Origin of the sequence: Halorubrum sp. SP9 (assembly GCF_005435015.1) — an archaeon.
Classification (GTDB): domain Archaea; phylum Halobacteriota; class Halobacteria; order Halobacteriales; family Haloferacaceae; genus Halorubrum; species Halorubrum sodomense.
Genome location: NZ_SGXU01000001.1, coordinates 1 through 112,218, shown reverse-complemented (window position 1 = coordinate 112,218; position 112,218 = coordinate 1). Strand labels below are relative to the sequence as shown.

Genomic DNA, 112,218 nt, shown 5'->3' with positions numbered 1-112,218 from the left:
TAAGAGCAGCGGCAGCGCGTGCTTGGTCAGGACGACCGGCCCGCGGAGGTTCACGGCCGTCGTGCGGTCGAAGTCCGCGACGTCCATCTCGTGGAGCGGTCCCGACCGCGGGAACACGCCCGCGTTGTTCACGAGGACGTCGAGCGAGCCCGCCTCGCGCTCGATCCGGTCGACCGCGGCGCGAACCTCGGCGTCGTCGGTCACGTCCAACCGGACCGCGCGCTGGTCCGCCGCGGTCACGTCGTCGGGGTCGCGCGCCCCGGCGTAGACGGTCGCTCCCAGATCGGCGAGTTCCGCGGCGATCTCGGCGCCGATCCCGCGCGTCGCGCCGGTGACGAGCGCGGCGTCGTCGGTCAGGTCGGCCTTGAGCTCGACGTCCGTCGGCGTGTCTGCCATGCCGTCCGGTACGGCGCCTCGCCTGTAGAAACCTCGGGCCGGTGTGGCTCGCCCCGGTTCACGGTCCGACCGTGTCCGCGCTCAGAACGTCGAGACGTCGCCCTCGATGACGCTGCGGGTCACGTCCGTCACGTCGGCCAGCTCGCGGTCGACGATTTCGAGGACGTCGGCCTCGATGTCGGCCAACGTCACGTCGCCCTCGGTGACGATCTGGGCGTCCGCGACGTGCGGCTCGTCGATCGGGCGGCCGATCTGCGAGAGCAGCCGGACCTGGAGGTCCCTGATCCCGTCGACCTCCTCGGTGACCGACTCGGCGACCCGCGTCGAGAGGAGGTTGTAGATCTTCCCGATGTGGTTGACGGGGTTCTTCCCGGAGGTCGCCTCCATCGACATCGGTCGGTTCGGCGTGATGAGGCCGTTCGCGCGGTTGCCGCGCCCGACCGAACCGTCGTCGCCCTGCTCGCCGGAGGTGCCGGTGACGGTGAGGTAGACGGAGCCCTCGTCGTAGTCGTCGGCGGTGTTGACGTCGACGCCCACCTCGCGGTCGGTGTACCCGCGGGCGAGGTCGTCGACGTACTCGCGGACGCTCTCGACCGCGTCGTCGTACTCGTCGAGGCCGTCGACGTACCGATCGACCATCGCGGCGGCGACGGTGATATCGATCCGGTCGCCCTCGCGTTTGCCCATGATCTTCACGTCGGGCCCGAGCTCGGGGTGGTCCTCGTGGTACGTCGTGTTGAGCGCGCGCTCGGCCTCGTAGACGATCGTCTCCGTCTCGGTGAGCGGGGCGTGGCCGACGCCGAAGGAGGTGTCGTTGGCCATCGGCACCTGCTGGGTCTCCTCGCCGAAGACGTCCTGGAGGTCGCCCGAGCCCTCGCCCAGCTTGACGTCGACGACGACGTCGGTGCCGTACTCCAGCTCCGGGATCGCCTCGGAGAGGTAGTCGCGGGCGGCCGCGAGCGCGGTCGAGTCGACGGGGAGCTGCTCGCCCTCGTACTCCTTCGTGGCGCGGCCGACGATGAGGATGTAGATGGGCTCGACGACCTCGCCGCCGCCGAACGCCGGGGCCGCGCGGCCGGCGACCAGCTGCGTCTCGTCGGTGTTGTAGTGGAGCACCTTGCCGACGCGGTCCAGATAGAGCTGCGAGAGCGCCCGCGAGACCGACTCCGCGACGCCGTCACAGACGGAGTCGGGATGACCGATCCCCTTTCGCTCGACGATCTCGACCTCCTGGTCCTCGACCGCCTGCCGGTCGAGGCGACTGACCTGTATGTTCCGGTCCATTGCCGCCGGATACTCCGCGGGCGACGGTATAACTTGCGGAAACCTCCCGGGCCGGGGTAATGCTCTCGGGTTATGGCTCGGCAGATGTTGCGGCCGCGTCGCGGTTCCCCGCCGTCAGCGCGTCGCCGCGTACGCCTCGGCCATGACGTCGAGGGCCTCGCGCAGCTCCGCCTCGTCGGTGGCGTACGAGATCCGCGCGTGGCCGGCGCCGCCCTCGCCGAACGCCTCGCCGGGCACGACGACCACGCCGCGGTCGATACACGCCTCGACGAATCCGTCCGGGACGCGCGGCATCGCGTAGAACGCCCCCTGCGGCGTCGGACAGTCGATGCCGATCTCCGCGAACCCCTCCAGGAGGATGTCGCGGCGGCGCTCGAAGGAGGCGGTCATCTCGTCGACCACGCCGCGGTCCCCCCGCAGCGCGGCCTCCGCGGCGTACTGCGCCGGGGCCGAGGCGCACGCCTGCGCGTACTGGTGGACGCGCAGCATGCGCTCGACGCGCTCGTCGGCGCCGTACACCCAGCCGAGCCGCCAGCCCGTCATCGAGAACAGCTTCGAGGCGGAGTTGACGACCACGACGTTGTCCGTCTCGGCAAACTCGATCGGGGAGTAGTGTTCCCCGTCGAAGACGGTGTACTCGTACACCTCGTCGGAGACACAGAGCACGTCGTGCTCGTCGGCGATGCGGGCGAACTCCCGGACGTCTTCCTCGGAGGAGACCGCGCCCGTGGGGTTGCCGGGGGAGTTGACGACGAACGCCGCCGTGTCCTCGGTGATCGCGTCCTCGATGGCGGCCGGGTCGATAGTGAGGTCGTCGCGGAGCGGCACCGGGACCGGTTCGCCGCCGGTCAGCTTCGTCAGCGCGTCGTAGGAGACGAATCCCGGGTCGGGGATCAACACCTCGTCGCCGGCGTCGACGTGCGCTTCGAGGGCGACGTGAAGCGCCTCGCTGCCGCCCGCGGTCGCGATGACGTTCCCGGGGTCGAGGTCGATTCCCTGGTCGGCGCGGTGCTTCTCGGCGATCGCCTCGCGCAGCGACCGAGTCCCCTTGTTCTCGGTGTAGGCGTCGGCCTTCCCTGCCTCGATGGCGTCGACCGCGGCCCGCCGGGCGTGGTCCGGCGTCGGGAAGTCGGGCTGGCCCAGCCCGAGGTTGATCGCGTCGTCGCCGGCCGCCTCGAACACCTCGCGGATCCCGCTTATCGAGATCCGTTCGACCCTGTCGGAGAACGTCGTCATATCCGTGTGGGGGCGCCGCCGCGAGTTAGTTCTTGCCACGTCGGGTCGGCCGACGGTCCGGACCCTCCGACCGGGATCGCGGAGTCACCACCGCCGACGCTCCCAGACGGGTCGTCGCCCCCCGCGGCTCGCGTCGTCTCTGATCCGCCCGTCCGCGTCGGTCGGCAGCGCGAATCGCCCGTCGAGGATGCTCGGCACCTCCTCCGGTCGCGCGCGCAACAGGGCGTCGTCGACCGCGCGGAGCCGGAACATCGGCCGACCCGGTCCCATCGGGACCTTGATCGACTCGATCAGCTCCCGGTCGACGAGGGCCCGGCGGTCCCGGGTGAACTCCTGTGCCGGGGCGATCCCGACGCCGTCGGTCCCGACCCAGGCGCGGAGGTCTCGGAAGAGGTGGTCGTGGCGCGCCGCGAGCGCGACGAGGAGCGTCCGGTCCGTCACCCCGGTCGTGCGGCCGAACTCGCCGGGAGCGAGCGACGCCAGCAGGGCCGCCAGGTCGTCCGCGAACCGGTCGTCGAGGACCTCGCGCGCATGGGCGAGAAGCCGAGTCCGCGAGGGCATCCCGACGGTCGCCGCCGCCGCCGCGTCGAACCGCGACTCGGCCGTCGCGCGGGTGCCGTCGACAGCCTCCGAACCGGCCGCCGCTACCTGAGCGTCGGCCGCCGTCGTCGCGAGCGTCCGACCTCCCCGGGGGCCGACGAGGGCGTCGACGCGGTCCGGGCTCGCGAACAGCGTCCCGCCCGTCCCGTGTCCGAGCGGCTCGCCGGTCCGAATCCGGATTTCGCCGCCCTCGACCGCCTCGGCGACCGCGCTGCCGAGGACGAGCGCCCGTGAGAGCGCGTCGACGACGCCGGGGCGGCACGCGATCCGCCACGGGTCCCCCGACGAGCGCTCTCGGGCCGCGAGCACTGCCGGGAGCAGCCGGATCGGCACGCCGACCGCGACGACCGCGGACCGCCCCGCCAGCGCGGCCTCGACCGCCTCGGCGAGCGGGTCGTCGGGACGCGGAAGGACGTCGGAGACCTCGGACGCCCCGTCGAAGTCGTCGCTCGCGGCCTCGGAGTCGGCCTCGGTTCCGGCGTCGTCCGCGGTCACACCGATCGGTGACTACCGCGATCCGGATGAGCGTTGCGCCGGTCACGGGGGCGCGCCGCTGAGGGAGGAAAGCACTGGGAGAGAAAGCGACGGGAGAGAAACGTCGTGAGCGCCGAACTCAGGGCGCTCGCGCGAACACGAGGTACCCCGTGTGCCCCACGCCCGCCGTGGAGGGGCGGGAGCCGCGGTCGGAGAAGTCCATCTCGCGCTGGATCGTTTCGAGCGTCTCGACCTCCGAGAGGCCCGCCTCGCGGGCGGCGAGGACCGCGTCGCGGGTCCCCTCGACGAACGGGGAGTAGACGGCCAGGTGACCGCCGGGCGCGAGCAGGTCGACGGCGCGTTCGACGACCGCCGGGGCGTCTCCCGTGTCGAGCGTCAGGACGTCGAACGGCTCGCCCTCGGCGAGCGCGTCCAGCTCTTCGGTGAGGTCGCCGGTCCGGACTTCGACGCGGTCGGCGACGCCCGCGGTCGCCATGTTCCCGCGGGCGACCTCGGCGAACTCGGGGTCGACCTCGTAGGTCGTCACGTCGGCGCCCGCGCGGCCGAGGTACGCCGCGAGGATCCCCGTCCCGGTGCCGGCGTCGAGGACGCGGTCGCCGCCCGAGGCGCCCGTGTGGCCCATCACGAGGCCCACGTCGCGCGGCATCATCGGCGCGCCGGTGCGTTCGAGGTGGTTGAACAGGTCGGGGCCGCGGAGCGCGCGGACCTCGAAGACGGTGCCGAGATGGGTCTCGACGGTGTCGCCGGCCGCGACGTCGTCGGGGACCTCGAGCACGCCGAGGTCGGTGCCGAACTCCTCGCCGGGCTCCAGTAAGTACTCGCGGTCCTCGTGGACGAGCAGGTACGCGGCGTCCGTCACTGGAGGTCCGAGATCGCCCGGGCCGGCTCGCCGTTGGCCGCCTCCAAGGCGTCGCGGGCGGCCTCTCTCGAAACGCCGGCCTGCTGGGCGACCAGTTTCACGTCCTCCTCGGGGATGCCGTCGTCTCCGTCGTCCGCGTCGTCAGCGTCGTCGAGCGCGGGCTCGTCGCCCCCTTCGACCGCCGTCGCGCCGCCGCCCGCGCCAGCGTCGGCCACCGCGTCGGGGGAGCCGACGATCTGGTAGGTCTCCTGCCCTTGAGCGTCCATCTTGGTGACCTGAGCGCCGTCGAAGACGAGGTCGTCGCCGTCGGCCGTCTCGATGACGACCCGCTCGGCGTCGAGCTCCTCGACGTCGATCCCCATCTGTTTCATCATCTGTTTCATCTTCCGCGGGTTCATGCCGCCGCCTCCGAACATGGTCCTCGGTTCGGCCGGACGACACAAAAAGGGTGTCGACACGGGCCGCAGGGCCGGCGCGGCGGCGACGGGCGACGCGCTCGATCCCGGCGGCGTCCGCCCAACGCGATCCCGGCGAACCCGACCGAGACGACGGGGTTGATACGTGTCGCGCGCGAGTCGGCGGTATGTACCTCGCGGACCACACCTGGCCGGAGCTGGGCGACGCGCTGTCCCCCGGTTCCGTCGCGCTCGTCCCGCTCGGCTCGACCGAACAGCACGGCCCGCACCTCCCGCTGGCGACCGACCACCTGATCGCCGAGGGGCTCGCGACGGCGGCCGCGGACCGCTCGGACGCGTTCCGCACGCCGACGATCAACGTCGGCGTCAGCCCTCACCACCGGCAGTTCCCGGGGACGATGTGGGTCGACCCGCCCGAGTTCCGCGACTACGTCGAGTCGTTCGCGCGGAACCTCGCGTACCACGGCATCGACCGTATCGTGTTCGTGAACGCCCACGGCGGCAACGTCCAGCACCTCCGAGAGGTGGGCCGCCGGCTCCACGAGGACGAGGTCGCCTACGCGGTCGAGTGGATGTGGGACGAGTCGATCCCGGAGCTGGTCGACGAGCTCTTCGAGCGCAACGGCCCCCACGCCGGCCCGAAGGAGACCGCGATGATCACCCACCTCGCGCCCGAGCTCGTCCGCGAGGACCGGCTCGAAGACGCCCGCGACGGCGGGCTCGTCGACCTCGAGAGCGCGGAGACGACCGTCCACGGCGCCCGGACGTTCTACGACTCGATCGACAACTCCGCGAACGGCGCGTTCGGCGACCCGACCGACGTGACCCCGGAGAAGAGCGAGCGCCTGTTCGAGGCCGCCGCGGACCAGCTCGTCGGGCTGGCGGAGTGGATCGGCGAGCGCGACGAGGGCGAGCTGTTCCCGGAACCGCGCGTAGAGCAGGGGTCGAATTAGTCGTCGGACCGGTCGCCGAGGGTCTCCCGGAGCGCCGCGTCGGCCGCCTCTCGACGACCGTCCAAGACCGCGAACCGCTCGTCGCGACGCCGTTCGAGCCATCTCAGCAGCCGGGCGGCCCAGTCGAGCTTCCGCGCCTTCATCGGGTCGACGGCGGGATCGTCGAACTCCCAGCCCGGGAAGACGAGTTCGGCGGCCCCGACGTGGTCGGCGAGGAACGCGGCGCGGTCGCCGTCGGTGAACCCGCCCGTGTTACGGACGGGACCGACGGGAGCCGCCTGCGTCGTCGCCAGCGTCCACTCGTCGGCGAAGCGCGGGAGCCACTCGCGGACCGCCGGGAGGTTGTCGCCGTGGGCGTGGGCGGCGACCGGGACCCCGTCGCGGGTGAGTTCCGCGGCGGTCTCGGGGTTCTTGTCGAGGTCCGTCACCAGACAGTCGACGGCGACGCCGCGGTCCGCGAGGACGTCGGCGGCCGTGGACGCGGCGACGACGACGTCGGCGTCGCGGGCGAGCGCGACCTCGTCCGCGAGGCACGGCGCCGCGCCAGCGACGGCGACCGTCTCCCCCCGCCAGTCGCCGAGGCGGTCGAGCGGGAACGGCGTCGCGAGGTCGGCGGCTGCGTCGCGGGCGCGCTCGTCGGCCGCACGGTCGAAGCCGAAGTCCGCGATGACCGCCTCGTAGACGGGTTCGAACGTCGCGAAGTTCACGCGCGGATCACGCCCCGCGGGGTCGCCACACGCGCCGCGGAGCGGCGGCGCCGCTCGGCGGTCGAGATATGGTATGGACCGGAGTGGCACAGAGTACCCCTACCCGCGTGCCCCTCCGGCGTCCGGTCGATCGGTTGTCTACACGAGGGCATAAACTTTCTCTTAACTCACGTGTCGGTCGATACCGTCGAGCGCGTGGTCGAGCGCGCCTGAAACGCCGGATACCGCGTCTCTGACCGAGGCGATCGCGGCGGGCGTCCCGATCAGCAGTCCGCGTCGGTCGCTCCCGGCCGTGTTACCGGTGTCACCGTCGACCCCGGCACCCCCGTCGGTCGCCGAGCGGGCCGCGACGGCCTCCGCTCGGTTCGGGTCGCCCAGCGCGAACGCCGCGGCGCCCGCGTCGCCGCCGACGGTCGCGGCGCGCAGGGCGCCGACCGCGGGCTCGTCGAGCCCGGAGAGCTCGTAGGTGCGAACGACGGCGCCGTCGGCGACCGGCCGATCGCCCTGGGTTACCTCCGCCGCACCGATCCGGTCGAGGTGGCGCTCCGCCTCCCGGACCGTCGTCACGTCGAGCTCCTCGACGGCGACGGCGTCAGACGCGGGGCCGGACCGGTAGCGGTCGCGGGCGAACTCGGCGCCGACGAGGGCGGCGTCGCGCGTCTCGGCCACGTCGTGGGTCCGGATCACGTGGGCGCCGCGCTCGACCGCCATCGACGTCGCGGCCAGCGAGACCGGCAGCGCCTCCTCGGTACCGCGGCCCGCGATGGTCTTGAGGAAGCTCTTGCGGTTTATCGAGACGAGCAGGGGGCGGCCGTAGCCGCGGAACTCCCGGAGGCGACGGAGCGTCTCGCGGTCGTCGTCGTGGGTCTTCGCCTCGGACCAGCCGCCGAAGGCGGGGTCGAGGATCGTCTTGTCGGTGAAGCCGTTCATCGAGAGCGCCTCGTAGATGTCGTCCACGGCCTCGACGGCCCCCGGTCGCTCCAGGTCCGGCGGCGAGGCCATCTTCGAGACGGCGACGTCGTGCTCGCGGCAGACGCGGGGCATCTCGGGGTCCGCGAACCCGCAGATGTCGTTGACCATGTCGAAGCCGCGCGAGAGCGCCTCGTCCGCGACCTCGTGGTAGCGCGTCTCGATCGACCAGACGGCGTCGCCCGAGGTCGACTCCAGCGTCTCGACGGCGGTGTCGAGGCGATCGAGTTCCTGTTCGGCCGAGAGCACGTCGAGGTCCTTGTTGGCCGATTCGAGGCCCACGTCGACGATGTCGGCCCCCTCGCCGATCAGCTCCTCGTCCACGTACGCGGCGGCCTCGCCCGGGTCGTCGTACACGCTCGGGTCGTACGGCGACTCCTCCGAGACGTTGAGCACGCCCATGATCCGGGGCGGGTGGTCGTCGCCGATCCCGAGCCCCGCGGCGTCCACGTTTCGCATACGATCCCCACGGGCGCGAGCGACATAAACGGGGCGAGTACCCGACGCGCTCGCCGGCGATTCGGCCCGGGACCCGGAGCGGAGCGACCGGCGATGTCGGAGAAGCGTGAGGCCTCGGACGGGCGTCAAGCGAGGGTGAGGCCTCGGAGGTGCGTCAAGCGAGGGTGAGGCCTCGGACGGGCGTCAGGAGACGAACTTCAGCAGGTCGTCGCGGTTGTGGTCGTGGAAGCGCGTCCGGAGGCAGTCCTCCAACGCCTCGACGTCACCGCGCTTCGCGCAGACGGGCGCCACGCGGTCGGACCACTGCTGCCACGGCGGGTACAGCCCGAGCCGGTCGCAGATCGCGTCGAGCCGCTCGTCGAGGTCGTCGATCTTGTCGGTCTTGTTGACGGCGACGATGGGTTCGACGCCGACGTCCTCGAGGAAGCCGAACATCTCCACGTCGTGGGGGACGTTCCCGCGCTCGGCGTGGCGGTCGATGATGTCGACGGCCGCCTTCCCGTCCATCACGACGACGCCCGCCAGGATCGAGTCGGCGTTGTCCTCTAGGTAGCGGACGATGTCGGTCTTGATCTGCTCGCGCTGTTCCTCCTCGACGCCGGACATGAAGCCGAAGCCGGGGAGGTCCGTGAACATGAAGCCCTCGCTGGCCCAGTCGAAGTGGTTCGGCTGACGGGTGACTCCGGGCTTCCCGCCGGTCGAGAAGTCGTGGCCCGTCAGCTCGCGCATCAGCGTGGACTTGCCGACGTTCGAGCGCCCCACGAGGACGACCTCGGCGTCGCGGTCCGGCCGGTCTTCGAACATGTCCGACCGTGCGCGCCTGAACGGGTTAAAAGGCGCGTCGCGACGGCGGCTACTCGTCGGGAGCGGTCCGTCCGTGCGGGGACGACCGGAGAAACACCGAAGGCGATCCGCGGAGAACGTGGTCGCCATGGACGGAGACATCAGCGAGATTACCGGCGGGCTAACGCTCGATGAGAAGCTCCGACTCGTCCACGGCGCCGTCGATCCGGACGGGAAGGCGACGGGGTACCTCCCGGGCGTCGATCGCGTCGGCGTCCCGCCGCTGTCGCTCGTCGACGGGCCGCTCGGCGTCCGAGCGAGCGGAGAGCGCGCGACGGCGTTCCCCGCTTCGGTGGCGCTCGCAGCGTCGTGGCGGCCCTCGCTCGCTCGACGGTTCGGACGAGCGCTCGCCGGGGAGGCGGCCGCCCACGGCCAAGACATCGTCTTAGCGCCGGGAGTCAACATCGCCCGAGTGCCGCACGGCGGGCGTAACTTCGAATACTACGGCGAGGACCCCTATCTGACCGCGCGAACCGGCGTCGCCGTGATCGACGGCCTCGAGTCGGAAGGCGTCGCCGCGACGGTCAAACACTTCGTCGCGAACAATCAGGAGACGAACCGCTACGACGTCAGCGCGGCGGTCAGCGAGCGAGCGCTCCGCGAGATCTACCTGCCGGCGTTCCGCGCGGCGGTCGAGGAGGCGGACGTGACGTCGGTGATGACCGCCTACAACCGGGTCAACGGGACGCATATGAGCGACCACGGGTACCTCCTCTCGGACGTTCTGAAGGGCGAGTGGGGCTTCGACGGCTTCGTCGTCTCGGACTGGTGGGGCACTCGTAGCACCGTCGCGGCGGCCCGTGCCGGTCTCGACGTCGAAATGCCCGGGATCGACCCCGAGGAGTTCGTCCCCACCGACATCGACGTCGACGACGTTCCCGAGGCGATGCCACCGGTTCCGGACGTTCCGGCGTTGTTCGGTGACCCCCTCCGAGAGGCGGTCGAGTCCGGCGAACTCGACGAGGCCGTCGTCGACGAGAAGGTCGCGCGCGTCCTGCGGGGCACGGCTTCGATCGGCCGTTTCGACGAGGAGCCGGCGGGCGAACTCGACGCGGCGGCACACCGGGAACTCGCACGGGAAATCGCCACGGAGGGCGCGGTCCTCCTGCGGAACGACGGCACGCTCCCGCTGGGGGACGTCGGTTCACTCGCGGTGATCGGCCCGAACGCGGACCGCGCCAAACTGGGCGGTGGCGGCTCCTCGGAGGTCTCGCCGTTCACCCGGACCTCGCCCGTCGAGGGGCTCGAGGCGAGGGAGGTTTCCGTCACCGTCGAACGCGGGGTCCCCCCCGTCTCGGAGTCGCGGATGTTCGGCGCGGAGTCGGACGAGGAGGGCCCCGATCCGAGCATCGACGACGCAGTCGACGCGGCCGCAGCCGCTGACTGCGCCGTCGTTGTCGTCCAAGACGACGCGACGGAGTTCCGGGACCGCCCGGATCTCGGCCTCCCCGGCCGGCAGGACGATCTGGTCGAAGCGGTTGCCGGTGTCGCCGACCGGACAGTCGTCGTACTCCGGACGAGCGGACCCGTCGAGATGCCGTGGCTGGACGCGGTCGACGCCGTGCTCGAAACGTGGTACCCCGGGCAGGCCGACGGCGACGCGCTCGCCGACCTGCTCTTCGGTGACGCCGAGCCCGGCGGGCGCCTCCCGACGACCTTCGGACGCAGTGCGGCCGACTATCCCGCGAGCGATGAGACGGCGTTCCCCGGGGTCAACGACGTGGCCCGATACGACGAGGGCGTCTTCGTCGGCTATCGGTACTTCGACGAACGCGACGTTCGCCCCGCGTTCCCCTTCGGACACGGCCTCTCTTACACCTCGTTCGCGTACGGGCAGCCGTCGGTGACCGAGGACGGCGACGGATTCGCCGTGGCAGTCCCGGTGGAGAACACGGGGGATCGTCGGGGCAAAACCGTCGTACAGGTGTACGCTCAGAAGGCCGCTGCGCCGGTCCCAACGCCGGAGCGCGAACTCGTCGGGTTCGAGGCGACGACGCTTGAAGCGGGCGAACGGCGGACGCCGGAGGTGTCGGTTGCGCGTTCGGAGTTCGAGTACTACGACGAACAGACCGGCTGGACTCTCGCATCGGGGGAGAACGCGCTCTTCGTCGGCCGCTCTGCGCGTGACATCGTCGCGGAGATCGGCGTCTCAGTCCGATAAGGCGTGGCCGCGGCGCTGGCGGCAGTCGTGAAGCGCCCGCCCACCGGGCCGTTCCGGCACGACAATACTTATTCACTACCTGCGTAAGGGGCGGCTATGGAGACGGACGCTCTGATAAGTACGCTCGAAGACGCGGGCCTGTCGCCGTACCAAGCGGCGGTGTACGTCGCGCTCCTCGATCTGGGGACCGCGTCGGCGACCTCGGTCGCCGACGCGAGCGACATCCCGAATGCGCGCGTCTATGACGTGATTGACGCCTTAGCCGAACGAGAGTACATCGAGAAGTACGAGCAGGGCACGCTCAAAGCGCGGGCACACAGCCCTGCCGTGGTGCTCGACGACCTCCGAGACAGGGCCGATCGACTCGAATCGGCGGCCGACGAAATCGAAGACCGGTGGGAACAGCCGCCGCTCGAAAAATCCACGGCCAGCATCGTCAAGCAGTTCCAGACGGTCATCGACCGCGCGCAGCTGTTCATCGAACAGGCGGAGACACGCGTGTACGTCTCCGTGACGCCCGAACAGCTCGAACAGCTCCGTGAACCGCTGAAACGGGCACACGAGCGCGGCGTCGCCGTCCACGTACTCGTCTACACGGAATCGGCCGGCGATCCGCCGACGGCCGAATCGGTGTCCGGAATCTGTCACGAGGCCCGGTACCGCGGACTTCCGGCCCCGTTCGTCGCGTCGGTCGACCGACAGAGCGCCTGCTTTTCCCACCACCCGGACGCGGTCAACCAGTACGGCGTCCTCGTCAACGATGAGGAGTACACCTTCGTCTTCCACTGGTTCTTTATGACGTGTCTATGGGCGCACGGAACGCCGATATATTCCGAGCGGCAGGAGACCCTGCCGATCGAGTACGTCGATATCCGGCAGTTCATACGCGAGGCACGACCGCTGTTCGAGTCCGAGGCGACGGTGACGGTCCGGGTCGAAGGGACCGATCTCGCCACCGGCGAACCGCGGACGGTCACGGGCACCGTCGAGGGCGTCCAGTCCGTCGTGGGGGGTGAAGAATCGGATCCGCAGATCGCCGGACAGGTGACGCTGATCGTCGATACCGGTCACGAACGGGTCCGTATCGGCGGATGGAACGCCGTGGTCGAAGACGTGGAGGCGACGCGGATCGTCGTTACCGACGTCGCGGACGTCGATAGCTATCCGTCGTTGCGCGCGGGGACGGAACCCGCCGAGTGATCACGAACCACGAGCGTTCCGCGGACCCGCTGCCCGGAACGGGTCACGACCCGTCGCGTACGTTCGCGACGGTCCGCCGGTCGGGGAGCGCAGCCATCGCGCCGCGGCGCGTCGTCGACGCGGCGGCGACCGCGTTGGCAAACGCGAGGATGGCGTTCGGTTCGTCGCCGGCGACGAGCCCCGCGACCGCCCCCGCGGCGAAGGCGTCACCGGCGCCGGTCGTATCGACGACGTCGTCGACGTCGTATCCGGGGTGGTGCCACTCACCGGCCCCCCATCGGGCGTTGCTGTCGGTGATCAGACGCGCGCCGGAACTCCCCTCGGTCAGGAGGATCGCGTCCGGTCCGGCCGCGAGGATGTCCGGTGGCGTCGTCGGGAGGCCGGCCCCCTCGAGGTCCTCGCGGGTGGCCTTGAGAACGTCCGTCTCGGAGAGCATCCGCTCGATCGTGGGTGTCGGCTCCGTCTCCCACAGTTCGGGGCGAACGTTCGGATCGAAAACGACGCGGCAGCCACGGTCGCGGGCCCGCTCGACGAGATCGAAGGTCGCTGACCGCGCCGGCTCGACGGTCAGAGTGACGCCTCCCACGACGACGATATCGACTGACTCGAGGGTGTCGTCGCCGACGACGCTCGTGTCGAGGTGTCTGTCCGCCGTGTTCGAGCGATAAAAGGTGAACTCTCGATCGGCGTCGGGACCGTGCGAGACGAACGCCAGCGCCGTCCGGCTGTCCGGAACCTCCGTGACGAAGTCGTCCGGAACGCCCTCGCGGTCGAGCACCCGCGCGAGATGCGAGCCGAACGGGTCGTCGGCGAGCGCGGTACAGAACCACGGCGTCCGGTCGAGCCGCGCCAGCCCGACCGCCACGTTGGCCGGCGCTCCGCCCGCTCGCTTGGAGAACGACTCCACGTCCGCGAGCGGTCCGGGGCGGTCAGGAATGAAATCGATCAGGGTCTCGCCGGCGACAAGGACGTCACGCGTCATGCGCCACCATACTCGGAGTCAGGAGTATGAAAATAATAAAAATTCGGGCACGGTCGCGATCGGGACGGTCCGGGGGCGCTCCCCCCGCGACCGATATGTTTTTACAAATATACTCGGATGTGAGTTGTATGTGTTCTCTCCGACGTCGCACCGTCGACCACACGCCGGCTTCGCGCGAGGAGCGATCCACACCGAGTCATCGCGGCGCGTCTCCCCGCCGATGACCTCCGGAGGGGACGCCGCAGACCCGGATCGGTTCTGGTGGAAGGAGAGCGTCGTCTACCAGATCTACCCGCGGAGCTTCAACGATTTTGACGGCGACGGGATCGGCGACCTCCGTGGGATCACGCAGAAGGCCGACTACCTCGATGAGCTGGGAATCGACGTCGTCTGGCTCTGTCCGGTGTACGACTCGCCGCAAGAGGACAACGGCTATGACATTCGAGACTACCGCGCGATCGACCCGGAGTTCGGCACGATGGCCGACTGGGAAGCGCTTCGAGACGCGCTTCACGACCGCGACGTCCGCCTCGTGATGGACCTCGTCGTCAACCACACTTCCGCGGAACACGAGTGGTTCCAGCGGTCGCGACGCGAGGAAGCGGGGTACGAGGACTACTACCACTGGGTGGAGGGCTCCCCCGACGAACCGCCGAACAACTGGGAGTCGTTCTTCGGCGGCTCGGCGTGGAGCTACGACGAGACCCGCGGCGCGTGGTACCTCCACCTCTTCCACGGGAACCAGCCGGACCTGAACTGGCGGAACCCTCGGGTCCGCGAGTCCGTCACGGAGCTGATCCGGTGGTGGCTGGACAAGGACGTCGACGGCTTCCGGATGGACGCCCTGAACCCCCTCTCGAAGCCGGCGGGGTATCCCGACGGCGACCCCGACGGCGACGTCGTCGGCGAGGAACAGTTCTTCAACGGGCCGCGGCTGGAGGAGTACCTCAGCGAGATCGTCGAGACGACGTCCGGACGCGACGCGATGACCGTCGCCGAGATGTCGCACACGGACGTCGACACCGCGGCGAGCTACCTCGGCGACGACGGGGTCGGGCTGGGGATGCTCTTCCAGTCGGCGCACATGGAGGTCGACGCCGGCCCGGACGGGATCTGGGACCCGAGCGGCCCGGGGGAGTTCGATCTGCCGACGTTCAAGCGCGTGATGGACCGCTGGCAGGAGGGGCTGCGGGGCCGCGGGTGGAACGCCGTCTTCCTCGGGAACCACGACCAGCCGCGGATCGTCTCCCGGTTCGGCGACGACGGCGAGTACCGACGGGAGAGCGCGACGCTCCTGGCGACGTTCCTGCTGACTCTGAGCGGCACGCCGTACGTGTACCAGGGCGACGAGATCGGGATGACGAACGCGGCGTTCGAGAGCCTGGACGAGATCGACGATGTCGAGACGATCGGGGCGGTCGAGGCGCTCACCCGCCGCGACGGCGTCGACTCCTTCGCGGACGTCGCGCACCTCGTGAACTACTGGAGCCGGGACCACGCCCGGACGCCGATGCAGTGGTCCGACGAGGCGCACGCCGGCTTCACGGACGGCGACCCGTGGTTCCCGGTGAACGACAACTACGGCGAGATCAACGTCGAGAAAGAGCGGAGCCGCGAGGACTCCGTCTGGCACTACTACCGCCGACTGATCGAGCTCAGACACGATACGGACGCCCTCGTGTACGGCGAGTACGACCTCCTCCTGCCGGACCACCCCAGCGTCTACGCGTACACCCGAACCCTCGGCGGCGACCGCCTGTTGGTCGTGCTCAACTGGTCCGACGCCGCCGCAACTTTCGAACCGGAAGCGATCGAACCGGAAGCGATCGAACCGGCCGACGTCGAGACGCTCGCGGGGAACTACGACGAGTCGCCGACCGACCCGATGAGCAGTGCGTTCCGGCCGTACGAGGCCGCCGTGTACCGGATCTGAAAAGAGTCGGCGACGGGCGAGCGGCTCAGTCGGCTTGGACGCCGTCGTCGACGGCTTCGACGTTCGCGTCTGCGACGACGCCGTGCGAGATCGCGTCGCCGGTCCTGTCGTCGAACAGGTGAATCTGCGCGCGGTCGAAGACGATCTCGACGTCCTCGTCCTCGCCGATGTCGGTCGCCGGGTCGACGCTCATCAGCAGCCCCTGTCGCTCCTCGAAGTCGGCCGCTTCCCCGCCGTCGTCGGGATCGAGAATCGGCTTCAGGTAGACGAAGATCTCGTCGCCCATCGGCTCGAGCACGTCCGTCTCGACCGCGAACGTTGCGCTCGGGTCCCTGGCCTCGGCGCTATTGGTCGTGAGGTAGAGGTCCTCCGGACGGATGCCGACGTCTACCGCGTCGCCGCTCGCCACGCCGTCGATCGCCGTGGCGTCGAAGGAGATGGAGTAGCCGTTCGCGTCGAGCGTGTCGTCGCCGACGGTGGCGTCGAAGAAGTTCATCGAGGGCGACCCGATGAAACCGGCGACGAACCTGTTCGCCGGCTGGTTGTAGCAGGTCAGCGGCGGCGCGATCTGCTGGAGTTCGCCCTTGTTGAGCACGGCGATGCGGTCCGACATCGTCATCGCTTCCGCCTGGTTGTGCGTGACGTAGATGATCGTCGTGTCTAACTGCTTGTGGAGCCGCTGTAGCTCGGTCCGCATGTTGACGCGCAGCTTGGCGTCCAAGTTCGCCAGCGGCTCGTCCATCAGGAACACCTCCGGGTCGCGAACGATGGCCCGCGCGATCGCGACGCGCTGGCGCTGCCCGCCGGACATCTCGCTCGGCATCCGGTCGAGCATCCCCTCCATCCGGACGATCCGCGCGGCCTCCTCGACGCGCTCGTCCATCTCGTCTTGGGGGAAGCTCCGCAGCCGGAGCCCGAAGGAGATGTTGTCGTACACGTCCATGTGCGGGAACAGCGCGATGTTCTGGAACACCATCGCGATCCCGCGGTCCTTCGGCGGGAGGTTCGTCACCTCTCGGTCGCCGATCAGGATCTCGCCCGAGGTGGGCTTGGTGAGTCCCGCGATCGTTTCGAGCGTCGTGGACTTCCCGCAGCCCGACGGACCGACGAGGCAGATGAACTCGCCGTCGTTCAGGTCGAGGTTCATGTTGTCGACCGCCGTTACGTCGTCGTACTGTTTCGTGACGTCCGTGAGTTTGACTCGTGACATGGTTACTCCTTGAGGGCACCCTGCGTGAGGCCGCTGATGATCTTGTCCTGTGCGATGACGACGAGGATCGCGACCGGGACGATCGCGATCAGGCTCGCCGCCGCTTGGAGGTCGTACCGGACGGTGTACTGCGTCTGGAACGCGAGGACGCCGTCGACCACCGGCGCCCAGTCCGCGGCGCTGTTTCCGGTCATCAGGTACGAGAAGAAGAACTCCGTGTACACCGTGATGAAAGTGAGAATGCCGGCGGTCGCGACGCCGGGCGCCGACAGCGGCATGATCACGCGGAACAGCGCGCCGATCCGGGTCGTCCCCTCGACTCTCGCTGCGTCTTCGAGTCCGTCCGGGATCTGGCCGTAGAACGTGGTCAGTATGAAGATCGCCAACGGCATAGTGAACGCGCTGAGCGGCGTGACGACCGCGGCCGGCGTCCCGTACACCTCCACCGGGAGGGTGAACAGGCCGAGCATCGGGACCTGCTGGTTGAACGCCCGGAACAGCGGGATGAACAGCGTCGCCGGGGGGAAGAAGCTGAGCACCAGAAGCGAGAACAGAAGCGGCGTCTTCCCGCGGAACTCCAGGCGACCGAACGCGTACCCGGCGAGGCTCCCGACGAGGAGCACGAACACCGTCACCGTGAACGCGTAAAACAGGCTGTTGAACATGAACCGCGCGAACGGGACCTGCCGGAACACCTGAACGAACACGGACAGGTCTATGCTCGCCGGAACGAGCGGGATGTCGGGCTGTCCGGGCGGCGCCATCGCGACGTTGAACAGCCAGTACAACGGGAACAGCGACGTGGTCAACAGGACGCCGCCGAGGAACACTAACATCACGGCGTACGCCTTCTCCGGGTTCCTGATCCAGTCGTCCGCCCACCGCGCGACGCGGGACTTGTTCTCCCCGTCGTCACCGGTGTCGTCGCCCGATCCGTCGAACGTTTCCGCGTCGTCGTGGTTGCGTGCGTCGATGCTCATGTCAGGCTAACCCCAGGCTCTGGTTGCTTTGTCGGATGAACAGGAGGTACACCATGATGAACAGCCCCACGACGATGGCGATGAGTACGCTCACGGCGGCCGCGGACCCGTACAGCGTCGCGGAGCCGAACATCAGTTGGGTGACGAGACAGGTCATCGACGGAACCGTCGAACAGCCGACAGAGGTCGATTCGATGATGCCGTACACCCGCAGCGCGCCCATCGTCCGGAACAGCATCGCGACCATCAACACCGGGAACACCAGCGGGAACGTGATGTAGCGGAACCGCTGCCACCGGGAGGCGCCCATCACGTCGGCCACCTCGTAGAGGTCCTGGTTGACGCTCTCCAAGCCCGCGAGGATCAGCAGGGCCATGAACGCCGAGGTCTTCCAGATGTCCGCGACCGTCACGATGACGAAGCTGTCGAACGTCGTGTTGAGGGGAAGCGAAGAGAAGATCCCGAGCTGCTGAAGCGGCTCGGTCAACAGCCCGTAACCGGGTCGGAACAGCAGGAAGAAGATCATCCCCTGGATGACGATGGGGATCGCCCACGGCAGGATGATGAGCAACCGAACGAGCCGCCGCCCCTTGTACTCGGCTTTCATCAGCATGGCGTAGAGGAAGCCGAGCAGCGTCTCGCCCGTGACGCTCAACACGGCGAACAGGATCGTCATGAACAGCGCCTGTTCCAAGATCGGCGTCTGGAACGACGGGTCGATGAACGCCGCCGGTGCCAACGCGTTGCTGTTCGTGAGCAACCGGACGTAGTTTTCCACCCCGACGAACCCTCCCAGGTTACCGCCGGTGATCACGTCCGCGAAAAACGACATCCTGATCGCCGACGCCAGCGGCCAGAACGCGAACAGAAGCAGGACGAGGAACGCCGGCACCAACAGCAGGTACGCGTACGCCTGCTCGCTCAAATTCTCCGTCCGCGTCGCGATCCGTGTCAGTATCCCGTCGGACACCTCCGGGCCCGCCTGTTCAACGGCCATGGTGGCTGACACCTCCCTGTGCGACCGCCCGCTGTTGTGGTACGAACATCGACCACGTGTTTTTATTACGAATATTTATCATTATTGTTTGTTTTACATATCGTTCGAATTCGGTGGACCCGAGACGCCCTCAGGGAGGGACCGTCAGTTGGACTCCGTCACCCCGACTGCTCCTCGATGGCGGAGATCTGCTGTTGCATCGCCGTCGCCGCCTCCTGTGGCGTCTGCTCCTGACGGAGCGCCGCGTTGACCTCGTCGGCGACGATACTACGCTGACTCGGCCACACCGACGTCGTCGGACGGGGGATCAGGTTCTCCGCCGAGTACTGGAGCGCTTCGAAGTACGGTCCGTACGTGTCGCTCTGCTCGACGTAGCTGTACAGCGACGGCTTCGGCGGCATGAAGTTCGCCGTGTCGAACTGGTACTTGAGCACCGAGTCCTCCCACCACGCCTTGATCACTTCCTTCGCGGACGCCATGTTGTCGGTGTAGGGGTTCATCGACATGATCCACCCGCCCTGCGCGTGCCAGGACCCGTTCGGTCCCTTCGGCAGTGGCATCACGCCGAGTTCCATGTCCGTCCCTTCGAAGGCGGTCAAGGCCCCGCCGATGGAGTAGGTCCAGTTGCGCTGGGTGACCGCGCTGCCGTCCTCGAAGACGCTCTTCGTGTCCGGTTCGGCCCAGCCGGCAACCTCCTGAGGCGAGATGCTCGCGATATCCATCGGGGCGCTGCCCGTGCCGTGGATGGTGTCGACCGCGGCCTCGATCCCGTCGATGGACTCCTCCGAATCGAGGGTGACGGGCCGGTCACCGATCGGCCCGAAGAGGTTGTCCTGGCCGCCGAAGAAGGCGCCGCCCATGCTCGTGAGGAACTCGTTGAACGTACAACACGCCAGCCCGGCGTAGTTGTTCCCCTGCCAGAGGTGACCGTACTCGACGTCGGCCCCGCCCATGGCCTCGGTGACGATCTGTGAGAACTCGCCCCACGTCGGCGGGTCTCCCCGCCACGTATCGAAGTCCGAGTCGCCGTAGCCCGCGTCCCGGAGCAGGTCCTTGCGGTACGTGATCGTCGGGAAGTCGGGGAACACCGGGACCGAGTACAGGTCGCCGGTCTCCGGGTGTGTCCCCGTGTTGAGCATCGACTGGACGCCCTCCTCTTTGACCCGGGAGATGAACGCGTCGTCCATCTCCTGTTCGAGGTTGACCAGGTCGCCGCGGACGATGAACGGGATCGTCCACCCGTTGTCGGTCAACACCAGGTCCGGGTTGGACTCCTCCGCGTTGATCGCGGTCCGGAGCTGCTGCTGTTTGCTGCCGGTGTCTTGGGGAGGCCGAGTCATCTCGATGGTGATCGAGTCGGGCACGCCCGCCTCGTGTAGGACTTCGGGGAACCCGGCATCCACGAACTGCGGTCCGGAGAAGACCGTGACCGTACCGCCGATCTCCCCGTCGCCCGACGAGCCCGACGAGGTCCCGCCGTTTCCGCCCCCGCCGGAACAGCCCGCGAGACCGGCCGCCCCCACTGCGCCCGTTGCCGCGAGATACTGCCGTCTCGAGACGCCGTTCGGTGTGCTATCTTCTGACATCATCCGGTTATAAGGAACAATCATTAATATAGTTACGGCAGTGTACTACCGGTGTTGTAAATGAGATCTCTCGCGAGAATCGGCGGCAAGCATCGGGGTCCGACCGTCTACCCGACCGCGCGCGAACCCACGCGGGGTACCGGAACGCACCGAGGTCCTCTATCAGTCTTTCCCGAGGGCGGGCCACTGCGGCGTGAGAGGAGCCTCGATCCGCGACAGCTCCTCGTCGGTCAGCTCGACGCCGAGCGCCCCGACGTTCTCCTCGAGGTGCTCGACGCTCCTCGGTCCGATGATTGGCGCGTCAACGACGTCTTTGTGGAGCAGCCACGCGATACTCACCTGCGCGGGCGTCGCCCCGTTCGCGTCGGCGATGTCGCGGATCTCCTCTAGCACCGCCCAGTTCTCGTCGGTGAACCGCTGTGCGGTGTAGTCGTCGCTCGCTGCCCTCCCCGATTCGGGGTCCTCGCCCCGTGAGTACTTCCCCGTCAGGAACCCGCCCGCGAGCGGGGACCACGGAAGGACGCCGATCCCCTCGGCGGCGCACACCGGTAACACGTTGGCCTCCTCGTGCCTGTCGACGGCGTTGTACTCCGGCTGCATCGAGACGAACCGCTCGCGGTTCTCGACGTCGGCGGCGTACAGCGCCCGGGTGAACTTCCAAGCCGGCATCGTGCTCGCCCCGACGTAGCGGACTACCCCCTCGGTAACGAGGTGATCCAGCGCCGAGAGGACCTCTTCGACGGGCGTGTCGTCGTCCCAGCGGTGGATCTGATAGAGGTCGATGTAGTCGGTCCCGAGCCGGTCGAGCGACGCCTCGGCCTGATCGAGGATATGCTTCCGCGAGAGCCCCTGTCCGTTCGGCCCCTCGCGCATCCGGTTGTACACCTTCGTCGCGATGACCAGCTCCGAGCGGTCGTACCCCTCGATCGCTCGACCGACGATCTCCTCGCTCTCACCTCGCGAGTAGACGTTGGCCGTGTCGAGGAAGTTGATCCCGAGCTCCAACGCACGGTCGATGATCGCCCGGGAATCCGACTCCTCGTGGATCATCCAGGGCGCTTCCGTCCCGAAGTTCATACACCCGAGCGCCAGCCGCGACACCTCCATCCCCGTCTCGCCCAGCGTGGTGTACTCCATCTCGGTCATCGCTCGTGGTACCGAAGCGAGCGACAAAAAACTACGCCGAGCGGATCGCGCGGACGACCGTCGGTTCCGACCGCCGACGCCGAACGGTGTCGGCGGAAAGTTGATGCCGTGGTAGCGGGTATCTGGTCGGGATGCCCCCGTCATACAGTTCCGGACTCCGCCGGTCGGAACACACCGGCGACGACCGCTGTTGGCCGTGTACGCTCGTCAACGTCGCGCTCGTCGGTGCCGGTAGTGTGGCGCTCGGAGCCGTCAGCACGCCGGCGATCGGCGTCGCCGCCGCGGTGGGCGGCCTGACGCTGGTCTGGCTCCGGGGGTATCTGATCCCGGGCACGCCGCGGTTCGCCCCCGGGCTGGTCGCCGCCGTCCCCGGTGGAGCGGCGCTCTTCGACGAGCCCCCGGCGGGTGAGAACGGGCCGCCGGACGGGGGCGGGTCGCTGGGCACCGAGAACGCTCCCGGCGACCCCGAGGACCTGCTCGGCCGCCTCGTCGAGAGCGGCGTCCTCGAGGTCGACGGCGACACCGTCGCTCCCACGGCGGCGTTCGACGAACGGTGGCACGCGGAGATGGACCGCCTCCGGGACAGCACCACGGGGGAACTGGCCCGCGCCGCGCTCGCGGTCTCGCCGGCGGCCGAGGCGAGGCCCATCGAAGACGAGTGGGTCGCGCTCTCCCCCGAGGACGCCGGCGTGGTGGACGAGACCTGGCTCAGCCGTCCGGTGGCGATCGCCGAGATCGCCGGCTACCGCGCGGCCGAGTCGTTCCTCTCCGACGACGAGACCCGGCTGGCGGCCGCGCGGACGAATCGGCTGTTCCTCGACTCGTGTCCCGACTGCGGGACCCCGCTGGAACGGGGGACGGACATGTCGTGTTGCGGCGGTCACACCGGTTCCGGGGACGAGCCGTCCGAGACGCTCGTCTGTCGAGAGTGCGAGGCGCGGATATACACCTTCGATTAGTCTCGGCGCGACTGCGCGGACAGGCGCGTCTCGTAGGGGCGCGGATCCAGCGACTTCCCCGGTTCGTCGGCGGTCGAATACCGTCGGTCGGCTTCGTCCTCGCCCTGAAGGGCGAGGCTTTCGCCTCGGGTCTTCCGTAATGCCCGGGACGGCTCCGAGACCGTCGCCGTCCGAGTCGCTGAAGCTCCGCGGGGAGACCTGGTAGACGACGGTCTCGGTCCACCAATTGCGTTCACGCATAGTTGGACTGAAAGTTGTGTTCACTGCCGTCCCGTACTAACCGTTGTGAGAGAGTCGACTTCGAGCCGGGGGAGACCGACGCGTGGCCGCCAACACGCGGACCGGGACGAATAAGTGAATTTGCGACAGACGAGCCCGTAACCCAAAATGACTGAGAACAACGTCGGCGACCGCCGGAACCCGGAGGGCGGGCGCCCGCCGCGGTGGACGAGGTCCCAGGCGATGCGGATCGAACGCACGCCCGAGACCGTGGCGCCGGTCATCGAACCGCCTTCCGAGGATCCCGCCGCGGATCTCCACATCTGGGACACGTGGTTGCTCCGGGACCGCCACGGGGAGATCGCCGAGATCGACGGCTGGCGGGTGCTCTTCTCGCTGACCGCTCCGGAGGAACTGCTCCCGGGAAAGCGCCACGACGTCGCGGAGATCCGCTTCTTTTACTCCCGGAACGGAACCGAGTGGCACGGCGGCGAACCCGTCTTCGAAGCCGAGGCTCTCGGCCAGCGCCAGTGGGCCGGCTCCGCGCTGTACGACGACGGCGACCTGTACCTGTACTACACCGCTGCCGGGGACGAGTCCGTCGACGAACTGAACTACACCCAACGCATCGCGGTCGCCCACGGCGGCCGTTTCGAGGCCGACGACGACGGCGTGTGGAGCGAGGGGCCCTGGACCCACGAGACCATCCTCGAACCCGACGGGAGGTGGTACGAGAGCGAGGACCAGTCGCGCGGGATGATCTACACGTTCCGCGATCCCTGGTTCTTCGAGGATCCGGAGACCGGTGAGACGAACCTCCTGTTCGAGGCGAACACGCCGGTCTCGACCGACAGCGACCGGTGTGACGGCGACGAGGCCCGACAGGAGTTCAACGGGAGCGTCGGCGTCGCCACGTCACACAGCGGCGACCCGCTCGAATGGGAACTCGAACCGCCGCTCCTCGACGGCGTCTGCGTCAACCAGGAACTCGAACGTCCCCACATCGTGATCCACGACGACCGATACTACCTCTTCTTCTCGAGCCATATGCACACCTTTTCGCCCGGCCTTCGCGGTTTCGACGGTCTCTACGGGTTCGTCGCCGACTCGCTCCGCGGGGAGTACGACCCGCTGAACGGCTCCGGGCTGGTCGTGACTAACCCCGCGAGCGTTCCCTTCCAGGCGTACTCCTGGATGGCGTTTCCCTACCGGGACGAGATACTCGTTCAGAGCTTCTACAACTACCGCGAGTTCGCCGGCGATTCGCTCGACGGCATCGCAGACCTCTCCGAATCGGAACAGCGCCACCTGTTCGGCGGGACGCTGAGTCCGACGCTCAGACTCGACGTGGGGGGCGATCGGACGCGTATCCACGGCCGGCTCGCTCACTGGCACATCCCCACCTCGGAAGAGGGCCTCCCGAACACTGACGGGTATCAGCCCCCCGAAGACGTCGGCTCCGACGACGGCTACGACGGCCGGCCGAGCTCCCGGATGGACCGGCACCAGACCGGCGGGTACTCACGCTGATCCCGAGGGCGGAAGCCTGCGGCTTCCGTCGTCGGTGACAGACGGGGCGGCTACTGAGACTCCGTGCCGGCCGCCGCCGAGGCGGGTCGCGTCGCGGGCGTGATCGCGGATTCGAGTTCCCGAGCCTCGAAGGCGGAGACGGTCGCTCGTCCGCCTTCAGCCGCCACCGATACTCCCGTGCTGTTCGCGGCGGGATACACCCGGCTGGTCAGGCAGTGCCGGTCGTTGGCGTACAGTTCGATCACGGACCCGTCGAGGAACGCCCGGAGGGACAGCGGCTCGTCGTACGGCGTCACGGGCATCCGCTGGGCGTCCGTCGCGCCGACCCCCTCCCGACTGGACTCCGAGCGGTCGACTATCAGCTCGTTCTCGCGCGTGTATCGGACCGCGGTCCGCTCCTCGCGGTCGGCCGACTCGAACACCGAGAGCTCGAACGCCGAGGCGTCCTCCAGCGACACCTCCAGTTCGATCTCCAGCGTTCGGCCGCCCACCTCGAGCGCGTGACGGGCCTCGTCGAGGACGGACGGGACCGCGGTCGACAGTCGGCGCTGGCGGAGTCGATCCACCTCCGCGGCGGGCCGTTGCCGGAGTCGCCCGTCCGCACCGAGCGAGAGCACCCGCGGTAGCGACAGGGCTCCGGACCAGCCGGCGTCCCACTGAGCGGCCGTCCCGCGTGTTTCCGGAAGCCACCCCCAGGTCAGATACCGATCGCCGTCCCGGAGCGACTGCGGGGCGTAGAAATCGCCGTGGTCGAGCACGCCCCGGTGGGCGACGTCGAACTCCCCGTCGTCGACCCCACCGATGAAATACACGACGTCCTCGTAGTTGGAGACGTGGAGGAGGGATCGATCGCCGAGATCCAACAGTTCCGGACACTCCCAGACGGCCCCGTGGCCGTCGTCACCGGTCAGCAGGGGGCCTCTGTACTCCCATTCGCGGAGATCCGGTGAGGCGTACAGGAGTGCCGTCCCGCCTCGATCGGAGATGCCGCTGCCGATGATCTGATACCACGTGCCGTCGTCCCGCCAGACCGCGTGGTCGCGGAACTCTATCTCCCAGTGTTCCGTGGACAGTAGATCGAGATCGGAGGGCGGCTCTTCGATGACGGGATTGCCCGGGTCCTTCTCCCAGCTTCGGAGGTCCGGGTCCGCGCTCGTGGCGAGACACGGGAGCTGCCAGCGCCCGTCGCCGCCCGTGTAGAGGATCGTCGGCGTCCCGTCGTCGTCGACCGCACACCCCGACCAACACCCGTCGCGGTCGGGACCGTCCGGCGACGGCGCAAGCGCGATCGGTTCGTCCGTCCAGTGAAGCAGGTCGTCGCTGACGGCGTGACCCCAGTGGATGGCGTTGTGAAACGGCCCCGCGGGGTTGTACTGGTAGAACAGATGATACCGCCCGTTCCAGCGGATCAGCCCGTTCGGATCGTTCAGCCAGTTCGCCGGCGGGGTGAAGTGATAGCGTGGCCGAGCGGGATCGCCCGCGAACGCCTCTCGCATCGCTGACAACTCGTCGGCCGTTTTCGGCCGGGCGGGCTGGTCGCCGCTGCCGACCGCGGACAGACACCCCGAAGCCAGGTCGGAGCGCGCGTCGGCGACGGACTCGTCCGCGGGCTCGTCGAACGCTAACGGCGCACCGATACCGATGACGCCGCCGCCACGGTCCCACGAAACGACGGTCATTTCGTTCGGCACGTCCCGACCACCGCGGACGGTCGACGCGAGCACCTCGCCGTGCGTCGGCACCGCGCTCTCGTAACGGGCCGTCGGAACCGCTCCCCTGTCGCAGATCGGGATCCGGATCGACTCGAACGCCGCTATCGCGGGATGGTCGTCGTAGAGCGTCCGCCAGAGCACGCCGGTCGGCTCGGCGACGCTCTGGGTCCCGACCACGTCCGGCGCGACGGGATCGATCCCGAGGTCATCGACGGCGCCCATCGCCCGAAGCGTGAGCAGTAGCCCGCCGCCGTCTTCGAGAAAGGCTTCGAAGGCCTCCACGGAACCCGGTGAGAGGACGTCGTCCCCGAGCGGCGCGTCGCGGTGCCACCACAGCACGTCGCATCCGTCCGTCGCCGCGCCGACCTCGGCGGGGGAGACACGCACCGTCTCGAACGACTGCGCCTCTAGCCACGCCAGCGCCGCCCGCTGTTCGTCCGACGGCGCACCGCGACAGACAAATCCGACTCTCGTCCCGTGACCCATTATGACGGATATGATTCAGTCTCGAGTGAAAGTTGTATCGTCTACGGTCAGCAGGGGACGGCGGCCCGATATCGCCGCGACAGGTGGTAATTGGGCCGGATAGACGTGACGGGGCGGGTCGGTCCGCGTGGTCGACGGCGACTAGTCGGCGTGCTGCGGCGCCGGCGCGGACCGCTCGGGTCGGTGGTCGGCCACCTGGCCGCACTCCGGACAGACGACGGTGCGCTCGTCGCCGTCGCTGACGACGAGCCACCCGTCCGACAGGGCGCTCTCGAAGCGACACTCCGCACAGAAGAGGACCGACTTCCCGCGGGAGGGCGGGGAACCGCTGGCGTCTGCGTTCATGTTCGAAGGGAGGGCCCGGAGCTATAAGGGTCTTTTTCGACCTGATCGTTCAGTATGTTCGGGTGTGTCACGCGTACTCGTCACGCGAATCGGGACAGAACGGATCATTCGTTTCTAAAAGTAGAAAAATGGTGATCGGAATTCGGCTGGATCGTTTCCGGTGGATCCGGCTGTTTTCCTCGGCGTTTCCGTCGAACGGGAGCTACCGCGCCAGCGGCATGTTGTAGCTCGTCTCCTCGTCCATCACGTGCTCCCAGGTGGCCTCGCACTCGCAGGACACCTGCTCGAAGACGCTCGGGTCCTGCCGTTTATCGAAGTCCTTGATCGCGGTCTGGACGCGGTCGTCGCACTCGCCGCAGTTGTGCGCGCCGCGGTCGGAGCCGTGGCCGACGGGGTCGGAGACGACGATGGCGTCGACGTCGGCGGTCGATTCCAGGACGTGGGCGACCGACCAGAGCCACGGCGGGCGGTAGCCCCCCTCGAAGAACAGCTCGTCGACCATCGTGTACCGCTGGACGTTCGTGGGGTTCATCGAGACGGTGTGGCAGCCGTCGACGTCGGCGCAGCGCCGGATCGAGTCGATCATGTCCGCGGCCGCCTCCGGCTCCGCGAGGAAGGGCGGCTTCATGAGCAGGTACGCCTTGATCCCCACGTCGGCGTCGAACTCGTCGTCCGCGGCGGCCGCCTCGGCGCAGGCGTCCTCGAAGTCTGCGAAGTCGAAGTACTTGTTCACGCAGTCGTGACGGACGCGGTCGGTCGCGGTCTCTAATCCGACCGCCACGTCGGTGGCGATCCCGTGGTCCGCGAAGTCCGTGACCTTCTCGCGGTCGACGAAGTCCGGCAGGGACTCGACGACGATCCGGTCGCGGTCCGCGAACGTCTCCGCGATCGCCCGGCGGGTCTCCGCCGGCACCTCGCGCTCGTCGAGGAAGGAGCCGGACGTGTAGATCTTGATCAGATCGGCCGGCTCGTCGGTCTCCTCGGCCTCGTGGTCGAGACACGCGTCGACCTGCGTCATGAGGTCCTCGTGGGCGACGCTGCCGCCCTCGACCGACTCGGCGACGTAGCCGCACATCGTACAGCCGCCGGCGCGGGCCCACCGGCAGCCGCCGGTGTTCAGGATGATCGTGAGGGAGTTCACGACGCCGTCGGGCGTGTTGTCCTCGTCGATCCAGACGCGGGTGGGCTCCGTCGGGTCGTACGTCTCCGAGCGCTCGGCGCGGATGTCGCGCATCACGGCGTTGTGCGCGTCCATCCCGCGCCCCTGCTCGTACGCCTCGGGGCTCGTCCGGCTCATTATTGAGAGGAGCGGGCGAGCGCGTAAAGCCGTGTCGTCATCGCGGGGTCGCTCGCCAGCGGGATCCGGCGACTAGGACGCCAGAGCCTCACCCGCGGAACCCGGACCGACCGTTCGGGAAACCTTCTCAAGAGAGATATATTGATAAATACATACCGATTCACAGAAAGATTTTATAAGTATCGCTAAGTCAAAGAAATCGATGTCACGAGACCGTGACTACGGACGGCGTGAGGTGCTGCGTGCGGGTGGAATCGTTCTCGGCGGATCGCTGGTCTCGGGGTCTACGACGGCCGCAGACGACGACGGACCGACGACGCTGACGCTGCTATCGTACAACGACGTTCAGACGGCCGCCGCAGAGGACAAGGACTTCCCGCGGCTGGTGACGCTCATCGAACAGCGCCGGGCGGCGGCCGACGGCCCGGTCGTCGTGGTCGGCGGCGGCGATCAGATCGGCCCGCACGCTCTCAGCCCCATCTCGCAGTGGCGCGCGCCGGTCGACGTACTCAACGGCGTTCAGCCCGACGCGGACGTGATCGGTAACCACGAGTTCGACTACGGGCTCGACGCCATCTCGGACGTCACGGCCGACTCTAAGTTCCCCTGGCTGGCGACGAACCTCGTGGACAGCGAGACCGGCGAGGCCTTCGACGGGACGAAGTCGAATCACATCGTTGAGCGCGGCGGCGTCAGGGTCGGTATCATCGGACTCGCCGACAAGGGCGCGACGACCGGCAAGACGAACATCGACTTCGAGGCAGAGGGAATCACCATCGAGGACTACACCGAGACCGGTCCGGCCGAGGCGAAGCGACTCAGAGAGGAGGAGGGCGTCGATGTCGTCGTCGCGCTCGCGCACACGGGCGTCCCCGACGCTGAGGCGCTCGCCGAGGCCGACACCGACGACGACATCGACGTCCTCGTGGTCGGGGACGACGAAATCGTGTACCGGCCCACGGAACAGAGCGGGACGATCGTCTCGGAGGCGGAGGCACGGGCGAACTACCTCAGCGAGATCGAGCTGACGGTCGAAGACGGGTCGGTGACCTCGTGGGAGGGGGATCTACTCGAGGTCACGGACGACATCGAGAAGGACCCCGACGCCTCGCGGATCATCAACGAGTACCGCGCGGAGGTGAGCCTCGACTCGCCGGTCGTGGAATCGGCGGTGCCACTCGACGCCACGTTCTCCTCGAACTACCACCGCGAGACCAACTACGGCAACCTGATCACCGACGCGATGCGCGAGCGGACCGACGCCGACGTCGCGATCACGAACGCGGGCGGCATCCGCTCGGACTCGGTGTACGGCCCCGGCGAGATTACCGGCGGGGACATCTTCAACACCCTTCCGTTCCCGAACACTGTCGTTTCGCTGGAGCTCACCGGCGAGGAGCTCGTCGAGACGCTGGAGAGCCAGGTCGTCACGCTGGAGAGCGCCACCGGACAGAGCTTCGGCGAGGAGATCTCCCAGCAGACCAGCGGCCTTCGCTTCGAGTGGGTGCCCCACGAGGACGCCGACGAACTGATCCGTGACGTGTACGTCGGCGGCGAGCCGCTCGACCTCGACGAGACGTACGAGGTCGCCGTCAACAGCTTCATCGCCAACGGCGGGAGCGGGTACCCGCTGGAGGACAAGCCCGTGATCGACGACACGGGCGAACTTCAGGCGACGACCGTCGTCGACTACCTAGAACCCCGGGAGACGATCGCGCCGACCGTCGAAGGCCGGATGCAGCGCGTCGACCGAGACCTCCCCGACGCGTCGGTGACCGTCGACGGGAACGGCAAGGTGGTCACGCAGTTCGACGCGCCCGACGACGTCCGGTCGGTCGCCGAGGACACCGTCGCCGTGTGGACGCCGGAGGGTGACCACCTCGACGCGGAGCACGTCGCCTTCGGTGAGGGCGACGAGACCCTCGTCGTCCGTGTCGACGACGGCGACTTGGCGGACACGATCGAAGACGCGGACGACGGCGACGAGATCCCGCTTAACCTCTACGCCGAGTACGAGTCGAGCGAGTTCGACCACATCTACTTCGAGCGCTCTCGGCTTAACGCCGACGTGACGGCGACCGTGCGAGAACGTGGCCGAGGGCGCGGTCGCGGTCGTGTCGGTCCGCCGGGCAACTGACGCCGGCGAGGAGTACACACCGACCCCGCTAGCGATCGCCGTCGCGGTCGTTCGTCGATGACACGCTCCGGCGAACGACCGCGATCACTCCCCCGCCCACCGCCCCGACCGCGTTGACACCGGCGTCGCGCCACGCGAACGAGCGCCACGGGATCGGCGCCTGAACGAGTTCGATCCCGAAGCCGAACGCGACCGCGCCGACCACCGCGAGGACACCCGCGAGCCGCCTCCCTCGCGTCACCGGAACGAGCAGGGCGGCGAGGACCGCGTACCCGACGAGGTGAAACGGATCGGTGAGGCCGACTCCGGCGGGGAGAGCGTCGAGAATCCGGTCGAAAGCGCCTCCGCCTCCCCCGGGCGATTCCAGAGGGACCGGGACCACCGATCCGACGAACAGCGCGAGCGACACCGCGAGCGCTCTCGCTCGGTCGCGTCGGATCTCCCGGTCGCGTCGGGTCGGTCGGCTTCGACCGTTCGGATCGCTCACGCCGTCGGTTCGACTCGCGGGCAATTATGCGTCACGACTCCGGGGAATTCGAAGATCGGGTGGAGACGTCTTCGAAGGCGTCTCTCCCCGACAGACGCCGGCTTCAGCGATACGTCGGTCCACGTCCTGACCGGCCGACGCGAGGCGGCGGGACCGAGAGGGAGATGTCAGTTCTCCGATCGGAGGCTGTCGACGGCGTTTTACATCTTTGCGTCCGTTCACACACGTGGAACCAGACTCCGTCCGAGACACGTGGACGAACCGGGCGGGCGAATACTCACCGGCGTACTACGCCCATTACGGGCCGAACGAGACGAGCGCGGTGATCCGCGAGAGCCTCGACGAGTTCCTCGACCGCGACGCGGCGATCCTCGAACTCGGGTGCGGTTCCGGTCGCCACCTCGAACACTTGGCCGACCACGGCTTCGAGGACCTCTCGGGCGTCGACATCAACGCCGAGGCGTTCGACACGATGCGGGAGACCTACCCCGACCTCGCAGCCGACGGAACCTTCTACTGCGCCCCGATAGAGGACCTCGTCGGGGAGTTCGACGACGGACAGTTCGACGCGGTCTACTCGGTCGAAACGCTCCAACACCTCCATCCCGACGTCGAGTGGGTGTTCGAGGAGATCGCCCGAATCACCGACGACGTCCTCGTCACGGGCGAGATCGAGGGGCCGGTCCGCGGGTCGTCGTCCGAACCGGACGTGAACTACGTCGACGGCGACACGCCGCTGTACTACCGGGACTGGAGCCGCATCTTCACCTCGCTCGGCCTCGTCGAGGTCGACATCGTCCGGGGCGACAGGGACACCACGCGGACCTTTCGCGCGTCGGGCTAACCGGCCATCTCGGCGGTCCCGATTACCCCGGTTCGGTGACTCCGACGGGGCCGATTACCCCGGTTCGGTGACTCCGACGGGGCCGATTGCCTCGGGTGACGGCGGCGCGCTCGACACGAGACGCCGACCGCGATCGGGCTCGCCGATCAAGCGGATCCGGTCACAGACGGGCGGCTTCGGCGGTCACTCGAGGTCGACCCGTCCCCGATCCGACGCGCCGAGACGGGCACGGTGACCGGAGGCGTTCGGATCGTCTAACCGGCCGGCGGGTCAACGGGTATCGAGTATCGACCGCGTTGAGAACCCGGTGCCGCCCAGGTCGTTCCGCGGCCGAACGTCGCCGCCGACCTCGTCCGATCGCGTAATGGGTATCGGTTTCATCGAGGGGTGAACACATAACACGCTGTGGTCCCTCTATAATGAACGAGCATTACATGACTGAAATGGGCGGCTACAGAGACCGAGTGGCACAAGTCGATCTCGGCGGTGGCGAGGTCAGCTACCGCGGGATCGACGACGAGGACGCGGAGAAGTACATCGGCGCGCGCGGGCTTGGCGTCAAGTACGTCTTCGACAAGGGGCCCGACGTGGACCCGCTGGGACCGGAGAACAGACTCGCGTTCATGACCGGGCCGCTCACGGGGACCCAGACCGTGATGAGCGGCCGGATCGCCTTAGTGACGAAGTCCCCGCTGACGGGGACCGTCACCGACTCGCATCACGGCGGCTGGTCCGGCGCGCGGCTCAAGTGGGCCGGGCTCGACGGTATCCTGCTCGACGGCGAGAGCGACGAGCCGGTCTACCTGTTCGTCGAGGACGGCGACGTCGAGGTACGCGACGCCTCCCACCTCTGGGGCCAGGGCGTCCACGACACGATCGACCAGATCGGCGAGGAGGTCGACGGGAAGGTCGGTCGCAACGTCTCCGTGATGGCGATCGGACAGGGCGGCGAGAACCAGGTGCGGTACGGCTGCGTGATCAACGAGGACGACCGCGCCTCGGGCCGCGGCGGCACCGGCGCCGTGATGGGCGCGAAGAACGTGAAGGCGGTCGTCGTGAAGTCGGGCACCGACATGCCCAAGCCCGCCGACCCCGAGACGTTCCAGGAGGGCTACCAGCAGGCGATGGAGGTCATCCGCGAGTCCGACGTCACCGCGCCCAACGAGGGCGGGCTCTCGATGTACGGGACCAACGTCCTGATGAACGCGACCGAGGAGATGGACGGGCTCCCGACGAAGAACGCGAAGTACACCTCGACGGAGGCGTACAACGAGACCGAGGGCGTCGACATCGAGGCCGAGCGCGTCTCCGGCGAGAACGTCCGCGAGAACATCCTCGTCGACGAGCCGACGTGTCACTCCTGCCCGGTGGCGTGTAAGAAGGAGGTCGAGGTCGACGTCACCCACAAGGGTCAGGACATGAACGTCCGCACGGAGTCGTACGAGTACGAGTCCGCGTGGGCGCTGGGCCCGAACTCGGGTCACTCCGACCGCGACGAGATCGCCGTGATGCTCCAGCGGTGTAACGATCTCGGCATCGACACCATCGAGGCCGGCAACATGATGGCGATGGCGATGGAGATGAGCGAGGAGGGCAAACTCGACGGCGTCGGCCACCTCGACTGGGGCGACTCCGAGACGATGATCGACCTCATCGACGAGATCGGTCACCGCTCGTCGGACCTCGGCGACCTCCTCGCGGAGGGGCCGGAGCGCGTCGCCGACGCGAAGGACGCGCACGGCAACAAGCTCTCCGTGAAGGGCCAGACGATGGCCGCGTACGACCCGCGCTGTATGAAGGGCATGGGGATCGCGTACGCGACCTCCAACCGCGGCGCCTGCCACCTGCGCGGCTACACGCCGGCCGCCGAGATCCTCGGGATCCCGGAGAAGGTCGACCCGTACGAGTGGGAGGGCAAAGGCGAGCTCACCGCCACCTTCCAGAACCTCCACGCGGTGTCGGACTCGTTCGACATCTGTAAGTTCAGCGCGTTCGCGGAGGGGATCGAGGAGTACGTGCTCCAGTACAACGGCATGACCGGCCGCGACCTCTCGGAGGACGACCTCTTCGAGGCCGGCGAGCGCGTCTACAACCTCGAACGCTACTACAACAACCTCGTCGGCTTCGACGGCGCGGACGACACGCTGCCGAACCGGTTCGTCGAGGGGCACCCGGACGCGGTTCCCGGCACGGGTGCCAGCGAGGGCGAACTCGTCGAGCTCGACCAGCTGAAGGCCGAGTACTACGAGACCCGCGACTGGGTCGACGGCGTCGTGCCCGACGAGAAGCTCGGCGAACTCGGCATCGATATCGGGCCCGGAACCGGCGTCTCGTCCGGCGATTCCGCGGCCCCGGCCGACGACTGATCGGTCCTGCGTCGCGGGCGCGACCCGGTTCGCGCTCGCGGCCCATCCGCACGGTCCGTTTATTTTTAAGTGAACGCCGCCGGTAGCGTGGCCCATGCCGCACGACCCGCTCTCGCCCTCCGAGGCCCTCCGCACGCCGCTCGGTGCCGTCCTCGCGGCGGTGAGCCTGCTCGTGTTCGTTTACTCGCTCGTGATCGCCGCGCAGATCCTGCTCGGCGTCGTCGTCGTCCTCGCGCTCTCGGTCGGGCCGTACCTCTCGTACCGGCTGTTCGCCGCGCTCGACTCGCTCGCCGACGGCGCTCAGCGGATGGCGGACGCCCGCGAGCGCGAGGCCCGAGGCGACGGCGAGGCGCGGTTCGACCGTCCCGTCGACCGCGACGCCGCCGAGACGCGCGAGCGCTCCGGAGAGCGGGCGACCGAGCGCGAGCGCTGACCGAACCGCCCGGGTCGACGGCGAAGCCGACCGATCTCGGCTCCCGCGAGTCTCGGCGCGACGCTTTATCTCCGCGCGCTGCGATAGGAGGGCATGAACTGGCGACTCGTCGCGACGGTGGGTGTCGGCGTGAGCGCGTTCCTGCTCACGGTCGCCGCCGTCACGGAACTACTCGCGCTGCGGATCGAGTTCTCGGCGCTCGTCGGGCTCCCGGTCGGCATCCTCGTCGGCGGCGCGTCCGCGACGGCGACGTGGCTCCGACTCTGGAACGCTCCGGGCGCTCGCCCCGCGCTGCTCGGCGCCGCGGCGGTCGGCTACGCCGTCGTCGCCCTCGCGGCCGCCTCGTACGCGATCTCGTCGGTCCGGGGGTTCGTGAGCGTCGAGAGCGCCCTCGCCGTCGCGCTCCTCGTCGGCGTCGCCGCCTTCGCGATCGCGAGGCGCCGACCGGACCGGTTCGACTGACCAGAGGTCGGAAGCCCCGCAGCACCTCACGCGAACACGACGAACCGGAACAGCCACAGCGTTCCCATCCCGGTCGCGATGGTCGCGAACACGTTCTCCGTCCGCCACGCGACCGCGCCGGCGACGGCGCCGGCGATCAGCCGCTCGTCGAGGAGGGTCGCGGCGACCGACGGGCGCAGCGTCACGAGGTCGGGGAGGACGAGCGCAGCGAGGACCGCGGGCGGGACGTACCGTAGCGGTCGCTGGACGCGCGCCGGGACCCCGTCGATCCGCCCGAACAGGTGGATGAAGGAGAGCCGGATCGCGTAGGTGACGACGCCGATCGCGACGATGGCAACCCAGGCGCGCGGGGAGGCGACGGCCGCGCCGAGGGCGCCCGTCACGACGCGACCGCCCCCGAGTCGACCGCGTCGGTCACGAGGCCGTCACCTCCGTCACGAGCCCGGCCGCGATCCCGGACAGCGCCCCGACGAGCAGGCCGAGGTTGAGCGGGAGGCCGACTGCGACGACCGCCGTCGCGCCGCCGGCGACGCCCGCGACGGTCGTCGGGCGATCCTTCATCGCGGGGACGAGTAGCGCGAGGAACACGAGCGGGACCGCGAAGGTGAGACCCCACGCGTCCGGAACGCCGGCGCCGAGGACGACGCCCGCGACGGTGCCGATCTGCCAGACGACCCACAGCGACGCGGCCGCGCCGAGGTAGTAGCGCCACCGACTGCGCTCGGGGTTCTCGTCGAACTCGGCGACCGAGAGCGCGTACGCCTGGTCGGTGAGGAGGTACGCGAGCCCCGCTCGGAGCCGCCGCCCGTACTCCGCGAAGTGCGGCGCGATAGACGCCGAGTACATCAGCATTCTGAGGTTGATCACGACGGCCGTGCCGACGACGACCGCGAGGGGCGCGTTCTCGCCGAGCAGGTCCAGCGCCGCCAGCTGGGAGGCGCCCGCGAACACGATCACGGACATCCCGACGGCCTCCGCGAGGCCGAGTCCGGCGTCGACCGTCGCGATACCGGCGACGAGCGCGAACGGCGCGATCCCTAACATTAGCGGCGACACGTCCCGTACGCCGGCCAGCAGGTCCTCGTCGAGGACGGATCGGGACACGGCTATTGCTCCTTCGGATACGGGGGCTCGTCGTACTTCGCCGCGAGGTGGTCGGCGTGCTCCAGCTTCGCGTTCGCCTTGCGGAAGGTGCCGAGCAGCGAGTGGACCTCGCGTTCCGTGGGGTGCGCGCGGCCGAGCAGCCGGCGCATCAGCAGCGCGTTCTTCTCGCGGACGTGTTCCCGTTGCCCGGTCGCCGCGAGGAACTCGTCGAAAAAGTCGTGGAAGCGCTCGACGTCGGCCTCGGGGGCGCGGGTCACCTCGGTGTCGGGTAACTGGGTCTCGTCGACGGTGAGATCGCGCAGTTCGTACAGGAGGACCGTCGCGGCCTGCCCGAGGTTCAAGACGGGGTAGTCGTCGTCGGCCGGGATCGAGCACACTTCGTCGAGCCGCGAGAGCTCCTCGTTGTTGAGCCCGCGCCCCTCGCGGCCGAAGACGATGGCGGTGGGGGCGTCGACCGCCTTCAGCGACTCGCGCAGTTCGACGGGCGTCTTGAACGGGAACCGCTCGTGGCTGCGGTCGTCCTCGCCGGTGATCGCCGTGGTGCCGACGGTGTGGTAGTTCGCGACCACCTCCTCGAAGGTGACCTCCTCGGCGTTCGGGAGCACGTCCTCGCGGGCGTGGCCGGCGAAGCCGTACGCCTCGCCGTCCTCCTCGATCTCGGGCGGATCCACGAGCTTGAGATCCGTGAGGCCGAAGTTCTTCATCGCTCGTGCGATCGTGCCGACGTTCCCCGGCGTCTCCGGTTCGACGACGACGACGACGGGCTTGCGGCGATCGGCCACCGTCTCTGCGGTTTCCGCGGCTCTCGCTGCCGCCGCGGCCTCGGTCGCTTCCTCGCCTCCTTCCTCGCCCGCGTCTCCGTCCTCGCCGTCGCTCATCGGTCCGACGGGTAGTCGGTCGAGAGGTCGAGGTCGGACTCCGTGAGGTCCGCCTCGGTCAGTTCCTCGCGCTCGGGGTCCTCCTCGCCGGCGAGTTCGAGGATGTCGATCCGGTCGCCGTCGAACCCCTCATCGAGCCGGTCCTGGACCTCCTGTTGGTCCGGGAGGTCCGGCAGCCCGTCCGGGTCTTCCTCGACGTGCTCGACGGAGCCGTACCCCTCGGGCGCCTCGTTGCCGGCGGCGACCCACTCGTGGAAGCGGTCCGCGAACTCGACCGATCCCTTGTGGTCGCTGCCGCCCGCCTCGCGGAACCAGTAGAGCAGCTCGCGCTCGTGCTCGGGACAGAGGAGTACCTCGCCGTCCGGCTCGCCGTAGACGATTTCGGCCTCGTTACAGCGGTGGATCTCGTCTTCGCCGTAGTCGAGGTAACAGACGTCGCAGGGCTCCTCGACGAGGCCGACGAGCCGCAGGAGTCGCTCTCGCGGGTCCTCCGGGATCTCGTCGAGGGGCTTCAGCTCCTCGTCGTCGGTGAATATCTCGTCCTCCTCGAAGCGCCACCCGCGGAGGCCGATGCTCACTTTCGCCATGTCCCAGGCTACGCTCCGGCGGCGATAAAAGCGCGTCCTTCCCGGCACGAGGGCGACAGCTGCGCCGCGTCGGAGAGACCGAGCCGGGCGCCCGCGAGGTCCGCCCCGGCGCGACCCCGACGCGGTCGCTTATGTACCCGGCGTCCCTCGTCGCGGCCATGAGACGGCGGCGACTCCTCGGGCTGACCGCGGCCGCCACGCTCGGCGCCGCCGCGGGCTGCCTCGGGACCGGCGACGGCGGCGGCGGCGACACCGCATGGCCCACCGGAACGTACGCCGACTACGAGACGACGACCGTGACCGTCGAGAGCCCCGAGGGCGACTCTCGGGGATCGGTGACCGCCGCGATCGCGGACACCGGGGACAAGCGCATTCTGGGTCTCAGCGACGCCGAATCGCTGCCCGAAGACGGCGGCATGCTGTTCGTGTACGACGCGCCCCGAGACTCGCTCACCTACGTGATGCGTCGGATGAGCTTCGGGATCGACATCGTCTACGTCGACGGCGACCGGACGATTACGCGAATTCACAACGCGCCCGAGCCGGGTCCGAACGAGGACGGCGAAGCGCAGCGGTATCCCGGCTCGGGCCAGTACGTGCTCGAACTTCCCTACGAGTGGACCGACCGTCACGGCGTCGAAGTCGGGGACTCGTTGGTCTTCGAGCTGTAACTCAGTGATCCCGGAAGCCGGCCGAGGCCGCGTCCGTCAGAACTCGAACCCGACGGCGTCGCGACTCGGACGGAGCGGGCTCTTCGGGTACGGCGGCTCGGCGTCGGGGTCGTTGAACGCCCGCGGCGCCACGTCGTTCGGCCCGTTCGGGTAACAGAGCGCGGCGAGCGTCTGAATCGCCGTGCGCCCGCTCGCGAGCTCGAACAGGCCGCCGCCGTACAGCTCGATCCCCTCCCGTTCGCAGTGGGCGATCGTCTCGAACAGCGATTCGAGCGTGCCGAACCGCGACGGTTTGATGTTACACCAACCCGGCTCGATCGGGAGGGATTCGAGGCTCTCGACGCCGTCGACCGGGTAGTCGAAGGAGAGCCGGTCGGCCTGCGGCTCGACGAGCGCGCTCGTCGCGGGCGTGAACGCGGGGTCCTCAACGACCGCGGCCGGGAACGCCGCGAACACGTCGCGGTACAGCTCCGGGTCGGGCTCGACGTCGACGTCGGTCCCCTCGTACCACCCCTTCAGGTCGAGGATGCGCACGGCGTCGGTCTCGCGCAGCGTCTCGAACGCCGCCTCGGGCCACTCCGGGGTGGGGTCGAGCTTGAACTCCAGGTCGGGGTCGCGCGAGAGCAGCGCCTCGACGCGGTCGGTCGAGGGCGGGTCGCCCAGCCGCGTCGAGACGACGAACCTGACCGGCTCCGGGTCGACGCCGAGCCGGTCGCCAAGCGACTCCTCGCGCTGGCGGAGCGCTAAGTCGAGCGCGGCGCTCTCGACCGCCCACCGGCGGTAGTTTCGCGACGTCTCGTTCTCCGGCGGGGTTCCGTGAAAGAGGTCGATCTCGTCGAGCCGGTCCGACAGCGCGTCGATCGTCCACTCTCCCTCGATATCGATCGGGTCGGTCCCGGCGAGCGCGTCGTGGTCGGCGGTCTCGTAGGTCACGTCCTCGCCCCGACCGACGACGCCGTCGCCGGAGAGGCGGTACTCCGTGGTCGTCCGCTCGAACCCGCTCGTCGTGTTCGCGGTGTGTCGCCGGCGACCGACCGACTCGATCGTCACCGACAGGTCCGCGATCCGATCGTAGTGGCTCATGACCGATCCGAGGCGGCCCGGTCACTTAAATCGGTGAGCGCGGCGTCGGGGGCGACCCGAATACGTCTCGGCCCGACTACGTCCCCGGGTCGCTCGCGCGGCCTCGGAGGGTCGCGATCCGGGTGCCGAGCGTCCAGAACAGCGGGACCACGGTGAGAACGACGGCGCCCGCGGCCGCGACCTGGAGGACGGTCGTGGTGAACCACGGCTCGCCGTCGGCGTACGGCAGCGAGGTGTGAGTCACGTTGCCGATCACGGGGACGAAGTAGTCCATCAGCAGGTCCGCGGTGTACCACGCGGTCGCGACCGCGACCGCGCGGAGCGGGAAGTCGGTGATTCGATGGAGGACGAGCGCCTGAACGACCATCGCGAGGTGGCTGAAGAGGAGGAACGCGTACAGCGCCGGGCCGTTGACCGCGAGGAACTCCGGCCAGAAGACGACGAGGACGTACGGGGTCCACAGCCCGAGTTTGACGTTGCCGAAGAAGGCGAGCGTCGCGAGCGTGTCGCTCGACCGCCCGAGCGCCCACGCGCCGAGCGCGAGCGCGATAAGCAGCGTCGCTCCGGGGCTGTCCGGAATGAATACCCACATCTCGGTCGGGAGGGCTCGGAACTGGAACCGGTAGTACCAGAAGCCGAAGGCGGTGCCGACGAGGTTGATGGCGACGATGACCCACGCGAACCGGAAGGCGATGTCTTCCAGCCGCTTCGGGAGCGGCGCGACCCACCGCGGGAGCGACTCGCGGTCCGGCGGGTCGCGGCCGAGCGCGCCGACGATGTCCATACCGCCGGGTCGGACCGGGCGGGCAAAGCCGTGGCGGTCGCGGCGGGCGCGACCGGCGCCGGGGGAGGCGAACGCGGGACGAGCGACCGCGAAACGTCGCCCGACCGGCGGCCGCGACGAAAAGGGCTATGGGCGCCCGGCGGGAAGGCGGGGGTATGCGCCCGCGAACGCTGCTCGCGCTGCTGCTCGTCGTCCCCCTCGTGGACGCGCTGTTCCTGATCGTGGTCGCGACGCGGCTCGGGTGGCCGGCGACGGTCGCCTTGGTCGTGTTGACGGCCGTCCTCGGGATGCTCCTATTGCGCGCCGAGGGGCGCGCCACCCTCGCGCGCATCCAACGGAAGGCGGCGCAGGGGACGCCCCCGACCGACGAGCTGCTCGACGGCGGGCTGCTCATCGCCGCGGGCGCGTTCCTGCTCACGCCGGGGCTCGTCACCGACGCGGTCGGCTTCCTGCTCGCGCTCCCCCTCTCGCGGGTCCCGATCCGGATGGCCCTGAAGAAGTACGTCGTCGTTCCCTACATCGAACGCGAGACGGACGGCTTCTTCTCGGGCAACGTCTACATCGGCGGCTTCCCGAATGACGGCGAGGGCGGCTTCTCGATGGGCGGCGGCGGGTTCCCCGGCGGACCCGGGGGCGGTCCCGACGGATTCGACGGCGGCGACGCAGTCGACGCCGACGGGAGCGCCGGGGGGAACGCGAACACCGGCGGCGCGTCGACGGACGACGACGTCGTCGACGTGGACTTCACCGTCGAAGAGGAGGAACGGAAGGGAACCGACTGACCGCACGGGCGTCGCGACGGTCCGTGAAACCGCCACACTGCGGCCGGCTGCCGAAAGGAAACCCTTAAAATCCTACCCGCGCAACGATTGAATGCGCTCACCTGGGCCAATAGCTCAGTCAGGTTGAGCGCTCGGCTGATAACCGGGAGGTCCGCGGTTCAAATCCGTGTTGGCCCACCTACTGCCCGCTCGGTCTCCGACCGGGCGAGATTGGTGGGCTGGGACTCCCCAGCCACCCAATTTCGGTATTCTAACGCTCCTGAGAATGGGGTCTAAAATCGTCATTCCACTAGGTTCCTAAGCGCGCCCCGACGCCGTACAGCGGTGCGCGAATCATGTGCTATAGCTGCGCCAACCGATATCGCTCCCCCAGTTAAGGTTTCACCGACAACCATGTGTGATATTATGTAGTCTAATTTAAGTAAGTCTTTTCTATTACACTACTTGATTAAATTATATATTATTATATAATTTTATCTAAATCCAGCTTCGTCAAACGCAGTGTTGACAATATCTGGCGTTGGTGAATTAAGATATGGCTCGATCGCCTGAAACGAGTCCCACCCGCCGACCGTCATGACGACGCGCGGGTCCATCTGCCGATCGACGAGGAGCCGCTGCGCGAACCGGCGCCGGAGATCGTGGCTCGACACGTGGCGGAAGTCCTCGTCGCCCGTCGCTTCGGCCGCGCGCTCGGCCGTGCGCTTGACCACCGCCCGGACGCCGCTCTCGGAGAGGTCGACGATCGGCTCGTGGCGGCCGACATCCTCCGAGCGGACGTACCGATGGAGATCGCCCTCGACCTCCCGCGGGAGGTAGGCGTCGCGAGGCTTCCCGCCGCTCCCGGTCGTGTCCTTCCCCTTAGGGACGCGGAGCCGGAAGTGGTCGCCGTCGGGAGTCCGATTCACGTGCTTCGGCGTGACCTGGGGGGTCTCGAAGGCGCGGAGGCCGACGAATCCGCCGAGCTGTATCACGAGGTCGTCGCGGTGACTCCCGGCGGCGCGACGGAGCGCCTCGAGGTCGTCGTCTGTCAGCCAGCACTTGTACTGGTTCTCTTTGCCGGTCGCCTCTAATCGCATACGAACTTCCAAAGGAAGATAGCACTTAGTACGGCAGAACCGACGAGGTCCTCGGCGTGATCGGGGCGGAATCAGGGGGTTCGTTGACGACTTGTTCTAGAAGTCGGCCGTCACTCCCGGCCGTCACAGAAGCTCGTCGATCCACTCACACCACGCCTCAAAGTCGTCGGCACCGCACTGGCCGGCGATCGACCGGTACGTGTCCTGTGAGATCTGGTCGCTGTCGGTGAGCGGAACACTCACCACGCGAACCTCGTCCGACTCCGGGTGCTCGTACCGGAGCTTCACGTGACTCCCCTCGCGGCCGACCGGTTGGTACCGCATCGATCGGAGTGCCTTCAGGATCTCCCGACCGTCAAAATTCGCATAGACCATCCCGGACTACTCCCACGGCGGCTCGCCAGCATCCTCGACCTCGTCTGGGTCGACACCGATCTCCTCCAGGAACGCCTCCTCGTCGTCGATCGGCTCGCCGCCGCCGGCGTGGAGAGTCAGCGCGTCCGCGAGCCGAGAGAGTGCGACCGGCTTCGACTCCCCCGACGCGGCGACGCCCGACTCGACGTCACGCGCCGTCACGAGATTGCCCTCGTAGGTGAACTCCACCCCGTCGGCACGGTCGTTCTCGGAAGTGGTCGCCATTACGTGTAATCAGGCGCGGAACCGGTGAAAAGTGTTCTGGCGTGGTGTTCTAGTAGTCGTCAAGATGGGAATCAGCGATGCTCGTCGATCCACTCGCACCACCCGTGGAAGTCGTCCTTTTGTGGATCCGAGGAGCTGCGATACGTTTCGCCGACAACGTACTAGTCTCCATAGGCCGGCATGTTCTGACTATCGTGTCTCTTTCAGTCGACCTTGTCAAACCGATCGTTCAACTGCCCCGTAATCCCGATGCGTTCAACGTAGATCTGCTGTACCACTGGAAAATCGTGAGAATATCATATCGTCGTGGTAGCTACACGACAGCACTCAGCAGTTAACCCATTATTGTGGTTTGGAGAAAGAACTCGATCGTCATCAAGAGGAGGGGGAGAATTATCGATCCGATCAACCGGGCGATGATAGACACTCGGAGCGGATACAACCGCACCTGTTGGTACGTCTGATACTCATTCCTGAGTCGGGTAAGTTTCTGTTCGGTGACGGGGTCCGTGTTCGCGAGATCTGCACCCGCTCGCGGTTCGCCAGCCGTCCGCTTCAGCTCCTCGTATTGATCCCGTATGTTCTCGAGGATCCGCTGACGAATCTCATTGGCCCGCTGACTGATCCTGATTGTCGGGTAGAGAAACGATAATCCAATGAAAACGGCGTACAGACTGCCCATCACGTAGATGAGGGATCCTGCGGGCGGTCCGACCACCGCGGCGTACTGTAGTTGAAGGGGAAGCAGTAGCGAGCCGATGGAGAACAACCCAGTAGTTCGAATCGCATACCTTCCGATGATGCTCATTCCCCCTAGTCCGTCCGGATACATGGGATCGATGCGGAGTTCTAAGGAGGCGATGCTCCGAATGGTAAGGACCGTCACGACGACCAACAAAAACCCGATACCTACAATCGCCCCAATCCAGAGCAGAACGACAGATACCGCCCAAAACAGTGGATCAGTGACACCGAAGAGGCCATATTCCCGGAGAAACGGACCTCCCCGGGCCATCAGAATCGGGATAGGGGTTGACGCGAGGATGGCCATCATCCACCAGTACCGATCGATCAGACGGCTGTATCGATCCACCAAGCACTGTGCCCGGTTTCGGTCCGAGGAGGCCACAATTCCGGTTACATCGTCGCGGAACGTCGGGAGGAGTTCCGCCTCGTAGTACCAGATCAGGTACGGGGCCACAAGCAGAATGAGGAACACTGCGGCGAAGCTGAAGAGGTAACTAAGGGTCATGTACTGCCAGCGAAGCGCCAAATAAGCGGCTAGTACAATACTCGGTGGGAGACCGAACAGCAATGCGCTCGCCCCAGCGTATGACTTCACGCGCCGCTTTCCACGCTCAATCCATTCCGTGATCCACAATTGACCGTTCAACGTGTCAGTATCCTCCGCATGCTTTGTCTGAGACTCTTCCATAGTTCAGTCACTTACTCACTTGTCACGAGATTGACCGAGACCTGATATATAGGTTTTTTTGGGCCTGTTGGACCCCTGTGACAGATATCCAAGAGAACTCTTCACCCGGCTCACATTCTCTCTCACTTGGTCACATCATCAGTAACAGTTCACTATGGTCGACGTAGGCGAACATCCGCGAATCGTTCGATGAAGCTGGTAACCGGGGACGAACAGGATCGGTAATGGCGTCAGCGCTGGGCATTCGGAACCATCCGGAACACTCTGCCGTCGGCTTATATCCCCACGCCGTGACCGGGTAAGACGTGATACGCGACGGAACGGTGTTCGACGACGACCACCTCCCCCTCCACCATCGTCGGTCGGAATCGGCACATGAACGAGGTAACGGACGCGCTCGCACCGATTCAAGAGGACGTCCGTGCCGAGAACTGCTTCCTGTTCGGTCCCTCGGGCGTCGGGAAGACGACCGTCGCGAAGGCCGCCGTGCGCGAGCTCCGGCAGGAAGTCCTCGAAGTCCCCTACGCCTACGTGAACTGCTGGCAGGACTACACGCGGAACGCGGTCCTCGAACAGATCTCTCGCGACCTCGTCGGCGTCGATCACACTACGCCGACACCACAGTCCTGAGTAGACCTGTTCGTCGCCGTGTCTTCAACAGTAGTGTATGAGCACACTAAGTTTATTGAGAGCGGTCTCATACTCCCGAGCATGAGCAGCGAGAGCGTTGATTCCGAAAGCAAGGTCTCGGGAAACCAGGCGAACATTCCCGCGCACATCCGTCGAGAGATGGAGATCGACGACGGTGACAAGCTCCGCTGGCAGATCGAGGACGACGGGACGCTCCGCGTGCGGGTCGTCCAACAGCGCAGCGGGACGTTCAGCGACTTCGACGGATACGACGGCGACCGGGAGACCGATGTCGAGAGCGAACACGACGCGTGGGGCGTCGACCCCGAGTAGATGCCCCGGGCACTCGTCGACACGAGCGTTCTCTTCGCGGCGGCGTACCGTCGGGACAGCGCACACGGGGACGCACTCCCGATCCTCAAGGGGATCGACACCGCGGACCTCCCGGAAGCGGTGATTCTAGATTACGCCGACACCTCGTCGGTCAGGGAGGTCGATCGGGCGGACGTTCCCGCCGCGGTCCGCGACGCGGTGTCGTGGCCCGGCGGGTGATCGCTCGGGAGATCGGTCGCGCGGCACGGGAGGTGCGTCTCGGCGGCGCGGCGGAGCGGCTGCGAGAACTCGTCGTCCCGGCAGCGCGTCACGAGGATGGGGGCGTCGTGGACACGGGCGACGCGCGCGACCGACGCGACCGCGCGGACGAACTGAAAGACCACGCCGAGGAGGATCACCCCGACGCGTACGGTGAGACTTCGGGGACAGAGCGTAGCGTCGGACCACCAGATCGAGCCGTGAAGGAAGGTGCTGCCTGTCCGACCTGTGGACGAGAGGGTGTGAAAAAAAGTGGCTAGTCTTCGTCTTCGCTGTCGTCAGCGTCGTTGCCCCGTCCGCGTCCCACGCCGGGTCCATTTTCCGCCGCAGCCGCGTCCTCCGGTAACGGGGTTACCTCGAACAGGGCGACGGTCCCACTAACTTCGTATCCGGCAGCGAACAGTGGGTTGTTCGTCGGACTACCGTCGGCGGAAATGAACTCCAAGCCTTCCGGGCTGAAATCTCCACCGCGGCCCGGACTCTCAGGGTTTTCAGCGAGATCACCGAATCCGATCGAGAAGTCGCGGTTGACTACTGTTTGGATGTAGCGCGGGTTCGCGGGCGTGGTCACGTCGTAGACGAATATCCCAGATCCGCGCTCGATACCGACGAACGCGAACGTCCGGTCGCCGACCTGTCCGATTTCGATGCCTTCTGTCTGTGGACCGCCCGAAGTGGCCCCTTGGAACCCGGCCGGGAACTGCTCGGCGTACCGCTTTGGTAACTCGTTGCCGCTTTCGAACACTAATTGTAAGCCGTTGTCAGTGGCCTCCCAGATGGCGAATGAGCGGGTTCCGAACAGATACAACTCTTCGAACTGGCCGTCGTTATCGTGGTCGCCAAGCTGGTTCGTTACCTCGAGATTGCCCAAGTTTTCGGGGCGTTTGAGCGCTTCAACGCTATCGACAAACGGGTTCTCTGAGAGCCGGGGCGCGAAAGCGTCGTCCGCCAACGACAGATCGCTCACGGTTGACACCTCGTAATCGCGCGAATCACCTTCATTCGCGGTGATGAGATACTGGCGCCCGGCGACTTCGTACGCCCGAATCCCATCGGGCTGGTACATGCCTTTGACCGGCCAGTTCTGGAAACTGATCACGTCTTCGTCACCGGCGTCGGCGTCGCTCGTGTCGAGCTCATTGCCCGGAAGCGAGAAGTCCTTGAATCCGAGCCCGGATATCTCCGCAATCTCGGCGCGTTGAATATCGACTCTCGCAACGGCGTTGTTCTCTTGGAGACTCACGTACGCCGTTCCGGAGTCGGGCGTTACCGTGACAAATTCCGGTTCGAAGTCTGTCGAAGGGCGAGGGTCCTCGACCGCTGCGCTTGCCCCGTACACGCGGACGCCCTCCGCACGGAGCGCATCGATGTCGTCGTCAAACGGGGTGAAATCGAGGGTTTCAACCCGCGGAGCATCTCTCCGCGTGACGTCGATAATGCTGATCGAGCCTCGGGGGTCGGTCCGACTCCCCGGAGACTCGTCGAAGGCGGGCTCGCCTTCGTTCGCCGAAAGAACGTACTGACCGTCAGGCGTGATGGTCACCTTGTCGGGCAACGCTCCGACATCTGCCACGGCCAGCAGCTCGAGTTCGCTCGGGTCGTAGAGGGCGACGAATCCGGCTGCTTGTGGGTTCTCGTTTTCGACTGCCACCGCGACGAGATCGCCCACTACGTCGACGCTGTTTGCCCCGCCGCCGTTATCGACATCCGCAGCGGCGTCAAGAACGGCGGCCTGCTCCGGCGCAGCGGGGTCCGTGACATCGAGCACTTCGATCTGCCCGGCGCCAGAGTTCACAACAAACAGCCGGGACCGTGATGCGTCGTAGGCGACGATCTCTGCGCCCCCGTCAAACTCGCCCGTCTCATAGCGCCCTACACGCCGGAGACTGACTCCCTCGACGTCATTGTGAGAGTCCTCGTCTCTCTCCGGCGGGCCCCGTTGAAACGCTCGAGTTCCGACCAGAGCAGTCAACGACAGGCCACCTGTAGTACCGAGTACTGCCCGCCTGGAATAGTCGCGTTTCACACGACCACGCTCAGTGGCGTTTCGTTTAATATTTAGTAAGTGAGCAACGTCCGGCTCATGACTGCTCTATATCCGTAATTAGTATTCAGCCGAAAATGCTCCGTGAAAATCCACGGCCGGTGATACGGAAAATTCGAGGCGAAAGCCCCGCGCTTTAGCGCGGCGAGGATGTCAAAGCCGGCGAACCCCAGAGGTCGTCCGTTTGCGACTCGCCGGCAGCGTCGGTCCGCGTTCGTTCGACGTTGTCCGTCTGTTCCATACCCTCCCGCTCAACGTGGCTGTGTGCTGACCCCGATGTCAGGCGTGACGACCCTCGGGAGAAAGCGGCGACGACTCCGGGGGGGTGCCACTACGTTTAACCGGTCCGGACGAGATGTTACCAACGATCATGAAGAAGCTGATCAACGATCCGGACGACGTCGTCGACGAGATGCTCGACGGGATGACCGCGGCGCATCCCGACCGCCTGCGGCGGCTGCCGGACACGCAGGTGCTCGTGCGCGACGACGGTCCGGTCGACGACAAGGTGGCGCTGGTGACCGGGGGCGGCAGCGGCCACGAGCCGACGCACGCAGGGTACATCGGCGACGGCATGCTCGACGGGGCGGCCGCGGGCGACGTGTTCTCCTCGCCGACCGCCGACGAGTTCGAGGAACTGATCGGCGCCTGCGACGCGGGCGACGGCGTCCTCGCGATAATCAAGAACTACGAGGGCGACGTGATGAACTTCGAGACCGCCATCGAGCTCGCGGAGATGGAGGGCGTCGAGGTCGAGAGCGTCGTGGTGAACGACGACGTGGCCGTCGAGGACTCGCTGTACACCTCCGGCCGCCGCGGCGTCTGCGGGACCATCCTCGTCCACAAGGCCGCGGGCGCGAAGGCCGCACAGGGCGCCGACCTCTCGGAGGTCAAGCGCGTCGCCGAGAAGGTGGTCGACAACGTCGGCACGATGGGCACCGCGCTCACCTCCTGCGTCACCCCGGAGAAGGGCGAGCCAACCTTCGACCTCGGCGACGACGAGATCGAGCTCGGCATCGGGATCCACGGCGAGCCGGGCACCGAGCGCACCGAAGCGATGCCCGCGGACGAGGTGACCGAACACCTCACCGAGGCGGTCCTCGACGACCTCGACCTCGACGAGGGACAGGAGGTGCTCACGGTCGTCAACGGGATGGGCGCCACGCCACAGATGGAGCTGTTCGTCCTCAACCGCCGGCTTCAGGAGCTGCTCGGCGAGCGCGGCCTGGAGACGTACGACGCCTGGGTCGGCGACTACATGACATCGCTGGACATGGCCGGGGCGTCGATCACGGTGTGCGCGGTCGACGACGAGCTGAAGGAGCTGTTCGACGCGCCGGCCGACACGCCGGCGCTGACCGTCAAATGAGCGACGACGGCGCGGCGGTCGTCGCGGCCGTCGAGGCGATCGCCGAGCGCATCGAGAACGAGCGGGACCACCTGACCCAGCTCGACTCCGCGATCGGCGACGCCGACCACGGCGGGAACATGGCGCGCGGCTGGGCCGCGGCGGCCGACGCCGCGCGCGACCTCGACGACCCGGACGCCGAGACCGTCGCGAAGACGGTCGGCAAGACGCTGATGGCCGAGGTCGGCGGCGCCTCCGGCCCGCTGTTCGGCGGGTCGCTCGTGTTCGCGGCGGGCGAGCTCGAGGAGGGTGTCACCCCCGAGACCGCGGTCGCGTTCGCGGAGACGTACCTGGAGAAGGTCGAGGACCGGGGCGACGCGCGCGTCGGCGACCAGACGATGGTGGACGCGCTGACGCCCGCGGTCCACGCGTTCAAGAAGTCGATCGAGGTCGACGACCTGGAGCCGATCGAGGCGCTCGCGAAGGCGGTCGACGCCGCGGAGCGCGGCGTCGCGTTCACCGTCCCGATCCGCGCCCGGAAGGGCCGCGCCTCCTACCTCGGCTGGCGCTCGGTCGGCCACCAGGACCCCGGCGCGACGAGCACCCTGTTCATCCTCGAAGAGGTCCTCGACGTCGCCGCGGACCGGCTCGGCGTCGAGGTCCCGGAGACGGACGCCTCGTCGCCGACGATCCCGGACGAGGACCCCGACGAGGCGGCAGAGGACGGCTCCGCGGCGGCCTCGGAGGACGACTGATGGTCGGGATCGTCGTCGTCTCGCACAGCGAGCGCGCCGCGGAGGGGATCGCGGAGGTCGCCGCCGAGATGGCCGGCGACACCCGCATCGAGCCGGTCGGCGGCGACGGGAAGAGCGGGATCGGCACCGTCCCCGACGCCATCGAGGACGCCATCGACGCCGCGGCCGGGGAGGGGAGTGACGCCGCCGACGCGGACGGCGTCGTCGTCCTCGTCGACCTCGGCAGCGCGGTGATGAACGCGGACGTCGCCGTCGAGCTGAGCGAGGCGGAGGCGGTCATCGCGGACGCGCCCGTCCTCGAGGGCGCGGTCAACGCGGCGGTCGCGGCCACCGACCCGTCGGCCACGATGGAGTCCGTTCGCGAGCAGGCCGAGGCGGCGCGCGATATGGAGAAGCTGTAAGACGGACCGGCTCGTCGCCGCCCCGCTCTCGCTCCGATGCGGTCTACGCCGCGCGGTCGTCGAGGCCAAGCACGTCCAGCACCTCGCTCCGCGTCTCGCAGGCGACCGCGTCGGCCGCGAGCGACGCCGCGGCGTCGGCATCGACCCCGCGGATCCGCCGTTTCACGTCCGGGACCGTCACCGCGCTCATGCTGAGCTCGTCGAAGCCCAGCCCGACGAGCAGCTCCGTCAGCGCCGGGTCACCGGCCATCTCGCCGCACATCCCGGCCCACGCGTCGGTCCCCTCGACGGCCGCGGTCGTCCGGTCGAGCGCGCGCAACACCGCCGGGTGGAGCGGATCGTGGTACTCTGCCACCGCGTCGTTGCCGCGGTCGGCCGCCATCACGTACCCCGCGAGGTCGTTCGTCCCGACGCTCAGGAAGTCGAGCCGCTCGGCGAGCGCGTCCGCGAGGAACGCCGCCGCCGGCGTCTCGACCATCGCGCCCAGCTCGGGGACCGCGTGGTCGACGCCCTCGCTCGCAAGGTCGTCGGCGACCGACTCGACGGTCGCGACCGCGCGCTCGACCTCCTCGACGCGGGTGACCAGCGGGAACATCACCGCGAGCCCGTCGCCGGCGTCGGTCGCCGCGGCGCGCAGCAGCGCCCGGAGCTGCGTCTCGAAGAGGTCGTCGTGCTCGTCGAGCGACAGCCGGATCCCCCGCCGCCCGAGGAACGGGTTCGGCTCGTCGGGGAGCTCCAGGTAGGGAATCGGCTTGTCGCCGCCGACGTCGAGCGTCCGCACGACGACGCGGTCGTCGGGGAACGCCGACAGCGAGGCCCTCACGGCCTCGTACTGCTCCGCCTCGCTCGGCGGCGCCTCGCGGTCGACGAAGAGGAACTCGCTCCGGAACAGCCCGATCCCGTCCGCGCCGCGCTCGGTCGCCGGCCCCAGCTCGGCCTCGCCGCCGACGTTGGCGGCGACCTCGACCGGCCGGCCGTCGGCCGTCTCGACGCGCTCGCGGATCGCGTCCGGACCCGCCTCCCGCACCGTGTCGCGGCGCGCCTCGTCCGGGTCGACGACGACCTCGCCGGCCTCACCGTCGACGAGGACCGTTTCCCCGTCCGCGACCGATTCGAGCGCCTCGCCGACGCCGACGACCGCGGGGATCGCCAGCGACCGCGCGATGATCGCGGCGTGAGAGGTGCGGCCCCCCTCGACCGTCGCGATCCCGGCGACCGCGTCGGGGTCGAGCGCGGCGGTGTCGCTCGGCGTGAGCCGCTCCGCCAGCAGGACCGTCCCCTCGGGGAGCGCGGCGAGGTCGGCGGCGGTCGACCCGCCGGATTCGCGGTTGAGGAGCGCGCGGAGCAACCGGTCGCGGACGTCGCGCAGGTCGTCGGCGCGCTCGGCCATCCGGCCCTCCATCCCCTCGAACTGCGAGACGGCCTCGTCGAACCGGTCCGCGACGGCGTGCGCCGCGGGCGTCCCCTCGCGGACGGCGGCCTCGACGTCCTCGACGATCGTCGGGTCGTCGAGGAACCCCTCGTGGGCCTCGAACACCGCCGCCTCCTCCTCGCCCACGCGCTCGGCCGTCCGGTCGCGGGCGTCACGCAGGGCCTCCCGCACGGCGTCCCGGGCCGCCTCGTATCGGTCCAGTTCGGCGTGGACGTCGACCGACTCGGGGTCGGGTCGGTCGGGGAGCGTCAGGTCGGCGTCGGGGCGGTACCAGCGCGCCGTCCCGACCCCCGAGCGCGGCGTGCTGCCGACGCCGTCGAACGTCCTCACGGCGCGCCCTCCGCCTCGTCGCCGCCGTCGGTTTCGTCCTCGCCGTCGGTCTCGTCATCCTCCTCCGCCGCGTCCTCGACCGGGCTCGTGAGCAGATCGCAGACCGCGTCCAGGGCCGCCTCGGCGTCGGGGCCCTCGGCGACCACGCGGACCGACTCGCCGTGCTCGACGTTCAGCCCGCTGACGGAGAGCATGCTGTCGGCGCGGACGAGGCCGTCGTCGCCGTCGTCGTCGCGCCCGATCGACACGTCGGCGTCGAATCGGTTCGCCGTCTGTACCAGCTTCGAGGCGGGTCGGGCGTGGAGGCCGGCCTCGGGTTCGACCGTGACGGTCCGTTCCATAGGGACGGGTTGGACCCCGGCGGGTAATAGCTGATCGGGGTCTCCGGGGACTCGGCTACGAGGGCCGGGGAGCGAGAGCGAGCGGACGGGCCGCCACTCAGGGCGCCGCCTGCTTCGTCGAGACCAGCTCGATCACGTCGCGGTGGGAGAGCTCGCGGTCGGTCCCGACCTGCCTGCCGCTCCGGCAGTCGGTACCGTGGAGGAGCCCCTCGCCGATGTCGGAGTGGATGTGGTACGCGAAGTCCTCCGTGGTCGACCCCGCCGGGAGGATGAAGCAGTCGCGGAAGACCCCCTTCTCGTCTTTGCTCCCGTTCGCGGAGCCGGGGAAGACCGCGATACAGCCCAGCACGTCGAAGACGGCCGCTTCGAGCGCGCCCTGAACGCCGGTCCCGTCGTACTCACCGACGAACTCCGCGATCTGATCGAGGCCCGCTTCCTGCTCGCCGGAGACGTCGCCGACGACGTCGAAGCCGCTCTCGCCGGGGGTGTAGTCGACGACGCCGGCCTCGTCCGCGTTTTTGAGGGCCTTCTCCGCGTGGGCGCTGGAGGGGACGAAGGATAGGTGGTCGTAGTCGGGGTCCGTCGTTATCTCCTCCCAGTTCGCCTGCGCCTCCGGCGTGTCCATCTTGTTGGCGGCGACGACCATCGGCTTCGTCCGCTTGCGGATCTCGCGGGCGAGGTCGGCCTTGTCGGCGTCGTCCCACGTCTCCGGATCGAGTTCGAGCCCCTCGGCGAGGATGACGCGCTTCATCCGGTCCTTGTCGATGCCGAACGCGGACATCTGGTCGGCGAGCTCGGCCTCGATGGCGGCGTCCGCGCCGTGGTAGCGCGTCTCGAACTTCTCTACGCCCTTCTCCAACACGTCGAGGTACCAGGCGTCGAGCTCCGCCTCCAAGAAGTCGATGTCCTCGCGGGGGTCGTGGCCCTCGGTCGCCTCGCCCTCGATGTCGGTCTTCCCCGAGAAGTCGACGACGTGGATCAGCACGTCGGTCTCGTTGAGGTCGGTGAGGAACTGGTTGCCGAGCCCGCGGCCCTCGTGGGCGCCCGGGACCAGCCCGGCGACGTCGACGAGCTTCACGGGGACGAACCGCGTCCCCTCGCGGCAGACGCCGACGCTCGGCGTACACGTCTCGTCGAACTCGGGCGCTGCGCAGTCGACGCGGACGTACGCCTCGCCGACGGTCGGGTCGATGGTGGTGAACGGGTACGCGCCCTCCGGCACGTCGTTCATGGTCGCGGCGTTGAAGAACGTCGACTTCCCCACCGAGGGCTTGCCGACGAGTCCGATCCGGTAGCTCATTACCACCAGTGCGCGATCCGCGGTAAAAAGCGATGCGAGACGCGCCGTGGCGTGGGGAGCGGTGACGAGGGGCGAGATTCGAGGACCGGTCGAGCGCCGTTACGCGTCGCCGTCGGACTGTCCCGGTTCGCCGAGCGCCTCGATCGGGAGGACGTTCTGGAGCGCGGCGTGCGCGTCGGCGGCGCTCTCGAAGGTGTCCTGGTCGACGTCCGCGAGCAGGTCACCGAGGTCGGCGTCGCCGTCGGCGAACAGCACCGTCGTGCCGGCGAACGACTCGGCGAGCGCCTCCCGGTCGGCGGGGTACGCGTGATCCTCGAGCGTCGGTTCGAGCCGGGAGAGGTTGATCTCGTCGGACATACAGTCCCCTCGGCGGGACGAGGCATAAACGCGCGCCCTGGTACCGCTTCGACGGATACCGGCGAGGAACCAGCAAAAACTGTAAAGAGTTATCCGCTGTCGGTGACACGTCACATGTGAACATGCCCCTATACGACCGAATCCTGGTTCCGACCGACGGCTCCTCGGAGGGGGAGCTGGCGGTGTGCCACGCGCTCGACCTCGCCGCGGTCCACGGGGCGTCGGTCCGCGCCATCTACGTGGTCGACACCGCGCGGTACGCCGGAATGCCGATGGAAACGACGTGGGAAGGCGTCGGCGACCTGCTGTACGACGACGGAGAGGCCGCCCTCGAAACGGTGCGGGAACTGGCCGCGGACCGCGACGTCGACGTCGAGACCGCCGTCGTCGAGGGGTCGCCGAGCCGCGAGATCATCACGCAGGCCGAGGAGGCGGACTGCGACCTCGTCGTGATGGGGACCCACGGGAGAGGTGGGATCGACAGGCTGCTCCTCGGCAGCGTCGCGGAGAAGGTCGTCCGCGGTTCGTCGGTCCCGGTGTTGACCGTCCGGATCGGCGACGGGGAGGAGCCGCCGAGCGCCGCCGAATCGGAGAGCGCGACCGAATCGGCGAACACGAGCGGCTCCGCGGGCGACGAGGAGTCCGCGACCGCGAGCGGGACGAGCGCGGGCGAGACGGGCGCCGCCGGGACCGACGCGGACGGCTCGGTCTCCGACGCGACGGAAACCGGGTAGGCGGACGCAGCGGCCGGCGCCTCCGCCGTCCCGAGTCACTCCGCGTCGCGGAGGTGTTCGCAGTCGCCCGCGTGGACGCGCCGCCGCCCCTCGTCGGTGTCGACCACGAGCGCGCCCGGCCCCGCGACGTCGACCGCGGTTCCCTCCACGACCCCGTCCGCGGCCTCGACGCGGACGCGCCGCCCGAGCGTGCTCGCCCGCTCGCGCCACGCCGGGAGGACCCCGTCGAGCGCCGCGGGCGACGCCGTCAGCGCCGCGTAGCGTTCGAGCAGCGTCGCGGCGAACCGCCGCCGGTCGATCGGTTCCCCGCGCTCCGCCGACAGCGACGCCGCGCCCGCGGGCAGCGTCTCCGGAACGATGTTCGCGTTGACCCCGACGCCGACGACGAGCCAGCCGACGCGGTCGGCCTCCCCCTCCATCTCCGTGAGGATCCCCGCCAGCTTTCGACCACCGCGCCCGGTCGCCTCCGGGTCGGCGCCGTCGTGTCCCTCGCCAACGTCACCCTCAGCGTCCTCCTCGCCGCCGACGAGCACGTCGTTCGGCCACTTGATGTGCGCGTCGACGCCGGCCTCGCGGGCGGCGTCGGTCGTCGCGACCGCGGCCGCGAGGGTGAACAGCGGCGCCCGCGCGGTCGGCACGTCGGGGCGGGTCAGGACCGACAGCCAGACGCCGCCGCTCGGCGCCACCCACTCGCGGTCGAGGCGCCCCCGCCCGCCGGTCTGCTCGTCGGCGACCACGGCGACGTCGGCGGCCCCCGCTCCCGCGAGTTCGCGGGCCCGCTCGTTCGTCGACGCGATCCGATCGCGGTACTCCACCGAGTAGGGGGCGTCGAGTCCGAACGCGATGCCCGGCCCGGAGTAGCCAGGATCGTCGGGGGGCACGTACCCGTCCGGCGTCGACCCGATCGCGAACCCCTCCTCGCGGAGCCCCTCGACCGCCTTCCAGACGGCCGCCCGTGAGACGCCGAGCGAGTCGGCGAGGGCGGGGCCGGAGACCGGACCGTCGTCGGCCGCGAGGGCGTCCAACAGCGCGCGCCGCGTGTCCATACCGCCCGTTCCGACGCCCGCGCCGAAAGCCGTTCCGGGTCTCGGAGGCTCAGTCGGGCCCCGGAGGCTCAGTCGGGCCCCGGAGGCTCAGTCGGGCCCCGGACGCTTTGTGTCCGGCGCGCGAAGGGGCCGTGATGACCGACCGCGACGGCGGCGGTGGCGGCGACGACCGGCCGACCGACGGGGCCGAGACGGTCCGGCTCACCGTCGTCGACGGCGACGACCGCGTCGAGATCGACGCCGAGCGCGGTCGCACCCTCCGCCGGGTCCTCCTCGACGCCGGCCTGTCGCCGTACGCGCCCGCGACGCGCCGCCTCAACTGCGGCGGACGGGGGCTCTGCGCCACCTGCGGCGTCCGCGTTCGCGAGGGACCGCCGGCCGATCACTGGCACGACCGCCTCGCCGACCGGTTCGGTTACCCACGGCTCTCCTGTCAGATTTCGGTCGACCGACCGATGACGGTCGGGCTCGTCGACAAGCGCGTGTGGGGCGGGCGGCGAGCCGACACGCGGGCCGAGAGAGAGGACTCGGACGAAGGGGGTTGAGCGCGGCGAGCCGAGGGCCCCCACACCTCGTTTCCGGTGAAACGGCGAACGGTAGCGCGTCACACGCGACCGCGCGGCGACGGGCGGCACTGGCGTCTACTGCGGCGCGAGGCGACACGGGCGCCCGCCGCGGCACAAAAGCCAAGTCCGCGGGCCCGAACCGTCCGGTATGCAACCCTCCAAGGAGCGCGAGTCGTCCGACGACCCGATGGACGACCTCGACGACCTCCTCGACGACGACCTCGCGGGCGGCGAGGGGGAGTCCGGCGCCGATTCCGGCGGCGCCGCGGCGACAGACACGGGCAGCGAGACCGCGCGGGGCACCGGGAGTACCGGTGGCTCCGGCCGGATCGGCGTCTCCGGGCGCTGGTTCTCGGGGAAGGCCTTCGCGCTCGCGCTCGTCGCGGTCGCGATCGGGGTGTTCACCGGCGGCCTGGTCCCGCTCATCGGCGGGACGATAGGCACCGCGGGGGGCGTGTTCCTCGCCGCGTTCCTGCTCGGCCTCGCCCTGTCGACGCGCCGGTACGTCGAGACGGGGATCGCCGGGGCCGCGGCGGGCGCGGCGAGCGCGGTGACGAGCGTCCTCGGCGTCGGGTTCCTCCCGATCGGCATCGACTACCTCTCGCAGTGGGGGCTCCCGCTCCTCGCGGTCGGCGGGGGCGTCGGATTGGTACTCGCGCTGCTCGGGCACTACTTCGGTCGCGACCTCCGTGCGGGGCTGAGTCAGGACATCGAGGGGTGAACGAGGGCACACGACTCGGCTCAGGGGGTTCGAAACGCGCCGACCGTTGGAGCCGAACGACCCCCGCGAGGGGGGAGTCATCGAGAAGGCCTGTCCGACCTCGACACGCCGACCGAGGCGCTGACGGGCTGACGGCCGAGCTCACTCCGGGTCCGGAACCAACGAGGACCCGACGGAGCGCTCGACGTATAAGAGCGCCACCAGTCCGAGGATGATGACGGTGTACGACACCGCTGCGAACAGCGCCCCCTCGGTCGAGGCGTACTCGGAGGTGCGGAAGATGATCACCTTCCGGACCATCGCGATGACGCCGGTGTATATCACCAGCCTGACGATCCGTCGAGTGTCGCTCTGTTCGATGTAAGCGACGACCGTCTCGTACACCTCGACGATGATGAGCAGCAGCAGGCCGGTCTCGATGAAGCCGACAACCGTGTTCGGGTCGGTGATCTCGCCGGTGGGGACGGACTCGGCGATCTGGATCGCGAGATCGACGACGCCGATGCCGAAGAGGAGGGCGAAAAGCGCCGCCGCGGCCAGTTCGACGCCGTGGATAAAGCGGTTCGTCGCGGCGGAGACGCGGTCGCCGCGCGCCTTCGCGACGGACGGGTCGGGCGTCCGGTCCGGCGAGGACGGGTCGTCCGGCGGGTCGGCCGGGGGCGAGTCTGCCATCTGGATTCCCTCGTGGCGAAGCAGGTCCTCCCGACACGTAAAGAGCGGGCCTAACCGACCCAGCGCACGCTACGAGCGCTTGCCTATCTCCTCGCGCAACACGTCGGAGACGACCTCGCCGTCGGCCTTCCCGCGGAGCGCGCCCATCGCCTCGCCCATCAGCCCGGAGAACGCGCCCATCCCCTCGGCCTCGATCTGGTCGGCGTTGCGCTCAACGACCTCCGCGACCGCCTCGCGGACCTCGTCCTCGCTCACGCCCGAGAGGCCCGCCTCCTCGACGGCCTCCGCGGCGGACAGCTCGGGGTCCTCCGCGAGCGTCGTCAGCACCTCGGGGACCCCCTCCTTCGCGAGGTCGCCGTCCTCGACGAGGTCGAACAGGGCCAGGAAGTGGTCGTCGCTGAGCGCCTCCACGGGCGCGCCGTCGCGCCGTATCTCGGTCGTCGTCGACGCCAGCGTCGACGCCGCGAAGGTGGGGTCGACGCCGCGCTCGACCGCCGCCTCGAACAGCGGGAACCGCTGGCCGAACGCGACCTGCTCGGCGAGGCCCGCGTCGAGGCCGAACTCGTCGGCGTACCGCGCCGCCTTCTCGTCGAGCAGTTCCGGCGTCTCCACGTCCGAGGGGTCGGGCTCGACCGGCGGCACGTCCGTCTCGGGGTACATCCGCGCGGCGCCCGGCAGCGGCCGAAGGTAGCGCGTGGTCCCGTCGTCGTTCGCGCCGCGGGTCTCCTCGGGGACGCCCTCGATGGCGGTCTCGGCGCGCTCGGCGGCCGCCTCGATCGCGAGGTCGGCGGTCTCGGGGTCGGCCGCGACGATGGCGACCGCGTCGCCCTCGCCCGCGCCGACCGCGTCGCGGAGCGCGTCGACCTCCGCCTCGGTGACGCCGTACGCCGGCAGCTCGTCGGTGTGGAAGATGCCGCCCGCGCCGTGGCGCTTCACGTGGTCCGAGAGCTCGGTCCCGAGCCGGCGGTCCGGCTGAATCTCGCGGCCGACGAGCCCGTCGAAGCCGAACAGCGGGGCCGCGGTCACCTTCCCGCCGGTGTCGAGCGCGCCGCGGATGACCCCGGACTCGGTGTCGGCGAAGACATCGGTCACGTCGGCGACGTCGCCGACGCTCGCGTCGCGCTCACGGAGCTCGTCGCGGATCCCCAAGAGTTCGGCCTGCCGCCCGACCTCGCCGCGGACGATGTCCTCGATCCCCTGGAGGTCCTGGACGCCCTTCACCTCGACGCGGGCGCCCTCCTCGATGGAGACGTTCACGTCCTGGCGGATCGTGCCGAGGCCGCGCTTCACCGCCCCCGTCGAGCGGAGCAGCATCCCGATGCGCTCGGCGGCCTGGCGCGCGCCCTCGGGGCTCCGGATGTCCGGGCCCGTCCCGATTTCGACGAGGGGGACGCCGAGGCGGTCGAGCGAGTAGACGACGCCGTCGTCGGTCTCCTCGACGCGCTTCGCGGACTCCTCTTCGAGCATGAGGTCGACGACGGACACCGACCCCGACTCCGTCTCGATCTCGCCGTCCTGCCCGAGGAGGATCGAGCGCTGGAAGCCGGAGGTGTTCGAGCCGTCGATGACGAGCTTCCGCATGACGTGCGCCTGGTCGACGACCGAGAGGTCGAGCAGGTCGGCGATCTGGAGCGCCACGGAGAGCGCCTCGCCGTCGACGCGCCGCGGCGGCTCGTCGTCCTCCTCGACGAGGCAGGTGGTATCGTACGCGAGGTAGGTGAACTCGCGGTCGACGCGGCTCTCCTCCATCGCGGCGTCGTCGAGCTCGCCCAACTCGCTCTTCGTCGGGTGGAGCCGCCGGGTGATCGACCGGTCGGACTCCTCGGGGTCGCGCTCGACAGTCGGGGAGTCGCAGAACAGCTTGGTCTCGGTGTCGAGCTGCTGGTGGATCTCCAGCCCGGCGACGAGCCCCAGCTCCTCGTAGTCGTACTCGGGGGTCGCGTCCGTACTCATTACTCCACACTCCGACGGCGCGCGACTAAAAGGGTGGCAGTTCGCGCGAACGACATAGGATCCGGACCGTCGATACTATTTATAAACCACAGGTGCGGTGGCGCGTGCCTGCGAGCGGCCGACAGGCCGCGAGTAGCACGCGCGAGGGAGTCGGTGGTCCGGAGCGAAGCGGAGGGCCACCGACGAGGCTGGGGAGGCGTGAGGCCGCGGTGCTGTGCGGTGCGGGGTGGGACGCAAAGGGGCAGCCGGGAGGGCGGCGCAGACGACGTAAGCACCACAGCGAGCAGCGCGAGCGAGGAGCGCAACGAGTGTGCGCCGCCCTCCCGGCTGGGGCTTTGGCGGTGTTCGCCACCGATCCGCGGGCAGGAGTTTATAAACGACTGACTGGAGCTTTGGCGGTGTTCGCCGCCGATCTGCGAGCAACAATTTATAAGCGAACGGCTGGAGCTTTGGCGGTGTTCAGGACCACGGCATTCCGATCGTAGCTGTCGCTCGTCGCGTAGCGGTCGAAAGGAATTGTGCGTGGGTGCTGTCGTGTAGACAACACCGTACATCGTGGGGGTGTACCCCGTGCGATGCGTGGGACCGGATTTGAACCGGCGGACCTCTACAGGACAGCGCCCTCAACGCTGCGCCGTTGGCCTGGCTTGGCTACCCACGCTCGCGGTGTTCTGTCGCGTCTCCACGTACCTCTCCCCTAATTAAAAGCCCTTCCATTCGGCGGGACCGTGGCGGGGTTTCGCAGACGGCGGTCGAGCGAGCGACGGCGCGGCGACCGCGAGCGGAACGCGCCGACTACAACCGGCACGCCTCGACCGCAACCGGCACGCGTTTGGGGGTCGCGTTCCACCCCACGAGTATGTCCGACTGGGCCCGCGAGAACGTCTCCGTCCTGACCGCCGTCGCCTCCGTCGTCGCGCTCGCGCTCGTCTTCGGCGCGGTCGGGGGCGCGATCCCGAGTTCGCTCCTCCCGCGCGCGAGCGACGCCGTCCTCGCCGCGATCCCGCACTTCAACGCCGCCGTCTCCCTCACCGCCATCGCGACGATCCTGCTCGGCTGGCGTGCCATCTCCCGGGGGAACATCGAGCGCCACCGGAACTTTATGGTGACCTCGTTCGCGCTGTTCGCCGCGTTCCTCGGCGCGTACCTCTACCGGCTGGTCCACGTCGGGACGACCGAGTTCCCCGGGCCGGAGCTCGTCTACTCGTACGTCTACCTCCCCTTCCTGGCGATCCACATCCTGCTCGCCATCGTCTGCGTCCCGTTCGTCTTCCACGCGCTCTTCCTCGCCGCGACCCGGCCGTACGAGGAGATCTACCACACCCGCCACTCGCAGGTCGGACTGGTCGGCGCCGTCCTCTGGCTGATCTCCTTTACGATGGGGATCGGCGTGTACCTGATGCTGTATCACCTGTACTGAACGACGAGAACGGTTCGGTTCGGTCTGCTACGCGGTCCGGTTCCGCTCGGCCTTCTTGTGTGCAGCGTAGAACAGCGGGACGAGGAGCGCGCCGGCGAAGCCGAAGCCGAGCGCCAGCGTGCCGATGTCGCTCGCGGAGAGGCCGCTCCCGCCGCCCCCGCCGCCAGAGCCGCCGTCACCGCCGTCGCCGCCGATGAGGTCGTCGGCGACGGCGCCGACCGCGACGGCCCCCTTCATCCCGACCGCCCGGTGGGGCTCGCAGACGTAGCGGAACACGTCGCCCTCGCCGGCGTCCGCAAACGTGTACTCGAAGGTCGCTCCCGCCTCCGAGACCGGCTCCCCGCTGTCGAAGGTACCGTTCTCCTCGACGACGTTGTGGCCGCCGCCCTGTCCGGTCCACTCCCAGATCACCGTCGTTCCGGGGTCGACCAGAATCGCGGGCGGATCGAACCGCAGGCCGTTCTCGCCCGCGCCGACCGAGACGGTGACCTCGCTCTGCCCGCGGAGGTCGCGCGTCCCCTCGTAGTTGCCGACGTTCGCGAACCAGTCCCCGTATCCGGCCGGTTCGCCGCCGGATCCGCCCGACCCGCCTGACCCGCCGCTACCCCCCGCTTGCGGGTCGACGAGCTCGTCGTCGACGGAGCCGACCGCGACGGCGCCCTTCATCCCGATCGCCCGGTGCGGGCCGCAGTAGTAGTTGAACGTGTCGCCGTCCGCGGCGTTGTCGAACGTGTATTCGAAGGTCGTCCCCTGCTCGGAGACCGCCGACCCGCTGTCGAAGGTGCCGTCTTGCGCGACGACGTTGTGACCGCCGCCCTGGCCGGTCCACTCCCAGACCACGGTCGCGCCCGGGTCGATGAGGATGGCGGCGGGACCGAACCGGAGTCCGTTCTCGCCCGCGCCGACCTGAACGGTGACCTCGTCCTGCCCGCGGTAGTCGTGGGTGCCGTCGTAGTTGCTGACGCCGTCGAGCCAGCCACCGTACTGGGCGGCCGCGGTCCCGCTGCCGGCGGCGACTCCCGCGGTGACCGCCGCCCCGGCGGCCCCGGCGCGGAAGAACCCGCGGCGGCTCATCGACGCGGCGGCGTCCTCGGCGGCGTCGGCGTTCCGTGTCATGTCCCCACGTCTGACCGTGAGCGTATTTAAGCCCCCGATACGTCCCGAGCGGTCGGAGCGGCGCCGAACGTGTGCGGGGTCGCGTCCGAGGGGGCTCCGAATCGTCCGCCGGCGTTCGGGAGTTAATCGTCCGCCGGCGTCGCCCCTGAGACCGGCGCGTCGACGTCGCGGTCGGTCGCCTCTCCCTCCACGTCGAAGGGGTACTCGCCGGTGACGCAGCCGAGGCACAAGTCCGCGCGGCTCTCGCCGAGCGCCTCCGCGACCGCGTCGATCGAGAGGTACGACAGCGAGTCGGCGCCGACCTCCTGACGGATCTCCTCGGTCGAGGCGTCGGCGGCGATCAGCTCGTCGCGCGTCGCCATGTCGATGCCGAAGTAGCAGGGCGCGAGGATCGGCGGCGCGCCGATCCGGAGGTGGACCTCCTCGGCACCCGCCTCGCGCACCAGCTCGACGAGCTGGGTCGAGGTCGTCCCGCGGACGATGGAGTCGTCGATGATCGTGACCGACTTCCCCTCCACCGTCGAGCGGATCGGGTTCAGCTTCAGCCGGACCGCGCGCTCCCGCTCGTCCTGCGTGGGCATGATGAACGTCCGGCCCACGTACCGGTTCTTCATCAGCCCCTCGGCGAACTCCACGCCGCCGTCGTCTGCCGCCCGCGGCTCGCCGTCGGCCGTGGTCTCGCCCGCGGCGTCGGCGTAGCCGGAGGCGAACGCGCGCCCGGAGTCGGGCACCGGCATCACCACGTCGGACTCGACGCCGGACTCCTCCCAGAGCTTCCGGCCGAGCTTCCGGCGCACCTCGTACACGAGGCTCTCGTCGATGACGGAGTCGGGGCGCGCGAAGTAGACGTGTTCGAAGAAGCAGTGGGCGGTCGCGTCGCGCTCGACCAGCTGATACGTGTCGTAGCCGGTTCCGTCGGGGTCTAAGACGACGAGCTCGCCGGGGCGGACGTCGCGGATCAGTTCGCCGTCGAGCGTGTCGATGGCGGCCGACTCGCTGGCGAGCACGTAGCCGCCGTCGATTTTCCCGAGACACAGCGGGCGGTTACCGAGCGGGTCGCGGACGCCCAGCACGGTGTCGTCGTGGGTGATCGCCAGCGAGTAGGAGCCGTGGATGCGGTTCATCGTGTGCTTGACCGCCCGCACGAGGTCCTCTTCGAGGAGGTTACGCGCGAGGTCGTGGGCGATCACCTCGGTGTCGCCGTCGGAGGTGAACGCGTGGCCCGCCGCCGCCAGCTCCTCGCGCACCTCGTCGGCGTTCACGAGGTTGCCGTTGTGCGACAGGCCGAGCGAGCCGGATTTGAAGGAGACGGAGAACGGCTGCGCGCAGCTCTTGTCGAGGCTGCCGGCGGTCGGGTAGCGCACGTGGCCGATACCGGTGCCGCCCGACAGCGACGCGAGATCCCCCTCCTCGAACGCGTCGCCGACGAGGCCGCGCTCGACGTGGCTGTGCTGTTGGAACCCGTCGTGCGTGACGATCCCGGCCGACTCCTGGCCGCGGTGTTGGAGCGCGTACAGCGCGTAGTACAGCGGTCGCGCGGCCTCCCGGTCCGCGAGCGAGACGCCGACGACGCCGCACTTCTCCCGCGGTTCGTCGCCGCCGTAGTCCCCACCGGCGTTCATGTACGCGAGGGTCGGGCGGGCGGCGATAAAAATCCTCGTGTTCGTGGCGTATCCCCCCGCTTTTCGCTTCGAACTATGCGCGAACGTGTATAATCAAGGGATAGTCGCGGCGCGGTCACGCGGTCCGGGAGACGGCGGTCAGGGCGTCTCCTCGCCGCCGACGAACTCGTCGAGGCGCGCGAAGTAGTCCTCTCGGGGCACCTGGTACGCACCCCGGTAATCCACCTCGCCCGCGACGAACCGCTCCGCGACGTCGACCGCGCCGGCGGCACCGTCCTCACGGCTCCCGTAGGTCTCCGCGACCGCCTCGATCTCGGGCTCTAAGAACAGGACGACGTGCCACTCCTCGGTCGCGTACTGGCCCGATCCGGGCCGGGCGTTCCGGGCGCCGTTCGTCAGGTAGATGGTCGGGAGACACTCGTCGGGGAGGTCGCCGCTCCCGAAGACGTCGGGGCGGTAGACGAGGATCGCCCGCCCGCTGGGCTCCTCGTTCCACAGCCGCCACCCCTCCGGCAGCGATTCGAAGGCCATGACGCCCCCTCGGTCGCGGAGGCTTGAAAACGTCGCGCTCGGGCGATCGGCTTTGCCGTCAGTCAGTTCGGCCCGTTCAATCCACGATGTCCGACCCGCCGGGCGGGAGGAACTCCTGGAGCTGGTCCGCGCTGGCGACCTTGCGGACGAACGACTGGTCGGTGAACCGCTCTTTGAGGTTCCGGTAGGCCATCATCGCGGCGTCGTTCTGCGCGTACATCCCCGGCTCGAAGGTGACGTGCGCGGCCGCGCGGTCGACGACGGCCGAGGGCGGCCCGCCGATTGCCCGGGTGACCGGCTCGCACTGGACGCCGACGGCGATCCGGCAGGGCACGTCCTCGAAGTAGGTGCGGTCGCCGCGGATCACGAAGCTCCCCTTCTCGATGTACTCGCCGCTCTCGGGGGTCTTCGACACCTGGTCCGGCTCGACCATGTACGCGTCGCCCGCGCCGCGGCCGTCCTTCCAGTCCGACGAGTAGGAGACGGCGAACTGCGCGGCCTCGCGCAGCGTCTCCTCGGAGAAGTCGACGGGGTCGGCCGACTCCGACGGGCCGGACGCCTTGAGGATCGTCACCGGCCCCCCGTGCGCCTGCGTGTGGAAGAACCGGTCGTGTTTGCTCATGTACTTCTTCACCAGCTCCTCGTTCTGGTCGGCGTTGCGCCCGCCAATGACGAGGTAGCCCGTGGACGTGCGGAACCAGCGGAACCGCTCGAACCAGTCGTCCGGGCTCCGGATCGGGATCGAGGAGCGCGAGAGCCAGTCGGTCTCGTACGCCTCGTCGTCGCCCTCCCCGTCCGCGCCCTCGCCGCCGTCGCCGCCGCTCTCGTCGTCGGCCTGCTGCTCCGCCCACTCCCGCTTCCGTTCCCTGACCGCTTCCAGCTCCTCGCGGGTCGATTCGATGGCCGCCATCGCGCCCTCCTTCTTCTCCTCGACGCGCTTCGCCTCCCGGTAGAGGCGGTCGGCGTTGACCTCCACGCCCTCGCTCGCGTCGAGTTCGACGCGGGTCGTGCCGCCGTCGGCGTCGTCCGCCTCGGCGTCCGCCTCGTCGAGCTCGACGGTCACCGTCCCCTCGCCGCCGTCGACGTCGACGACGGCCTCAGCAGCCGGAATGCCCCGCTCCGCGCCGGCGTCGAGCGTCTCTGCGATCTCCGCCCACGGCACCTCGTTCTCGCGTGCCTCTCGGACGGTCGAGAGCACCTCGTCGACGAGGTCGTAGTGGGCGTACAGCAGCTCCGCGCGCTCTCGTTCCGCCTGCGCCTGCTCCTCGAACCCCTCGATCGCGCCCTCCTGCTGTTCGATGATCCGTTCCTGTTTGGCGATCTCCTCCTCGAAGTCCGGGCGGGACGCGCCCGCGTCGGCGGGCGCCTCGCCCTCCTCGCTAGCCTCGTTCCCGAGCCGATAGAAATACTCGTCGACGGCGGCGTTGAAGGAGTCGAACCCGACGCTCGGCAGGCCCTCGTGTTCCGCGAGCGGGAAGGGCGTCACGTCGACGACGCGGAGATCCGACCCGTCGTCTCCCGCCTCGCCTCCCTCGCCGTCGACCGACTCCTCGTACACGCGGGGGTCGACGTCGCCCGAGCGGAGCCGCTCGTCGATCCGTGCGAGCGCGTCGTGGAGCGCGCCGAGCTGGTCGTCGGTCACCGCCTCGATCGGCGTCTCCTTCTCGACGCCGGCCCGGGTACACACCTCCTCGGCGTACAGGCCGCCGAGGTTCAGCTGGGTCGCGAGCGTGCGCACCACGTCGCTGTCCGACTCGCGCATGTGGCGCTCGAACCCGCCGTAGCTCACGTCGAGCGGGTTCAGCCGGGAGGCCGGGTACTCGTACTGCGAGCCGGGCGCGACGGTTCGAGACTTGAGCCGGACGGTCGAGAGCGACCCCACCACCTCGCCCGTCTCGTCGAGCGCGGCGACGTTCCCCTGACCGAACAGCTCGGCGACGAGCGTGGTGTTCTGGTCCTCGCGCTCGAACTCGAAGGTGAGGATGCGGTCGAACTCGTACTGCTCGACGCCCGCGAAGTCGGCGCCCGACATCCGGTTGCGCAGCATCTTCGCGAAGTTCGGCGGGCGACCCGGCGCGTCCGCGACGTGGTCCGGGTCCGCGGCGTGCGCGCGCTTCACGTCGCCCACCTCGATCATGAGCTCGACGCGGCCGCGGTCGAAGTCGCGGAGCTTCAGCCGGAGCAGGTCGTCGTCGTAGAGGTACGCCTTGTCGACCTTCGCGCCCTCGTACCGATTGAGCTCGGTGACGAGCGCGGCGAGGTCGATGCTCGACAGCTCCCGCTTCTGGTCCATACTCGAAAGACACCGCCGGGCCGGAAAAAGGCGTGTCGTTGTGGGGACGAGTCGCGTTTCGTCGTATCCCCGCAGTTACTTCTTTTTCTTCTTGTTCTTCCCGTTCTTCTTCGCCAGCGACTCGACGGTGTTCAGGGCGTTGATGCGACCGGCGCCGAGCTCGGGGTCGCTCTTGCCGTTCACAAGCTCCGCGCCCTGCTGGATCGCCTGCTCGACCTGACTCGGACCCGCGTTCGGTTCGAGTTCGCGGACCAAAGCTGCGAGCCCTGCGACCTGCGGCGCCGAGAACGACGTGCCGGCGATGTACACGTACGCACCCCGCTCCAGCGGGTAGGTGGTGAACACGAGGTTCGTGGGGAACGGGAACGGCGTGTCCGTCGAGAGCGTCTTTTCGAGCGTCTCGTAGCCGCCGCCCGGCGCCGCAACGTCGATTTCGTTCGTGCCGAAGTTCGAGTAGAACACCAGTTCGTCGTTCGGTCCGGTCGTGCTCACGCTGAACGCCGCCGGGACGCTGTTCGGGAGGCTGAACCCGCCGCCCTGCTGGAGGTTACCTCCCGCGTTGCCGGCGCTGGCTGTAACCACGGTCCCGCGGCGCACCGCGCTCTGGAACACGGTCTGGATCGCGGCGCGGATACCGCCCTGGTTAGCTTGAGGCGGAAGAACGCCTGGAACGCCGAGGCTGAAGTTCGCGACGTCGGCGCCGACCGCCGCGGCGTAGTCGATCCCGGCGAAGATGTCGATGAAGCGCGCACCGCCCTCGTCCGGGAACACGCGGACCGGAATCAACTCGGTGTCGGGTGCGACGCCGACGATCCCTTGGTCACCGGTCGCGCCGACGACACCGGCGACGGCCGTCCCGTGGCCGCGCACCTCGTCGTCCGCGCCGTCGGTGGCGCTGGCGTCCTCGGGGATGAACGTCGCCGCGAGGTCCTCGTTCACGTTGCCGAGGTCGGGGTGATCGAAGTCGATCCCCGTGTCGACGACCGCCACGCTCGTGCCCTCGCCGGTCGCGAACTCCCGCGCCTCGCCGGCGTCGATCCGACGGTTGTCCCACTGGAGTTCGGCGAATGCGGGCTCTTCGTCGGTCTCGTCCGGGTCGACCACCTGGCGGTCGACGGGCTCGGTGAAGTCGAGCCTGACGTCCCGTGAGACCGCGGACACGCCCGCGACGCCCGAGAGGTCGCTCTCGGCGTCCGCCGGTCCACGAACGCCGAGGATCTCTCCGTCCGCGACGGTGCGGAACACCTCGAACCCGGCGTCCGCGACCGCGTCCGAGACGCCGTTCCCCTTCCCGGTGACGACGTACTCCACCGACCCGTCGCTCGCCGAGGCGAGGCCGGCGACCGAGACCGAGGCGCCCGCCGCGCCGATACCTTTCAACAGCGTCCGTCTGTCGAGTAACATGGTAACTATCCCCGTGCGGGGTATGCCGTGCCACGGACCGAACTCATTTAAATAATTTGGCTACCGAGTAGTTGTTTTAACGTCACAGGTAGAGTATTATACTCGTTGCGTGGACGACGAAGGGCGACGCGGCGGGCGCTACAACCGCTTCGACACGTACGGCCCGTCCTGCCGGTAGCCGAGCTTGTTCCGGTAGTACTCGCGGGCGCCGATGCCGGAGATGACGGCGATTTTCCCGTACCCGGCCTCGCGTGACAGTTCCTCGGCGCGTTCGAGGAGTCGCGTCCCGTACCCCTGGTGCTGCCAGTCGCCGTCGCCGCCGATGCCGACCTCGTTGCCGTACACGTGGAGCTCGCGGACCAGCGCGGCGTCCTCGAGTTCGCGGCGGATCGGGTCGCCCTCGGTGCCCGCCGCGCCCGGCTGGTCGGGGGCGAACGAGGGGAATCGCAGGCGACAGAAGCCGACGAGGAGGTCGCGGACGGGGTCCTCGAAGGAGATGAAGTGCTCCGTGCCGCCGCCGGCCTCGTAGGTCAGCACGTCGAGTTCGACGTCGTCGGGGTCCGGGTCGGCGTCGTTGTGCCCGACCTCCCGGGCGCGGATATCGTGCTGGACGATCCCCTTCTCCTCGGCGCGCTGGGCCGCGAGCTGGCGGAGGTTGGACTTCTGGACGCCGGCGTCGATGAAGTCCGCGGGGATGTCGCGCTGGACGCGCTGGAGCCGCGTGTACTTCGGGATCAGGTCCATGACCTCGGCGACGACATCGGCCGCCTCCTCGCTCGTGAGCGGGTCGAAGTCGTCTCGGCGCCAGCGGTCGTACACCCGGGTTCCCTCGACGACGAGCGTGGGGTAGATCTTCAGGTAGTCCGGGCGCCAGTCGGGATTGTCGAACAGCTGCCGGAAGTCCTCCAGACACATCTCCCGGGTCATTCCCGGCTGGCCCGGCATCATGTGGAAGCCGACCTTGAACGCGGCGTCGCGCAGGCGGCGGTTGGCGTTGCGGGAGGCCTCGTTTCCGTGCCCGCGGTGCATGTCGCGGTTGATCCGCTCGTAGGTGGTCTGGACGCCGACTTCGACCTTGGTACCACCGAGATCGAGCATCCGGTCGATCTGCTCGGGGTCACACCAGTCGGGCTTCGTCTCGAAGGTGGTGCCGATGTTGCGGATCTCGTTCGTCTCGTTTTCCGCGATCACGTCCTCGAGGTACTCGAACTCGGTGTCTTCCGGCGCGGGCGCGAACGACTCGCCCTCGGCCGGCTCCGGCTCCTTGTCGAGGTCGTAGTCGTTCATCGCCTGGAGCGCGCGCTTCACGAACCACTCCTGGTAGTCGTGCGAGCGCGCGGTCATCGTCCCGCCCATCAGGATGAGCTCCACCTTGTCGACCGGGTGGCCGATCTTCCGGAGCTGTTCGAGCCGGAGGGTGACCTGCCCGTACGGGTCGTAGTCGTTCTGCTCGCCGCGCGCGGCGGCGGGCTCGTGGCCCGTGTACGACTGCGCCGAGGAGAACTCCGAGGCCGGACCGCCGGGACAGTAGAGGCACTTCCCGTGGGGGCACAGCTCGGGGGAGGTCATGATCGCGACCGGCGAGACGCCCGAGGCGGTCCGGACGGGCTTGCGCTGGACCACCTCGATCACGTCGTCGCGCGCCTCGGACGGGGCGTGGTCGAGGATCTCGGTGTTCTTCGGCACCTTCGGGGAGCCGAACTCCGAGCAGGCGTCGAGCTTGGCGCGTTCGAGGTCGTCGCGCTCGATCTCGCCGTCGAGGATGCGATCGACGAGGTGCTCGCAGGTGCGGACGAACGCCTCGGAGTCGGTGGCATCCGCGGCGGCGTCGTCGCCCTCGCTACCGGCGTCCCCGTCACTCGCCGCGTCGGTACTCATTACGCTCCGATCGACGGGTTTCGGAGTTAAGCGTGTCGCACCGATTCGTGAGAGGGGTGCGCGTCGGCAGCAGAGCGGGAGTCGGCGCCACGGCTCCGACCGCTCAACGCCGCGTTTCCCGCCTCGACGAAACGAAATTCGAGTTCTCGACCGCTCGGCTATACGAGGGCTTCAGATCTGACAAATCGGCGAGCGACACCACCGAAGCCCCAGCCGGGAGGCGGGCGCACGCTCGCTGCGGTCCTCGGTTGGTCGCTCGCTTCGCTCGCTCCCGCCCTGCGGTCCTTACTTCGCCTGCGCCCGCCTCCCGGCTGCCCCTTCGAGTCCCACCCGACCACGACCGCACAACACCTCTCCCCTCCCCAGCCTCGTCAGTCGCCGTCGCTTTGCTCCGGCGACTGACTCCCTCGCGCGTGCCGCTCGGCCGCGGTGCGGCCTCGCAGGCACGCGCCACCGCGACCGCACGTTCGGGGGGTGGAACCGAACCCGCTCGTTTTAGGCAGGGCGCGGCGTACCCCGCCCCGTGTTACGGAAGGACCTCCTGCGCGTCTCCCGGGCGGGCGGCGGCTACCGCCCGCAGTTCACCGGCCGGGAACACCGCCCGCTCGCGGCCCGCGTCCTCGGGACGTTCGAGTCGCACGTCGGCGAGCGGCGCGGCGACCTCGACGACGCGCTGGCGGACCTGGAGGCCGACGCCGCCGCCCGGAACGGCGACTTCAAGCTCGTCCGCGGGCTCGCGGCGCTCGTCGAGCGCGAGTGCGAGTTCGAGACGCGCGCGCCGGTCCCGCCGCGTCGCGTCCGGCGGGCCGCGTTCGAGGCGGCCGAAGCGGTCGGCGTCGCGAACGAGGCGGACCGGGAGGTCGCGGTCGAGCGCGCCGCCGACGCGCTCGGGATCGGCGCGGGCGAGGTGGAGGCGTCGCTGTACGCCGACCGCGACGTCGAGCAAGTGCTCGTCGACGCCGACGTGCGCTGGGACCCCGACGCCCTCCTGGAGCAGTACGATCTTTCGCTCGCCCAGACCGCGCTCTTCGACGCCACCGAGGTCCGGGTGCGGTCGAACGACCCGAAGCGGCTCGTCTCCGCCGTCAAGCGACTCCGACTGATGTACGAGGTGGAGAAGACTCCGGACGGCCGCGAACTCGTCGTCACCGGCCCGGACCGGCTGTTCTCGCGAACCCGCCGCTACGGGACCGCGTTCGCGCGGCTGCTCCGAACGGTCGCGGAGTCGGCCGAGTGGTCGCTGGAGGCGACGATCGACGACCGCGGGCGCGAGCGCACGATGCGCCTCTCGGACGGCGACGTGACCGTGCCGGACGTCGAGCCCGTCGCGGAGCCCGACTTCGACAGCGGGGTCGAGGCCGACTTCGCCGGGCGGGTCCGCGGGCTCGACCTCGACTGGACCCTGGTGCGCGAGCCCGAACCCCTCGAAACGGGCGCGAGCGTCATGATCCCGGACTTCGCGTTCGACTACGCCCACGCCGACTTCCGGCTCTTCTTCGAGGTGATGGGCTTCTGGACCCCCGAGTACGTCGAGAAGAAGCTCTCCCAGCTCGCGGACGTGGAGGACGTGGACCTTCTCGTGGCCGTCGACGAGAGCCTCGGCGTCGGCGAGGAGATAGCCGCGCGCGACCACCGCGTCGTCACCTACTCGGGGACGGTGCGCGTGAAGGACGTGGTCGACGTGCTCCGCGAGTACGAGGACGAGTTCGTCGCGGACGCGGCCGCCGCCCTCCCCGATTCCCTCTCGCCCGACGCCGACGCGATCGGACTCGACGACCTCGCGGACGAGCGCGGCGTGAGCGTCGAGGCGATAGCTGACAAGGCGTTCCCCGACCACGAGCGCATCGGGCGGACGCTCGTGCGGCCGGCGGTGTTGGCGGCGATCGACGACGAGATCGAGGCCGGGATGGCGCTCTCGGCGGCCGAAGCGGTCCTCGACGATCACGGCATCGACGACGCGAGCGCGGCCCTCTCGCGGCTCGGCTACCGGGTCGAATGGGAGGGGCTCGGCGGGGGAACGGTTCGGGAGAAATCGGAATAACGTATTTAACTAAGTGCCGTGGCGCGCGCCTCCGAGCGCCCAGCGGGCGCGAGTAGCGAGAGACCGGAGGTCTCTCTGACAGCCGGCGGCTTCGCCGCCGGCGAGAGCGCGTGCGAGGGAGTCGCCAGCGCTTTTAACCGCGAGCGACGAGGCCGGGGAGGCGTGAGGTGTCGTGCGGTCGCAGTCGGGTGGGACTCAAAAGAGCAGTCGCGAGGCCGCCGTAGGCGACGTAAGCACCGCAGGGAGCGAGCGAAGCGAGCGACTGAGGGGCGCAACGAGCGTACGGCGGCCTCGCGGCTGGGGCTTTGGAGGTGTTCACCGGAGAGCCGCAATCAACCACTCATAAATAACAAAACGGTTCGCTAACCTGTTCAGTCACTCCACGACGGGCAAGTCGGCCCGACTGCCCTTCGGGACCACGGAGCGCAGTTCGTCGTATAAATACAGCCCGACCCCGATCGGCACCGACTCGCCGGCGACCTCGTGGGTCGCGATGAGGTAGCCCCAGTCGCCGTCCCACTCGGGGAGGTCCTGATCGTCGCCGGCCGCGAACCGAGACGCCTGCTCGGGGTCCAGTTCGATCACGTTCTTCGTCGCGCGCGATCCGAACCGCGAGACCGCTCGGCCGGTCGGCTTCCAGTGTTCCTGTCGCGTCCGGAGGAAGGTCATCCCGATCGCCTCCACCCGGCTCGGGTCGGTCGCCTCGCCGTTGAAGATCCAGACCTTCCCGGCGCCCTTCTCCCAGAAGCTGTATCCTTCGAACACCTCCGGGCCGATATCGAACCGTTCGTCCCACCAGTCGAGGACCTCCGCGCGGCTCGCGCGGCCCTCGACCTCGCGGTCGGCGGGCGTCTCGGGGAGGCGGTCGAACCGCTGGCCGTCGTTGGTGGGGGCGTCGTCGGTCACGCTCCGACCCCCGTATTTTTGTTCCCCCCCACGCGTAGCTTCGCGCAGAAGAACCCGCCCGTGTCGTTGCGGTGCGGGTAGATGCGCTTCGCGCGCGTCACGGACTCGTCGTACGTCTCGCCGTCCCACTCGGTCACGCCGGGGTCGGTTTCGAGCGGGAGGTCGAACTCGACCAGCTCGCAGTCCTCGTTCGCGAGGACGTGGTCGAGGACGGCCTCGTTCTCCTCGGGCGCGAACGTACACGTGGAGTAGACCACGACCCCCCCAGGTCTGGTCGCCTGGACGGCGCGGGCCAGCACCCCCTTCTGGATCCCCGCGACCGCGTGGACGTGGTCGAGCGTCCACTCGTCGAGGACGTCCGGATTCTTGCGGCAGGTGCCCTCACAGGAGCAGGGCGCGTCGACCAGCGCGCGGTCGAACTCGTCGAACGCGAGCGGCCTCGTCGAGAAGTTGCGGGCGTCTTGGTTCGTGACGACCGCGTTCGTGATCCCGAGTCGCTCGGCGTTGTGCCGGAGCGCGGAGAGCCGCCCGAGGTTGTTGTCGTTGGCGACGAGGGTGCCCTCGTCGCCCATCGCGTCCGCGATCTGGGTCGTCTTGCTGCCGGGCGCCGCGCAGGCGTCCCAGACGCGCTCGCCGGGCCGCGGGTCGAGCGCGAGCGTCGGCAGCACGGACACCTCCTCCTGCCCGTGGGTCCAACCGTGGACGTACGGCCAGTTACCGCCGGGGTTGCCGTCGGGGAGGCGGAAGAGGCCGTCGTGCCAGTCGACCGGCTCGTGGGCGACGCCCGCCTCGTCGAACGCCTCGCGGACGCGGGCCGGCGTCGCCGCGATCCGATTCGTGCGCACGACCGAGGGGAGCGGGCGGTCGCACGCCGCCCGGAACGCGTCGACATCGTCGACGAGCGACTCGTATCGGTCGAGCGGGTTCATGACCCACCTTTCGCCCCGGGCGGTTAGACCGTTTCGGGACTCGCTCGGCCCGGCTCGCGCCCCACCTTTAGGTCCGCGCCCCGCGTACGCCCGGCCATGGCCCGTATATCCACCGTCGAGGACGTGTCGCTGGACGAGCCGACGCTGGTCGAGGGGTTTCCGGGCGTGGGGCTCGTCGGCAAGATCGCGACCGACCACCTGATCGACGTTCACGGGATGATCCACTACGCGAACGTCCACTGCGACGGGCTGCCGCCGGTGGCGGTGTACCGCGAGGGCAACGCCGCGGCGACGACGCCGGTGCGGCTCTACGCGGACCCGGAGCGGGACCTCGTCGCGCTCCGCAGCGACGTGCCGGTGAACCCGGCCGCCGCGTCGAAGGTCGCCGCGTGCCTCGGCTCGTGGTTCGACGAGACGGGGCTGTTCCCCGTGTTCCTCTCCGGACTCGGCCGCGAGAAGGACGACGAGCCGCCGGCGCTGTACGGGATCGCGACCGGCGACGGCGGCGAGGCGCTCGCTCGGGCCGAGGTGGAGGCCCCCTCGGAGTCCGGGCTCGTCTCGGGGCCGACCGGCGCGATGGTCGCGGCGGCGCTGGAGCACGACCGCGACGCCGTCGGGCTCGTCGTCGAGTCCGATCCGAAGTTCCCCGACCCCGAGGCGGCGCGGCGGCTCATTCTCGACGGGATCGACCCGATCGCGGGCACGGAGACGCCGACCGACGGGCTCGTCGACCAGGCGACCGAGATCCGCGAGGCGAAACAGCAGCTGGCGGAGCAGATGCGACAGGCGAACGAGGAGAGCTCGCAGGCCGAGCCGCTGAAGATGTTTCAGTAGGGGTCAGTCCGCGGAGTCGACTCCGGCGTCGGCCTCCAGCTCGTCGAGGATCGGCCGGTACTTCAGCTGGACCTCGTCCCACTCGCGGTCGGGGTCCGAGTCGGAGACGATGCCGACGCCCGCGAACAGCGTCGCGCGTCGCCGGCTCGCGACGGCCGAGCGGATCGCGACCGCGAACGCGCCGTTGCCCGCGGCGTCGATCCAGCCCACCGGGGCGGCGTACCAGCCGCGGTCGAACGGCTCCGTCTCGCGGATCGTCGCCAGCGCGCGGTCCGGCGGGAGCCCGCCGACCGCGGGCGTCGGGTGGAGCGCCTCGACGAGGTCGAGGACGTGGCGGTCCGCGTCGAGCTCGGCGGTAATCGGCGTGTGGAGGTGCTGGACCGTCGCGAGCCGCCGGACGCGGCGCTCGCCCGCGGAGACCGACGCCGCGAACGGCTCGAGCTGGTGCCGGACCGTTTCCGCGACCAGCTCGTGTTCGTGGACGTTCTTCTCGTCGTCGAGCAGCTCGCGCGCGAGCCACTCGTCTTCGGTCGGCGTCTCGCCGCGTCCGGTCGTCCCGGCGAGGGCGTCCGTCTCGACCGTCCGGCCGCGCAGCGAGACCAGCCGCTCGGGCGTGGCGCCGAAGAAGGCGCTCTCCCCGGCGGCCGGCTCGAACCAGTAGCGGTGGCAGTCGGGGTACTTCTCGGCGAGGCGTTCGAGCGTCGCCGCGCGGGGGAAGTCGGCCGCGAGGTCCGCCTCCAGCGCCTGCGCCAACACCACCTTCCGGAGGTCGCCGTCGCGGATCCGGTCGACCGCGGCGCCGACGCTCTCGCGCCACGCCTCGCGGCTCGTCGTCCGACGGCTCTCGCTGATTCCCGGGCGGGGCGAGCGGGCCGCGGAGCCGTCGACCGCGCCGTGGTCGGCGTCACCGAGCGCGGCGAACCGCTCGACCTCGCGCGCCAGTCGGTCCTCGACTGCTGCCGCGTCGGCGTCGGCACCGACCGCGTTGACGGTCAGCCACGTCCCGTTGTCGGCGACGGTCAGTTGGGTCCGAGGCAGCACGAACCGAGCCTCGGGAAACGGCCCCCACGGGTCGCCGTCGCAGGCCCCCTCGTGGAAGGCGAACCCCCCGAACACGCGCGGGCGGGCCGCCTCCGTACCGGCGTGGACGTCGCCGGCTTCGAACAGCTCCGTCGCCGCCTCGCGGATCGACGCGAACCGGTCGCTTCCAGCCGCGGTCAGGGTCGCCGCCGCGCCGCCGCCGATCACCAGCGCGTCGTCGGGGGCGCTCCAGACCGTGCGCGGGGCGGAGAGCGCGTCGAACGCCGCCGCGAACCCCGGCTCGTCGACAGCTGTGGTCCGGCTGACCAGCGGCGGCGACGACCGGGAGCGCGCCTGATCCATGCGTATCGAATCGGGGACGGGGACCCTTTATCCTGACTATCGGGGCGGAGCAGGCGGGGAAAATCGGGCAGGGGGACGAGAGAAATCGGGCGACGAGACGTCGGTCGTCAGCTGTATCGGTCCTCGTTCCAGGGGTTCGCCGTGTCGCTGTACCCGCGCTTCTCCCAGTAGCCGAGCTCCTTCTCGGTAAGGAACTCGACGCCCGATACCCACTTCGCGCCCTTGTAGGCGTACTTGTGCGGCGTGACGACGCGGATCGGGCCGCCGTGATCGGCCGGGAGATCGTCGCCGTCGTAGCCGTACGTGAGCTGGACGCCCGGCCTCGTACATTCCTCCAGCGGGAGGTCGGTCGTGTAGCCGTCGAGCGAGTGGAACATGACGTGTTCGGCGTCGTCGCGGACGCCGGCGCGCTCGGCCAGATCGGCGAACGAGACGCCCGTGAACTCGCAGTCGAACTTGCTCCACCCCGTCACGCAGTGGAAGTCCTGCCGCTGGGTGACGGCGGGGAGGTCGCGGAACTCGTCGAGCGAGAACGACAGCGGCTCCTCGACCGCGCCCCACACCTCGAGTTCGAAGGTCTGCGGATCCCACGCGGGCGTTCCGCTCTTCGAGAGGACGGGGAAACCGTCCGTCTCGCGCTGGCCCGGAGGGAGCCGATCGTCGCCGTACTCGCGGTAGAGATCGGTGAGGTCCTCGGCGGCGTCGACGCCGGATTCGGTCATGGAGGCGGATACGTCCCGAACCGACGTATGAATGTCGCTCTCTCGTCGCGTGAGCCTCCTTGCCATCGGAATGCGACGGGAGTGTTCGGATTTTCCAAATCAGAGTTCTACCGATCAAAAATATAATTTTAAATCTCAGTTCTGAGTTTTCAGATATACGCATCTGCGACGCCACCTTTATATTTCCCATCCCACAAGAGCCGGACAGCAAATGCCACGAGTGAAAATAACGGTGCCGGAGCATCTGGAGATGCAGATCGCCCAGATGGTCGAGGAGGGAGAGTTCCTCAACCGCGAGGAGGCGGTCGAGGAGCTGCTCTCGACGGGCATCAAGGCGTACAAGACGAGCGGCCCGCGGGAGGACGACGACTCCAACGGGTTCGAAGACGAGGGAATGATGGGCCACGAAGACGAGTACGTCTTCTGACCGGCGCCGGCACCGATTTTCCCCCACGGTCCCCGAACGCGCGGAATCGTGCGTACCCGCCTCAACAACCCTTAAAGGGCCTACGGCCCGTATCTCGGGGTATGCACAAGGACGAACTGCTCGAACTCCACGAACAGATGGTGACGATCATGGAGCACTTCCGCGCGCAGGAGACGGTCGACGGATCGCTTTTCGACCCCTACGACGAGCTCGAGGTCGATCCGTCGCACGTCCACAAATCGAAGAGCGAGCACAAACACGCCGTGTTCGTCCTCGGCAACGCGCTGGCGAACGCGATGAGCGAAGACGAGTTCTCGCCCGCCGGCCGCGTCGGCAAGCGGATGGAGGAACTCGCCGACGACGCCGAGAACAAGATCTGAGCGGAGGCGGTCGCGGACGCGACTGCCCCCTCGACGCTCCGCCGCTCCCTCTCCGAGCCCCGCTCCCTATCGCCCGATTCCTTCCGAGCCCCACTCCCGATCGACCGATTCCTTCCGAGCCCCGCTCCCGATCGACCGATTCCTTCCGAGCCCCACTCCCGATCGACCGATTCCTTCCGAGCCCCGCTCCCGACCCCCGAATTGATGTACGCGCAGTCCCCTCCAACCCGACATGGTCGCGGGAGCGCTGACATCGGACGCCGTTCACCTCGCCGCCGGTGGCATCGGCGTCGTCGTCGCGCTCGCCGCAGTGTACCTCGTCGATCACCCCGGCGGTGACTGGACGCGGGCGCTCCGATCGCGGCTCCTCCTCGGCGTTCCGTGGGGGACGCTCGTCGTGATCGCCGGCGTGATCGGCGTGTACCTGTTCGTCCAGTCGGGGATCGACGACCCGAACCGACCGGTCGTGATCCCGTTTCGATCGTGGTCGTACTTCTACCCGGAGGGGATGGTCTGGTCCAGCTTCGCCCACGCGAGCCGCGGGCACATCACCGGTAACCTCCTGTCGGCGCTCGTCGCGGGCGGCCTCGCGGAGTACGCGTACGGCCACTTCCCCGGCGGACGCGAGGTCGACGACGCGGAGTCCCCAATCGTCCGGTTTCGGCGCCGTCCGGAGTACCTCCGACGCCTTGCGAATCACCTCCGGCACCTTCCGAATCACCTCCGGCACCTTCCGAATCACTTCCGGCACCTTCCGAATCACTTCCGACGCCTCCCGGGTCGAGTGCGACGGCTGCCGGCCCGGATCGCCGCCGTCGACTCGCCGGGAGCGAACCCTTACGTTCGGGCGTTCCTGATCGTCCCCGGCGTCGCGGTCGCGTTCGGCCTCGGGTTCGCGCTGTTCGCGCTGGGACCAGTGATCGGCTTCTCCGGCGTCGTGTTCGGGTACTGGGGGTTCGCGCTCGTCTCGCGGCCCGTCACCGCGGTCGTCGCCACGGCGGGAACGACGCTCGTGCGCGTCCTCTACGACGCCCTCCGAGTCCCGGTGGCGTTCGCGGAGGCGTCCCCCTCGTACGGCGCGCCGGGGTGGGCGAACGTCGCGATCCAGGGCCACGCGATCGGGCTGATCGCCGGGGCGCTGCTCGCGGTTCTCCTCTCTCGCCGGCGGGCCCGAGGCCCGGGCGACGAACGCCGTGACGGAGACCCGACGGGGAGCAGATGGAAGTACCACCCGCTCGCGACGGCTGACGGGGACGGACTCGGGGCGGACGCGACCCAGCGGTCGGCGCTCGTCGTCTTCGGCGCGCTGCTGCTGTTCGGCGCGTCGCGCCGGCTGTGGGCGGTGTACTGGTACCTCGGCAACGAGCAGTACGAGCTGTACCGCGCGGTCGGGCTCGGGCTGCTCGCCGTCCTGGCCGCGCTCGTCGCCGTCGCGGCCGTCTCTCGCGACGAGCCGTTGTGGCCGGCGCGGGCGGTTCCGAAGCCGGAGACGCTCCGAGACGGAGTCCGATCGGCGACGCCCGCGGGGGTCGGCATACTCCTCCTCGTCGCTGCGCTGGCGGCGGTCGCGGGGCCGGGGGTGGTTCCGAACCTCGTCGCCGTCGACGACGGGGACCTCCCCGGCGACCCGATCGAGGTGGAGGGGTATCGGGTGACGTACGCCGAGAACGTCGAGAACCAGCTCGTGGGCGTCGTCGACGTGGAGGCGTTCGGCCGCTCGACGTCCGTCAACACGTCGGGGGTGATCGTCACCCATCCGGATCGGGAAATTTGGACGACGGCGGTCTCGAAGGGGAACCTCGCGTTCTGGGGGTACCGGGCGATCGATCTCGGGGGGACGGGGTGGCGCGAGACCGTCTGGGTCCAGCGGGTCGGCTGGGTCGCCGCGAACGGCGGCCCGACCTACCGGGTCGACGCGGTCCGCGACGACACGAGGCGGACGCTGTTCACGAGCGAACCGGCGCGGGCCGAGCCCCGGATCGACGGTCGGAACGTCGTCGTCGCGGCCACGCAGGGCGGGTTCGAACTGTCGGTGATCGGCGGGAGCGGCACCAACGTCACGGCGCCGCTTCCGGCCGCGAACGAGTCGGTGACGGTCCGGGGGATCACCCTCGTGCGCGAGGGCGACGTCCTGTTCGCGGAGCGCGGCGAGACGCGGGTGCGGATCGCGCAGCGGGAGCGATACGAAGGGCGGCAGTAGGAGACGGGAGAGGCGGGAACGGCGTGAGGGAGACCGGAGCACGTCGCGGGCGCTACGTCCACTCGATCCGGTACACTTCGGTGTCGACGTCGCGCGCCTCGTCGGCGTGGTGGTCGAACTGCGCGTCGATCCGGAACTCGGCCGCGAACGCGTGCGTCACCTCGCCGCCTTCGTCGGCGGCGAACGACTCGACGAACTGCCGGCTCCCCGCGTTGTGGATCGAGTAGGAGACGGCAGCGAGGTCGCTCGCGACGGCGAGGAACGCGCGGTCGGCGTGTCTGTTCCCGTCTTGGGCGCCGAACGGGGGATTCATCACGACGGTGGCGGGTTCCGCGACGGCGAGCGGCGGGCGGGTGGCGTCGCCGCGGACCCAGTGGACCGGTGCGCTGGCGGCGACGCGGCGCTCGTTGGCGCGGGCGGTCGCCAGCGCGTCGCCGTCGAGTTCGAGGCCGACAACGCGCGCGGGTCCGCGCAGCGCCGCGGCCAGCGCGAGCATCCCGGTGCCGGCGCCCAAGTCGATCACGGTGCGACCCTCGACGTCGCCGTGGAGGTCCGCGAGGTGGACGACGTGGGCCGCCAGCTCGGGCGGCGTCGGGTACTGTTCGAGGGCGGCGTCGGGACGCTCGAAGCCGGCGACGACGCCGAGCTTTGTCGCGAGCGACCGCTTCGTCGCCATCGGTCAGGCGGCGCCGTCGCCCTCGACGCGGACGAGTTCGACTCCCTCGCGGTCGGCGCGTTCTGCGAGCGCCGCGAGCGCGGTGTGAACCTCCTCGCACGTCGCTTCGTCGACGCGGACCTCGATCCGACCGGCACCGAGGAACGACGCGGCGCGGACGAGTCCGCGGAGTCGGTCGGCCTCGCGCTGGCGTTCGAGCGTGCTCTCGGCGTCGAACTCCGCCTCGGTCGCGACCGCGGCGGGCTGGTAGCCGCGGGCCGCGAGCCCCTGTTTGAGGTCGCGGAGGTGGTCGGGCGCGGTGCTGTCGAGGTCCGACGCGTCGATGACGACCGGGTCGACGTCGGCGGGGCGACAGCCGCGGAGCGTTCGTTCGATGCCGGACGAGGAGGTGGTGCTCATACACCCTGATATGTACTAGTTATACAAAAATCTTTATAGATGTTTTGTAGTAATATACGGCGGAGGCGACGGCGGACTGGACGCTCCGCGGGCCGGGGGTTCACGACCGTTGACGCGCGACGCGGAGACTCACGACCGTTGGCACACGACGCGCCGAGATCGACCTCGGAAGCCCGGAGGGATGATTCCGGCCTCAAACCGCGGTCACGTTTCGTGCGTCGCGGTGCCGGCGGCGGGGCGTGTCGACACCGTGTTCGGACCGGCAACGGTTTTCTAATTCCGAATGTAGGAGCGTTCTACGTACAGCTAAAGGCGTATTCGACCGATCCCAAGTTTTTCGTCGTCGTCGTGGGGTGTGGGCAAGAGTTAAATACGCAAACGACCAGAAACCTTTTAATGGAACGTCCGAGTCGCCAGCGGCAACAGGAGCGAGAGGCGGAGCAGGAAACGGACGAATCGACGGTCTCCTGTCCGGAGTGTGACTCGGAGAACATCGTCACCGACGCCGACCAGGAACTCGTCTGTGAGGACTGCGGGCTCGTCTTGGACGAGCGCAACATCGACCGCGGGCCGGAGTGGCGCGCGTTCAACCACTCGGAGCGGCAGTCGAAGTCTCGCGTCGGCGCCCCCATCACGGAGACGATGCACGACAAGGGGCTAACGACGACCATCGACTGGAAGGACAAGGACGCGTACGGGCGGTCGCTCTCCTCGGAGAAGCGCTCGCAGATGCACCGCCTCCGCAAGTGGCAGGAGCGGATCCGGACGAAAGACGCGGGCGAGCGCAACCTCCAGTTCGCGCTCTCGGAGATCGACCGGATGGCGAGCGCGCTCGGCGTCCCGCGGTCGGTTCGCGAAGTGGCCTCCGTCATCTATCGACGCGCGCTCAACGAGGACCTGATCCGCGGCCGCTCCATCGAGGGCGTCTCCACCGCCGCGCTGTACGCCGCCTGCCGGCAGGAGGGGATCCCCCGCAGCCTCGACGAGGTCGCGGACGTCTCGCGGGTGCCACAGAAGGAGATCGGCCGGACGTATCGGTACATCTCCCAGGAGCTCGGCTTAGAGCTGAAGCCCGTCGACCCCAAGCAGTTCGTCCCCCGGTTCGCGTCCTCGCTCGAACTCTCCGAGGAGGTCCAGTCGAAGGCGACCGAGATCATCGACGTCTCGGCCGAACAGGGGCTGCTCTCCGGGAAGTCCCCGACGGGCTTCGCGGCCGCCGCGATCTACGCGGCCTCGCTCCTCTGTAACGAGAAGAAGACCCAGCGCGAAGTGGCGGACGTCGCGCAGGTCACCGAGGTCACCATCCGGAACCGGTACCAAGAGCAGATCGAAGCGATGGGGTTCCGATAGGGCGGCCCGTCGAATCCGCCGATCGGTCGCGGCGTCCGCGACGCGACTGTTGGATCGGGTTTTTAATCGATACCCGCTGTATCCACGACCGAGATGTACGCAGAGATCCTCGTTCCGACCGACGGCAGTCCGGCGTCGGACGCCGCGATCGAACACGCGATCGGCCTCGCAGACCGGTACGACGCCCGTCTCCACGCCCTGTACGTCGTCGACGGCGCGGCGTACTCCAGCCTGGAGGCCGGCGCGGAGGTCGTCGTCGAGGCGCTCGAGTCGGAGGGCGAGAAGGCGACGAAGCGCGTCGCGGACGCAGCTGACGACGCGGGCATCGAGTGCGTCACCAGCGTCACGTCCGGGACGGCGTACCAGTCGATCCACGACTACGTCGACGAACACGGCATCGACGTCGTCGTCATGGGGACGCACGGACGGAAGGGGATCGGCCGCTACCTGCTCGGGAGCGTCACGGAACGAGTCGTCCGGACCTCGGACGTCCCGGTGTTGACCGTGCGACAGTCCACGGATGAGTAGTCGCACCGCTCCCGGCGAACGCGGGTGACACCGATGCGCGACTGGCTCTCTCACCGCGTGGTCTCGTCGCCGGACGACACGGCCCTCGTCCGCGCCGAGGACGGCGAGGCGTGGAGCTACACCGACCTCGACCGGCTCGTCGACGAGACGGCCGGGCGACTGGTCGCGCACGGGCTGGGCGAGGGCGACCGGATCGGGGTGCTCACCCCCCCGTACGTCGGTACCGTCGGCCTCGTCCACGCGACTATGCGGATCGGGGCGACGTTCGTCCCGCTCGGCCAGGAGCTGACCGCCCGCGAGATCGCCGCGCGGATCGACCGGACCGACCTCGACGCCGTCGTCTGCGCGGAGCCGACCGAGCCGACGGCGACCGACGCGGCGGCGGAGATCGAGGGCGTCCCCGTCTACTCCGTCGACGACCCGGCGAGCGCCGAGGTCACCGGGATTCACGACGTCGATCCGGCGTCGATCGATCCGCCGGGATGGTCGTTCGCGGACCCGCTCTGCGTGCTGTTCACCTCCGGGACGACCGGCGAGCCGAAGCCCGTGCCCCTGACCGCGGGCAACGTGTACAGCTCCGCGGTCGCCTCGGCGTTCCGCCTGGGCGTCGAGCCCGACGACCGGTGGCTCGTGTCGCTGTCGCTTCACCACATGGGCGGGCTGGCACCGGTGTATCGGTCGGTGCTGTACGGGACCACTCTCGTGTTGCGAGAGGGGTTCGACGCGGGCGGCACCGCAGACGACATCGACGCGTACGACGTGAGCGGGGTCTCGCTCGTCCCGACGATGCTCAAGCGGATGCTCGACCGCCGCGGGACGCTGTCGGACTCGCTGCGCGCGGTCCTGCTCGGGGGCGCGCCCGCGCCGGCCGAGCTGTTGGAGCGGTGTCGCGACTACTCGATTCCGGTGTACCCGACCTACGGGATGACGGAGGCCGCCTCGCAGATCACGACCGCGACGCCGCGACAGACCAGAGACCGGATCGGGACGGTCGGCCGCCCCCTCTTCGGCACCGACGTGACGGTCGTCGACGACGGCGGCGAGCCGGTCGAGCCGGGCGAGACCGGCGAGATCGTCGTCAGCGGACCGACGATCACGCCGGGATACCTCGCGGTCGACGAAGGCGACCCCGCGGCCTCCGACGCGGTCGAGGTGAACGGGATCGATCCGGCGGATCTCGATCGCTCCGAGTTCGGCCCGCACGGACTCCAGACCGGCGACGTCGGTCGATTCGACGAGTCGGGGTTCCTCCACGTGCTCAACCGCGTCGACGACCGGATCATCACCGGCGGCGAGAACGTCGAACCCGGGGAGGTCGCGGACGTGCTCCGCGGACACCCCGAGGTGGACGACGTGGCGGTGATCGGGCTCGACGACGACGTGTGGGGCGAACGCGTCGGGGCGCTCGTCGCGGTCGGCGACCGGTTCCCGTCGGGCGCGGTCGCCTCCACCGACGGTCCGTCCTCGGAGGGAACCGCCCCGGCGGGCGATCGGCTAGGCGACGGCTCGGAGGGCAACGGTTCCGACGGCAGCGATTCGGGTTCCGCCGGTCGCGAAGCGAACGGCGGGGGGGCGGACGACGACGAGATAGCGGATCCGAGCGCCGGAGCCGACCGCATCGGTCCCGCACCGATCGACGAGGGAGCGTTCGTCGCGTTCGCCCGCGAGCGGCTGGCCGGGTTCAAGATCCCGAAGACGGTCGCGTACGTCGACGAGCTCCCGCGGACCGTCTCGGGAACGGTCGACCGGGAGGCGACGCGCGCCGTCCTCCGGGAGCGCGGCGCGGACCCCCGCGAGAGCGCCGACACCGACCTCGAAACCGCGGGGTTCCGGCCGGCCGATCCGGCAGATCCGCCGGAAGATTCGGTAGATCCGCCGGCCGATCCGGCAGATCCGCCGGAAGATCCGGAATCGACGGAGACGACCGGGTCGGGCGACCCGAAGCCCGGGTCCGACGGCGGTGGCTCGGCCGCCGACACCGACGGCGGTGACGACTCGGGTGCCGACGGCGGTGACGGCGAGTCGGACGCGGCCGGCGACGAGGGCGACGCCGAGAACGGGATGACGTAAACGCACACGAAGTTGTTCGTTGTTCCACGAACGTTTTGAGCGCGCGGTCCTCACGGTCGGTATGGAACTGCTCGACGACAGCGTCGTGCCGGCGCGCGCGAGAGACGTCAAACAGGAGGCCCGCGAGTTCGCGGACGAGTACATTGCCCCGAACGCCGAGGCGTATTACGAATCGGGCGAGTACCCCTGGGAGGTGCTCGAAGCGGGGATGGACGCCGGGCTCGTCGCGCAGGACATCGGCGAGGAGTACGGCGGGAAGGGGTTCGACCTCGCGCAGGTGCTCGCCATCGCGGAGGAGTTCTACCGCGCCGACGCCGGCATCGCGCTCACCCTCCAGCTCGCCAGCTTCGGCGCCGAGATGGTCGAGCAGTACGGCACCGAGGAGCAGAAGGAGGAGTACCTCCGGCCGGTGGCCGAGAACGACCAGATCTCCGGGCTCGCGGTCTCCGAACCGCAGACCGGCTCCGACCTCGCGGGCATGACGACGGAGGCCGAGAAGGTCGAGGGCGGCTACGAGCTCACCGGCGAGAAGTACTGGGTCGGCAACGCGGTCGAGGCCGACTGGCTCACGGTCTACGCCAAGACCGGCGAGAGCGACGACCGCTACTCCAACTACACGCTGTTCATCGTCGAGACCGACTCCGACGGCTACGAGGCCGAACACATCCCCGAGAAGATGGGGATGCGCGCGTCCAAGCAGGGCCACATCGTCTTCGAGGACTGCTTCGTCCCGGAGGAGAACGTCGTCGGCAGCGAGGGCGGCGGCTTCTACGTGCTCGCGGACTTCTTCAACCACGGCCGCGTGATCGTCGGCGGCCACGGGCTCGGGCTCGCGGCCGCCGCCATCGAGGAGGCGGAGGCGTTCATCGACGAGCGCGAGGCGTTCGGCCGCACCATCGACGAGTTCCAGGCCGTCCAGCACACGATCTCCGACATGCGCATCGGGTTCGAGTCGGCCCGCGCGCTCAACTGGCGCGCCTGCGAGAAGGTCGCGAACAACGAGGACGCCGGCTACTGGGCGGCCCTCGCCAAGACCAAGTCCACGGAGGTCGCGACCGACTGCGCCGAGCAGGGCATGAAGCTCCACGGCGGCCGCTCGATCCTCACCGACCGCCGGATCGCCCGCGTCTACCGCGACGTGCGCATCCCGGTGATCTACGAGGGCGCCAACGACATCCAGCGCAACCTCATCTACCGGCAGTCGCGCTGAGGGCGACTCCGGGGCGGCTCACAGCGTCGCCGCCAACCGCCGCAGCGCCTCACTGCCGCCGGTCGCCAGCGGCTCGCCGTGGCCGACGCAGGCGACCTCGAACACCGGGGCGCGCTCGGCCAGGTCGCGCACGCTCGCCGCGACCGCGTCGGTGTCGTAGCTGATCACCCAGCCGGAGGGCTTCAGGTCGCCGTCCGACTCGGAGACGAGGTCCCCGAGCAGTCCGACCCCGAGTTCCTCGCTGACGTACGCGACGTGGCCCGGCGTGTGCCCGGGCGTGTGGTACGCGGTGAACGAGCCGAGCGCCTCCCCGTCCCGCACGCTGACCACGTCGAGGTCGGAGAGATCCGTGAGGAGCCCGCCGAGCCGCTGGATCAGTCCCTTGTGATTCCGGAGCGGCGGCGACCGCGCGCCGCGGAGGAGCTGGGCGTCGAACCCGTACGCGTGGATCGACGCGTCGAGGTCGGGCGCCAGCGCCGCCAGCGTCCCGACGTGGTCGAGGTCGTAGTGGGTAAGCAGGACGCGGCCGATGTCGGAGACCGCGACGCCGGCCTCGTCGAGGCCGCGTCGGATCGCCGCCTCGTCCCACGGCGTGCCGGCGTCGACGAGGGTCGGCACGTCGTCGGAAACGAGGTACGCGTTGACCCCGCGACAGTCGAACCGCCAGACGCCCTCCGCGATTTCCGTCGCCATGTCGGTGCGTACGGTCCGGAGCGGAATGAACGCTGTCGTGGCGGAACGCAGGGAGCGCGACCTCCCGGGACCGAGTCGACGCCGTCGACGGTGCGCCCGACGAAAACGCCAAGACGCCGGGGCGACACCACGGGGTATGCGACTGGAGGACTACTGGGGGATCGGCCCCAAGACGAGCGAGCGGCTCACTGCGGCGCTCGGGACCGAGCGGGCGATCGAGGCGATCGAGTCGGCCGACGTCCGCGCGCTCGTCGACGCCGGGCTCCACCGCGGTCGCGCGACGCGCATCCTCCGCCGGGCGAACGGGGAGGCCGGGATGGAGGTTCTCGCGACGGGCGACGCGCGCTCGGTGTACGACGACCTCCTCGGGCTCGCGGCCGACGCCGCGCTGACCGCGCACGCGGCGGACCGGATCCGCGTGTTGACCCCGCTGCTCGACCGCGACGCCGTCGAGTCGCGGTTAGGGCGGGTCGTCGCCGCCCGCGACGCGTGGACCGGCCTCGACGAGGCTGACCGCGAGGCCGTCGAGGACGCGTTCGCCGCGTACGACGAGGCCGACGGCTCCGACCTGGCCGCGGTCGAGACCGCCGTCGCGCTCCGCGAGGCGGGGCTGACTGACGGTCCCTTCGCAGCGGTCGGCGCGCTCGACGGCGACCGACTGCGCGACGCGGCCGACGCGCTCGCGGACGTTCGGGGCTCGATCGACCCCGCCGGCGACCTCGACGGCGACGACATCGAGATCGCGTCGGGCGCCGACGCGGAGCTGGACCGCCTGCGCGAGCGGCTGTCGGCCGCGCGCGACCTCGCGGACTCCGCGTTCGACGTGCTCGAGTCGGTGCGCGACGGGAGCCTCCGCGACTTCGAGGCGCTGGAGGCGGCGACGATCGACCACGTCGCGCGCGAGACGGGGGTCGAGCCGGCGACGGTGCGGGCCGCGGCGCCCGACGAGGCGCTCGACGCGGCCGACTTCGTCTCCGGAACCCTCCGGGAACTCGTCGTCGAACTGGAGGCCGCGGTCGACGAGCGCGAGGCCGCCGTGGCGGCCGACATCCGCGAGCGACTGGGCGACGAGTCCGCGACGGCCGACGCGAGCGAGGCGGAGACCGACGACGCCGAGGGAACCGGGAGCGACGACGCCGAGGAGACGGAAGAGGGCGGCGACACCACCGTCGCCCGCGCCGCGGCGGCGGTGTCGGACGCCGCGTTCCTGCTGTCGCTCGGGCGGTTCGCGGCAGAGAACGGCCACGTCCGGCCGATGCTCGTCGACGACGGCATCGCCGTGCGCGGGGCGCGAAATCCCTTCCTCGCCGGCGACGTCCAGCCGGTGTCGTACGGGGTCGGCTCCCACTCGCTCGCGGACGCGTCGGGCGTCGCGAGCGCGGACGCCCCGCCGACGGGCGACCGCGTGAGCGTCCTCACCGGGGCGAACTCCGGCGGGAAGACGACGCTCTTAGAGACCCTCTGTGCGGTCTCGCTGCTCGCGTCGATGGGGCTGCCCGTGCCCGCCGACGCGGCCGAGGTCGGCGCCTTCGACCGGGTCGTCTTCCACCGCCGGCACGCCTCGTTCAACGCCGGCGTGCTGGAGTCGACGCTGAAGTCGGTCGTCCCGCCGCTGGTCGCGGACGGCCGCACGCTCATGCTCGTCGACGAGTTCGAGGCGATCACGGAGCCGGGGCGCGCCGCCGACCTGCTGAACGGCCTGGTGACGCTGACGGTCGACCGCGGCGCGCTCGGCGTGTACGTCACCCACCTCGCGGACGACCTGAGCCCGCTGCCCGACGCCGCCCGCATCGACGGCATCTTCGCGGAGGGGCTGACGAACGACCTGGACCTCCGGGTCGACTACCAGCCGCGGTTCGAGACCGTCGGGAAGTCCACGCCGGAGTTCATCGTCTCCCGTCTCGTCGCGAACGCGAGCGACCGCGGCGTCCGCGCCGGCTTCGAACACCTCGCGGGTGCCGTGGGCGAGGAGGCGGTCCAGCGAACCCTCTCCGACGCTCAGTGGACGGCGAACGATGACTGAGGAGGCGGGCGGTAGCGACCCCGGGCCGGACCGGATCCGCTCGATCGCGGTCCACCGCGAGGACGTGGCGAACGCCCTCGAAGCCACGCTCCGGAGCGACCGGGATGTCGTCCTCCGCGCGACGCCGCCCTTCTCGGGGCGGATGCGCGCTCGGCTCCACGCGGTCGACACGGACGGCGACGGTGACGCCGAGAACACGGGTGAATCCGACGTTCCGGCGCCGCTTCACGTCGACCCGCGGGACCTGGTCGAGGACGTGCCGCCGTATCCCGAGCCCGACGACACCGCGACCGAATACCCCGACGCCGACCTCGAAGCCCGCCGGGAGCGACACGCGGAAGCCGTCGAGTCGTGGCGCGAGCGCGTCCGCGAGGGCGTCGGCTCGACGGTCGAAATCGAGGTCGACGGCGACGCTCGCGCCGTCGACGTGGTCGCGCTCGGCTGAATCGAGCCGGAAAACCGAACCGCGCGAGCTACAGCCGCAACCGCTCGACTTCGGTGCCGGCGGCCTCGAACTCGTCGTCGGTCGCGGCCGCGACCACGACGGTGCTCACGTCGGTCGCGGCGTCGAGGTCGACCTCGAACGCGCCGTCGCCGTCGGGCGTCGCGATGCGCGACGTTTCCCTGGTGTGGACCGCCACGAGCTCGGCGTCCGTCTCGCCCGCGACGACGACCGCGTCTTCGACGAAATCGGCGGTGGCGGTCAGGTCGGGACCCTCCAGGCGGTCGCGCTCGACGTACCGGTCGCGGACCGCGGTCGGGGTCTCGATCGGCTCGCCCGCGTCGACGCCGTGGGCCAGCCGAATGAACCCGGCCATCGACCACGCGAGCGGGGTCGCCCCCCCGGTACCCTCCCCGAACTCCCAGCCGTACTTCGTCGGGTGTTCGCGGTCCCACACCTGCTCGGGGAGCATGCGCCCGGAGTTGGCGAAGCCGGCCATCGTCTCCAGGAGCGCCTCGGGTTCGAGCGCCTCGTCGTCGGTGCCGCCGAACGCGTCGGGACCGTCGGCGCGGGCGCGCAGTTCGTACTCGCCGCGCTCCCCGGTGAAGATCGGCCAGAGACGCCCGCGGCCGTCGCCGGTGCCGGCCCACGGCGCGCCGGGGTCACCGACCGCGATCTCGCCGTACGCGTCGCCGACGTACCGATACCAGGCGGCGCCGTGCGGCGTGTCCACCCGGATCGAGTCGTCGACGACGGAGACGGAGTTGCGGACGATCGGGTCGTCGGCGGGCTTGATCCCCAGACGGACCAGTTCGAGGAAGCCGCCGTCGACGATCTCCCGCTCGTCGTAGGTCGGCCCGTCGTTGGCGATGGTGCGCGGACGCCCCGCCTCGGGATCGCCGTCGGCCGTGATCCGGAGGTAGTACGGGGTCTCCTGATGGCGGTCGGTCCCGGTCGCGGTCGCGCACCACTCCTCGACGCGCGCCGCCCAGTCGTCCGCGAGCGCCAGCCACGCGAGCGCGTCGGCGCGGAGCGAGTCGGGCGATTCGGCGGCCTCGCTCCCGGACGCCTCACGCCGGTCGGCCTCCGCGAGCGCGAGCGCGGCGCCGGAGACGAGTCCGGCGATTTCGGCCGCGATGCTCGACGGCGAGTAGCCGGCCTCCTCCTCCCAGCGCTCCTGTGCCGTCTCGGGGCCGTTGGCGGCGATGTAATCGAGCGAGCGGCTGACCTGTTCGTAACTGTACTCCGCCTCGCCGAGCGTCAGACCGCGTTCGTACAGCTGCCAGGCCATCACCGAGGGGAACGCGATGTTGTCCATCTGCTCGCCGCCCCAGCGGGTCCGGCCGTCGATGTAGGTGTTCTGTGGGAGGAACCCGTCGTCGTCCTGCTGAGTGTTGTACAGGTACGCCAAGGCGTCGGCGCCGCGGTCGAGTTCGTCGATCTCGATCAGCGCCGTGAACACCTGATAGAGGTCCCGCGACCACACGAAGTTGTAGCCGTAGCCGCGGTCCTCCGCGGCGTACTCGGTCTCGCCCCACGGGACCGAGGGGCTCGCGATCCCCGCGCCGTCGTGGGTCTTGTCCTCGACGGCCGCCAACGTCATCAGCGCGAACCGGTACTGCGCCGCGAGCTCCGGGTCGCCCGCGACCGAGTCGGGGAGGTCGCGGTCAGCGAGCCACGCGCGCCACGTCTCGGCGTACGCGTCCGCGGCGTCGTCGAAACCGCGCGCGAGCGCCCCCTCGGCCTCGCCGAGCGCGGCCGCGGTGTCCGACTCCTCCGCGAACCCGAGCGCGACCGTGTCCGCGATCGCCTCGCCGCTGCCGACGAGCCCGGCGAGGACGACGTTGCCGACCGCCGCGGTCGATTCCTCGCCGGGGTCGCCGTCGCCGAACAGCGCGTCGGCCGCCTCGCCGCCGGCCGCGAGCGCGCTCGCCCAGTCGAACCCGTCGCCGCTCGCCAGCGCGAGCGCGACGTCGAACGGCTCGCCGTCGTCGTCGACGAGCTTGCCCGCGTCGCGGTCGGGGTCGTCCTTCCGCGCGAGCAGGTGCGCCCCGTCGTCGCCGGCGACGCGCTCGGCGCGGTCGTCGGTGCCGACGTTGGCGACCGTCGCGTCGACGAGCGCGTACACGTCGTACTCGCGGCGCCCCTCGAACCGGACGTCCGCGAGGATCGCGGTCCCGTCGGTGTCGACCGCGTACTCGACCGTGAGCGTCCAGCCGTGCCCGTGGCCGTCGCCGGTCTCGCGGATCGTCTGGACGTACGCGAGCGCGTCGTCGGCCGCCGGCTCCGTCGTGCGCTCGACCGTCTCCGTCGCCGTGACGTGGTCCGTCTCGTCGAACGTGCGGACCGCGTACTCGGAGTCGGGGTCCGCGACGAGGAAGTCGAACGTCCGGACGTTCATCACGTCGATCCGCGGGAACCGCGCCTCGGTGAGCGCCCCCTCGGTGAGCGTGAACCACACCGGGACCGGCTCGTCGGCCTCGTAGTCGGCGGGGGTTCCGACGCCGAACTTCCGACCGGTCGTCCAGTGGGGCGCCGCCTCGGGCCCGGTCTCGCGGTCGTGCGGGACCGGGAGCTCCCCGTGGCTCGCGAGCGTCACCGTGGCGTCGATCCGGAGCGCGTGCGACCACGCGATGGGGGTCGCGCTGTCGAGGTCCCCGTCGTCGAACGCCTGCTCCGCGAACAGTCCGGCCTCGTTGGTGAACGGACCGTCGGGCTCGCAGAGCGCGTACAGCTCGCGGGCGTCGGCGAACAGCGGCCCCGACGCGCCGCCGCGCTCCTCGACGACGCCCGCGAGCGTCGCCGCCGCGGTCGCGCCCCACAGCGTCGCGATCGACCACACCTTCGCGGCGCCCTGCTCGGCCGTGCGCCAGTCGTCGCCGGCGAACCTGACGAGCCCCTCCACGGCGGACGTCTCGCGCCGAAGCGCGTCGATGGACTGCCGGACGTGGGTGTTGACGCGGTCGAGGAAGCGGTCGAACTCGCTCGCGGCGACGGACTCGATCGATCCGGCGCCCGCACCGTCGATGGCGGCGGAGTCGCCGGAGCCGTCGGTCGCGGCGGAGTCGCTGCCGCCGGTCGCGGTCTCGTCGTCGAGGAGCGCGGCGTACTCGGCCGCGGCGGTGGCGAGCGCGAAGGTGCTGGCGTCGGCGCGGGCGTCCCGGCTCCCCTCGCTGGCGCGCTGGAGGAACCGTTCCGTCTCGGGGTTCCAACGGGCGTCGAGGCCGGAGAGGGCGGCCTCCGCGGCGTCTGCCGCCTCGGCCCGCAGGTCCTCGTCGACCGGCGCGCGCGCCACGGCGGCGAACGCCCGGAGGTACTCGGCGCCGGTGTGGGTGAACCGCCCGAGCGCGTTCTCCCAGCAGTTCTGACAGCGGCGGGGAAGCCCGTCGTCCTCGGTCGTCTCCGAGAGGAAGTCGACGCCGTCGGCGATCGTCTCGTCGATCCGGTCGCGCCACTCGGTCGGGAGGTCCGCCTCGCGGCGGAGGGTCGCGAGGAAGGCGACGACCGTCGCGGGCTGGTCGAGCTGATCGTTCGGGCCCGGCGTGCCGTTCGCGCCCTCGATCCGGGCGTTCGCCCAGCCGGGCGCGACCTTGCCGGAGTCGGCCCACACGCGGTGGGGCCACGAGCCGTCGGCGTCTTGGGTGCGACAGAAGAAGCTCGCGGTCGCGAGCAGCTCCTCGTCGGCGTCGAGGCCGAGTTCCTCGCTCGCGTCGAGCAGCGCGGTCGACACCGACGCCTCGTCGCGGAACCAGGTGTAGCCGTAGCCGCCGGAAGTGGAGTAGAAGGGGTCGAACTCCGGGGCGGCGATCCGCGCGCCGGACTCGGCCGTGAGCAGGTCGAGCGCGCGGAGGTCGCTCGCGATCACCGACCGCCGGGGAGCGTCTTCGGGAACGTCGGGTCCGCGACCGTCGGCGGCCTCGCGGAGCTCGTCGGCGTCCGGGTAGGCGGTGGCGATGTTCGAGACCGTCTCGATGCGGCGCTGGCGGTCGATGCCGTCCGTGAGCGCGTCCTTCGCGTCGTCGCCGGTGTCGCGGGCGCCGCCGCGGTCGACGACGGCCCGGCCGGCGAGGGTGACGCGCTCGGTCCGTCCCTCGCGCTCGAAGGGCGCGCGGACGACGACGTCCGGGGTGAGCCGCGAGTCCTCGCGGCGGTCGATCTCGCCGCGGTGCGGGAAGCCGTCGTCGGCCTCGCCGAGCAGTTCCGGAATCGTCCGCAGCCGCTGTCCGTGGGCGTTCGAGAGCCCCGTCGAGGCGGTGAGGAAGTCGTGTTCCGTGCGGTGGTACACCTCGACGACGCCGCCGTCGGCGGGACCGGCAGCCTCGTGGACCATGTTGCCGACGCGCCCCTCGACCATGTCGGGCGAGAACGCGTAGGCGGCGACGAGTTCGGCGTCGGCCGGCGGCGAACCGCGGAGCTCGACGTGGGTGAGGTGCGTGTCGCTCACGACGAGGTCGAACTGGTGGATGGTGTAGCGGCCGGCGTCGTACTCGGTCTCGACGAGCGGCGTGTCGCCGTCGTAGTGCTGGCGGGTCGTCTCGAGGTCGTCGAACCAGCGGACGCCGCGCCCGGCGGTGATCCCCATCCGGAGCCGGTCGGCGCCGCCGACTCCCGAGAGGGAGTACGAACAGTCGTGGACGGTCCCGTCCGGCCCGACGTGGACCAGCCGTCCGTCGTCGCCGGTGAACGCGCCGGCGGTCATCGAGTGTTCCGCCGGGTACCGCTCCCCGCGCCGACGTTCGTGTTCGGTAAGGGCGGTGCGCAGTCGCATACCCGCTCTGCGACTGCCGGAGTAAAAGCCTTGACGACCGCGGCTAGGAACCGATCGCGGCGCGAGAGCGGGGGTAGATGGGGGCGATATCGGGCCGGACGCGGCCGAACCAAGAGCAACACCGAAGACCCCGGGCGTTGATGACCGTCACATGCACCATCCCGGACCCCCGCGTTTCCTCGCGACCGGTGAGACGACGGAGCTGGCACCGAGAGACCCGGACCCGGACGCCGCGTACGCGTGGCGCGTCGCGGACGCGCCGCCCGGCAGCGAGTCGACCGTCGGAGACGGGCCCGTGACCGAGTTCACGCCCGACGTACCCGGACGCTACCTGCTCGGGCTGGACGCTCCGGACGGCGATCACCTGCTCACGGTTCGGGCGTTCGCCGCGAGCTACGCGGGCGTCGACGTCGCCGGCGGGAGCGGCACGGCGATCCGCGACCGCGACGTCGACGACGAGCCGATCGACTACGCCGCCCGCGAGCAGCACGAGGGCGTCGGTCGCCCGCGAGTGCGGGTGGACGCGAGCGTCGCGTCCGACGGCGACGCGGCGCCGGCGGGCGAGGGCCCCGACGATTCGGACGCAGGGCGTGCCGGCGAAGCGGTGTTCACCGCGGTGCCGACGCCGAACCCCGACTCGACGCTCGAGGCCGGCGAGCTGGCCGTGCGGTTCGTCGTCGACGACCGCGACATCGAGGCCGCCGTCGCGGCGGGACGCACGAACCCCCGCGACGCGCTCCGCGCGAGCGAGGACGGCCGCGAACTCCGGGTGTCGCTCGACGCGGTTCCGGACCGACTCCGGGTTCACGCCGTCGCGGTCGCGCGCGATCCGGGCGAGGACCCGCGGGTCAGCGTCGCGGACGCGGCCGCGGTGGTGCGGGTCGACGACGGCCCGTCGGCCGTCGACGAGGCCGGCGGCGGCGAGGCCGTGTTGACCCCGGACACCCCGGAATTCGAGACGGTGCGGCTCAACGAGCCCCCGGCGTGGACGAACGAGGCCTCCGTGTACGAGGTGTTCGTCCGCACCTTCGCGGACGCCGAGGAGGGACACGCGTTCGACGCGATCGCGGAGCGGATCCCGCGGATTGCGGACCTCGGCGTCGACACGCTGTGGCTCACGCCGGTCCTCGGCCACGACGGGAAGCCGCACGGCTACAACATCGTCGACTTCTTCGACACCGCGGACGACCTCGGCGATCGCGAGGAGTTCGAGGCGCTCGTCGAGACGGCGCACGACAACGGGATCCGAGTGTTATTCGACTTCGTCGCCAACCACACCGCGCGCGACCACGAGTGGTTCCAAGACGCGTATCAGAACCCCGACTCCCCGTACCGCGACCGCTACGAGTGGCAGGCGTCGGGCGAGCCGGGCACCTACTTCGACTGGGAGCTGATCGCGAACCTGAACCACGCCAACCTCGAGGTCCGGCGGTTCCTGCTCGACGTGATCGACGAGTGGGCGCCGCTGGTCGACGGGTTCCGCTGCGACATGGCGTGGGCCGTGCCCGACTCGTTCTGGCGCGAGCTTCGCGACCGCGTGAAGGACATCGATTCGGAGTTCCTTCTGATGGACGAGACGATCCCGTACATCCCCGGGTTCCACGAGGGGATGTTCGACGTCCACTTCGACGCGACGCTGTACTTCCAGCTCCGGCAGGTGGGGCGGGGCGCGGAGCCCGCCAGCACCGTCCTCGACGCGGTCGACCAGCGCGCCGAGATCGGGTTCCCGGACCACGCGGAGTTCCTCCAGTACATCGAGAACCACGACGAGACCCGCTACCGCGTCGAGTGCGGCGACGCCGCCGCGGCCGCCGCGGGCGCGGCGATCATGACGTTACCGGGCGTCCCGATGGTGTACGCCGGCCAGGAGATCGGCCAGCGGGGCCGTCGGGACGCGATCGCGTGGGACCACGCGCGCGAAGACATCCGCGACCGCTACGAGCGCCTGTTCGAAACGCGCCGCGACCACCCGGCGCTCGGCCCCGCGGGCGACCTCTCGCGCGTTGACTACCACGTCGCCAGCGGCGACCTCTCGGAGCGGCCCGTCGTCGCCAGCGGCGACGTTCACCCGGACGACGTGGTCGCGTTCCGTCGGAGCGACGGCGAGGAGGACCTCGTGGTCGTCCTCAACTTCGCGCCCGACGACGCGAGCGTCGCGGTCGAGGTCGACCACGGCGAGCGCGACCTGGTCACGGGCGAGGCGTGCCTCGTCGAGGACGCCGAGGGGACCGAGCGGATCCGCGTCGACGAGGTGGCGGTGGTGCCGGTGGCCGGGGAGTAAGGGGCCGTCTCGCCCCGGTCGTTCGTCCCGGGAGTCGCACTCGGCCGCGATCCGCCCGGACGTAACGCTTGAGTCGGTGGGGATCGCAGGGGGGCGTATGCGATTCGACCGCTCCGACGGCGTCTTCTGTCACGTCACCTCGCTGCCGGGGGCGTACGGGATCGGCGACCTCGGCGAGGGCGCGCGCGAGTTCCTCTCGTTCCTCGGTGACGCCGGCGTCGACCACTGGCAGATCTGCCCGATCGGACCGACGATCTCCGCCGCCGGGGAGTCGCCGTACCAGTCGCCGTCGGCGTTCGCCGGCAACCCGCTCTTCGTCGACCCCGACGGCCTCGTCGACGACGGCTGGCTCGACGCGGCCGACCTCGAGCCGGTGCCCGATTTCCCGACCGACCGGGTCGACTACGACGCGGTCCGCGAGTACAAGCTCCCGCTGTTGCGGACCGCGTTCGAGCGGTTCGAGGAGCGAGCGAGCGAGGACGACCGCGCGGCCCTGGACGCGTTCCGCGAGCGCGAGCCGTGGCTGGCCGACTACGCGCTGTTCCGGGCGCTCTCCGACGCGCGGCCGGAGGACGTCTGGACCGACTGGCCGGAGGCGCTGCGGACGCGAGACCCCGACGCGCTGGCCGACGCTCGCGAGGAACACGCGAGGGAGGTCCGCTTCCGCGAGTTCGTCCAGTGGACGTTCGACCGCCAGTGGCGCGACCTGCGCGCGGTCGCGGCCGATGAGGGGGTGTCGATCGTCGGCGACGTGCCCATTTACGTCGCGCTCGACTCCGCGGACGTGTGGGCGAGCCCGGAGGCGTTCCGGCTCGACGACGGGAATCGCCCGACCGCGGTCGCGGGCGTCCCACCGAACGCGGGCGACACCGGCCAGCGCTGGGGGAACCCGCTGTACGACTGGGAGCGGCTCGCCGAGACCGGGTACGACTGGTGGCTCGACCGGTTCCGCCGCCTGTTCGAGCTCGCGGACGTGGCGCGGCTCGACCACTTCCTCGGGTTCGTGAAGTACTGGGCGATCCCCGCCGACAGCGACGACCCCGCGGACGGCGAGTGGCGCGAGGGGCCGGGGCGCGACCTGTTCGAGGCGGTCGAACGCGAGCTGGGCGAGGCCCCCTTCATCGCCGAGGACCTCGGCTTCGAGGAGCCGGCGATGGACGAACTGATGGCCGAGTTCGGCTTCCCCGGCATGCGCGTCCCGCAGTACGCCGACTGGTGCGCGGCGGGGAACGAGTACCAGCCGATGCACTACGGCGAGGGCGTCGTCGGCTACACCTCGACGCACGACACGGACACGTGGGTCGGCTACTTCGAGGACCTGCCGGCCGAACAGCGCGACTGCTTCCGGTACAACGTCGGCGCGGAGCCCGACGATCCGCCGGAGTGGGCGATCATCGACGAGGTCTGGGCCTCGGACGCGATCCTGGCGGTGACGACGCTCCAGGACCTCCTCGGGCTCGGCGGCGAGGCGCGGTTCAACGAGCCGGGCACGCTGGCTGGCAACTGGGAGTGGCGAGTCACCCGCGACGCGCTCGACGACGCGATCGCGGAGCAACTGTGGGAGCTGGCGGGCAAGCACGTGCGGTGAACCGTGACGGGAGTCCTCCCCGACGCGCCGATCGTCCACGTGGTGACGATCGTCGCGGCGACCGGTTTCATCTGGCTCGGTAGCGGGTGGTTAGAGGAGGCCGCCGAGACCCTCTCCGGCTACTACGGGCTTCCGGCGGTGGTCCAGGGGTCCATCGTCGTCGCGGTCGGATCGAGCTTCCCGGAGCTCGTGAGCGTGATCGTCACCGCCCTCACCGGCGTCTTCGACATGGGCGTGGGCGCGCTCGTCGGCTCGGCCATCTTCAACATCCTCGTGATCCCGGCAGCGGCCGGGATCGGCGGCGAGGGCGAACTGGAGGCCAACCGGACGATCGTGTACAAGGAGGCGCAGTTCTACATGATCGCCGTCTCGGTGCTGGTCGTGACGTTCGCGCTCGCGGCCATCTACTTCCCCGTCTCGTCGGACCCGATCGTCGGGACGATACCGCGCTCGCTCGCGGTCATCCCGCTCGCGCTGTACGCGCTCTACCTCTTCATTCAGTACCAGGACGTCGACGACGCCGAGATGGATCGCGTTCGCGACGGGGTCGACGTCGGGCGGGAGTGGGCGAAGCTGCTCGCCGGGCTCGCGGTCATCGTCGTCACGGTCGAGCGACTCGTGGCGTCGGTCGAGTCGCTCGGCGCCACGTTCGGGGTCCCCGAGTTCCTCGCCGGCGTCACGATCGTCGCGGCCGCGACGAGCCTCCCGGACACGCTGGTGAGCGTCCGGACCGCGCGCGAGAACCGCGGCGCGACGAGCCTCGGGAACGTCCTCGGGTCGAACACCTTCGACCTGCTCGTGGCGATCCCGCTCGGCGTGCTGATCGTCGGCGAGGTCGACGTCAACTTCTCGACGGCGGTGCCGATGCTCGGCGTCTTGACCGTCGCGACCGTGCTCCTCTTCGTGACGCTCCGGACGAGCCTCGCGCTCGAGAAACGCGAGTCGTACGCGCTGCTCGTCGCCTACGGGCTGTTCGTCGCGTGGGTCGTCGCCGAGAGCGTCGGGGCGACGAGCGTACTCAAGGGCGTGTGAGCCCGCGGCGCCGGCGCGGTCGGTCGCCCGCGGGCGACCGGCGTCGTCCGGTTCAGTAGGAGTTCCGCCCGATGACGAAGTACAGGAGGATCCCGAGGACCGGCGCGAAGAACACGATAAGCGCCCAGAGGATCGGCGGGTGATCGCTGCGCGACTCCGCGTCCGAGTACGTCCACGCGATCATCGCGAGGTGGACGACCAAGAAGACGAGCCCGATCAGGAGAGCGATGCCGGCGGCCGCGCCTTGGAGGAGCAACGGGGACATACCGCCTGACACCACAACGGCCGCAGTCAAGTGTTTTTGGGATCGACCCCGACGACCTTCGACGACCCCCGACGACCCCTGACGAAACCGATATCCGCGACTAGTGCGAACGCATCGCATGGTCAACGCGGTGCGCGCGGTCGGCGCCGGGGTCGAGTGTCTCGGCGGCGCCCTCCTCGCGCTGTCGCGGACCGTCGACGGCGAGGTGCGGGTCGGCTCGCTCGCGGCCGGGTTCGCGGCCGGCTACCTGTATCGTCACGCGCGAGCGGTCGCGGGCTGTCGGCGGTTCCGCGCCGGTCCGGGCCGGAGCCTGGTCGTCGCGCTGGCGTGGACGGCGCTCGGGGTCGCGATCGACCGCTCCGTCGACGAGGCGGCAGCGAGACGGGGGTTCGCGGCCGGTCTCGGGCTGGGATCGGCCGGCTATTGGTTCGCGCGGCGCGCGGAGTGAGCGAGGCGAGACGCCCGCGAACCGGCCGCCGACCGGGGACCGCCCGCGGCCGGACGCTCGTGCGCGGCCGATCTCCCGGCGCGACTACCGGAGACCGAACCGTTTTGATCCCGCGGCGCCCGGTCTCGGTATGGACCTCTCGGTCGACGCGGAGCGACTCCGTGCGGACATCGAGGCGAACGCGGCGTTCGGGCGGGTCGAGACGGACGATCCGAAGGCGCACGCGCGAACGAACCGGACGGGGACCGAGGCGAACCGGCGGGCCAGAGATCGACTGGTCGAGCGCTTCCGGGACGCCGGCCTCGACGTCACCGTCGACGCCGTCGGAAACGTCCTCGGGACGTGGACCCCCGAGAGCGCCGATCCGGACGCGGCGCCGGTCGTCTCGGGGAGCCACCTCGACAGCGTCCCCGAAGGGGGCATCTTCGACGGGCCGCTCGGGGTGTACGCCGCGCTGGAGGCGGTCCGCGCGATGCGCGACGACGGATTCGAGCCGGACCGCCCGGTCGGGGTCGTCAGCTTCACCGAGGAGGAGGGCGGCACCTTCGGGAACGGACTGCTCGGTTCGACGGTCGCGACCGGCGAGTTGGCGCTCGACGACGCGCTCGCGCTGTCGAACGCCGACGGGGAGACGCTAGGCGACGCGCTCGACCGGATCGGCTACCGCGGGGGGAGCGCGGTCGACGCCGCCACGCCGACCGACGCGGACGGCGAGGCGGCGACGATCGGCCCCGAGTCCTGGGCGGCGTTCTACGAGCTCCACGTCGAACAGGACACGACGCTGGAGTCGACGGGCGCGGCGGCCGGCGTCGTGACGACGATCACCGGGATCACCCACTGCGAGGCGACGATAGAGGGCGAGGCGAACCACGCGGGCGCGACCCCGATGGACGAGCGCACCGACGCGCTCGCGGCCGCGAGCGAGTTCGTGCTGGACGTCGAGGCCGCCGCGAACGAGGTCGTCGCGTCGTCGTCGCCCTCCGCGGTCGGCACCGTCGGCTCGCTGTCGGTCGCACCGAACGCGACGAACGTCGTGCCCGGGCGCGTCGAGGCCGGCGTGGACGTTCGCGACGTCGAGGCCGAGTCGATGGAGACGATCGTCGACGCCGCGCGCGACTCGCTGGCGCGGCTGGCGCGCGACCGGAGGGTCGAGACCGAGTTCGAGCGCCCGTTCGACGTCGCGCCGACGCCGATGAGCGACCGCCTGCGCGAGGCCGCCCACGAGGCCGCCGAGGCGGCCGGACGCGAGGCGATCGACCTCCACTCGGGTGCCGCACACGACGCGATGCGGGTCGCGCGCGTCACGGACGCGTCGCTGCTTTTCGCCCTCTCGCGCGACGGGGTCTCGCACAACCCGCTCGAGTGGACCGACTGGGGCGACTGCGCCGCCGCGACCGAGGTGCTCGCCGGGGCGCTCGCGCGCGTCGCGGCCGGCGATCGATGACGGTCGACGAGGGGAGCGGCCCTCGGGAGAACCACCGCGTCGCGGCGAAGCGCGACCCGACTCCCCGGGACGCCACAACCGTTTTGCCGGGCGGCCGCGAGCGGCGAGCGTGAGACGTCCACTCGGACTCGCGTCGCTCGCGGTCGGGCTGCTGGCGGGGGCCGCCGGCACCGTCGCCGGGACGACCGACGCGCTCGCGAACTGGCCGCCGATCGGCGGGTACCCCGCGCCGACCGTCGTCGGCCGGTCGCTGCTCGTCGTCGCCGTGGCGGGAGTGGTCTACGGGAGCTACCTGCTCGCCGTCCGGGTGCTGACGCGGTCGGCCAACAAGCGCCGGGCGCACAACGTCCGGAACCTGCTCCGGCTGGCGTTCGGGGTCGTCGGGACGGTGGCGACGCCCGCGGTGGCGACGGAGAACTGGCTCGGGCTCCTCTTCTCGCTCGGCGTCATCGGGTTCGCGATCACCTTCGCGCTCCAGCAGCCGTTGCTGTCGCTGATCGCGTGGGTGTACATCGCGGTCAAGCAGCCGTTCGGCGTCGGCGACCGGGTCCGGATCGACGACGCGAAGGGCGACGTGATCGGGGTCGACTTCCTCGTGACGACGCTGTGGGAGATCAACGGCGAACTGGTGACGACGAACCAGCCCTCGGGACGGGTCGTCACCGTCCCGAACAGCGTCGTCCTCTCGTCGAACGTCGTCAACTTCGGCGGGGGCGGGTCGCCGTACGTCTGGAACGAGGTCGCGGTCCAGGTCGCCTACGAGACGGACCTGGAGTTCGCGCGCTCGCTGATGATCGAGGAGGCGACGGACCTGGTCGGCCGGGAGATGGCCGACGGCATCGCCGCCTACCGCGAGGCGCTCGCGGAGACGCCCGTCGAACTGGAGGTCAACGACGGCCCGAGCGTCAACGTCCGACAGGAGGAGTCGTGGGTCGAACTCCGCGTCCGGTACCTCACGCACCCGCGACGCGGGCAGCGCGTGAAAAATCGGCTGTACGAACGGATTCTGGAGCGGTTCAACGAGAATCCGGACCGCGTCGCGTTTCCGGTGAGTCGGAGTCGGTGAGTCGGAGTCGGTGAGTCGCGGCCGCGGCCGAACCCTCCGCGGAGGGGGTCTGAAGGCGGCCGGATTGCCTCCGGGGAAACGCTTTCCACGGTAACCGCGCACAGCTATCACATGGACCTCGAGATAGCGGGAAACGCGGCGCTCGTCACGGCGTCGTCGAGCGGACTCGGCAAGGCGTCGGCGAAGGCGCTCGGCCGCGAGGGCGTCGACGTCGTGATCAACGGCCGCGACGAGGAGCGGCTGGCGGACGCCAGATCGGAGATCGAATCGGTCGCGACCGGCGAGGTCGTCTCCCAGTCCGGCGACCTGACGGACCCGGACGACGTCGAGACGCTCGTCGAGACGACCGTCGACGAGTTCGGCGGGCTCGACCACCTCGTCACGAGCGCGGGCGGCCCGCCCTCGGGAGCGTTCTTAGAGACGGACGACGAGGACTGGGAGGAGGCGTACGAACTGCTCGTGATGAGCGTCGTCCGACTCGCGCGCGAGGCCGAGCCGCACCTCCGCGAGGGCGACGGCGGCACCATCGTGAACATCACCTCTCGGAGCGTGAAGGAGGCGCTCGACAGCCTCGTGTTGTCCAACGCCGTCCGGATGGGCGTGATCGGACTCGAGAAGACGCTCTCGAAGGAGTTCGCGCCCGAGATCCGAGCCAACGCCGTGTTACCCGGGCCACACGAGACGTCTCGCATCCGCGATCTCGTGAACGACGCCGTCGACCGAGGCGAGTACGACTCCTACGAAGAGGGGCTCGACGAGTGGGCCGGCAATCCCCTCGAACGCATCGGTGACCCGATGGAGCTCGGGAACACCGTCGCGTTCCTCTCGTCCCCGAAGTCTGGGTTCATCAACGGCACCGCCCTGCCGATCGACGGCGGCGCCACGGGCGCGAACCTATGAAGTCGGTCCCGTTCGACGAGGCCGAGACGTACGAGCCGGAGGCGGGCTGGCGACGGGTGTCGATGGCGGGCAGCGACCGCTTCTCGTTCGAGTGGTTCGAGAAGCCGCCGGATCACTCCTCGCCGCTCCACGACCACGAGAACGAGCAGGTGTGTCTCTGTCTCGACGGCGAACTGACCGTCGTCACCGACGACGAATCGGTGACGCTCGGCCCGAACGACTCCGTCTACCTGGAGCCGAACGAGCCGCACCGCGTCGAGAATACCGGCGACGAGCGGGCGGTCGGGCTCGACGTGTTCGCGCCCGGACGCTCGTTCGACTTCTGGACCGACCGCGAGGAGTGACCCGATCGTGAACGGGGGACTCGTCGCGTGAAGTACCTCGCACGCTCCGCGACCGGCCGACCGCTGCTCGGTGACGACGAGGGGTACGTGCCGCTGGCGGCGGCGGAGCCGAGGGCGGGAACCGTCCGCGACGCCCTCCCGCTGGCGGCCGCGGGCGACCTCCCGAGCGTCGACGACGCGCCCGCCGAGCGCGTTCCGACCGAGAACCTGACGTTCGGGCCGCCGCTGGAGCGGTTCGGGAAGCTGTGGGGGATCGGTCTCAACTACGCCGACCACGCCGGCGACCTCGACGAGGAGCGGCCGGACGAGCCGGCGAGTTTCACCAAGCCGTCGACGGCGCTCACGGGGCCGGGCGGCCCGATACGTCTCCCGCCGAGCGAGCAGAGCGAGCGCGTCACCGCGGAGGCGGAGTTGGGGGTCCTGCTGGGTCACGAGTGCCGCTCCGTCGCGACCGAGACCGTGAGCGACGTCGTCGCCGGCTACCTGCCGGTCATTGATATGACCGCCGAGGACGTGCTCCGACGGAATCCAAGGTTCCTCACGCGCGCGAAGAGCTACGACACGTTCCTCGTCGTCGGGCCGGCGATCGCGATCCCCGACGGATCGGTCGACCTCTCGAACGCGACGGTGACGACGACGGTCAACGGCGAGGTCGCGGCCGAAAACGAGGTGCGGAACATGCTGTTTCCGCCCGCCGAGATCGTCTCGTTCCACTCCGAGGTAGCGACGCTGCGTCCCGGCGACCTGTTCAGCACCGGGACCCCGGGCGCGGCGCCGATCGAACCCGGCGACGAGGTGCGCGCGACCGTCGAATCGATCGGCTCCGTGTCGGCGTCGGTGACCGGGCGGCGGTCGTGACCGGAGAAGGGGTCGTCGCGGATCGGTGATCGGCCGCCGACGGCGAGCCGCCGTCGCCGTATCGGAACGAGCCGAGAGGAAGAAATATATACGACGGTACGCCTGCCGTCTCCGATCGCTTCCGATCTCCGAGGATCCACGAGGGTCCACCGAACGGGCCTTTTCATCCGTCTAAACCCGTTTTCGGGCGGCTCTCGTCTGTTTTCTGTCAATCAGTACACGATATATTTATATACTCTCGCGACTAACTACACGTTAACAGACTGGCGATTCGCGGACCTCGCTGTATTTTCGTCGAGGGATCGTCGGAGCAGATCCATGACAGAAACAGACACCTACAGCGACGGCGGGACGGAACGAGAGCGGCTAGCGGATCCCAGCGACGCGTCCGCGAGCGGAGAGCGCACGCGAACCGAGCCGGACCGGACGGGCGAGGAGTCGACGACCGTCGAGGAGACGACGGGCGAGAGCGAGCGGACCACGACCTGCCCCGAGTGCGGCGGCCAGCTCGCGACCGACACGGAACACGGCGAGACGGTCTGTAGCGACTGCGGGCTCGTCGTCGAGGCGGACTCGGTCGACCGCGGGCCGGAGTGGCGCGCGTTCAACGCCGGCGAGCGGGACAGCAAGTCCCGGGTCGGGGCCCCGACGACGAACATGATGCACGACAAGGGGCTCTCGACGAACATCGGCTGGCAGGATAAAGACGCCTACGGCAAGTCGCTGTCCAGCCGCCAGCGCGAGAAGATGCAGCGGCTCCGCACCTGGAACGAGCGGTTCCGCACCCGCGACTCCAAGGAGCGCAACCTGAAGCAGGCGCTCGGCGAAATCGACCGGATGGCGTCGGCGCTCGGGCTCCCGGACAACGTCCGCGAGACCGCCAGCGTCATCTACCGCCGCGCGCTGGGCGAGAACCTCCTGCCCGGTCGCTCCATCGAGGGGGTCGCGACCGCGTCGCTGTACGCCGCCGCCCGGCAGGTGGGTAACCCCCGAAGCCTCGACGAGTTCACGGCGGTCTCGCGGGTGGAGAAGATGGAACTCACGCGGACGTACCGCTACGTCGTCCGCGAACTGGGCCTGCGCGTCCAGCCCGCGGACCCGACGAGCTACGTTCCCCGGTTCGTCTCGCGGCTCGACCTCTCGGACGAGACCGAGCGGCGCGCCCGCGAACTGCTCGACGACGCAGCGAGCGCGGGGATTACGAGCGGCAAGTCGCCGGTCGGACTCGCCGCCGCTGCCGTCTACGCCGCCGCGCTGCTCACCAACGAGAAGGTGACGCAGAGCCAGGTCTCCGACGTGGCCGACATCTCGGAAGTCACCATCCGGAACCGGTACAAGGAACTGCTCGACGCGAGCGGCACCGTGAACGCCTGATCCGGCACACGACCGATGTGGCGCGCGGAATCGACTCCCTACCCCGGCCGCCACACACGTTTTTAACGCGGCCCGCTGTACGGGGTGACATGGTTGACGCGTTCGTCAGACTCGTCTGTCCGGAGTGCGGCAAGAACTGGCAGGACAATCCCGCCGACCTTCAGGACCTTCGGTCTAACTTCAGCTGTTCGGCGTGTCACGCGACCCGACGCTTGACCGAGTTCATGCGGACGGAGCGCGACCTCGAAGCCGTCAGGCAGTTTCAGTGAACCGGTCCGCCGATCTCGTCGGATCGAGTCCGGCGATCTCCTAGTGCGTCCGTCGGCCGTTTTTGAGCGTCCGTCGGGCGTCTTGGAGTCCGTCGGCCGTTTTTGAGCGTCTGTCGGCCGCGATCGTCGATCCCGCGTCGTCGGAACGTTCGAAAACGATCCCGATCGATCTATCGAGAAACCGCGTTATCGCCCCGCTACTCACGGAATACGTGAACAGTGTGGTAACGTTACTCAAGATAGTAATATAAACCTCCGGTAGCAAAGGATTGGTACTCATGAAGAAGCAGGAGCTCATCCATCTTCACGGTCTCCTCGCGGAGGTACGAAAACAGTGCGAGTTCTGGGACGACGATGTCGACCTCGAGGCCTACGAGGAACTGGGCGTCAAACCGACATCGATTCACAAATCGAAGACCGACCACAAAGCGGCCGTTTTCAAGCTGACCGAGGGAATCACCGAGCCGATGGAGTCGTCCGAATCGGAGCCGCTGGCCCCGACGGCCGACTGAGACGTCTACTGCGTACTGCTCCTCGTCGACCGACCCGATCCGCGCGTAGCGCAGCGACCGCGTTCGACTATCCGTCGTCGCGTTCCACGTCGCCCCGTTCTACGTCGCCCCGTTCTACGTCATCGCGTTCCACGCCGTCGCGTTCTTCGCCGTCGCGAGACGGGAGCTCGTCGTCGCGGTCGGCGTCGTCGCCCGTCACAGACCGTCCGTCCGCGGTCGCGGATTCCTCGGCCCGGTCGCTCTCCTCGGGATCTATCTCGGTGACCGACAGCACCGTGAGCGGGATGTTCCGGAGGCGCTTGCCGATCTCCTTGCGCGCGACGCGGCTGGCGTGTTCGTCGCGGTCGACGTTGAACACGTCCATCTGAAGCTCCAGGGCGACGAGCGCCTCGTCGGCCGCGACGAACGCCGGGTCGAGCTCCTCGCCGCTCGGCGACGTCCGCGTTCCGGTGTCTATCTCGACGTAGTTGAGGTCCGGATTGAGCATCTCTCCGGTCTTCGAGATGGCGATCCGGACCGCCTCGTCGGCGGTCTCCACGTCGTACACCGGGACCGCGGCCTCGACGACGACTCGACAGTCCATCACGGGCGAGAGTACCACGCGAGCGAGTATCAAACTTCGGCCGCGGCCGGGTCGCGGAGGCCGGTCCGGTCGGTCCCCGACGATCGCGCCGGTCACGCGCCGCCGGCGCGGAGGTAGTAGAACACGTACGTCTGAGCGTAGCCGGCGTACTCGCCGCCGAACCGCTCGCGGATCGCGCGGGAGGTCGCCGCGTAACTCCCGCGGTCGCAGTCGGGGTAATACTCCTCGATGGTGGTGTGGATCCAGGTGTCCAGCGGGACCGCCTCGAGGAAACCGAGCGAGAACAGCAGCACGCAGTCCGCGACCTTGTCCCCGACGCCGACGAATCGCTTGAGCGACTCGCGGGCCTCCTCGTAGGGGAGGTCGGCCGCCTCTCGCGGATGGGCCTCACCGCTCGCGACCATCTCCGCGGTCCGCCGGACGTAGGGGGCGCGGTAGCCCAAGGAGAGGTCGCGAAGTTCGTCCTCCGTGCGCGCGGCCAACCGCTCGGGCGTGGGGAAAGCGCGGTACGCCCCGTCGCCGAGCGCGACCGCGTCGCCGTACGTCTCCCGGAGTCGCCGCTGCATCCCGTGGATGCGAGCGACCCGCATCTGCGCCGAGCAGATGAAGGAGATCAGGCAGGGGAAGGCCGGGTCGCGGGTCAGCCGCATCCCCTCGTAGGCGTCGTACGCGCGCTCCAAGAGAGGGAGGTCCGGGGTGGCGTCGAGGATTTCATCGAGGTCGTCGTCGAGCCGGAGGAGGTGGGTCAACAGCGGTTCGGCGTCAGTCGACGCCTCCCAGCGGAGCGTGCCGTCGTGGACGCCGCCCTCCTGTCGGACCCGAACCGCGACCCGCTCCTCGGTCACCTCAGGGATTGGATCGACGACGGTCTCGTACCACGCGTCGCCGCCGTGAGCGTGGAGTTCGTCGTACGTGTCGCCGTCCGCGCGGTTCCAGAGGTAGCTCTGGCCGCTCTCGAGGGTCGCCTGTAAGTCGAACGGTCCAGCCAGGTCGCCGACGTCGATCGCCCCGCGTTCCATCGTCTCCAGCCACGGTGCGCGCAGGCATGCGGGTTTCGGTCTCAAACCGCCGCCGAGGACGGCTTTTTGTCCGCCCGCGCCCTACCGGACGTATGCCGACGTACAGGCGGACGACCCGGGTACCGGCCCCGATCGAAGACGTGTGGGAGTTCCACTCCACGGTCGACGGACTGCGAGAACTCACTCCGGACTGGATGCGCCTCCGCATCGGCGGCGTCGAGGGGCCGGACGGCTCGCCCGGCCCCGAGGTCCTCCTCGCCGGATCGACGATACGCATGTCGATCCGCCCGTTCGGGGCCGGTCCGCGTCAGCGGTGGACCTCCCGGATCGTCGAGCGGGAGCCCGAGGGAGAGACGACGCCCGAGCGCTCCGCCCGGTTCGTCGACGAGATGGAAGACGGACCGTTCCGTCGCTGGGAACACACGCACGCGTTCTACGCCGACGGCGAGGAGACCCTGCTCGTCGACACGGTCGCGTATCGACTGCCGCTCGGACCGCTCGGCGACGTCGCGGGCCCGGCGGCGAAAGTGGGATTCGAGGGGATGTTCCGCGACCGACACCGGCGGACGGTCCGGCGGTTCTCGGAGCACTGACCCGACTGTAGCGCCCGCGACCGCGAGTCCGGGTTCCTACGTCGACGCGACGGGAGCCGCGTCGCTCCCGAAGGTGAGCTCGAAGACGGCGCCGTCGTCGTTTCGAGCCTCGATTTCCCACTCGTGCGCCTCGACGATCCGGTCGACGATCGCCAGCCCGATCCCGGAGCTGTCGGCCGAGGAGACGCCAGAATCGAAGACCGCGTCGGCGACTTCGACCGGGATTCCGGGACCGTCGTCCGCGACGTACATTCCGCCGACGCCGTCGTCCGTGGTGATCGGACCGACCTCTACCGCGACGTCTCGACCGCCGTGGTCGATCGCGTTCCGGAAGAGGTTCTCGAACGCCTGGCGGAGCCGGCTCGGATCGGCCTCGACGTGGCCGACCTCGTCCGCGATCGTGAGTGCCGCGTCCGGCGCACGTACCGACTGCCACGCCTCCTCCGCGACGGCCGCGATCGGAACCGGCTCCGTCTCGCCGATCGCCTCGCCGCGTCGCGCGAGCATGAGGAGGTCGTCGATCAGCGTCTCCATGCGGTCGACCGCGCCGCTCATGGCGTCGTAGCGCGACGGCGTAAGCTCGTCCTCGGAGAGCGACAGATAGCCCGAGAGCACGTTGAGCGGGTTCCTGAGGTCGTGTGAGACGACAGCGCTGAACTGTTCGAGCTGTTCCGCCTGTCGGCGGAGCGCTGCCCGGCGGTCGTTTCGCGCGATCGTGTGTGCGACCAGATCCCCGAGGGTGCGGTACAGATCGATTTCGTCCTCCGTCCAGACGCGGCAGTCGTCGGACTCGAACGCGACGATTCCGCTCAGTTCCCAGTCGACGACGAGCGGGACGTGAACGGTCGCCGGCGGCCCCCCGACCCCCGTCTCGGCCGCCTCGCCGTCGAAGTCCGCGGCGGGGGCCGCGGCGCGCGCGACGTTGCCGAACGTCGACAGTCGCTCCGACCCCGGAAAGTCCTCGAACGGTCTCGGCGCCGGATCGAAGCCGTGAGGAGACCAGCCGTACGCGGGGACGAACCGGCCGTCGTCCTCTCGATAGCAGACGATCCGGTCGAGATCGGCGTGTTCGCCGACGTTCTCCATCGTCCACTCGATCTTCGTCTCGACCTCGTCGGTGCGAGTGCTCATCAGCGTCGTTCCGGCGTCGAGCAGCACCTCCGAGAGACGGGCGACGTCGTCGTCTCCCAGTCGGACGCGGTCGGGGTTCACCCGACTCGCGAGACGCTCTGCGAGGGGGCCGGAAGCGTCGACCTCGGCGGGGTCAGTCGCTTCGACGTCGACCACGTCGTCCACGCCGGCCGACAGTAGCCCTCGGATCGCCGGCGTCGCGGGGTCTTCGACGAGCCCAATCACCGGTACGTTCGACGGGAGCGCCGCGAGCCGCTCCGTCACGGCGTCTTCGGTCGTCGCCGCAGCGGTGACGACGACGCCACACGCGGCGTTCAGGTGCGCCTCGTCTCCCCCCTCCGCGCCGATGCCGATATCGATCGGAGAGAGCGTTCGAAGCGCCGGTCCGTTCGGCCCCTTCCAAGCGGCGTCGACCGCCCGGGACACGCGCTCGCCGGCGACCCGGTTGTCGCCCACGAACGCGACGACCGTTCGCCGGTCCATACCTGATCCGATCTCTCGGAGGGTTTCAACGTTTACCCCAAAATATCGGCGCTGAAAACGCTACGCCCGGTTCGCGGTCGCGGTGACGTAGATACCCGCGAGGACGACGCACCCGCCGGCGACGGTGGCCGGCGTCGGCGTCTCCGAGAGGAACGCGAAGGCGAGCAGCGTCGCGCCGACCGGTTCCCCAAGCAGCGAGACGGAGACGACGCTCGAATCGAGATGCGCGAGCGCCCAGTTGAGGACGGTGTGACCGAGCAGTCCCGGTCCCGCCGCGAGCCCGGCGAACAGGAGCCACTCCCGCGGCGGGTATCCGGTGAGCGAGTGTCCCGCCGCGAGGACGAACGCGAGCAGAACGACCGCGCAGACGCCGTACACGACGGTGACGTACGGGACCAGCGAGATGCGCTGGCGCAGCGAGCGCCCGGCCAACACGTAGCCCGCGGCGGCGACCGCGCCCGCAAGCGCCAGCGCGTTCCCGTACAGCGGCCGGGGACCGACCGCCACGCCGCCGAGGAAGTCGCCGACCGACATGGCCGCCATCCCGCCGACGGCGACGGCGATGCCTCCGGCCATCCGACGCGTGACGCGTTCGCGCAACAGCAGCCACGCGCCGAGCGCGACGAACACCGGTTGCGCCTGGACGAGCGTCACGCTCGCGGCGACGCTCGTCCAGCGGAGGCTCTCGAACCAGGCCGCGAAGTGGACCGCGAGCGCGACCCCGGACAGCGCCGCGAACGTGAGGTCTCGGGGCCGGATCCGAGCTAACTCCCCGCGGTACCGCCACGCCGCGACCGAAGCCAGCGGCAGCGTCGTGAACAGCACCCGATAGAACGCGGCGACGGAGCTCGGCGCCTCGCTCAGGCGGACGAGGACGGCACCCGCGCTCACGGCGGCGACCGCGGCCGCCAGCCCCGCCTTCGGTGACACCGCTGGCTTCGAGGTCATCGAGCGTCGCGGTCGTTCGCGCGGCGGGGGCTTACCGGTTTCGAGAGCGCACCGAGGCGACGAGGTCTTCACCCGGCCGGCGTCCGAGATGCGGGCGACGCCGACGGTGATTTCACTCCGCGACGCGAACGACGGCTCATGTGTGCGGACACGTTTGGCGTCGGGATCCGCGTCGCCGAGACGGAACTCCGCGTCGTCGTCGGCGTCCCCTCCGACATCGACGCCGGATGGACCGACCCGGAGACGTTCCAATCGCTCGTCGCGGAGGCCGTGTGGGAACGACTCGACCGACGCTCGACCCTGGAAGCCGTCGCCGCTCGGTACGACACGGGCGAGACGGCCCCCCTCGGGAGCGTGACGCTGGAGCCGGACGGCACCGTGGTACAGGCCGACCTCGACCGCCTCGCTGAGTCCGACGGTCGAGACGACACGGAAGGGTAACGGATCGAGTTCCCCACGAGTCACGTCAGTCGTCAGCGACGCGGGCCGCGAGCGCGGCGCCGACGGCCCAGGTCCGTTCGGGTCGGTAGGCGGTGAGATCGTATCGGGTCGGCCCCACGGTGTCGCCCCAGGTTTCGAGCGCGTCGAGCGCGACCAACCCCGACAGCGTCGCTCCCAGCGTTCGCGGCGTCGTCTCCGGGGCCGGCAGCACGGCGTGGACCTGCTTCGACTGCGGATAGTTGCGATCGCACGTCTCGATACCCCGTGTGGCCTCGGCCCAGTGGCGCCGAACGTACCCGAACGTCGTGGGATCGTCCCGATAGAGCCGCTCGACCGCCGCTACCGCGTCGTCGGCACCGACGACCGTGTCGACGCGGCCGCCGACGCGCGACAGCAACTCCGCGGACCCCTCGAAGGAGCATCCCATCGCGATCTGACCCGTTCGTCCCTCGAACCGGTCGAGCAGCCCGTCCGCGAACGCGGCCGCGGAATCGACACCACCTCGAGCGGCGACGGGCGTGAGGTCGTCGATCAGTACGTCGACCGTTCCCGGGGGAGCGCCCGCAAGATGGTCCGCAACGGCGTCGAGAACGCGCTCACCGTCAGCGGTACGGCCGAGCACCGTGTGCGCGAGTCCGCCGCTCGGCACCACCTGTGTCGACGCGACGGCCCCGCTCCGGGCGATGTCGCTCGCGTCCACCACCGCCTCACGATTCGGTGGCCCCGCCGGGGTTCGATCCCAGCCGCTTCGCCAGGCCTCGACGTCCGTTCCGAACAACACGGACACGACACGGTCCGAGGTAATCCCGTCGCGAACCGACGGGCGATCGCCGCAGAACAGGCGTGTCGCGGTGTTCATGCCGTTCGGTCCCTCCATGATACGTTAGCTTCACCGACAGAACTGATAAACTTACGGATGATTCTATCAGTACTGATATGACTTCCGACGAGGAGACGGCCGATCGGCCGTACGCGGTTCGGAGAACCGGTACTCGCCGCCGGGCGGGGTCGCCGCGGAACCGAACGGTCAAGCCGACTGACGGCGGCGCTCGTCGCGGCCCAGCAGACGGCGGTCGGGTGCGGTTGCTCTGTGTATGAAAATAGCCCACGGACGTGCGGTCCGTGGGCTCGGGTGGGAGATTGCTCCCGTATGAGTGGGCAGGCGGCGACTCGTGGTTCCCAGAGGATCGCTCACTCCAGTACTTCACGATACGCTGGTGGGCTTAACTTCCGTGTTCGGAATGGGTACGGGTGTTCCCCCACCGCTTTGGCCGCCTTTACGCCGACTCTCGGACTCGAACCGAAACCCTCTCTCGTCGCGCTCTCGAGCGAGGGACGCCTGTGTCGGTCTGGTTCGATACCAACCGTGTATATCGTGCGATCCAGATACCGCCTGAACTCATGCGAGTCGTGGCGCGTCAGCGCCAATGAATGTGGCTCGG

General features: G+C 69.5%; 104 protein-coding genes, 2 tRNA genes, 1 rRNA gene and 1 pseudogene (1 of these 108 only partly in view). 49 read left to right on the top strand and 59 right to left on the bottom strand.

Annotated features, from left to right (window positions below):
• The 6 genes from EXE45_RS00550 to EXE45_RS00525 form a co-directional block, all read right to left on the bottom strand.
• Nucleotides 1-396 carry the 5' portion of an SDR family NAD(P)-dependent oxidoreductase gene (locus EXE45_RS00550; RefSeq protein WP_092922914.1) on the bottom strand. Its footprint begins 321 nt before the window's first position, so only the first 396 of its 717 coding nucleotides appear in the window; its start codon is at nt 394-396; its stop codon lies beyond the left edge, outside the window.
• A gap of 81 nt (nt 397-477) precedes the next feature.
• Nucleotides 478-1,680, bottom strand: a complete 1,203-nt coding sequence (locus EXE45_RS00545; protein ID WP_137693240.1) for a methionine adenosyltransferase — start codon at nt 1,678-1,680, stop codon at nt 478-480.
• 114 nt (nt 1,681-1,794) lie between these two features.
• Nucleotides 1,795-2,916: a pyridoxal phosphate-dependent aminotransferase gene (locus EXE45_RS00540; protein ID WP_092922920.1), complete on the bottom strand. Its 1,122-nt coding sequence runs from the start codon at nt 2,914-2,916 to the stop codon at nt 1,795-1,797.
• An 84-nt stretch (nt 2,917-3,000) separates the two neighbouring features.
• The gene (locus EXE45_RS00535; RefSeq protein ID WP_137693239.1) at nt 3,001-4,011 is read right to left on the bottom strand and encodes a DUF5821 family protein; all 1,011 of its coding nucleotides are present in this window, start codon (nt 4,009-4,011) and stop codon (nt 3,001-3,003) included.
• A gap of 118 nt (nt 4,012-4,129) precedes the next feature.
• A complete protein-coding gene (locus tag EXE45_RS00530; protein ID WP_137693238.1) occupies nt 4,130-4,870 on the bottom strand; it encodes a tRNA (adenine-N1)-methyltransferase in 741 nt (246 codons plus the stop codon).
• Nucleotides 4,867-5,286 (bottom strand): nascent polypeptide-associated complex protein, encoded by a 420-nt coding sequence (locus tag EXE45_RS00525; protein WP_092922928.1) that lies wholly within the window; start codon nt 5,284-5,286, stop codon nt 4,867-4,869. The genes EXE45_RS00530 and EXE45_RS00525 overlap by 4 nt, the downstream gene beginning before the upstream one ends.
• 167 nt (nt 5,287-5,453) lie before the next feature.
• Between EXE45_RS00525 and EXE45_RS00520 the strand changes: the two genes are divergently transcribed.
• Nucleotides 5,454-6,239, top strand: a complete 786-nt coding sequence (locus tag EXE45_RS00520) for a creatininase family protein (protein ID WP_137693237.1) — start codon at nt 5,454-5,456, stop codon at nt 6,237-6,239.
• On the opposite strand, the gene EXE45_RS00515 is transcribed toward EXE45_RS00520, so the two are convergent.
• The 3 genes from EXE45_RS00515 to engB all read right to left on the bottom strand — a co-directional run bounded on the left by EXE45_RS00515 (nt 6,236) and on the right by engB (nt 9,178).
• Nucleotides 6,236-6,946, bottom strand: coding sequence for a 6-hydroxymethylpterin diphosphokinase MptE-like protein (locus EXE45_RS00515; protein ID WP_137693236.1), 711 nt, complete (start codon nt 6,944-6,946; stop codon nt 6,236-6,238). The genes EXE45_RS00520 and EXE45_RS00515 overlap by 4 nt on opposite strands.
• Before the next feature lie 162 nt (nt 6,947-7,108).
• Nucleotides 7,109-8,374 carry a dihydropteroate synthase gene (folP, locus tag EXE45_RS00510; protein ID WP_199233579.1) on the bottom strand — a complete coding sequence of 422 codons (1,266 nt, stop codon included), beginning with the start codon at nt 8,372-8,374 and terminating at the stop codon, nt 7,109-7,111.
• Between the two features lie 183 nt (nt 8,375-8,557).
• Nucleotides 8,558-9,178, bottom strand: a complete 621-nt coding sequence (gene engB / locus EXE45_RS00505; RefSeq protein WP_092922937.1) for a GTP-binding protein EngB — start codon at nt 9,176-9,178, stop codon at nt 8,558-8,560.
• Between the two features lie 127 nt (nt 9,179-9,305).
• On the opposite strand from engB, the gene EXE45_RS00500 reads away from it, so the two are divergent.
• Together EXE45_RS00500 and EXE45_RS00495 are read left to right on the top strand one after the other, a co-directional pair.
• Nucleotides 9,306-11,378: a glycoside hydrolase family 3 protein gene (locus EXE45_RS00500; RefSeq protein ID WP_092922940.1), complete on the top strand. Its 2,073-nt coding sequence runs from the start codon at nt 9,306-9,308 to the stop codon at nt 11,376-11,378.
• A gap of 96 nt (nt 11,379-11,474) precedes the next feature.
• Nucleotides 11,475-12,578, top strand: a complete 1,104-nt coding sequence (locus EXE45_RS00495) for a TrmB family transcriptional regulator (protein WP_092922943.1) — start codon at nt 11,475-11,477, stop codon at nt 12,576-12,578.
• A 43-nt stretch (nt 12,579-12,621) separates the two neighbouring features.
• Here the strand turns inward: EXE45_RS00495 and EXE45_RS00490 are convergent, their stop codons facing one another.
• On the bottom strand, nt 12,622-13,560 hold the full coding sequence (locus EXE45_RS00490) for a carbohydrate kinase (protein ID WP_137693235.1): 939 nt from the start codon (nt 13,558-13,560) through the stop codon (nt 12,622-12,624).
• 220 nt (nt 13,561-13,780) lie between these two features.
• On the opposite strand from EXE45_RS00490, the gene EXE45_RS00485 reads away from it, so the two are divergent.
• Nucleotides 13,781-15,493 carry an alpha-glucosidase gene (locus EXE45_RS00485; RefSeq protein ID WP_137693234.1) on the top strand — a complete coding sequence of 571 codons (1,713 nt, stop codon included), beginning with the start codon at nt 13,781-13,783 and terminating at the stop codon, nt 15,491-15,493.
• Between the two features lie 25 nt (nt 15,494-15,518).
• On the opposite strand, the gene EXE45_RS00480 is transcribed toward EXE45_RS00485, so the two are convergent.
• From EXE45_RS00480 to EXE45_RS00460, 5 genes are all read right to left on the bottom strand, one after another.
• Entirely contained in the window at nt 15,519-16,703 is a 1,185-nt protein-coding gene (locus EXE45_RS00480; RefSeq protein WP_092922949.1) for an ABC transporter ATP-binding protein, read from the bottom strand.
• 2 nt (nt 16,704-16,705) lie between these two features.
• Entirely contained in the window at nt 16,706-17,683 is a 978-nt protein-coding gene (locus EXE45_RS00475; RefSeq protein ID WP_092922952.1) for a carbohydrate ABC transporter permease, read from the bottom strand.
• Nucleotide 17,684: 1 nt separating this feature from the next.
• Entirely contained in the window at nt 17,685-18,680 is a 996-nt protein-coding gene (locus EXE45_RS00470) for a carbohydrate ABC transporter permease (RefSeq protein ID WP_174549012.1), read from the bottom strand.
• Nucleotides 18,681-18,838: 158 nt separating this feature from the next.
• Nucleotides 18,839-20,266 carry an extracellular solute-binding protein gene (locus tag EXE45_RS00465; RefSeq protein WP_137693233.1) on the bottom strand — a complete coding sequence of 476 codons (1,428 nt, stop codon included), beginning with the start codon at nt 20,264-20,266 and terminating at the stop codon, nt 18,839-18,841.
• Nucleotides 20,267-20,428: 162 nt separating this feature from the next.
• A complete protein-coding gene (locus tag EXE45_RS00460) occupies nt 20,429-21,412 on the bottom strand; it encodes an aldo/keto reductase (RefSeq protein WP_092922957.1) in 984 nt (327 codons plus the stop codon).
• Nucleotides 21,413-21,543: 131 nt separating this feature from the next.
• Here EXE45_RS00460 and EXE45_RS19545 point away from each other — a divergent pair, with 131 nt between their 5' ends.
• Nucleotides 21,544-22,371: a hypothetical protein gene (locus tag EXE45_RS19545; protein WP_092922960.1), complete on the top strand. Its 828-nt coding sequence runs from the start codon at nt 21,544-21,546 to the stop codon at nt 22,369-22,371.
• Between the two features lie 387 nt (nt 22,372-22,758).
• Complete coding sequence (locus EXE45_RS00450) at nt 22,759-24,120, top strand: glycoside hydrolase family 68 protein (RefSeq protein ID WP_137693231.1); 1,362 nt, start codon at nt 22,759-22,761, stop codon at nt 24,118-24,120.
• A gap of 50 nt (nt 24,121-24,170) precedes the next feature.
• Here EXE45_RS00450 and EXE45_RS00445 read toward each other — a convergent pair whose 3' ends face one another.
• From EXE45_RS00445 to EXE45_RS00435, 3 genes are all read right to left on the bottom strand, one after another.
• A complete protein-coding gene (locus EXE45_RS00445; protein ID WP_137693230.1) occupies nt 24,171-26,318 on the bottom strand; it encodes a GH32 C-terminal domain-containing protein in 2,148 nt (715 codons plus the stop codon).
• A 141-nt stretch (nt 26,319-26,459) separates the two neighbouring features.
• The gene (locus tag EXE45_RS00440; RefSeq protein WP_137693229.1) at nt 26,460-26,663 is read right to left on the bottom strand and encodes a hypothetical protein; all 204 of its coding nucleotides are present in this window, start codon (nt 26,661-26,663) and stop codon (nt 26,460-26,462) included.
• A 202-nt stretch (nt 26,664-26,865) separates the two neighbouring features.
• Entirely contained in the window at nt 26,866-27,960 is a 1,095-nt protein-coding gene (locus tag EXE45_RS00435) for an archaeosine biosynthesis radical SAM protein RaSEA (protein WP_137693228.1), read from the bottom strand.
• 235 nt (nt 27,961-28,195) lie between these two features.
• Between EXE45_RS00435 and EXE45_RS00430 the strand changes: the two genes are divergently transcribed.
• On the top strand, nt 28,196-30,097 hold the full coding sequence (locus tag EXE45_RS00430; protein ID WP_137693348.1) for a bifunctional UDP-sugar hydrolase/5'-nucleotidase: 1,902 nt from the start codon (nt 28,196-28,198) through the stop codon (nt 30,095-30,097).
• Nucleotides 30,098-30,125: 28 nt separating this feature from the next.
• Here EXE45_RS00430 and EXE45_RS00425 read toward each other — a convergent pair whose 3' ends face one another.
• A complete protein-coding gene (locus tag EXE45_RS00425; RefSeq protein WP_137693227.1) occupies nt 30,126-30,584 on the bottom strand; it encodes a VanZ family protein in 459 nt (152 codons plus the stop codon).
• 226 nt (nt 30,585-30,810) lie between these two features.
• On the opposite strand from EXE45_RS00425, the gene EXE45_RS00420 reads away from it, so the two are divergent.
• From EXE45_RS00420 to EXE45_RS00405, 4 genes are all read left to right on the top strand, one after another.
• Entirely contained in the window at nt 30,811-31,428 is a 618-nt protein-coding gene (locus EXE45_RS00420; RefSeq protein ID WP_137693226.1) for a bifunctional 2-polyprenyl-6-hydroxyphenol methylase/3-demethylubiquinol 3-O-methyltransferase UbiG, read from the top strand.
• Nucleotides 31,429-31,862: 434 nt separating this feature from the next.
• Nucleotides 31,863-33,794 carry an aldehyde ferredoxin oxidoreductase family protein gene (locus tag EXE45_RS00415; RefSeq protein ID WP_092922978.1) on the top strand — a complete coding sequence of 644 codons (1,932 nt, stop codon included), beginning with the start codon at nt 31,863-31,865 and terminating at the stop codon, nt 33,792-33,794.
• A gap of 94 nt (nt 33,795-33,888) precedes the next feature.
• Entirely contained in the window at nt 33,889-34,227 is a 339-nt protein-coding gene (locus tag EXE45_RS00410) for a hypothetical protein (RefSeq protein ID WP_092922981.1), read from the top strand.
• A gap of 93 nt (nt 34,228-34,320) precedes the next feature.
• Nucleotides 34,321-34,689 carry a hypothetical protein gene (locus EXE45_RS00405; RefSeq protein WP_092922984.1) on the top strand — a complete coding sequence of 123 codons (369 nt, stop codon included), beginning with the start codon at nt 34,321-34,323 and terminating at the stop codon, nt 34,687-34,689.
• A 26-nt stretch (nt 34,690-34,715) separates the two neighbouring features.
• Here the strand turns inward: EXE45_RS00405 and EXE45_RS00400 are convergent, their stop codons facing one another.
• Genes EXE45_RS00400 through EXE45_RS00385 form a run of 4 tightly spaced genes read right to left on the bottom strand, consistent with a single transcriptional unit; the run spans nt 34,716 to nt 37,258 of the window.
• A complete protein-coding gene (locus tag EXE45_RS00400; RefSeq protein ID WP_092922987.1) occupies nt 34,716-35,072 on the bottom strand; it encodes an AzlD domain-containing protein in 357 nt (118 codons plus the stop codon).
• A gap of 31 nt (nt 35,073-35,103) precedes the next feature.
• Nucleotides 35,104-35,793 (bottom strand): AzlC family ABC transporter permease, encoded by a 690-nt coding sequence (locus tag EXE45_RS00395; protein ID WP_092922990.1) that lies wholly within the window; start codon nt 35,791-35,793, stop codon nt 35,104-35,106.
• A gap of 2 nt (nt 35,794-35,795) precedes the next feature.
• Nucleotides 35,796-36,671 carry an RNA methyltransferase gene (locus EXE45_RS00390; RefSeq protein WP_137693225.1) on the bottom strand — a complete coding sequence of 292 codons (876 nt, stop codon included), beginning with the start codon at nt 36,669-36,671 and terminating at the stop codon, nt 35,796-35,798.
• On the bottom strand, nt 36,668-37,258 hold the full coding sequence (locus EXE45_RS00385; RefSeq protein ID WP_137693224.1) for a hypothetical protein: 591 nt from the start codon (nt 37,256-37,258) through the stop codon (nt 36,668-36,670). The genes EXE45_RS00390 and EXE45_RS00385 overlap by 4 nt, the downstream gene beginning before the upstream one ends.
• Nucleotides 37,259-37,416: 158 nt before the next feature.
• On the opposite strand from EXE45_RS00385, the gene EXE45_RS00380 reads away from it, so the two are divergent.
• Nucleotides 37,417-37,929: a DUF192 domain-containing protein gene (locus EXE45_RS00380; RefSeq protein WP_092922999.1), complete on the top strand. Its 513-nt coding sequence runs from the start codon at nt 37,417-37,419 to the stop codon at nt 37,927-37,929.
• 36 nt (nt 37,930-37,965) lie between these two features.
• On the opposite strand, the gene EXE45_RS00375 is transcribed toward EXE45_RS00380, so the two are convergent.
• A complete protein-coding gene (locus tag EXE45_RS00375) occupies nt 37,966-39,012 on the bottom strand; it encodes a hypothetical protein (protein WP_137693223.1) in 1,047 nt (348 codons plus the stop codon).
• A 76-nt stretch (nt 39,013-39,088) separates the two neighbouring features.
• A complete protein-coding gene (locus EXE45_RS00370) occupies nt 39,089-39,796 on the bottom strand; it encodes a DUF1405 domain-containing protein (RefSeq protein ID WP_137693222.1) in 708 nt (235 codons plus the stop codon).
• A 155-nt stretch (nt 39,797-39,951) separates the two neighbouring features.
• On the opposite strand from EXE45_RS00370, the gene EXE45_RS00365 reads away from it, so the two are divergent.
• Together EXE45_RS00365 and EXE45_RS00360 are read left to right on the top strand one after the other, a co-directional pair.
• Nucleotides 39,952-40,578 carry an FxsA family protein gene (locus EXE45_RS00365; RefSeq protein WP_137693221.1) on the top strand — a complete coding sequence of 209 codons (627 nt, stop codon included), beginning with the start codon at nt 39,952-39,954 and terminating at the stop codon, nt 40,576-40,578.
• Between the two features lie 103 nt (nt 40,579-40,681).
• Nucleotides 40,682-40,755, top strand: a tRNA-Ile gene (locus tag EXE45_RS00360).
• A 296-nt stretch (nt 40,756-41,051) separates the two neighbouring features.
• Here EXE45_RS00360 and EXE45_RS00355 read toward each other — a convergent pair.
• The 4 genes from EXE45_RS00355 to EXE45_RS00340 all read right to left on the bottom strand — a co-directional run bounded on the left by EXE45_RS00355 (nt 41,052) and on the right by EXE45_RS00340 (nt 43,731).
• Nucleotides 41,052-41,657 carry a site-specific integrase gene (locus EXE45_RS00355; protein WP_137693220.1) on the bottom strand — a complete coding sequence of 202 codons (606 nt, stop codon included), beginning with the start codon at nt 41,655-41,657 and terminating at the stop codon, nt 41,052-41,054.
• Nucleotides 41,658-41,780: 123 nt separating this feature from the next.
• On the bottom strand, nt 41,781-42,032 hold the full coding sequence (locus EXE45_RS00350) for a type II toxin-antitoxin system HicA family toxin (RefSeq protein WP_137693219.1): 252 nt from the start codon (nt 42,030-42,032) through the stop codon (nt 41,781-41,783).
• A gap of 6 nt (nt 42,033-42,038) precedes the next feature.
• A complete protein-coding gene (locus EXE45_RS00345; RefSeq protein ID WP_137693218.1) occupies nt 42,039-42,296 on the bottom strand; it encodes a hypothetical protein in 258 nt (85 codons plus the stop codon).
• Between the two features lie 334 nt (nt 42,297-42,630).
• Nucleotides 42,631-43,731 carry a hypothetical protein gene (locus EXE45_RS00340; protein WP_137693217.1) on the bottom strand — a complete coding sequence of 367 codons (1,101 nt, stop codon included), beginning with the start codon at nt 43,729-43,731 and terminating at the stop codon, nt 42,631-42,633.
• 375 nt (nt 43,732-44,106) lie between these two features.
• Here EXE45_RS00340 and EXE45_RS00335 point away from each other — a divergent pair, with 375 nt between their 5' ends.
• The 3 genes and pseudogenes from EXE45_RS00335 to EXE45_RS00325 all read left to right on the top strand — a co-directional run.
• Nucleotides 44,107-44,361 (top strand): AAA family ATPase, encoded by a 255-nt coding sequence (locus EXE45_RS00335; protein ID WP_241989405.1) that lies wholly within the window; start codon nt 44,107-44,109, stop codon nt 44,359-44,361.
• A gap of 81 nt (nt 44,362-44,442) precedes the next feature.
• Nucleotides 44,443-44,694: an AbrB/MazE/SpoVT family DNA-binding domain-containing protein gene (locus EXE45_RS00330; RefSeq protein ID WP_008442702.1), complete on the top strand. Its 252-nt coding sequence runs from the start codon at nt 44,443-44,445 to the stop codon at nt 44,692-44,694.
• A pseudogene (locus EXE45_RS00325) lies at nt 44,695-44,829 on the top strand (VapC toxin family PIN domain ribonuclease); the annotation flags it as partial.
• A gap of 379 nt (nt 44,830-45,208) precedes the next feature.
• Here EXE45_RS00325 and EXE45_RS00315 read toward each other — a convergent pair.
• Nucleotides 45,209-46,978: a choice-of-anchor I family protein gene (locus EXE45_RS00315; RefSeq protein ID WP_199233578.1), complete on the bottom strand. Its 1,770-nt coding sequence runs from the start codon at nt 46,976-46,978 to the stop codon at nt 45,209-45,211.
• Nucleotides 46,979-47,366: 388 nt separating this feature from the next.
• On the opposite strand from EXE45_RS00315, the gene dhaK reads away from it, so the two are divergent.
• Genes dhaK through EXE45_RS00300 form a run of 3 tightly spaced genes read left to right on the top strand, consistent with a single transcriptional unit; the run spans nt 47,367 to nt 49,500 of the window.
• Entirely contained in the window at nt 47,367-48,365 is a 999-nt protein-coding gene (gene dhaK, locus EXE45_RS00310) for a dihydroxyacetone kinase subunit DhaK (RefSeq protein ID WP_092923026.1), read from the top strand.
• Nucleotides 48,362-49,099 carry a dihydroxyacetone kinase subunit DhaL gene (gene dhaL / locus EXE45_RS00305; protein ID WP_137693215.1) on the top strand — a complete coding sequence of 246 codons (738 nt, stop codon included), beginning with the start codon at nt 48,362-48,364 and terminating at the stop codon, nt 49,097-49,099. Before dhaK ends, dhaL begins: the two co-directional genes overlap by 4 nt.
• Nucleotides 49,099-49,500 carry a PTS-dependent dihydroxyacetone kinase phosphotransferase subunit DhaM gene (locus EXE45_RS00300; RefSeq protein WP_137693214.1) on the top strand — a complete coding sequence of 134 codons (402 nt, stop codon included), beginning with the start codon at nt 49,099-49,101 and terminating at the stop codon, nt 49,498-49,500. The genes dhaL and EXE45_RS00300 overlap by 1 nt, the downstream gene beginning before the upstream one ends.
• Before the next feature lie 43 nt (nt 49,501-49,543).
• On the opposite strand, the gene ptsP is transcribed toward EXE45_RS00300, so the two are convergent.
• The 4 genes from ptsP to EXE45_RS00280 all read right to left on the bottom strand — a co-directional run bounded on the left by ptsP (nt 49,544) and on the right by EXE45_RS00280 (nt 53,260).
• Nucleotides 49,544-51,262 carry a phosphoenolpyruvate--protein phosphotransferase gene (gene ptsP / locus EXE45_RS00295; RefSeq protein ID WP_137693213.1) on the bottom strand — a complete coding sequence of 573 codons (1,719 nt, stop codon included), beginning with the start codon at nt 51,260-51,262 and terminating at the stop codon, nt 49,544-49,546.
• Complete coding sequence (locus EXE45_RS00290; RefSeq protein ID WP_137693212.1) at nt 51,259-51,603, bottom strand: HPr family phosphocarrier protein; 345 nt, start codon at nt 51,601-51,603, stop codon at nt 51,259-51,261. The genes ptsP and EXE45_RS00290 overlap by 4 nt, the downstream gene beginning before the upstream one ends.
• 97 nt (nt 51,604-51,700) lie before the next feature.
• Nucleotides 51,701-52,903, bottom strand: a complete 1,203-nt coding sequence (locus EXE45_RS00285) for a redox-regulated ATPase YchF (RefSeq protein WP_137693211.1) — start codon at nt 52,901-52,903, stop codon at nt 51,701-51,703.
• Nucleotides 52,904-53,002: 99 nt separating this feature from the next.
• Nucleotides 53,003-53,260, bottom strand: a complete 258-nt coding sequence (locus EXE45_RS00280; protein WP_092923043.1) for a hypothetical protein — start codon at nt 53,258-53,260, stop codon at nt 53,003-53,005.
• Between the two features lie 122 nt (nt 53,261-53,382).
• Here EXE45_RS00280 and EXE45_RS00275 point away from each other — a divergent pair, with 122 nt between their 5' ends.
• A complete protein-coding gene (locus EXE45_RS00275) occupies nt 53,383-53,994 on the top strand; it encodes a universal stress protein (RefSeq protein WP_092923046.1) in 612 nt (203 codons plus the stop codon).
• Between the two features lie 35 nt (nt 53,995-54,029).
• Here EXE45_RS00275 and EXE45_RS00270 read toward each other — a convergent pair whose 3' ends face one another.
• The gene (locus EXE45_RS00270; protein ID WP_092923049.1) at nt 54,030-55,040 is read right to left on the bottom strand and encodes a biotin--[acetyl-CoA-carboxylase] ligase; all 1,011 of its coding nucleotides are present in this window, start codon (nt 55,038-55,040) and stop codon (nt 54,030-54,032) included.
• Between the two features lie 134 nt (nt 55,041-55,174).
• On the opposite strand from EXE45_RS00270, the gene EXE45_RS00265 reads away from it, so the two are divergent.
• Both EXE45_RS00265 and EXE45_RS00260 read left to right on the top strand, forming a co-directional pair.
• Nucleotides 55,175-55,585 (top strand): 2Fe-2S iron-sulfur cluster-binding protein, encoded by a 411-nt coding sequence (locus EXE45_RS00265; protein WP_092923053.1) that lies wholly within the window; start codon nt 55,175-55,177, stop codon nt 55,583-55,585.
• Nucleotides 55,586-55,754: 169 nt separating this feature from the next.
• Complete coding sequence (locus tag EXE45_RS00260; protein WP_137693210.1) at nt 55,755-56,327, top strand: hypothetical protein; 573 nt, start codon at nt 55,755-55,757, stop codon at nt 56,325-56,327.
• A gap of 141 nt (nt 56,328-56,468) precedes the next feature.
• On the opposite strand, the gene EXE45_RS00255 is transcribed toward EXE45_RS00260, so the two are convergent.
• From EXE45_RS00255 to EXE45_RS00245, 3 genes are all read right to left on the bottom strand, one after another.
• Nucleotides 56,469-56,999, bottom strand: coding sequence for a phosphate-starvation-inducible PsiE family protein (locus tag EXE45_RS00255; protein ID WP_137693209.1), 531 nt, complete (start codon nt 56,997-56,999; stop codon nt 56,469-56,471).
• A gap of 69 nt (nt 57,000-57,068) precedes the next feature.
• The gene (gene gatE, locus EXE45_RS00250) at nt 57,069-58,952 is read right to left on the bottom strand and encodes a Glu-tRNA(Gln) amidotransferase subunit GatE (RefSeq protein WP_137693208.1); all 1,884 of its coding nucleotides are present in this window, start codon (nt 58,950-58,952) and stop codon (nt 57,069-57,071) included.
• A 576-nt stretch (nt 58,953-59,528) separates the two neighbouring features.
• A tRNA-Leu gene (locus EXE45_RS00245) sits at nt 59,529-59,613 on the bottom strand.
• 198 nt (nt 59,614-59,811) lie between these two features.
• Between EXE45_RS00245 and EXE45_RS00240 the strand changes: the two genes are divergently transcribed.
• On the top strand, nt 59,812-60,372 hold the full coding sequence (locus EXE45_RS00240) for a DUF420 domain-containing protein (protein WP_092923065.1): 561 nt from the start codon (nt 59,812-59,814) through the stop codon (nt 60,370-60,372).
• A 27-nt stretch (nt 60,373-60,399) separates the two neighbouring features.
• Here EXE45_RS00240 and EXE45_RS00235 read toward each other — a convergent pair whose 3' ends face one another.
• From EXE45_RS00235 to EXE45_RS00210, 6 genes are all read right to left on the bottom strand, one after another.
• On the bottom strand, nt 60,400-61,488 hold the full coding sequence (locus EXE45_RS00235; RefSeq protein ID WP_092923068.1) for a halocyanin domain-containing protein: 1,089 nt from the start codon (nt 61,486-61,488) through the stop codon (nt 60,400-60,402).
• 122 nt (nt 61,489-61,610) lie between these two features.
• Nucleotides 61,611-63,110, bottom strand: coding sequence for an amidophosphoribosyltransferase (gene purF, locus EXE45_RS00230; protein ID WP_092923071.1), 1,500 nt, complete (start codon nt 63,108-63,110; stop codon nt 61,611-61,613).
• A gap of 138 nt (nt 63,111-63,248) precedes the next feature.
• Nucleotides 63,249-63,641 carry a DUF5820 family protein gene (locus EXE45_RS00225; RefSeq protein WP_092923074.1) on the bottom strand — a complete coding sequence of 131 codons (393 nt, stop codon included), beginning with the start codon at nt 63,639-63,641 and terminating at the stop codon, nt 63,249-63,251.
• A 76-nt stretch (nt 63,642-63,717) separates the two neighbouring features.
• The gene (rqcH, locus tag EXE45_RS00220; protein WP_137693207.1) at nt 63,718-65,934 is read right to left on the bottom strand and encodes a ribosome rescue protein RqcH; all 2,217 of its coding nucleotides are present in this window, start codon (nt 65,932-65,934) and stop codon (nt 63,718-63,720) included.
• 75 nt (nt 65,935-66,009) lie between these two features.
• Nucleotides 66,010-67,338, bottom strand: a complete 1,329-nt coding sequence (locus tag EXE45_RS00215; RefSeq protein ID WP_137693206.1) for a S8 family serine peptidase — start codon at nt 67,336-67,338, stop codon at nt 66,010-66,012.
• A gap of 138 nt (nt 67,339-67,476) precedes the next feature.
• Nucleotides 67,477-69,216, bottom strand: a complete 1,740-nt coding sequence (locus EXE45_RS00210) for a tRNA uridine(34) 5-carboxymethylaminomethyl modification radical SAM/GNAT enzyme Elp3 (RefSeq protein WP_137693205.1) — start codon at nt 69,214-69,216, stop codon at nt 67,477-67,479.
• A gap of 523 nt (nt 69,217-69,739) precedes the next feature.
• On the opposite strand from EXE45_RS00210, the gene EXE45_RS00205 reads away from it, so the two are divergent.
• Nucleotides 69,740-71,257, top strand: a complete 1,518-nt coding sequence (locus EXE45_RS00205) for a DUF790 family protein (protein ID WP_137693204.1) — start codon at nt 69,740-69,742, stop codon at nt 71,255-71,257.
• 375 nt (nt 71,258-71,632) lie between these two features.
• On the opposite strand, the gene EXE45_RS00195 is transcribed toward EXE45_RS00205, so the two are convergent.
• Both EXE45_RS00195 and EXE45_RS00190 read right to left on the bottom strand, forming a co-directional pair.
• Nucleotides 71,633-72,163, bottom strand: a complete 531-nt coding sequence (locus EXE45_RS00195; RefSeq protein WP_137693202.1) for a hypothetical protein — start codon at nt 72,161-72,163, stop codon at nt 71,633-71,635.
• Nucleotides 72,160-73,092, bottom strand: coding sequence for an RsmB/NOP family class I SAM-dependent RNA methyltransferase (locus EXE45_RS00190; RefSeq protein ID WP_137693201.1), 933 nt, complete (start codon nt 73,090-73,092; stop codon nt 72,160-72,162). The genes EXE45_RS00195 and EXE45_RS00190 overlap by 4 nt, the downstream gene beginning before the upstream one ends.
• A gap of 96 nt (nt 73,093-73,188) precedes the next feature.
• Between EXE45_RS00190 and EXE45_RS00185 the strand changes: the two genes are divergently transcribed.
• Nucleotides 73,189-73,926 carry a proteasome assembly chaperone family protein gene (locus EXE45_RS00185; protein ID WP_092923095.1) on the top strand — a complete coding sequence of 246 codons (738 nt, stop codon included), beginning with the start codon at nt 73,189-73,191 and terminating at the stop codon, nt 73,924-73,926.
• Between the two features lie 3 nt (nt 73,927-73,929).
• Here EXE45_RS00185 and EXE45_RS00180 read toward each other — a convergent pair whose 3' ends face one another.
• Both EXE45_RS00180 and EXE45_RS00175 read right to left on the bottom strand, forming a co-directional pair.
• On the bottom strand, nt 73,930-75,309 hold the full coding sequence (locus tag EXE45_RS00180) for an isochorismate synthase MenF (protein ID WP_092923097.1): 1,380 nt from the start codon (nt 75,307-75,309) through the stop codon (nt 73,930-73,932).
• A gap of 107 nt (nt 75,310-75,416) precedes the next feature.
• Nucleotides 75,417-76,031: a sulfite oxidase-like oxidoreductase gene (locus tag EXE45_RS00175; RefSeq protein ID WP_092923100.1), complete on the bottom strand. Its 615-nt coding sequence runs from the start codon at nt 76,029-76,031 to the stop codon at nt 75,417-75,419.
• Between the two features lie 211 nt (nt 76,032-76,242).
• On the opposite strand from EXE45_RS00175, the gene EXE45_RS00170 reads away from it, so the two are divergent.
• From EXE45_RS00170 to EXE45_RS00160, 3 genes are all read left to right on the top strand, one after another.
• The gene (locus EXE45_RS00170) at nt 76,243-76,458 is read left to right on the top strand and encodes a ribbon-helix-helix domain-containing protein (protein WP_092923103.1); all 216 of its coding nucleotides are present in this window, start codon (nt 76,243-76,245) and stop codon (nt 76,456-76,458) included.
• Nucleotides 76,459-76,559: 101 nt separating this feature from the next.
• Nucleotides 76,560-76,838, top strand: a complete 279-nt coding sequence (locus EXE45_RS00165; protein WP_008442749.1) for a UPF0058 family protein — start codon at nt 76,560-76,562, stop codon at nt 76,836-76,838.
• Nucleotides 76,839-77,070: 232 nt separating this feature from the next.
• A complete protein-coding gene (locus EXE45_RS00160; protein ID WP_137693200.1) occupies nt 77,071-79,038 on the top strand; it encodes a rhomboid family intramembrane serine protease in 1,968 nt (655 codons plus the stop codon).
• 52 nt (nt 79,039-79,090) lie between these two features.
• On the opposite strand, the gene EXE45_RS00155 is transcribed toward EXE45_RS00160, so the two are convergent.
• Together EXE45_RS00155 and EXE45_RS00150 are read right to left on the bottom strand one after the other, a co-directional pair.
• Entirely contained in the window at nt 79,091-79,714 is a 624-nt protein-coding gene (locus EXE45_RS00155) for an METTL5 family protein (protein WP_092923109.1), read from the bottom strand.
• Between the two features lie 3 nt (nt 79,715-79,717).
• Nucleotides 79,718-80,113 carry a hypothetical protein gene (locus EXE45_RS00150; RefSeq protein WP_092923112.1) on the bottom strand — a complete coding sequence of 132 codons (396 nt, stop codon included), beginning with the start codon at nt 80,111-80,113 and terminating at the stop codon, nt 79,718-79,720.
• 396 nt (nt 80,114-80,509) lie between these two features.
• On the opposite strand from EXE45_RS00150, the gene EXE45_RS00145 reads away from it, so the two are divergent.
• The 4 genes from EXE45_RS00145 to EXE45_RS00130 all read left to right on the top strand — a co-directional run bounded on the left by EXE45_RS00145 (nt 80,510) and on the right by EXE45_RS00130 (nt 85,271).
• The gene (locus tag EXE45_RS00145; RefSeq protein WP_092923115.1) at nt 80,510-81,463 is read left to right on the top strand and encodes a transcription initiation factor IIB family protein; all 954 of its coding nucleotides are present in this window, start codon (nt 80,510-80,512) and stop codon (nt 81,461-81,463) included.
• Nucleotides 81,464-81,556: 93 nt separating this feature from the next.
• Nucleotides 81,557-81,991: a universal stress protein gene (locus EXE45_RS00140; RefSeq protein WP_092923118.1), complete on the top strand. Its 435-nt coding sequence runs from the start codon at nt 81,557-81,559 to the stop codon at nt 81,989-81,991.
• 33 nt (nt 81,992-82,024) lie between these two features.
• Complete coding sequence (locus EXE45_RS00135; protein ID WP_137693199.1) at nt 82,025-84,061, top strand: class I adenylate-forming enzyme family protein; 2,037 nt, start codon at nt 82,025-82,027, stop codon at nt 84,059-84,061.
• A 61-nt stretch (nt 84,062-84,122) separates the two neighbouring features.
• The gene (locus tag EXE45_RS00130) at nt 84,123-85,271 is read left to right on the top strand and encodes an acyl-CoA dehydrogenase family protein (RefSeq protein ID WP_092923124.1); all 1,149 of its coding nucleotides are present in this window, start codon (nt 84,123-84,125) and stop codon (nt 85,269-85,271) included.
• 18 nt (nt 85,272-85,289) lie between these two features.
• On the opposite strand, the gene EXE45_RS00125 is transcribed toward EXE45_RS00130, so the two are convergent.
• Nucleotides 85,290-85,964, bottom strand: coding sequence for an MBL fold metallo-hydrolase (locus EXE45_RS00125; protein WP_137693198.1), 675 nt, complete (start codon nt 85,962-85,964; stop codon nt 85,290-85,292).
• Nucleotides 85,965-86,100: 136 nt separating this feature from the next.
• Here EXE45_RS00125 and EXE45_RS00120 point away from each other — a divergent pair, with 136 nt between their 5' ends.
• Nucleotides 86,101-87,987 (top strand): DNA mismatch repair protein, encoded by a 1,887-nt coding sequence (locus EXE45_RS00120; RefSeq protein ID WP_137693197.1) that lies wholly within the window; start codon nt 86,101-86,103, stop codon nt 87,985-87,987.
• Entirely contained in the window at nt 87,980-88,432 is a 453-nt protein-coding gene (locus EXE45_RS00115; RefSeq protein WP_092923133.1) for a hypothetical protein, read from the top strand. Before EXE45_RS00120 ends, EXE45_RS00115 begins: the two co-directional genes overlap by 8 nt.
• Nucleotides 88,433-88,460: 28 nt before the next feature.
• Here EXE45_RS00115 and EXE45_RS00110 read toward each other — a convergent pair whose 3' ends face one another.
• Nucleotides 88,461-93,197, bottom strand: a complete 4,737-nt coding sequence (locus tag EXE45_RS00110) for a glycoside hydrolase family 15 protein (protein ID WP_199233577.1) — start codon at nt 93,195-93,197, stop codon at nt 88,461-88,463.
• A gap of 151 nt (nt 93,198-93,348) precedes the next feature.
• On the opposite strand from EXE45_RS00110, the gene malA reads away from it, so the two are divergent.
• From malA to EXE45_RS00095, 3 genes are all read left to right on the top strand, one after another.
• Complete coding sequence (gene malA, locus EXE45_RS00105) at nt 93,349-95,478, top strand: alpha-amylase MalA (RefSeq protein WP_137693196.1); 2,130 nt, start codon at nt 93,349-93,351, stop codon at nt 95,476-95,478.
• 97 nt (nt 95,479-95,575) lie between these two features.
• On the top strand, nt 95,576-97,066 hold the full coding sequence (gene malQ / locus EXE45_RS00100) for a 4-alpha-glucanotransferase (RefSeq protein WP_137693195.1): 1,491 nt from the start codon (nt 95,576-95,578) through the stop codon (nt 97,064-97,066).
• A gap of 3 nt (nt 97,067-97,069) precedes the next feature.
• Entirely contained in the window at nt 97,070-98,098 is a 1,029-nt protein-coding gene (locus EXE45_RS00095) for a sodium:calcium antiporter (RefSeq protein ID WP_092923142.1), read from the top strand.
• 52 nt (nt 98,099-98,150) lie between these two features.
• On the opposite strand, the gene EXE45_RS00090 is transcribed toward EXE45_RS00095, so the two are convergent.
• Nucleotides 98,151-98,363 (bottom strand): PLDc N-terminal domain-containing protein, encoded by a 213-nt coding sequence (locus EXE45_RS00090; RefSeq protein ID WP_092923145.1) that lies wholly within the window; start codon nt 98,361-98,363, stop codon nt 98,151-98,153.
• Between the two features lie 118 nt (nt 98,364-98,481).
• Between EXE45_RS00090 and EXE45_RS00085 the strand changes: the two genes are divergently transcribed.
• The 9 genes from EXE45_RS00085 (at nt 98,482) to EXE45_RS00045 (ending at nt 105,578) form a co-directional block, all read left to right on the top strand.
• Nucleotides 98,482-98,811 carry a hypothetical protein gene (locus EXE45_RS00085; RefSeq protein WP_092923148.1) on the top strand — a complete coding sequence of 110 codons (330 nt, stop codon included), beginning with the start codon at nt 98,482-98,484 and terminating at the stop codon, nt 98,809-98,811.
• A gap of 130 nt (nt 98,812-98,941) precedes the next feature.
• A complete protein-coding gene (locus EXE45_RS00080; RefSeq protein WP_137693194.1) occupies nt 98,942-100,255 on the top strand; it encodes a Zn-dependent hydrolase in 1,314 nt (437 codons plus the stop codon).
• Between the two features lie 109 nt (nt 100,256-100,364).
• Nucleotides 100,365-101,321: a mechanosensitive ion channel family protein gene (locus tag EXE45_RS00075; protein WP_092923154.1), complete on the top strand. Its 957-nt coding sequence runs from the start codon at nt 100,365-100,367 to the stop codon at nt 101,319-101,321.
• 111 nt (nt 101,322-101,432) lie between these two features.
• Nucleotides 101,433-102,221, top strand: a complete 789-nt coding sequence (locus tag EXE45_RS00070) for an SDR family oxidoreductase (RefSeq protein WP_092923157.1) — start codon at nt 101,433-101,435, stop codon at nt 102,219-102,221.
• Nucleotides 102,218-102,565, top strand: a complete 348-nt coding sequence (locus EXE45_RS00065; RefSeq protein WP_092923160.1) for a cupin domain-containing protein — start codon at nt 102,218-102,220, stop codon at nt 102,563-102,565. Before EXE45_RS00070 ends, EXE45_RS00065 begins: the two co-directional genes overlap by 4 nt.
• 27 nt (nt 102,566-102,592) lie before the next feature.
• Complete coding sequence (locus EXE45_RS00060; RefSeq protein WP_137693193.1) at nt 102,593-103,423, top strand: fumarylacetoacetate hydrolase family protein; 831 nt, start codon at nt 102,593-102,595, stop codon at nt 103,421-103,423.
• Nucleotides 103,424-103,741: 318 nt separating this feature from the next.
• Entirely contained in the window at nt 103,742-104,797 is a 1,056-nt protein-coding gene (locus EXE45_RS00055) for a transcription initiation factor IIB family protein (RefSeq protein ID WP_137693192.1), read from the top strand.
• Between the two features lie 89 nt (nt 104,798-104,886).
• Nucleotides 104,887-105,066 carry a hypothetical protein gene (locus EXE45_RS00050; RefSeq protein ID WP_092923168.1) on the top strand — a complete coding sequence of 60 codons (180 nt, stop codon included), beginning with the start codon at nt 104,887-104,889 and terminating at the stop codon, nt 105,064-105,066.
• Between the two features lie 278 nt (nt 105,067-105,344).
• Nucleotides 105,345-105,578, top strand: a complete 234-nt coding sequence (locus EXE45_RS00045; RefSeq protein ID WP_004598519.1) for a UPF0058 family protein — start codon at nt 105,345-105,347, stop codon at nt 105,576-105,578.
• Nucleotides 105,579-105,645: 67 nt separating this feature from the next.
• Here the strand turns inward: EXE45_RS00045 and EXE45_RS00040 are convergent, their stop codons facing one another.
• Nucleotides 105,646-106,161 (bottom strand): DUF555 domain-containing protein, encoded by a 516-nt coding sequence (locus tag EXE45_RS00040; RefSeq protein WP_092923171.1) that lies wholly within the window; start codon nt 106,159-106,161, stop codon nt 105,646-105,648.
• 92 nt (nt 106,162-106,253) lie between these two features.
• Nucleotides 106,254-107,180: a DNA-3-methyladenine glycosylase gene (locus tag EXE45_RS00035; RefSeq protein ID WP_137693191.1), complete on the bottom strand. Its 927-nt coding sequence runs from the start codon at nt 107,178-107,180 to the stop codon at nt 106,254-106,256.
• A 92-nt stretch (nt 107,181-107,272) separates the two neighbouring features.
• On the opposite strand from EXE45_RS00035, the gene EXE45_RS00030 reads away from it, so the two are divergent.
• On the top strand, nt 107,273-107,773 hold the full coding sequence (locus EXE45_RS00030; protein WP_092923176.1) for an SRPBCC family protein: 501 nt from the start codon (nt 107,273-107,275) through the stop codon (nt 107,771-107,773).
• A gap of 36 nt (nt 107,774-107,809) precedes the next feature.
• Here the strand turns inward: EXE45_RS00030 and EXE45_RS00025 are convergent, their stop codons facing one another.
• Both EXE45_RS00025 and EXE45_RS00020 read right to left on the bottom strand, forming a co-directional pair.
• On the bottom strand, nt 107,810-109,387 hold the full coding sequence (locus EXE45_RS00025; protein ID WP_137693190.1) for a HAMP domain-containing sensor histidine kinase: 1,578 nt from the start codon (nt 109,385-109,387) through the stop codon (nt 107,810-107,812).
• Between the two features lie 60 nt (nt 109,388-109,447).
• Nucleotides 109,448-110,335, bottom strand: coding sequence for a DMT family transporter (locus tag EXE45_RS00020; RefSeq protein ID WP_137693189.1), 888 nt, complete (start codon nt 110,333-110,335; stop codon nt 109,448-109,450).
• Between the two features lie 138 nt (nt 110,336-110,473).
• On the opposite strand from EXE45_RS00020, the gene EXE45_RS00015 reads away from it, so the two are divergent.
• On the top strand, nt 110,474-110,776 hold the full coding sequence (locus tag EXE45_RS00015; RefSeq protein WP_092923185.1) for a hypothetical protein: 303 nt from the start codon (nt 110,474-110,476) through the stop codon (nt 110,774-110,776).
• 25 nt (nt 110,777-110,801) lie between these two features.
• Here EXE45_RS00015 and EXE45_RS00010 read toward each other — a convergent pair whose 3' ends face one another.
• Complete coding sequence (locus EXE45_RS00010) at nt 110,802-111,653, bottom strand: hypothetical protein (protein ID WP_241989404.1); 852 nt, start codon at nt 111,651-111,653, stop codon at nt 110,802-110,804.
• Nucleotides 111,654-111,933: 280 nt separating this feature from the next.
• A 5S ribosomal RNA gene (gene rrf / locus EXE45_RS00005) occupies nt 111,934-112,055 on the bottom strand.
• Nucleotides 112,056-112,218 lie beyond the last annotated feature (163 nt).

Excerpts from the sequence above, each read along its gene's own strand:
- EXE45_RS00545 (WP_137693240.1), bottom strand. The coding sequence starts at position 1,680 with ATGGACCGGAACATACAGGTCAGTCGCCTCGACCGGCAGGCGGTCGAG.
- EXE45_RS00540 (WP_092922920.1), bottom strand. The coding sequence starts at position 2,916 with ATGACGACGTTCTCCGACAGGGTCGAACGGATCTCGATAAGCGGGATC.
- EXE45_RS00525 (WP_092922928.1), bottom strand. The coding sequence starts at position 5,286 with ATGTTCGGAGGCGGCGGCATGAACCCGCGGAAGATGAAACAGATGATG.
- EXE45_RS00520 (WP_137693237.1), top strand. The coding sequence starts at position 5,454 with ATGTACCTCGCGGACCACACCTGGCCGGAGCTGGGCGACGCGCTGTCC.
- folP (WP_199233579.1), bottom strand. The coding sequence starts at position 8,374 with ATGCGAAACGTGGACGCCGCGGGGCTCGGGATCGGCGACGACCACCCG.
- engB (WP_092922937.1), bottom strand. The coding sequence starts at position 9,178 with ATGTTCGAAGACCGGCCGGACCGCGACGCCGAGGTCGTCCTCGTGGGG.
- EXE45_RS00500 (WP_092922940.1), top strand. The coding sequence starts at position 9,306 with ATGGACGGAGACATCAGCGAGATTACCGGCGGGCTAACGCTCGATGAG.
- EXE45_RS00495 (WP_092922943.1), top strand. The coding sequence starts at position 11,475 with ATGGAGACGGACGCTCTGATAAGTACGCTCGAAGACGCGGGCCTGTCG.
- EXE45_RS00490 (WP_137693235.1), bottom strand. The coding sequence starts at position 13,560 with ATGACGCGTGACGTCCTTGTCGCCGGCGAGACCCTGATCGATTTCATT.
- EXE45_RS00485 (WP_137693234.1), top strand. The coding sequence starts at position 13,781 with ATGACCTCCGGAGGGGACGCCGCAGACCCGGATCGGTTCTGGTGGAAG.
- EXE45_RS00480 (WP_092922949.1), bottom strand. The coding sequence starts at position 16,703 with ATGTCACGAGTCAAACTCACGGACGTCACGAAACAGTACGACGACGTA.
- EXE45_RS00475 (WP_092922952.1), bottom strand. The coding sequence starts at position 17,683 with ATGAGCATCGACGCACGCAACCACGACGACGCGGAAACGTTCGACGGA.
- EXE45_RS00470 (WP_174549012.1), bottom strand. The coding sequence starts at position 18,680 with ATGGCCGTTGAACAGGCGGGCCCGGAGGTGTCCGACGGGATACTGACA.
- EXE45_RS00465 (WP_137693233.1), bottom strand. The coding sequence starts at position 20,266 with ATGTCAGAAGATAGCACACCGAACGGCGTCTCGAGACGGCAGTATCTC.
- EXE45_RS00460 (WP_092922957.1), bottom strand. The coding sequence starts at position 21,412 with ATGACCGAGATGGAGTACACCACGCTGGGCGAGACGGGGATGGAGGTG.
- EXE45_RS19545 (WP_092922960.1), top strand. The coding sequence starts at position 21,544 with ATGCCCCCGTCATACAGTTCCGGACTCCGCCGGTCGGAACACACCGGC.
- EXE45_RS00450 (WP_137693231.1), top strand. The coding sequence starts at position 22,759 with ATGACTGAGAACAACGTCGGCGACCGCCGGAACCCGGAGGGCGGGCGC.
- EXE45_RS00445 (WP_137693230.1), bottom strand. The coding sequence starts at position 26,318 with ATGGGTCACGGGACGAGAGTCGGATTTGTCTGTCGCGGTGCGCCGTCG.
- EXE45_RS00440 (WP_137693229.1), bottom strand. The coding sequence starts at position 26,663 with ATGAACGCAGACGCCAGCGGTTCCCCGCCCTCCCGCGGGAAGTCGGTC.
- EXE45_RS00435 (WP_137693228.1), bottom strand. The coding sequence starts at position 27,960 with ATGAGCCGGACGAGCCCCGAGGCGTACGAGCAGGGGCGCGGGATGGAC.
- EXE45_RS00415 (WP_092922978.1), top strand. The coding sequence starts at position 31,863 with ATGACTGAAATGGGCGGCTACAGAGACCGAGTGGCACAAGTCGATCTC.
- EXE45_RS00410 (WP_092922981.1), top strand. The coding sequence starts at position 33,889 with ATGCCGCACGACCCGCTCTCGCCCTCCGAGGCCCTCCGCACGCCGCTC.
- EXE45_RS00405 (WP_092922984.1), top strand. The coding sequence starts at position 34,321 with ATGAACTGGCGACTCGTCGCGACGGTGGGTGTCGGCGTGAGCGCGTTC.
- EXE45_RS00390 (WP_137693225.1), bottom strand. The coding sequence starts at position 36,671 with ATGAGCGACGGCGAGGACGGAGACGCGGGCGAGGAAGGAGGCGAGGAA.
- EXE45_RS00385 (WP_137693224.1), bottom strand. The coding sequence starts at position 37,258 with ATGGCGAAAGTGAGCATCGGCCTCCGCGGGTGGCGCTTCGAGGAGGAC.
- EXE45_RS00380 (WP_092922999.1), top strand. The coding sequence starts at position 37,417 with ATGAGACGGCGGCGACTCCTCGGGCTGACCGCGGCCGCCACGCTCGGC.
- EXE45_RS00375 (WP_137693223.1), bottom strand. The coding sequence starts at position 39,012 with ATGAGCCACTACGATCGGATCGCGGACCTGTCGGTGACGATCGAGTCG.
- EXE45_RS00370 (WP_137693222.1), bottom strand. The coding sequence starts at position 39,796 with ATGGACATCGTCGGCGCGCTCGGCCGCGACCCGCCGGACCGCGAGTCG.
- EXE45_RS00365 (WP_137693221.1), top strand. The coding sequence starts at position 39,952 with ATGCGCCCGCGAACGCTGCTCGCGCTGCTGCTCGTCGTCCCCCTCGTG.
- EXE45_RS00355 (WP_137693220.1), bottom strand. The coding sequence starts at position 41,657 with ATGCGATTAGAGGCGACCGGCAAAGAGAACCAGTACAAGTGCTGGCTG.
- EXE45_RS00350 (WP_137693219.1), bottom strand. The coding sequence starts at position 42,032 with ATGGTCTATGCGAATTTTGACGGTCGGGAGATCCTGAAGGCACTCCGA.
- EXE45_RS00345 (WP_137693218.1), bottom strand. The coding sequence starts at position 42,296 with ATGGCGACCACTTCCGAGAACGACCGTGCCGACGGGGTGGAGTTCACC.
- EXE45_RS00340 (WP_137693217.1), bottom strand. The coding sequence starts at position 43,731 with ATGGAAGAGTCTCAGACAAAGCATGCGGAGGATACTGACACGTTGAAC.
- EXE45_RS00335 (WP_241989405.1), top strand. The coding sequence starts at position 44,107 with ATGAACGAGGTAACGGACGCGCTCGCACCGATTCAAGAGGACGTCCGT.
- EXE45_RS00330 (WP_008442702.1), top strand. The coding sequence starts at position 44,443 with ATGAGCAGCGAGAGCGTTGATTCCGAAAGCAAGGTCTCGGGAAACCAG.
- dhaK (WP_092923026.1), top strand. The coding sequence starts at position 47,367 with ATGAAGAAGCTGATCAACGATCCGGACGACGTCGTCGACGAGATGCTC.
- dhaL (WP_137693215.1), top strand. The coding sequence starts at position 48,362 with ATGAGCGACGACGGCGCGGCGGTCGTCGCGGCCGTCGAGGCGATCGCC.
- EXE45_RS00300 (WP_137693214.1), top strand. The coding sequence starts at position 49,099 with ATGGTCGGGATCGTCGTCGTCTCGCACAGCGAGCGCGCCGCGGAGGGG.
- EXE45_RS00290 (WP_137693212.1), bottom strand. The coding sequence starts at position 51,603 with ATGGAACGGACCGTCACGGTCGAACCCGAGGCCGGCCTCCACGCCCGA.
- EXE45_RS00285 (WP_137693211.1), bottom strand. The coding sequence starts at position 52,903 with ATGAGCTACCGGATCGGACTCGTCGGCAAGCCCTCGGTGGGGAAGTCG.
- EXE45_RS00280 (WP_092923043.1), bottom strand. The coding sequence starts at position 53,260 with ATGTCCGACGAGATCAACCTCTCCCGGCTCGAACCGACGCTCGAGGAT.
- EXE45_RS00275 (WP_092923046.1), top strand. The coding sequence starts at position 53,383 with ATGCCCCTATACGACCGAATCCTGGTTCCGACCGACGGCTCCTCGGAG.
- EXE45_RS00270 (WP_092923049.1), bottom strand. The coding sequence starts at position 55,040 with ATGGACACGCGGCGCGCGCTGTTGGACGCCCTCGCGGCCGACGACGGT.
- EXE45_RS00265 (WP_092923053.1), top strand. The coding sequence starts at position 55,175 with ATGACCGACCGCGACGGCGGCGGTGGCGGCGACGACCGGCCGACCGAC.
- EXE45_RS00260 (WP_137693210.1), top strand. The coding sequence starts at position 55,755 with ATGCAACCCTCCAAGGAGCGCGAGTCGTCCGACGACCCGATGGACGAC.
- EXE45_RS00255 (WP_137693209.1), bottom strand. The coding sequence starts at position 56,999 with ATGGCAGACTCGCCCCCGGCCGACCCGCCGGACGACCCGTCCTCGCCG.
- gatE (WP_137693208.1), bottom strand. The coding sequence starts at position 58,952 with ATGAGTACGGACGCGACCCCCGAGTACGACTACGAGGAGCTGGGGCTC.
- EXE45_RS00240 (WP_092923065.1), top strand. The coding sequence starts at position 59,812 with ATGTCCGACTGGGCCCGCGAGAACGTCTCCGTCCTGACCGCCGTCGCC.
- EXE45_RS00235 (WP_092923068.1), bottom strand. The coding sequence starts at position 61,488 with ATGACACGGAACGCCGACGCCGCCGAGGACGCCGCCGCGTCGATGAGC.
- purF (WP_092923071.1), bottom strand. The coding sequence starts at position 63,110 with ATGAACGCCGGTGGGGACTACGGCGGCGACGAACCGCGGGAGAAGTGC.
- EXE45_RS00225 (WP_092923074.1), bottom strand. The coding sequence starts at position 63,641 with ATGGCCTTCGAATCGCTGCCGGAGGGGTGGCGGCTGTGGAACGAGGAG.
- rqcH (WP_137693207.1), bottom strand. The coding sequence starts at position 65,934 with ATGGACCAGAAGCGGGAGCTGTCGAGCATCGACCTCGCCGCGCTCGTC.
- EXE45_RS00215 (WP_137693206.1), bottom strand. The coding sequence starts at position 67,338 with ATGTTACTCGACAGACGGACGCTGTTGAAAGGTATCGGCGCGGCGGGC.
- EXE45_RS00210 (WP_137693205.1), bottom strand. The coding sequence starts at position 69,216 with ATGAGTACCGACGCGGCGAGTGACGGGGACGCCGGTAGCGAGGGCGAC.
- EXE45_RS00190 (WP_137693201.1), bottom strand. The coding sequence starts at position 73,092 with ATGAACCCGCTCGACCGATACGAGTCGCTCGTCGACGATGTCGACGCG.
- EXE45_RS00185 (WP_092923095.1), top strand. The coding sequence starts at position 73,189 with ATGGCCCGTATATCCACCGTCGAGGACGTGTCGCTGGACGAGCCGACG.
- EXE45_RS00180 (WP_092923097.1), bottom strand. The coding sequence starts at position 75,309 with ATGGATCAGGCGCGCTCCCGGTCGTCGCCGCCGCTGGTCAGCCGGACC.
- EXE45_RS00175 (WP_092923100.1), bottom strand. The coding sequence starts at position 76,031 with ATGACCGAATCCGGCGTCGACGCCGCCGAGGACCTCACCGATCTCTAC.
- EXE45_RS00170 (WP_092923103.1), top strand. The coding sequence starts at position 76,243 with ATGCCACGAGTGAAAATAACGGTGCCGGAGCATCTGGAGATGCAGATC.
- EXE45_RS00165 (WP_008442749.1), top strand. The coding sequence starts at position 76,560 with ATGCACAAGGACGAACTGCTCGAACTCCACGAACAGATGGTGACGATC.
- EXE45_RS00160 (WP_137693200.1), top strand. The coding sequence starts at position 77,071 with ATGGTCGCGGGAGCGCTGACATCGGACGCCGTTCACCTCGCCGCCGGT.
- EXE45_RS00155 (WP_092923109.1), bottom strand. The coding sequence starts at position 79,714 with ATGGCGACGAAGCGGTCGCTCGCGACAAAGCTCGGCGTCGTCGCCGGC.
- EXE45_RS00150 (WP_092923112.1), bottom strand. The coding sequence starts at position 80,113 with ATGAGCACCACCTCCTCGTCCGGCATCGAACGAACGCTCCGCGGCTGT.
- EXE45_RS00145 (WP_092923115.1), top strand. The coding sequence starts at position 80,510 with ATGGAACGTCCGAGTCGCCAGCGGCAACAGGAGCGAGAGGCGGAGCAG.
- EXE45_RS00140 (WP_092923118.1), top strand. The coding sequence starts at position 81,557 with ATGTACGCAGAGATCCTCGTTCCGACCGACGGCAGTCCGGCGTCGGAC.
- EXE45_RS00135 (WP_137693199.1), top strand. The coding sequence starts at position 82,025 with ATGCGCGACTGGCTCTCTCACCGCGTGGTCTCGTCGCCGGACGACACG.
- EXE45_RS00130 (WP_092923124.1), top strand. The coding sequence starts at position 84,123 with ATGGAACTGCTCGACGACAGCGTCGTGCCGGCGCGCGCGAGAGACGTC.
- EXE45_RS00125 (WP_137693198.1), bottom strand. The coding sequence starts at position 85,964 with ATGGCGACGGAAATCGCGGAGGGCGTCTGGCGGTTCGACTGTCGCGGG.
- EXE45_RS00120 (WP_137693197.1), top strand. The coding sequence starts at position 86,101 with ATGCGACTGGAGGACTACTGGGGGATCGGCCCCAAGACGAGCGAGCGG.
- EXE45_RS00115 (WP_092923133.1), top strand. The coding sequence starts at position 87,980 with ATGACTGAGGAGGCGGGCGGTAGCGACCCCGGGCCGGACCGGATCCGC.
- EXE45_RS00110 (WP_199233577.1), bottom strand. The coding sequence starts at position 93,197 with ATGCGACTGCGCACCGCCCTTACCGAACACGAACGTCGGCGCGGGGAG.
- malA (WP_137693196.1), top strand. The coding sequence starts at position 93,349 with ATGCACCATCCCGGACCCCCGCGTTTCCTCGCGACCGGTGAGACGACG.
- malQ (WP_137693195.1), top strand. The coding sequence starts at position 95,576 with ATGCGATTCGACCGCTCCGACGGCGTCTTCTGTCACGTCACCTCGCTG.
- EXE45_RS00090 (WP_092923145.1), bottom strand. The coding sequence starts at position 98,363 with ATGTCCCCGTTGCTCCTCCAAGGCGCGGCCGCCGGCATCGCTCTCCTG.
- EXE45_RS00085 (WP_092923148.1), top strand. The coding sequence starts at position 98,482 with ATGGTCAACGCGGTGCGCGCGGTCGGCGCCGGGGTCGAGTGTCTCGGC.
- EXE45_RS00080 (WP_137693194.1), top strand. The coding sequence starts at position 98,942 with ATGGACCTCTCGGTCGACGCGGAGCGACTCCGTGCGGACATCGAGGCG.
- EXE45_RS00070 (WP_092923157.1), top strand. The coding sequence starts at position 101,433 with ATGGACCTCGAGATAGCGGGAAACGCGGCGCTCGTCACGGCGTCGTCG.
- EXE45_RS00065 (WP_092923160.1), top strand. The coding sequence starts at position 102,218 with ATGAAGTCGGTCCCGTTCGACGAGGCCGAGACGTACGAGCCGGAGGCG.
- EXE45_RS00055 (WP_137693192.1), top strand. The coding sequence starts at position 103,742 with ATGACAGAAACAGACACCTACAGCGACGGCGGGACGGAACGAGAGCGG.
- EXE45_RS00050 (WP_092923168.1), top strand. The coding sequence starts at position 104,887 with ATGGTTGACGCGTTCGTCAGACTCGTCTGTCCGGAGTGCGGCAAGAAC.
- EXE45_RS00045 (WP_004598519.1), top strand. The coding sequence starts at position 105,345 with ATGAAGAAGCAGGAGCTCATCCATCTTCACGGTCTCCTCGCGGAGGTA.
- EXE45_RS00040 (WP_092923171.1), bottom strand. The coding sequence starts at position 106,161 with ATGGACTGTCGAGTCGTCGTCGAGGCCGCGGTCCCGGTGTACGACGTG.
- EXE45_RS00035 (WP_137693191.1), bottom strand. The coding sequence starts at position 107,180 with ATGGAACGCGGGGCGATCGACGTCGGCGACCTGGCTGGACCGTTCGAC.
- EXE45_RS00030 (WP_092923176.1), top strand. The coding sequence starts at position 107,273 with ATGCCGACGTACAGGCGGACGACCCGGGTACCGGCCCCGATCGAAGAC.
- EXE45_RS00025 (WP_137693190.1), bottom strand. The coding sequence starts at position 109,387 with ATGGACCGGCGAACGGTCGTCGCGTTCGTGGGCGACAACCGGGTCGCC.
- EXE45_RS00020 (WP_137693189.1), bottom strand. The coding sequence starts at position 110,335 with ATGACCTCGAAGCCAGCGGTGTCACCGAAGGCGGGGCTGGCGGCCGCG.
- EXE45_RS00015 (WP_092923185.1), top strand. The coding sequence starts at position 110,474 with ATGTGTGCGGACACGTTTGGCGTCGGGATCCGCGTCGCCGAGACGGAA.
- EXE45_RS00010 (WP_241989404.1), bottom strand. The coding sequence starts at position 111,653 with ATGGAGGGACCGAACGGCATGAACACCGCGACACGCCTGTTCTGCGGC.